The sequence below is a fragment of the Desulfosporosinus sp. SYSU MS00001 genome, from assembly GCF_049943955.1.
Classification (GTDB): Bacteria; Bacillota; Desulfitobacteriia; order Desulfitobacteriales; family Desulfitobacteriaceae; genus Desulfosporosinus.
Map to the genome: position 1 here is coordinate 57,672 of NZ_JBNFTW010000012.1, position 85,649 is coordinate 143,320.

Genomic DNA, 85,649 nt, shown 5'->3' on the forward strand with positions numbered 1-85,649 from the left:
CATGAAACGCACCATTTCACCACGGGCCATTTTTACATAAACTCCTTTTTCGATAAGTTTACCGCCGATCAGCTCACCGAATTTGCAAGTAACATAATTAACGTTAGCAGTCAGGTATTTCTCAACGGTTTTGCTGTACTCAGCCGAGGCAAGATTTAAAATCGTGGTATCATTCTGGGTTAAGTCCCGATAAATATCATCTTTCCAATAGTCATATAGATTGTTACAGAAGTCTGTTTTCAACTTGGCCTGCATTTCCAATCGATAAGGAACAACACCGTCGAAAGGTTTCAATATCCCATAAAATCCGGACAAAATCCGCAGATGACTTTCAATGTAGTCAAAATAGTCGCACTCAAAAACCTGCGGTGCCATGTACTTATACTGAATACCATCGTAGGCTAAAATGGCTGGGTTTGTGCAGACGCACAAATCCATTTTTTGATAGCGGTCATAATTCAGTCTTGCTATCTCATCGTTACAGCAAAGCAGCTTTTTAAGTTCCTCGTATTTTAGGCTTTGCAGATATTCTTTAAGCGTTTGGGTTTTTTCAAGGAATACAGGGGCATTGCGGGGCAGGAGAAAATCAGCGTCCATATTCATTTTCTTGGCAGGGGAAATTATAATTTTCAAGCATTTTCATCCTTTATTAGGCAGTGAACCATTAAGGTTATTCTTCCAGACTCGAGTTGGAGTAAACCGCAAGAATTTATCATAACCACATCAAGCGAAGAAACTTCCACGACTATGTTCATAATTTAGGATAATAATAAAAAATAAGTGCTCGTTCAGAAAGAATTTATTTGACGATGGATACAAATAAAATTATGGTGCCTTTATTCACATCAGCCCACTATACAAAATAACACTCAAAGCAACAACTACTTCGAAACTTTAGGATTTCGGGCTAAGGAGCAAGGTGCATTGGCTAGTTTGAATGTGAGAGGTGAAAAACAACCGCTTAAATGTGGTTAATTGATTGTAACATAACTGCTGCACCGAGAAACAGGATCAGTAAAGACGAGACCATTGATAAATTATCAATGACCCGCCCCCTTTCGAGCCGTTTAAATGTACTACTGGCCTTTACCACTAATAAGCCTATTGTCACCATGGTAAGAGCACTTCCAATGGAGAAGGCGGCGACTAGACCTAATCCTAAAGGAATTTGATCCGCCGAAACAGCTGCCAGCAGAATAGCCAAAGCGCTGGGGCACGGGACCAGTCCAATAAAAAACCCCATCAAGAAGAGGTTTCGTAAGGAAGCCCTCTTTTTTAATGATATAGGCTCATCATGTTTACAATCTTTCTGATGGTGGTGGCAGATATGATGAAGATGATGCTGGTGATGACAACAATCATTGTTGGTGTCGTTGTTCGGAAAGAATCGCTTAACGATCATATCTAAACCGATGTAGATTACAACAACTCCTGAAAGTAATTGAATCCAATACGTCAGATTTTGGGGCATAATAACTTTTAAAGCGGAGGAGGTGGATATGACTAATAAAACAATGGATAGGGTATGAGCCATCGCAGAAATCAAACCTATCATTACAGCATCCCTAACCTTTGCCCCGGTTGAAACGAGATAAGCAGTTATTATTCCCTTCCCATGTCCCGGTTCTAATGAATGGAGTGCTCCTAAACCTAAAACGATTGGAAATGTATAACTCAAATCCATACTATCTCCCCTTGTCCAATTATTCCTGTTCAATAGTATGCAGACTAGCTCTAAAACTTACCAATAACATTAAATCAAAAGGATAATAATCGTTCTAAACGGCCATTTGCTTCCCCGCCATAAGCTCAAGTGGTACCGGAAATGAAATAATGAATTTTGTCCCTTGTGAGCCGGAATCAATATCTATTTTCGCCTGATGATTTTGGGCTATTTTGAAACATGTTGCTAATCCAAGACCGGTCCCATAATCCTTTGTGGTAAAGAACGGAGTTCCTAGCTTTGCTAAGTCTTCATCCGAAATTCCGCATCCCTCATCTTCAATCGTAAGGACAACATGACCCATTTCTGAAAACGTTGTAATTCTCAGGCGACCGCGCTCTTTCATCGCCTCAAGCCCATTGCGAGTTAGATTCAGCACCAATTGTGTTATTTCCTTCTTATTAATTAAGATATCCGGGATGGTTCCGGGAACAAATTCGATCTGCTTATTTTGATTAAACGTATCGGCTTCTAGTAAAGGGTACAAGTTATTTAAGATACCGTTTAGATTTTGGAGTTCAAGTTCCGCTTTTTTCGTTCTGGCAAGTGATAGAAACTCTGAGATTATTGAATTAGCTCGATCGAGTTCTGAAATCATCAGTTCAAAAATAGATTTCTGAGAACTATACTCTGGTTTTACCCCTAATAGCTGCAGATAACCTCGGACCGTTGTCATAGGGTTTCTTATTTCATGACCAATTCCGGCAGCCATTTGAGCCACAAGATTTAAACGATCCAAATGAAATATTTCAGCTTGTAATCGTTTTAATTCCGTAATATCCGATGTAGAAAATATGATGTATTCTTCACCGTTAAATTTTACAGATTCCCCTGAAACGAGAATTGAACCTTTAAGGCCATCTTTTCTAGCCATTTTTGTTTCGTAATTTGTAATATTACCCCTATTCTTGAGGATATCCAAAAGGTTATCATATTCTTTTGGGGGAAAACCCACGTCTATTGGTGTTTTCCCAATTACTTCTTCAAGCAAGAATCCTCGCTTGCTTAAAAATTGATCATTAACATCTATTAAACTATTGTCTGATTTTCTAACAATCGAAATCATACTTGGGCTCGACTTAAAAACTTTGAGTAAACGCTCCTCAGATGTTTTCAGCGATTCTTGCAAACGCTTTTGTTTAGTTATATCGGTAAAAGAGCATAAAAGGCATTCTTTGTGCTTAAAATTAATCGTTCCAATAGATATTTGAACCGCAATATTTTCCTTTGCATTAAGGGTTACTTCTAAATTCTTTGATTCTAATAATCCGTAATTGGTTTCCTGAATAAATTTAAGCAGTTTATGCCATTCTTGTTTGGAAAATCCTATCTCTAAAGGTGTCTTGCCAATAATGTCCGGCAGCGGGATTTTCAAATAGTTCCCAAACGATTCATTAACTTCTAAAAACACATAGCTTGATTTCTCTAGAATTGCAAGCCCTACGGGAGCAAACTGGAATACTTTATCAAAGTTATGTTTTGATGTAATTTCACGAATAAAAGGTTTCTTTACATTATTGACGAGGATACTTCTTAACAAAAAGCTAAAACCAATAACTTTAAAGACATGTCCAATAAAGGTATCGATATCATATACGTTTTTGTAAAACGTAAAGATAATTTCACTTAACAACATTAAAAATAAGGCATAAATCAAATAGTTGCTTTCTTCCCTATCATTTAAAGACTTAGTTGACAACAAAAAGATGGCTGCTATATCCAGGAAACAGATAATGTATTCTACTATAACTTTTAATCCCGTTACACCGCCAGCTTTATTCAACATTGGTGGTAATAGATAGCCCAATTTTACAACAATAAAACATACTGTTATCAAATATGTTAAGCCAAAAGTTAAAATTACTTTTTTTCTAGGGATACGATTTAAACTGTATAATACTAATCCTATAGCCTCCGAGATTCTGGCTACTAACCAAAAGTATGTTGCCCTTTCCCCTGTGATCGATAAACCAAAAAACGGCATCCCTTTATATGACAAGGTATGCAACATATCAAGAAATCCTACCATTAAAAAGAGTATACCAAGAAATAGCCGTCTGTCAGATTTTGTGTAGGGATACAAAATAATACACTGAAATGATATGGTAAGTGAAACAACAATACTAAATGTTTCAAGAATAGTATGTAAAGCAAGGTAATAGCTCGGCTGAATTACTAGATAAACCGAACTACTCAGCAATCTGCTTATTATTAAAAGGAATATAGCTGATAAAACTACCAGACTATTTTTGAAAGTGCCGCTTAAATGCAAACGATTTCCCTGCCTTCCTTACGTACTGCTGCTGTCTTCAAATTTTGGCTAATTATTTTGACAAAGACTCCTTCATTATAAAATATATTCACTGAAAAAGAACGAAAAACTTGTCAAAAATTAAGCTTAGACATATAAAGTTGAACGAAACAACTGCGAATCGACTACTATCAGGTGATTTGATCTTCTTCAGCTTTAAGCTTTTGCTTTAATGGAAGCATATCCGTAACACATGTCGATTGATCATCATATAATTAAACTTTTTGGACATTATATTGAGGGTCAATAAATTTCTAGGAGGTTTTTATAATTATGAGTAAAGAACTTAATTCGTTTGAAGATCTTGCAGATTTAAAGGTTGATATGGAAGTTGCGGAAGAATTATCTCATTTAAAAGATCAATATATTCAAATGCAGCAAGCTATTTCCAACTTACAGTCAACATTTGGTTCGCAGAACCAAGGTTCTTGGCAGGGACAAGGGCAAGATCAAGGCCAACAACAAATTACTCAATTGTTGGACCAAATGAATCAATTCAAAAATCAATCGCAGCAAGAACAGTTACAAAATGTAAATCAAATACAGCAATCCATCCAAAGCGCAATTCAATCTTTAAATCAGGCTAACCAATCCGCTCAATCTTCAAAAGTGTTAGCGCAAATGCATGAATTTATAGATCAAGCCCAATCTCAGCTGCAAAATATGGCACAGAGTTCACAACAACAATCAGGACAAGGACAAAATCAGACCCAACAAATGCAGCAAAATCAGCAGAATCAAACATCAAATCAAATATTGCAATAAATGTTTTAATATATATCAAGGAGACTAAACGTCTCCTTTTATGCTTTTAATTTACGCCTTATTCCTTTAATCTTGATAACTTCTTAAAATTTAGCCGACAAAATATCATAAACTTTATTGTATTCTAATTGCAGAGGATTCATAAAGATAAAGATAAAAAGACATGAAGAAGACTAAAAGCCGCCCTTGCTGTGGGGCGGCTTTTAACATGTCAGCGCAAGAAATTATTTTGGCATTTTACTTCTTCCCTGCATACAATACGTTGACCGGAAGGCTTATGTTTTTAGAAAGGAAGCGAGGAGTAACATGTCAAAAAAAGTTGTCAAAAAAATGTTCCCTGGTGCTGTAACTTCAAAAGGTTTTTTCTCCTATTATAATTACATTATTGAGCCCGATGCACTACATATTTTTATAATCAAAGGCGGACCCGGTGTAGGAAAATCAACATTTATGAAAAAAATTGCTGATAATATTTCAAAGCTTGGCTATGACATTGAATATCATTGCTGTTCCTCCGACAACAATTCAATCGATGGCTTAGTAATTCCAGCTCTGGGTGTTGCACTTTTGGACGGAACTGCTCCGCATATCGTCGACCCGAAAAATCCTGGAGCAGTCGATGAGATTATCAACTTGGGAGACTATTGGGACGAGAACATAATTCATAGGGCAAAGCCTGAAATTATGCGATGCAACTATCAGGTTGGGCGCTATTTCCAGGCTGCTTACTACGCTTTAATGGAAGCTCAACTGGCAATGGATGAATGGGAGTTTTATGTCAAAGAGTACCAAGATTGGCATCAGATTAATCAAATGACTCTCAGAGTCGAAACTGATATATTTAGCTCAGGCAATACTGGTCATGGCAAAGAACGTCATCTTTTCGCATGGGCACATACGCCTCAGGGCAAAACTCAATTTATTGATACTCTGCTGCAGGATACTTCTGCCCTCTATCTTCTTAAGGGGCAACCTGGTACTGGAAAATCGACGTTTCTCAAGCGAATCGCCGAAAGAGCAATTACCTATGGTTTAAACGTGGAGTATTTCCATAATACACTTGATCCCGCAAAGCTAGACCTCATCATAATGCCAGATCTGCACAAAGCTATGTGTGTGGTTTCCGAGCCCTACGAATATACTCCTCAGTTAAATTGCCAACAAATTACTTTAGATTTTGACCAGAGTCTCGACATGGCAGGGCTCAATAATTTCTCCAGTGATATTGGAGATTGTCGTGAACGTGTCAATAAGAACATTCAGCGGGCAATTAAAAATTCAAGCCGTGCCAAAGCAACTCATGATCTGATGGAATCTTACTACGTTGCAGCTATGGATTTTTCAGCTATAGAAGGAAAGCGCCAGAAAATTGAAGCCCGTATTCACAGTTTGATTGAATTGGAGATCGCTGTAAGTGCATCCCGCAAGGGTTCACAAGCTAAAGCCTGATAGATACTAATTTTCTACAGTCCAACACTTAGTCCCCCATTTGTTCAGACGGGGGCTTTCGTGTTTCTCATTCAGATCATCTATCCCCAGATATTTTTGGGGTTCTAATTATTCTTTTGACAAATTGATTTTGTGTATTGCCTTGGTAATCCAGGTATTATTTGCAAAATCCCTTCCTTGAATGACGACCTGATCTTTATAAACTGTCACCTGAAGGCCCTGACTCTCCTTAGATTCTTTCACACCGTTATGATCTACCGGCATTTCTACTGAGGAATCATTCACAACGATAAACGGTCCCTGCATAATTTCCCGCCCCTGTCCCAAGAGCCAGTGGGTGTGACCGCTAAATACGATGACTTCCGGATAGTTACTTAATAACGTTCTGAGTTGATCCTCCTGTAGTACGTAATTATGTATCGAGCGATACTCTTTACTCGAAGTCGTAGAGGGAAAGGGTTGATGTAAGAAAACAAAGATCGGCTTATGTGGAACATAGTTTTCCTTAAGCTTTTTCTGAAACCAAGCTATTTGTGTCGTTGATAGATAAGTCTTATCCCGGTATCTTTTGCCACTTAATGCCGACTTTTCTGAACCAAGAAAAATAAAGTGATACCCGGAAATATAGTTGTCATAATATACGTTTGATTGTCCTGTATAACTTAAAAATCTGTTGATTGCAGTTTGGTCTGATTCATTATTCGGAAAGGTTTTAGGACTCCAACATTTGGTTTTCGGATTTACATAAGCTTGATAAAATTCGTGATTCCCAATTGTATAGAATATTTTCAGGTAATTGGCCTGTGAACCTATAAGTTTTCGGAGGGCAGCATAATCGGACGAACTTCCATTTCCTAAATCGCCATTAATAATTAAAGTATGAATATTGAGGTGTTCTTTTACATCACTCAGCATTTTTAAGAACTTCAACTTCGCTATTTTATTCTTGGCTTGGACATGAATATCACTAACGACTCCAAATGTCAAAATTGGTTTTTCTTTTACGGCTGAACCAGAAGCCTGGACTTGGGGAGCAACTAACTTAGGCTTTAAAGAATTCCTTTGGTAACGTATACTTGAGGCTTTTAAGAAAAATATAAGGGAACTAAATATTAGCAGTACTAATAAAACAACTCCTAGATTTTTTCGTTTTATGAACACCATTTATCCTCCGGGCTTAAATCTATAATTGTTAGTCTGGCATATTAACTTTGTTTTATAACCGTCAATTAAATAAAATAAAAAGCAGCCATCTCCTTGGTTTGTAATACAAGGGATGGCTTATTTACAGACCTTCTGTCCTAGATTTACTTGAGATCTCAGATTACCTTGATTACCCTTCCACTGAATTAAAGTTGTATTATTCATAGTGCTAATTACCGATGTTGAGAATGACTGCCCATCTGCCCCTAATATGGAAGGAGCAATCATTAAATATCCACTTTGTGATACCATAGCAACTGGTTCAACATGACCTGCGGAATACAATGACTGACCATTGACTGTTGCAGACTGATACGATACAGTACCCATGTTTGCTAAAGGGTACAATTGATCATTTTCATTTGAAGGATCTTCGCTAATCCATTCGGCTGTTGTTTCTATTCCCTGTATATATGATGGAGCAAGTGTTACTGAAGGAATTGTTCCAGTTTGGGATTTACCGTTTACAGTAAAGGTTAAATCCCAAACTGAGCTTGAATCAGCCGATTGAGAAATATTGGCCTTGATAGTAGAACCAATGGGGACAGTCATTACAATTTGAGCAGGTGCAGGCAACTGCTCCCAAAACACTTCTGCTACAGCTTGCCCATTGATTATTTCTTCCATCGTTCCCATCTGTAAAAGGTCTGATGAATTTACTCCACCCAAACCAATCCATTGTGCAGAAGATGCATCTTGTTGACTCTCGGAGATATCAGGCACTGTCCAACTGCCTGATACACTGGTATACCTGCTGCCGACATAAGGCGTATCAACGTATCCCGCCCAATTACCGGATTTTTGCGTATTGGCAGGCAGATTCGTCGAAGTCACCGGCGTACCCCCTACTGATGGAGCTGAAGAGCCAGTTGATATTACATTTAGAGCATTTGCAGAAACTACTGCTGGACCGCCCAAAGCAGTTACAACACTTGTCGAGGTCAGTTTGCTATGGACATAATTTCCGGCTTTAACATTAGTTCCATCTGTTAAAACGATTGGCGCCTTCATACCAGCTGCCAAGGGTACACTAGCTAATCCGTCAACAAGAGTTCGGCCGTTAGCAACAAAGATATTGGCATAATTGATATCAGCATCAAAACCTTGAAGCACTGAAAGATTAGTGTCATAGGCATCATATCCGGCATAACGAACAGAGCTGGCGGAGAATTGGGCCATTTCGGCGTTACTAATAACCGCAGTTCCACCGATTATATAATAGTTTTTCACACCGGTAACTCCCGTTAAATAGGTTCCAATACTAGTTGGCAGCGAATCTGCATTATCCGTATAAAGTATTGGCATCTTATTTGCTCCTGCAATGGATGCTGCTGATATGGCATCAGCCCCTGAACCACCGGTTAAGACGAATCCATTAATCGAAGTTGATTTGGCCATTTCTTGGGCAATATTGACAGATGTTTCCGAAGCATTGTACCCGCCTAAAGGTACAACCGAAATATTCAATGCTTTAAGTGCATCTAAAACAGGTTGTTGGATTACTGCAATTCCACTCGTCACGTAAACTTTTGTAACATGTAGTTTTGTCAACTCATTGGCTGCAACAGGGATTAGAGTATTTCCTTGGGTTAAAATAATAGGGATATTTAAAGCTGAAGCTAAAGATCCAGCGGAAAGGGCGTCTACTAAGGTTGGCCCGGTCATACCTGCCGCTAATACAGCAGTACTCGAACCTGAAATTCCCCAACCTTGATCGGCGATTTGGGCCGCAGTATCATATTGGGTAGACCCAGAAATTCTAGTTGGAAAAGCCGAATCTGCTAATACTGTTTGCGGAAACATATTAAAAGCAATTATTATCAAAGCAAAAAAAGCAACTAACTTTGTTAACTTTTTCATTTTTAAATCCTCTCTTATGATTTCCATTTATTATTAAGATAATCATTGAAATGAGAAGTTAATTATAAAACAATAGTTTGAAATTTTCATTAAGAATTTATGGTAAAACAGTAAAACGAAATTGAAAGTTTTTGACCTTTAAATTCCAAAAAACAAAAAAGCACCTGAATTAAACGCAAAATTCAAGGTGCAAAGCTCGAACATCACTTGATGCTTTGTTTTGAGCCGACCATAATAATATGGCCGGCAATTTTGAGACTCTAATATTTTTACCGTTCCGATCGCCAGCAGAGTGAAATTATTCTAGAAGATTACACCCAGTGCGATTAAGATAAGAATTGCAATTGCAATAATCCCCGCTCCAATACAGCTTCCGCCGAAACCACCGCAGCCACATCCGCCGTAGCCAAATCCACCGTAACCGTACATTTGTTGTTCCCCCTTTTTAAATTTCTTAAAAGACGATACCTAAAGCGATTAATAATAAGATAATTACTACAACAATCCCGATGCCAGCGCCCCAGCCAACACCTGTTCCACAACCTGCTGCTCCAAACGCCATTTAATTTTCCTCCCTATCAAACAAAATCAAAGTACTAATAAGATGGATGGTTAATAATCAAGTTTTAGTGATTTACCACCAAAAGCCTCCCCAAAACGGACGGAATCCAAATCCGAAGCCCCAACCCCATGGTCCAAAACCGAACATTTTATCACCTCCAATTATTACATTACCATAATATGGAATTTATACTTGTCTGGTGCAGGTCGTGAAAAAGCTTCCTTACAGGTAATGATCTTGTTCTTAATCCGTAAGGAAGCTTTTTTATCATCATTGAGGAATGCTCTTGTGAATTTCTTTTATGAAGGTGGCAGCAAAATTTCGACTCTCGTTCCTCTCTCACTTCGATTGGAAACGAATATCTTCCCGCTGTGTTGATCAAGAATGCGATGTACTACCGATAAGCCTAATCCAGTTCCCTTCTCCTTGGTCGTAAAAAAGGGGTCATAGATGTAAGGTAAGATATCGGGCGGAATCCCTCGCCCTTCGTCACTAACGGCAAATCCAACAAAGTCTTCTTGTTGTATCCCCTCCAAAAGAATCCTCCCGCCTTCTCTTTGGGCATCTATGGCATTGAGTAAGATATTTAAAATAACTTGTTTAATCTGATCAGAATCTACTTCGACCACGCAATCATCAACTTGTTCTCTGGTTTGAGATAATTTAATCCGATGCTGCCGCAGAGCAGGTTGAATCAACGACACTCCTTCCTCCAAAAGTTTCCCTAATTTAATTTTTTCCCGAACTAATTCTTTAGGACGAGCAAAACTTAAAAACTCACTAACTAACCGATTTAAACGTTCGCACTCTTCTAGAAGCACACGACAATATTCTAATACTTCCCTATCTTCTCGCTTGTCTTGGGCCAGAAGCTGAATACTTACTTTCATAATCCCTAGAGGATTGCGTATTTCATGCGCCAGTCCGGCGCTCAAATGCCCAAGCGCAGTTAACCGTTCAGTTTGCCGGATTTCCCTCTGCAAGCGTTCGCGTTCTAAACTTTCTCGTTTCAATTTTTCGACTAACTCTTTTTGAATTTGAAGGGCGAGTTGATGCTTGCGTGACGCTTTCCGCTCCTGTTCAATTAGAAAACCGGTTAACCAACCAATACCATTAATTAGGCCAATTTCCACCCATTGAGTCAGCATAGCAGATGAAGCCATTGCCATTGTGTTAAAATACGTCATAAACGGCAGAATCAGAAGAGTTATCGATAACCCAGATATAATTCCGCCGACTAAACCGAAACGCATAGCTGCGTAAATCACGGGGAGATAATAGGCAAATTGCAACATGATGTGATAATTCATGGTGTAATGGTAAGTCGTATAGTGAATAACCGTTAAAATGATAATTACGACGCTTATGATCAGAAAATCGAAATAGACTCGATGACGATTTTTGAGATCGAGTTTATAGCTTTGCAACAAAAGCGCTCCTCTCAAGGTTCGGCAATCTTAACGAAGATTTAACCCGTATTTTTCCAAACGGTACAAGAAAGCATAACGGGAAAGTCCCAGTTTTTTGGCAGCCTGGCTTTGATTTCCATCTGTTTGTTCCAGGGCTTGGCGTATAAAGGACTTTTCAATCTCTTCCAGAGATATACCCTCAGATGGGAGTATAAAGGGATAAGAACTCTTCTCAAACAGACTGGACGTATTAAAGGCGGGCACCCCATCCAGGCCAATTATAGCTTCCTGTGATATAATAACCATTCGTTCAATGACATTTTCAAGTTCGCGCACATTTCCCGGCCAAGTGTATGCCATTAGTTGATCAAGAACTCCCGGTCCAAGAATCTTTTTTTTGCCATAAACTCTGAGTTTGTCTAAAAAATGTTCCACAAGGACGGAGATATCCTCACGTCGTTCTCTCAGGGGAGGAACGACGATTGGAAAGACATTCAAGCGATAATATAAATCTTCGCGAAACCGTCCTTCTTGCGCCTCTCTTAACAAATCGCGATTCGTGGCGGCGATAATCCTTACGTCAACCTGAATGGTTTTTTCGCCGCCGACTCGTTCAAATGTCCGTTCTTGAAGTACCCGCAATAGCTTTGCTTGAACATTAAACGACAGCTCCCCGATCTCATCCAAAAAAAGCGTTCCGCCGTCTGCTAATTCAAAACGCCCGGTTCTGCGTGTATGGGCTCCAGTAAAAGCACCTTTCTCGTGACCAAATAATTCACTTTCCAATAACGTTTCGGTCAATGCAGCACAATTGACTCGGATAAACGGCCCATCAGCCCTGGCACTTAGGGTATGAATAGCATGGGCGACCAATTCTTTCCCCGTACCAGACTCACCTTGAATAAGAACCGTTGCTGGTGTTGGAGCAACCCGTTCCACCAGGAGTTTTAATGTTTGCAGCTTGCCGCTGTTTCCGACCAATTGCCAGCGATTAGGCTGAACCTCCCCCTTTAGGTAGTCCACCTGCTCACGCAAACTTTCTATCTCTAAGGCCTTTGCAAGGGTGATGAGAAGTTCATCGATCTCAAAAGGTTTCATTAGATAGTCATGGGCCCCTGCCTTCATCGCCTCAATCGCTGTTTCCGTACTCCCATGCGCCGTCATCATGACAATGAGTAAATCAGGATAATGTTCTTTTAGCCTTCGCAGCACACTTAACCCATCAACTTTTGGCATCTTTAAATCAACAAGAACGAGGTCCGGCCGCTCTGATAGTGCCCGATCTATGGCTAACTGCCCATCTTCTGCTGTTTCAACATCATACCCTGCTTTTACTAAGGCTCGTTCTAAAACCCAGCGCATATTTACTTCATCATCGGCAACTAATATCCGCCGCACAATTTCATCCCCTTAGGCCTGTACTTAGAATGGTGTGGGAAAAGACGCAGTAAACTGTGTCTTTTCCCACACCTTTTTTGTACTTCATTATTTTATAAATCTGATAGCTTCTTAGAGAAATGGCTGTTAGATAGCCAGGATGTACGAAAAGACTGATAAAAATCGACAAACTTATATAATCATAGTGCTATTACAGCATAATTTGATAGAAAGTGCAACTTGGCATGGCTTTTGCAATGATAGTTCATGTAAAAATTTTAAGGAGCGTGCTTTATGATTCTATCAAGAAAACCTCTTATGAAAATCCTTCTTACCTTATCCTTATTACTCTTGACTCCTATGTTTGCAGCCAATACTTACGCTGCAACTCAACTGGAGCAAGACGCCGGACCATACCATGTTATTCTGCAAATGAATCCGGAAACACCTATGGTTAACCAATCCGGAACGATGACCATTATCGTTAAGAATAAGGCAACCGGACAGCCCGTAACCGGAGCAAAAGTTACAATGAGCAACCCCACCATGACGGGCTCTAACTCCAATGATGGCGGAAATATGTCAGGCATGAACATGTCATCGAGCATGGATAACCAAAGCGGAATGGCCATGCAGGAACAATCTTCCATGGGGTCAATGTCCATGGAGCCTGGTTCCTATATGATGGAAAACATGACATTTAACCAGCCTGGACAATGGAGCCAAGCTATTACTATCTCTTCATCATTAGGTCAAAGTACCGTCAATTTTCCAATAACTGTAGGCAAACCAGGACCTAATTATGTGCTTATTGGCAGTGTCGCCGGTGTCGTCATCATTGCCGGAATTGTTGCTGCGGTCTTAAAACGGAAGAAATATTAGGAAAGTCGAGGCGTGGAAATGTCTTCAACAAATTCCCTCCACACGCAACCCTCTAAACAACCGACGAATCTCCTTAACATTCGCTGGCTTAAACGATTTCTCACGAGCTACTTTTATCCTCGAATTTTCCAATGGATTACGGTAATCGTTTTTGCTGTTATTATGTTTGAGACCCTCGCAGGACCTTCTGCAGTTGACAATAACTTTGGTTCTGCTGCAACCTGGGTTCTTTGGTGGCCGTTAATCCCTTTTTTCTTTTTCCTCCTGGGACGCTTCTGGTGCGGAATTTGCCCATTTGCCTGGGTAAGTGACTTAACACAAAAGCTTTTCGGGGCTAATCTCAAAGTTCCCAATTTTATTAAGAAAAATGGCCTTTGGATCATTGATATTACCTTTATTTTGATCACTTGGTCCGATCATATTTGGGGGATTGTTGAATCTCCTCGAGGGTCCGGAACTCTCTTATTGCTCATCTTAGGCGGAGTTATGGTAAGCGCCTTACTTTTTGAACGACGTACCTGGTGCCGTTATCTCTGTTTTCTCGGCAGTTTATCCGGCAACTATTCTCGAGCAGGTATGTTAGAACTGCGCGCTGATAAGAATGTTTGTAAAACCTGTAAAACACGTGATTGTTACAAGGGTGGGGCTAACGCGCCAGGATGTCCGATGTTTGAATTTCCGATGGCTATGGAAAACAACGCCAATTGTAATCTCTGCGGCAGCTGTATCAAGAATTGCCCCCACGATTCAATTCGCTTAACCCCCCGTAAACCAACCAGTGAGTTCTGGTCGATGACCCGGGCTCGTTTCGAAGAATCCTTCTTAGCCATTGTTATCGTGGGAATTGTTTTCGTACAAAATGTTACCATGTTGGACTTTTACCCTGCTTTCCTCAAATGGGTAGAAAAGGCCTTAGGTATCGCTAATCAAGATGTCGCCTTCACTCTGCTCTTTATCTTAGCTATGGCCACTCCTGTGTTACTTCTTTTCGCGGCAACAGCTCTTTCCAAACGCTTCACAGGTGAAACACTGCGTACTGCCTTTGCCCGCTTCGGTTACGCCGTCATTCCCCTAGACCTTGCCTCTCATATGGCCCATAACCTATTTCATCTGCTGGCTGAAGGGAAAGCAACCTACTATACCTTCATGGGACTCTTTGGGGTGCATCTCGAGGGTTCAACCTCATTCGTTCCTGACCCGATCATTCAAGTAATGCAGTATTTCTTAGTCATTGCCGGAACGCTTGGCTCCATGTATACGGCCTACCGTATCGCCAAGAAGAATTACGGCTTGGGCAAAGCTCTTTCCGTTTCTATGCCTTATCTTGTTGTCATCCTGCTCTTCGGTGTCTTAAACTATTTAACCTTTACCGTACGGATGGCAATGCGAATGTAACCATTGATTCAAAAACATCCTGGCATTTTCCAATTTCTAAGATTAAAATAAGGACTTGCAAAGAAGCGCTTTGCAGGTCCTTATGTTTACCCTTAACGATATTTAGACTTTAAATTGGTCGATAACGTTAAATACTTTTCATTAAAGCCCTTACAGTCTCTTGAGTACCTTATGATTAATTTCTAGTATTAGCTCTAGTACATACATTCCAATATAAAAATTCCAGCCTTAGTCTTAAAATATTTCTCTTTTAATAGATTAATTGCTTGTTCACTCAAGCTGTCTTCAAAAATGTTTACCAACAAATCTGCCTCTATCAATATTTGAAAATCTATGCCATCTATTCTGCTATATGTATGATGATTTCCAATGAGAAAACAAATCCTGTCAACAAATTTACTTTCCAGCTTAAAATCTGACAAGAGTTCACGAGCTATCGGGGGACCTTCGATCTCTTGGTATGTTCCCGATGATGAATTGTATTTTCGCTCACTCTCTTTTATCCCAATATCATGTAGTATTGCAGCCACTTCCAAAACCCGAAGCTGGTCATCGCTAATTGTCTCACTTTCTCCTATTGCCTTTGCGAAGCTATGAACTTTCATAGCATGATTGATTCGTTTAACATCATTTCCAAAATACCTGATCATTTTAAGAAGCGTATCTTTAACCAGAAAATTAGTATTCATATCAATCTTACCTTTCGTCGATGAAATTCGTTTAATGTGCTCTATTTGCTAAAGATTTAAATATTTCCTTTTCTTTTCATTGTTATAGTTACTGTAATTTATGGCCAAAAACTGAGCATAATAATTCAGCTAAACTATACCCGAATTAAAACAAAGAAAAAGAAGAAGGATTACTATGGATACAAAGGAATTAATTTACGAACTAAACAAGATTTTAACATTAGAACACGGTCACTTAGGCATGTATAAGAGCTTTATGAATTATAGCGATAAAGATCTTAGAAGAACCTTCCGACATTTCCTGGATTTAGAGATGGAGCACGTAAACAAGATTCAGAATATCCTCCGTAATCTTGGGGCAAAACCTTCTCTTTTAGTCGAAGGCGGAGATATTATCGGTAATATGTTTGGTATCACCATAAACGTAGCCGATGAATTTGAGGCCATAAAAGCCTTTAAAGTCATCGAGAAAAAATCACACGAGGGGTATGTTAAGTTCACAACGAAACTTGAGAGGGAGAATAACATTTTATCAAACTTTATCGTAGAAGAAATTACTTCCTCTAATCAACTTGAATCGTATTTACAGTATCTATGGTTAAATGACCGGCTAAAGGCACCAAATTGCAACTAACAAGAACAAATTCTTTGAATAAGTATATAGGTTAATTAAGACTCCAACTACGTTTAGGAGTGATTCCCATACCTTGCTTCGAAGAGGACAAAGTCCATCCTTCGCGCGATAGCATTTGTTATGGGCTAGCTTTAGCTGAACGAGTTCACTCAATTAACCCTTTACTAATTTTAATGATAATTGAAATGGACATGTGAAATTGTGATCTAAGTCACTACATAACGTTATTTTTTCGGGTATTCTATAAATCAAATATAGAACAGGAGGTTTGGTTATCATTGTTTCCAATTGAGCAAGAAAATGATTCAACAGCTACCTATGAACTTAAGGTCCACCCCATTGTAAAATACCTGTTAAAAATGAGAGGATACCCCAGAACCGCACCCTTACAATCGCCTCCGCCCTTTGACATTTTTATTTCCTGGTTGGGATCTTTTTTAGGGATTGGAGTTGTTGCTATCTTGGCTATGGTTTATAACATGCCCATGTTAGTAGCCTCCTTTGGTGCTTCCGCCGTTTTAATTTATGGCGTACCTGATGCCCCTCTCTCTCAACCACGTAACGTCTTTTTCGGTCATACTCTTTCGGCTGCAGTCGGTGTTACGACTTACCTACTTTTCGGTTTAACTTGGTGGTCGGCTGCCTTAGGGACAGCCATTGCTCTTGGCGTCATGCTCATTACCAAAACCACGCACCCACCTGGTGGGGCAACTGCCCTCGTAGCAATTTTAAGTAAAGCCACACCTCAATACATACTGACTCCAGTTGCAGCAGGAGTGATCATTCTAATTACAATCGCCATCATAACTAACAATCTTTCCCCCAATCGCAGTTATCCTCGCTATTGGATTTAATTTAAATCTTAAAGTGAAAGGTTTCATTAGTTTATTGAGGAGGGGTTTAAATGTTTAAAAAAATCTTGATGCCCACGGATGCCTCGGAAAATTCCCAAAGAGCATTTGCTATAGCAGTAGGAATAGCTCGACAATTCAATTCAGAAATTGAACTTTTCCACGTAACATTTACACCGGAAGCAATAGGCTATGTTCTCTCTCAAGGGGTCCCGGTACCGCAAGAACAATTTGATATCAGCGGAGAGCAAGTTTTACTTCGCACCCTTAACAGCACTAATTGTGAACATGTTTTCGTGCAAAAAAAGCAAGTACCCGGCCACCCCGCGGCAACAATTCTTGAAGAAATAAAAAGAGAACGTATCGATCTTGTCGTGATGGGCAGCCGGGGTTATGGCCCCTTAAGCGGCTCCCTTATGGGCAGTGTCAGCCAGCGCGTACTCCATGGGGCAACTTGCCCAGTTCTAATTGTCAAGTGAATACTTTCTTTTATATCCCCTCTAAGATATTAATAAAGCAACTATATCCTTTATCATAATTGTAGACAAACTCATAATCCAACATAAAACTATAATGCTCCCCTGTAAAGTTACACCCTTCGCTAAACGTTGAAGGGTGTAATTATTATTATTATCTTCATATTGTCCTTACCGGGTAATTGGTTTCTTATTTATACAAAAAACTTTACTCAAAAATGACCTTTGATCCGCAAAACTCAAGCGATTTAGGCCTCTTTCGTGATATGAATCACAGATGCTAATGATTAATCTCACTCAATTCAGAGTTTCGAGTCACACCTTATTTTTCCTTCATAAGTTATAGTTAATATAGAGGTGAACGTAATGAAACAATTAAACTACGATTCAAACAAGGAACTCAAAAGGTTAATCGTTGCTATTGAGGACCTACGCAAGCAACTAATTGGTGAAGTGAGACGAAGAAACGGGCTTCTCGATCCCGAAATTATAAAATTAAGTCAGGACTTGGATATATCTATAAATCAGTTTTATAGGCTTTCCCTGGATATAGTTCAGAAATAACTCGGTCGAAAACAACAAAAGATTAAACAATTTTTTAAATAAAGGAGTGTCCTACATATGAACCTCGATAATCTTAAAAGACAACATCAAGAAATAACTCTGTTAATTAATGAAATCGAAAATCTATTAATTCAGGACGTGGCGGCTAAATCGTTTGATATATCCTTAAAAATTGCCACACTGGCGGGAAAGCTGTCGATCCATCTTAAGTCGGAAGATGATTATCTTTACCCCTCCTTAAAAGCATCAGAAGATGAGCGTCTAAAAGCCACTGTTAATTTATTCAATGAAGAAATGGCAAATATTGCTGCGTCGTTTGCAAACTACAAGGCTAAATATATCTCGAGTGCACAAATTAGAACAAACGTTACCCAGTTTATTAATGAAACACGTTCTTTAATCTCCCACTTACGAATTCGTCTTAATCATGAAGACAAGCAGCTATATCCCCTAGTAGAAACCCTTTAAAAGCCATAAACTCAGTAACGTATATTCACCCTACCCGTTAATTTAGCGAGCGAAATAATACTGTATTATTCTCTTGTCACTACTTAGGTTTAGGGTAATTAATGATATAATCAATAAGAAAAAGTACTAACAAAATCGGCTTCAAAAGTAAAGTTACTTTATCTAGAATGAACTTGCGTAGCCTAAAGTCTCTTTTATACTAATTTTGGGGTGATTAAAAGAAAGTTTATCGTCTCAACTATTAATTTAATGTGTTTTCGATATCTATTTTTCACTTAATTCAGAAATATTTACTCATGGAATTTAAAATTGATGTTTAAAAAGCCTCATATTATCTAACTAGAGACTACCGAGAGTCTATAATTTTTATTCTTAGGAGGATTTATGATTCGTATTATTAACCATGGAACATATCTTTTAAAAGGAAAAGATTTGTTTGAAAAAGAAAATACCGCTATAGCTGATCGAAACTTGGAACCTCAAAGTGCTCGTAAAAATACTATCGCGTATAAAATACTTTCGCAACACAACACTTCTGGTGACAATGAAACGATAAAAATCCGCTTCGATGCTTTAGCTTCACATGATATCACCTATGTAGGAATCATTCAGACCGCTCGTGCCAGCGGACTGACTAAGTTTCCGATACCTTATGCTTTAACCAATTGCCATAACAGCCTGTGTGCAGTTGGAGGAACGATTAATGAGGATGATCATGTTTTCGGACTATCGGCTGCCCAAAAATACGGAGGCGTCTATGTTCCCGCTCATCAGGCTGTCATTCATCAATACGTAAGAGAAACAATGACCCGCTGCGGAACTATGATTCTTGGATCAGACAGTCATACCAGATATGGGGCCCTAGGAACGATGGGAATTGGTGAAGGGGGACCGGAATTAGTTAAGCAGATTTTAGGAAAAACCTATGATATAACTTACCCTGAAATTATTGCCGTATATATAGAGGGAAAACCCAGACCGGGTGTAGGACCGCAGGATATTGCCCTTGCTATTATCGGTGCCGTATTTAAGAGTGGTTTCGTTAAAAATAAGGTCCTGGAATTTGTTGGCCCTGGAATTAAGAATTTGTCGATGGATTTCAGAAACGGCATTGACGTTATGACTACTGAAACTACCTGCTTAAGTTCAATTTGGACCACAGATGATAAAGTAAAGGAATACTTTGCCATCCATGGACGTGCCGAATCTTATGCTAAGCTCGAACCGGGAGAAATAGCTTACTACGACGGAGCAGTTATTGTTGATCTGGACAAAATCGTCCCCATGATAGCTTTACCGTTTCATCCAAGCAATGTGTTTCCCATCGCTGAATTAAACCAAAACCTCTCTGATATCTTACGAGTTGTAGAAGAAGAAGGTCAAAAGCAAATCGATAATCCGTCAATCCATTTTAACTTAACGAAGAATATTGACAAGGGCAGATTAAAAGTTGATCAGGCCATTGTTGCCGGATGTGCAGGCGGTTCTTATGAAAACCTCGTTGACGTTGCCTCAATCGTGGAAAATCATTCTTTAGGTAATGACAGCTTGTCCTTAAGTGTTTATCCGGCAAGCCAGCCAATCTATCTTGAATTGGTCAAAAACGGAACGATGGCCAAATTGATGACTGCCGGAGCTATTATAAAAACTGCCTTTTGCGGACCATGTTTTGGCGCGGGAGATGTACCGGCTAACGGTAATCTCAGTATAAGACATGCAACTCGAAACTTCCCCAATCGTGAAGGATCAAAACCCGGTGATGGACAGCTTTCCTCAGTTGCTCTGATGGATGCCAGGTCTATTGCTGCAACTGCAGTAAACGGAGGATATTTAACACCTGCGACTGACCTTGATTTTACTCCTGTCGATTTACCCTATAGCTTTGACCGTAAAATTTACGCTAATAGGGTCTATAACGGCTTCAGTCAACCGCAGCCGGATAAAGGTCTGAAATTCGGGCCTAATATCGCGGAGTGGCCAAAGATGATTGCCCTGCCAGAGAATCTGCTGTTAAAGGTTGCTTGTGTGATTAATGATCCTGTCACAACGACTGATGAACTAATTCCATCTGGCGAGACATCTTCTTATCGTTCAAATCCGCTCAAACTTGCCGAATTCACGTTATCGAGAAAAGACCCTCAATATGTTCAAAGAGCTAAAGACGTTCAAAGAATAGAGTTGGAACGTCAAAATTATGTTTCTAGTGGTACCTCACTCCTATCCCCTTCATTAAAAGAACTTTGTGCTTTCCTAACAAGCCTTCCTTTAGAAAAAGCGGAAGAAGTTCTTAAAGAAACCGGAATTGGCACAACCATTTTTGCGGTAAAACCCGGAGATGGTTCGGCCAGGGAACAAGCAGCTTCTTGCCAGAAGGTTTTAGGCGGTTGGGCTAATATTGCCACAGAATATGCAACCAAACGTTATCGCAGTAACTTAATCAACTGGGGCATACTGCCTTTTACACTGCGTAATCCTGAGCAAATGGATTTTGGGGTTGACGATCTGATCTTTATCCCCAATGTTAAGGAAAAGTTAATGAATGGAGATGAAATCTTCCCTGTTCAACTTATTAGCCCTCAAGGGAATCGCACAATAGAATTAATGTTAACCAATTTAACCAAAGAAGAAAGAGAAATCATTCTTAGCGGATGCTTAATCAACTATTATTCTAAGTAAACAATAGTAATAAGTAACCAATGTTCAAATGGGCATAATAATTGTAAAGGGTGTAATATCGGCTGCTTCTGCCGATTTACACCCTTGAATTTTTTCTGATCAGACTGATCATAAGTGCTAAAATAATAAATCTAATTATGCAAACTAATATGTCCTAATACGTCCAAAATCCCTTACATTTTAATCTGACCACTATAATAATTAAGAAGGCCGTAAAGAAATTTTCTTCACGGCCTACATTGCTAGTGAATTGGAATAATTCCCTTGATATCTTCGGGCTTTCGGCCTATTCGACGTCTTTGAAGCGTATCATCGGGCATTTTTTACAAGCATCGAGTCCAGGCCACTCGGTACCGTTATAAGGGAAGGATGCGCCACCCATTACTTCCGTACGATGAGCTAATTGACGTGCCACACCAAGGATTTGATCGCCCGGGATAAAGACGTTGACTTCCCCTTTTTCCGTTTTGCCAGAAGTATAACTTCCGGAACACATGGTGTTCATATTTGGTTTGTGATTAAGATAGGACCACACAGAACCTCCGCAAACGGCGGAATTAACGGTATAATTGAATTGAAGCGGATGTACATGATAAGCGCCAACAAAATCATTTAGAATGTGATAAGCTTGCAGCGGATTGCAGACAAACATAACTACATCAGGTTCAACCGGGGTTTTGGCCAGCGGAGCGGTCATAAATTCCTTTACTTCCCCCAACGGCATGCGCGGTTTTCCTGCCATCACTTCTTTAGCATATTCGTCGTCAACAACATATTTGAAATGGCCTTTTGCTTCTTCATCGGATGGAGCTGTATAGCCAAAACTGGTTAGACAATTTTCACATAAAATATTGTTGTTATTTCCTTTTAAAACGTAATTGGCCATACGGGAAGCCGCTGTAAACTGACAGAATGTCATTTTGGCAGCTGCCTTCTTTTCAGCTGGATATTTATTGGCTTCTTCTTCAGATTTAAAAAACTTAATCGCAACAGGATGATAATCAAGTTTTAACAGACGTTCAAACAATTCCTGTGCTTCGGCATAGGTCATATCTGTATTGGTATTCGACAATTTAATCTTCTCCTTTCAAACTAGAAGCAGAAACTTCTCTAACATATAATATAGTCTTCTATAATATAGCACCTTCTTGGTTTAGCAGGGCAAGATTAGATGATTCTGAAGCCAAAAGCGTGCAGGATCATTGGTCCAAATACATAACCAATACCGATGTATGTGAGAACTACAGCCAAAAAGCCTTTGAGGTAAATACCTTTGATATACTTAGAAAGAATAGGACCAAGGTAAGATCCAACCAGGATACCGATTAATTCAAAGCCAACCATGGGTAAATCCAGTTTGCTTCCCATACGGAGATAATTGCTAATACTAGTCAGAGAAGAAATTACGATGGACATGGTCGAAGTACCTGCAACGATGAACATTGGGAAACCAAGTGCACTGCTCAGGAATGGTACGAGAAGGAATCCGCCCCCAACGCCGAGTGCTGCTGAGATAATAGCAACAAAAACTCCGGCCAGGAAAGGAGCAATTGTATTATAACGGAAAGTTTCTCCGGCAAAGGTAAAGGTGTTGTTGATGCCCATTTCGCTGAAGTTAACGCCAATTTCCTTAATCTCACTCATTTTTCCGGCTGCTTTCAGCTCTTTAACTTTTGCTTCAAATGCTTTAGTTGCCTTTTTTACTTTTTGTTGTTTTTCCCGGAATTTTGGAGTCATTTCATACCACATACGACCAGCAATAACGAAGGTGATCAAACCAAAGACCGGCTGATAAGAGGCCATTTCCTTTAGATAAGTGTGGGAAAGCCAGGAACCGAGCAATGCTCCGATGATACCGCCCACTCCTAAACTTACAGCTGCAGGAATTACGAGGCGTCTTTCCCGCAAATATAATGGTGTAGAGATGATCGGGCTGACCAACGTGAGAATCTGGTTCATAGGTTTAATTACATTAGCCTTTTTCATGCCAAAGATAGTGATGTGTCCCACACCGGCCAAGATCCCGCCGGCAGCTCCAATGGTCGAAAATACGAATCCGACAAATGCCATCCAGATAATAACGACGATAGGGTTTACAGTAACACCCGCAATATGAAAGAACATTTCTTTGCACCTCCAAAAATTCTTATCCTGCTTATCGAGCTACAGGATGAGCCTGAACACTGCCGGAAAACTTGCGCAGCAACCGGCGACCAACGTAGTAAGCAATCATTACTAACGGATACCAGACAATCACAGAGACCTGATTGCCGATCACGGGTAAAGCAAAGGGCAGCGTAAAGTACGGCAGCCATAAACTTATGAATCCCATGATAAAGAAGTGGGGGATCAGAACACCAATGCCGTCAAGAAAAGACCAAGCCAAGTATTCACAGAACATCTCGTTTAGCTCCCTTTGCAGCAGCGTGTACATGTCCTTATTATCATGTTCATAGGCTAAAGAAGCTAATTCCCGGTATTCGACCATCCTGGCCATTAGTTTATCTTGTTTCTTACGGTGAGGGTGTAATACTTTATCAATAATTTCAAACCCAGCCAACATAACTAACACCTCACTTATTGGGACAATTTTGTTCTTCCCCTAAACTTCACGACTAGTTTTAGCATCCCTATACATCTGCCCGGCCATCAACCTCCTTCTCGCAATATCCTAAGCTTGTGTATATTATAACAAGATATAATACCCACAAATGTCAGACGAGTGACTAAAAAGATGTTATCTTCATGACATTAATATTGTCGTGAAGATGACATCTTTTTAGTCTCCTCTGCAAGAATATTTTCAATATCCTCCCGATTTAAGTGTTGAAGTCGAGATCAAATCAAACATACAAGCTTTTTTACCATACTACCTAAAATTAGTGTCATCGATACTTATTCCAAAGGATTTTCTCATTAAACAGATTGTATTACTAGTTCCAGACAGCTTTATTATGGGTATAGATGGCAAAATATTTAGTGAGACAATTTCCTCTGTTTCCATACCTTACATATATTATGGTATAACTGGTAAAGGAGGAAATAATAATGGCATTAGGAACAGGTTTTGCTGGTGCTGGTGGAACAGGATTCGGAGCAGGAATTGCTATCGTTGTTGTAATTATTCTTCTGCTTATTGCAATGGGTATCGTATTTTAATTCTGAAAGGAGATAAAATAATGTACGGATATGGTGTTGGTGGTTACGGTGTTGGCGGAGCATGCTGCGCTCCGGTCGCAGGCTTTGGTGTTGGTCGCTGTGTAGGCGTAGGAATTATCGCTATAGCAACTTTAATTCTCATCGCTTTAGGCGTTATCTTCTAGAATTACAGCAGGCTATCATCTGTTAAGGTGATAGCCTGCTTCATTTTTATCTGATGTTTAAATTAAAAGATCATATCATAAGAATCGCATAGACACCCAAATCATCATCACCCCATAGCTTAGCTTACAATTTCTGTGACCAAGCCCGGGGTGATTGTTACCCTTTTCATTAATAAAGAAGAATTTAAACAAAGCATACGACGATTGAAATAAATTATTTTTTCTTATTGACAATTACTCCGATAACCATAACTACTGCGAAAATAATAAGATAATAAGGAATTTCCTTGCTATGAGCGTAACATGCAGCAACCACCATGAAGATGCAAGCTAATACAGCGAGTGCCGGCATAAAGAAACGCTTAAAAAAGCTGAGGGATTTTTCCTTCGCCATCATCATGACGAAAATCGGAATATACATAGCATAAATCGTTACAATGGGAAGTTCAGAGCTATCGAAGCTAAAGGGGCCAAACCACGAAACCGGCACCAAATTTGCTCCAAAGAAATAAAGAAGCCATACAGCACTTAACAAAAGGCCGAAAATCGAAGAGTTTGTCGGCATATTTGAATTTTGGTCAATGGTTTTAAGCACTTCCGGCTTCGGCCCCATATCCCTGGCGGCCAAAGAATATAAACCGCGGGTGCAGCCTAGCATCAGACCGTTTAGGGTTCCCAGACAGGAAATAACAACAAAAACAAACAGAACGACACCGCCGGCGTTTGAGAAAACAGTAGAGAACGCTAATTTTGCGCCCTGTTCGCCGCCTTTCATCATCACGCTGTTACTTACTGCGCCTGCAAGACCTGTATAATATAAGATATAGAGTAAGACCACAAAGATCGTTCCAAAGGTAAGAGCTATAGGTAAGTTCTTTTTGGCATTTTTAAGCTCGGCATTAATACTCGTTGCAATAATCCATCCTTCGTAAGCGAAAGCAGTAGCAACGACTGCGGTAAATAAGGGATTGCTGGTGGTAACCTTTGCGATAGGACCGCTAGTAAAATTACTTATTAAAATTCCGTTTTTAAGACCAACAATCGTTCCAAAGAGAGCCATTAGAACCAAAGGAATAATTTTAATTACTGTGGTTGAGACTTGGAATTTACCGGCCAGTTTTGGCGAGAGAGCATTTAAAGCATAGCTGGCAACGAGAAAAAAGCCTGAAATAGACATAGCTTCTCCGCCTGTAATATTCCAACCTAATAGAACACAGGTGTATCTTGCAGAAACCCAGGCAAGAACTGAGGTAAGCGTAGGATAATAGATTGTAGCCATAAACCATCCGACAAAATATCCATACTTACTCCCTAGTGCAACTTCAGCGTAATCAACAAGACCATTAACTTTTTCGTAGCGCGTAGCCATAATTGCGAAAACGTAAGCACAGACGACCATAATGATACCGCCTATAACCCATGCCAATATTCCCAGGGGAAGATTGCCGCCCGTAGCAACGAGAATCTTTTCCGCTTTGAAGAATACGCCGCTACCAATAACGATACCGATGACCATTGCAATTGCGGTCAAAAGACCATACTTCTTTTCTAAGACATTCTCCAACTAGTTATCACCCTTCCTTTCTTTTTTAACAGCAACTCTATATTTTTCGACAAAGATATTGATTTCCCTTTAAGTATAATGAATATATTGCAAAAAAACTAAAATTTACTTCCTAACATTAATGCATCATTGAAATGATCCGTTAAAAATACTCCAAACAAAAGAACTGTTTAACTAATTGTCAAGTGTTGGACGTTGTGACAAGCAATCGATACACATTGGCGGCTCCAAGTTATCAAATACTCGCGTGCCGCACTGAGAGCAAAACCGACGCTTTCCTTGGTATAAAAGAACTTTGCCGGTCAGCAAACGATACGTCAACGATTTAACTTCTATACTTAAAGCTTTAGAGCGACATATACTGATACATCGCTGACAGAGGACGCATTTTAAGGGTTCATAAATCAAGGATAATTGCTCTTCATTTTCCCTTTTCGTTAAAGCCTCTTGCGGACAAATCGTTGGGCACTCACCGCAATCTGTACAATATTCATTTACATTTAATACAGGCAGCGGGAGTGCTTTAACCTCAGATTGACGGGATTTCCAGGTTTCGCTCAAGAGTTGCCGTGTCTTAGGTATATGATACATTTCCTCAGAATCGGCCTTCGCAAAGATTGCTTCGAATTTCTGGCGTTGAGATAAGACCGTTTCCCCGAGGTCAGAGTCCCTGTTGCCCTCATCAGGCGCGACTTTAATCCCTATTGGAGGATGACCTTTCCAGGCATTATGCACTTCTTTGAACATTTCTACGCTTATTCTGCAGGCGTTTTTATCAGGACAATCTGCACACACTCCGGTAAAGATCGTCACTTCCTTCTCCCGGGCATACAACATAAGAGTCAGCCACAAATCCCGATCGATAATACCCAGACAAGGAATTTCCTGACCTGCTGGAATTGCTTGCGGACAGTTCAAAATAACGTTCCCGGAAGCTCGAATATATTCATGAAGCTGATCAGAACTGCGGAGAACAAACCCATCACTTGGACAAACGGCCATACAAATCCCACACTCTGTGCAGCGTTTGGCGTCGAGTTCAAAATATAAAGAAATGGCTTGATGGGGACAAGAGTCAATACATAAACGGCAAATATTATCCGAAGCTTTTTTACCATTGAGACAATTATTGTGATTAAATACGATTTGACAATTATAAAACATTAAAGCACCTCTTCTGTGCAACCCATGTTTGCATTAAATTAGGGGTTGTTCAGCAACCCCTAATTTAACACATCTTAAAATAAGTCAAACACCCATACCATCTTTAGTTTGTATTTGACTGAGACTAATAACGCTTATTTTGCAGTGACAGCGTAATCACCATTTTCAGTCGTTGTACCTTCAACGGCTTCTGTTCCTCGATGTTCAATAATATTAAAGTTTTCAACGATGAACAGATATGCTAAACAAGCTATGGAAACCAATCCCAGGCTGACAATAAACTCTGTCCAAGCAGGGAAATAATGACCGCCGTATTGGTTCAGATATTTTCCCATTCCCGTGAACACAACATCAAACCTGTTCAAGATTACTCCTGCTACATCCAGTATTCCAAACCACAGTAACCCTTTCCGTGTACTGGACAAGGAACTGAAAGCTATGATTATGGGGATGATTACACCAAAGAGCAGCTCGCTGAGGAACAAAATACTCGGCAAATCAAAAGCAAAAGCATTGGCAAAGGTTCCTTTAACGGCCATATCCACGATCTTTAAGATTAAATACAAAATCATTGCTCCGCCGGAAATTTTGACCAGCCCTCTCAGAACTGAGATATCAACTTTATGATTAAATGCCTTCCCGGCTAGACTGCTTTCAACAATGATCATACCTGCGCCGACAAAAAATGATGACAAAAAGAAGAACGGCGGTAAAAATACCGACCACCAAAGCGGATTCTCTTTGCCAACCATTATGTAAAACAGTTCGCCCAAGGATGATTGGTGTAACGTCGGCAGAGTAATACCAACAATCAGCAATACAGGCATTGCTTTCTTAAGGAATTTGTGTAAGCCTCTAAAAACTTTTTCTGTTGCTACTTCACAGAATTCTAAGATTTGAATTACTGTATAACAAGAAACGCACCAGAAAACTTCAAACAAGACGCTGGTATGTCCCCATGATACATAGGGTCTCCAGAAGTTGAACCACTGTCCTACTTCAATTAGCAATCCAAGTACGACGACAATATAACCTAATAATGAGGTCAACATGGTACTTCTTGCTATTGGATAAAACTTATCCCGGCGTAAAACGTATACTATAAGGCATGTTCCATATCCGCCGCCTGCCAGAGCTACCCCTAACAGTACGTCAAAAGCAATCCATAGTCCCCAGGGCCATTGATCATTCAGATTGGTTGCAGCTCCTAAGCCGAAGATAAAACGCACCAGGATTACTGCTATGGCCGCAACTGCTATGGCTGTAAACAGTAATCGCATGGGGGTTAATCTAAATCGCCATCTGAGACTGTGATGTTTTTTTCCTGCTTCTTTTTCGAATGTGGTAATAATATCCATAATTTCCCCTCCATTCATTTGTAATTTCTGCTATTACTCCAAAGGTTCCTTATTTTTGTTGTTATAAACATATAATCCTGCTAAGACGGCTGCCCAAGTACCCCCTATAAAAGGTGTAAGTTTCATATATCCTTCCGTGTAAGAAGGCAGCGACTTGGTGGTTACATCCGTCCTGAATCTCAAATCTTCAAACGGTACATCTGAAATATATAACCAGGATGTACCACCTGCTTCTTTTTCACCAAAAACTCGGTTAACATAACCATTATCTTTGATTCTCTTTTTAGCTTCGACTAACAATTCGTCCCTGTCCCCAAATGTAATAGCTCCGGTCGGGCAAACTGAAGTACATGCTGTTTCCTGGTTATTGGTAACTCTTGACGGACACATCTGACACTTGCTTACTCCGGGAATGGCTTTTTTCCATTCGTATCTCAATATGTCAAATGGGCAGGCCATCATGCAATAACGGCAGCCTACGCAAAGCTTCTGATCATAAATAACCGGCCCCTCGGGAAGCTTTTGTAAGGCTTTAGAGAAACAAGCTGAGACACAGGCAGGATCTTCGCAATGAAAACATTGAGTTTTAACGTATCTTCCCACAGGTGAACCGCTTTTCTTAACATCATAACGATTTATTGAGGTCCATTCATCTGGCCACAAGCCTTTGTTGGGTTCCTTGGCTCTATCTTCGGCAGTTTTGTTCTTTTCCTGCGGATCCCAAGGTAGTTCATTCCATAATTTGCAGGCTACTGAACAGCTTTCACAACCGATACATTTTGGTATATCTACGAGTATTCCTTTTGACATTTTCTTTCACCTCCTACATATTGTCTGGTTTTTTAGCAATAAACTCTGAAGCCCGAGAAATATAAGTGGTATGCAGTAGTTCTTCTGCTTTTTCACTCATTGGAGCGGTTAAGAAATCTGCATAGACTTCCTTGATTTGAGGATTATCATAACTGTTGCGCAGTTTTGCGTTAGCATCAATTTGATATAACGAAGCAGCACGTCGATTGCGGACTTCATCTGAAGGGGGAGCAGCTGCCCGGGGTTGTCCACCGCCATACTCGCAACCTCCAGGACAAGCCATCACTTCAATGAAATCCCACGGAGCATTACCGTCTTTAATTTGATCCATAACCGTTCTGGCATTAGCCAAACCGGAAATTACAGCAACTCTCATATTTCCAATCCCAGGAATATTAACTGTCGCATCTTTTACACCCTGCATTCCTCGCACAGGTGTTAGATCCCAAAGTGCTGAAGGCGGCTGTTGTCCGGTCACAAGATAATAAGCAGAACGAGCTGCGGCCTCCATGACACCGCCAGTGGTACCAAAGATTACTCCTGCCCCTGTGCCGGTACCCATCAGCTGATCATACTGATCATCAGGCAGAGAAGCAAAATCAATCCCGGATCTCTTGATCATTCTGGCAAGTTCTCTGGTTGTCAGAACGACATCCACATCAGGTGTAACTTTATTGTCCTTTAATTCTTTTTGAGCCGAAACCATTTCAGGACGCTGACATTCAAATTTCTTAGCTGTACATGGCATGATGGCTACTGAAAAGATTTTTTTGGGATCTACATTCTTCTTTTCAGCATAATAGGTTTTCATAAGAGTCCCTTCCATCTGCTGAGGAGACTTTGCCGATGATAAATTAGGGATAAGTTCAGGATAAAAATATTCGACAAACTTAACCCAACCAGGACAACATGACGTGAGTTGAGGGAGAGGTTTTTTCAAATCGCCTTTAACCCGTTTAAGAAGTTCTGTTCCTTCTTCCATAATTGTCAGGTCAGCAGTGAAGTTCGTATCAAATATTACGTCAAAGCCTAACTTTCTTAAGGCTGCAACTTGTTTGCCCTGAACATTCGTTCCGACAGGCAGACCAAATTCTTCACCAAGACCAATACGAGTAGCGGGAGCAGTCTGCACTACAACCGTGACACTCGGATCTGCAATAGCTTTAAAGACTTTATCCGTTTCATCCCGTTCTGTAATTGCCCCGGAAGGACACCATTGAGTACACTGTCCGCAATTTACACAAACAAATTCATTTTTAATTGGCAGTTCATAATTTCCAAACACAGATTGAACTTTCTCACATACTTCAATACATTGACCACAAAGAATACACTTTTGGTCATCTCTGACAATTGAAGGATTCAGCGGATCAATGGGAACCCGGCCGCGAACACTGGTTGGCCAGCTGCCTGGTGCATTGTATTGAGCCGGCATCCAACCTTTTGCACCGGCAGCACTATTAGCTGTAGCCACTTCGCCGCATCCTGCTAAGCTTAGCGAGACACCGGTTAAACTTGCTCCTCCAACAATTTTAAGGAAAGAACGTCTGGACAATTTTTTCACTTGCCCTGCTTTGCTTGCCATGTGTTTTACCACCTTTTTGTAACTCTCTTCTTTTTTAAATCACTTTGTGAATTTGATAGCCGTTAAAGTCTAATTCGTTTCATCCAGTTGTTCAGTTATTTGATATAGTTTTAATAGTTAGAATTTTTTAATAAGTTAAAACTTTCACATGTTTTTGTGAAGATTTACACTTTCACATAACGAAAGTTTGGTAAAGTAGTGAAGACATTTTTCCCCTTTTGAGGATGATCAGAATTTCATATGTTGAACAAAAAGACGCCCCTTTCTATAAAACTTTAACTTGGTCAGAATAATAACATTTTTTAGTTTAATCTCTTTAATGGTATCTGTCTTCCTTATGAACATAAAAAAAATTTTATTTAAATAAATAAATCCATCAGAGTTATTAAAATGAAAACGAATTTTTTAAAGCGCACTTTAAAAAACCGAGGCTAAAGCCTCGGTCCTCCTATTGTCCTGTCATATCCTTGATTTTAACGTTGTAACCATGAAATTCATAGCACGCCGTTAAATATATTTTATCTGCATTTTAATAATTAATTTTAAACTCTAGTGGTTCTCAAAGGACCAAAAATCGACCAATTTATTCCTTTCTTGACGGAAACTGAGGTGTTGCATCGAAGACAACAGAAACATCTTTGAGGTGTTCTGTGATCTTCAAATGCTGTGGACACGCTTTTTCACATTCCTTACAGCCAATACAGTCACTTGCCCTGCCATGATTCGCTGCAAGGTTCAAATAATAGACAAACTGACTGGAAAAGTTATTCGTCGTAGCACGTTTGGTACTATTATATAAGGCAAAGTAATCCGGGATAGCAATCTTTTTCGGACAGCCTTTTTCGCAATATCGACAGATTGTACAAGGAATTGCTGTGTTTTCGTTGATCACTTCAGTTACTTGATTGATAACGTTGTACTCTTCTTCGTTCAAAGGTTTGAAGTCAGCCATATAGGAAGTATTATCAATAACTTGTTGTATACTATTCATTCCGCTTAATACCATGAAGACTCCTTCCTGACTGGCAGCAAATCGGATTGCCCACGATGGAACAGAAGCCTGATGATTGTATTCTTTCATTACCTTTTCTGCTTTTTCCGGTACTAAGGCAAGCGAGCCTCCTTTACATGGCTCCATGACGATAATCGGCTTATTATGCTTTCTAGCGACCTCATAACACCTTCTTGATTGAATGCTTGGATTTTCCCAGTCAATATAATTGATCTGTAACTGCACAAAATCCAATTCGGGGTGAGCCGTTAAGATCTTATCCAATAATTCTGGTGAATCGTGGAATGACATCCCGAGATTTTTGATCTTACCCTCTTTCTTTTTATTCATTCCAAAACCGAAACTATCAAGCTCACAGGCCTTTTTATAGGTGATAACACCGAGATTGTGGAGAAGATAATAATCGAAATACTCCACACCGCATTTTTCCAGTTGCTCATTAAAGACTTTTTCCTGGTCCTCCACAGTTTTTACATCTCTCATAGGAAGCTTTGTAGCAAGTTCAAACTCATCTCGTTGATGTCTTTTAACGAGAGCCTCTCTCATGACGCTCTCACTCATGTAGCTATGGTAGACATATGCAGTATCAAAATAGGTAAATCCATTCTCCAAAAAAGTATCAACGAGTTTGTTTAAGGTTTCTTTATCAACGGATGTTTGGTCATTCTTGTCCAGAAGCGGTAATCTCATGCATCCGAAACCTAATTTTTTTCCCATCTTACGTTTTCCTTTCTCCTTCAAACTCTTCTATGGTTAATGATAGACTATGACAGTTCAAATTTTAACCTCATGTCATAGTCTATCATTTAGAGTTAACTCCAAGTCAAGTCATTAATTTTAAAGATAATATTAAGGTTATAAGCATTTGATGGTTTCCTTGAGTGAGCTGAGTAACTATTTCTACTTCAAGCACTTAGAAGTGAATGCCTCTTGACAAGCGGAGCATTCTCCATTTAATATATATGGAGAGTTCTCCACTTATTATTACGTTGTTACTTTGAAAGGAGCCTACTATTATGCCCATTTGGAAAAGAAATTTATTAGTTTGTTGGTTTGGAATGTTTGTGGCAGGCATAGGTATGAGTCAAATTGCCCCTGTATTGCCGCTTTATATTCAGCACCTGGGAATTCATGATGCCTCTTCGATTGCCCAACTGTCCGGAATAGCTTTTGGTGTTACCTATATTATTTCAGCTATTTTTTCACCGATATGGGGACATTTTGCCGACAAATTTGGGCGAAAGCCAATGATTTTGCGGGCAAGCCTTGGCATGGCCCTAGTTATAGGATGTATGGGGTTTGCACCGAATGTCTATGTGTTGATTGGCTTAAGATTATTGCAGGGCGCAATCACCGGTTATAGCACAGCATGTACTGCTTTGATAGCAACTCAGACCGATAAGGAACACGCTGGCTATGCTCTTGGTACACTTTCAACCGGAAGTATTGCAGGTTCTTTATTTGGTCCAATCATTGGCGGATTTATCGAAGAAAACCTTGGTTTTCAACCCGTATTCTTTATAACAGGTGCCTTGCTGTTGATTGCCTTTATTCTAACCCTTTTATTTGTGCAGGAATCTTTTGTTCGACGGGATAAAACGGTCCTTGGTACCAAGACAATGTGGAAGAGCATCCCGGAAAAGAGTTTGACGATTACGTTACTCGTAACGTTCTTTGCTATATCTTTGGGACTATATTCAATAGAGCCAATTGTAACGGTTTATGTCACTCATTTAACGGCGGGCTCAGGTCATATCGCCCTGCTGGCAGGATTAGCATTCTCTGCCTCAGGACTAGCCAATATTATTGCAGCTCCAAGATTGGGAAAACTCTCTGATAAAATAGGGGCACATAAAGTTATGTTAGTTGCTCTTATTGCCGCCGGAATCATTTATATACCCCAAGCCTTTGTGCAAAATCCATGGCAATTGGTGGGGCTGCGCTTTTTATTAGGATTAGCCATAGCGGGACTAAATCCTTCAGTTAATACCCTGGTTAAGAAAATTACACCAGAATCCCTAACGGCCGGAGTTTTTGGTTATACCATGTCGGCAGGATATTTGGGTGTCTTTGGAGGTTCGGTTTTAGGCGGGCAAGTGGCAGCCTACCTGGGCATTCACTATGTCTTTTTTATAACCAGTGCATTATTACTAATCAATGCAGTCTGGGTATATTTTAAAGTCTATAGCAAACTTTGTTCCAGAGAGAAACGTATCGATCTACTCAATTAGCAAATCTAAAAACTTGAATTGACATGTATCTACAAGTCCCCGATTAGTTAGTCTCAGCTCTGGCAGAACGGCCAAGGCCAGCAGTGATGTGGTCATAAATGGAGATACCAAATCGCAGCCCAGCTCCTGCCATGCTCTCTCGAGACTAGCTACTTTCTCGGCTACCACCTCTGCAGGCTCTTCACACATCAGCCCGGCTATAGGTAAAGGCAGCAGAGCCATAATCTGACCGTTTTTAACAGCCACGAGTCCGCCGCCGACTTCAGCAAGAGTATTTCCGGCCAAAGCCATGTCCGCATCATTCGTCCCAACAATCAGCAGATTATGCGCATCATGGGAAACCGTTGAAGCTACGGCTCCTTCTTTTAGGTGAAAGCCTTTGACAAACCCTTTCCCCATCGTACCCGTTGCTTGATGGCGTTCAATAACTGCGGCTTTGATGACATCCTGTCTTAAGTCCGTTTGAATTTTGCCGGCGGCAACGGGTAACACACATTCCCTATGATACGTCCCGACCTTAGCCTCAATAATTTCTATAACCCGAACCTTAGCTTGGTTTTGCTCAAAACTCGGAACGGACACTGCAAAAGCCTCAGCAGCCAATTCTCCAGCCAAATGCACGGTTTTCTTCGCGTAATCAGGATAGGAGCTTCCGGAAATCTCCAGCGTCAGTTTACCGTTTTCAGCAACCAGTTCCCCGTTAATGATAACTTTTTCGATGGTAACGTTCGTTAAATCACTTATTATCAGAATGTCCGCCCAGCGGCCTGGGGAAATACTACCAAGATCCTTACTCATTTCAAAGCATTGTGCAACATTTAACGTCACCATTTGGACAGCCGTAATGGGGTTAACCCCCTCTTCAATGGCCCGTTTAACGATATGATCAAGGTGTCCTAGGGAAACCAACGTTTCCGGATGGGTGTCATCACTGATTAAGGTAGCGTAACGTGTATCTATCCGGTTCTCAGTAATACTTCTGACCGTTTCCTTTAAATCATGCCAAGCTGAACCTTCTCGCAGCTGCGCATACATGCCCAGACGCATTTTGGCCAGCGCATCTTCCATCCTTACAGACTCATGGCAGCAACGTACACCAGCGGCCACATAAGCATTTAAGCCTGCCCCCGTTTCCGGCAGCGAATAATGCCCGGTAATTATCTTATTAGCATTTAGAGTTGCCTGAAGTTCTTTATGCGTATCCTTATTGCCCTGAATTACTCCGGGAAAATTCATCATCTCTCCCAAGCCCACAACCTCTTTCCAGGTCATGGCTTCTTCTATCTCTTTAGGCCCTAATTCAGCTCCAGTATCTTCAAAACCCGGAGCTGCCGGAACACAGGAAGGCATTGCGGTATAAACCCTGAGAGGAACATTTCTGCCGTCTTCAATCATCAGACGTACGCCATCCATGCCCAGAACATTGGCCATTTCATGAGGATCCATAAAAATAGCCGTTGTTCCATGGGGCATAACAGCGCGGGCAAATTCTCGGACTGACAGCATACTGCTTTCAACATGCATATGTCCATCCATGAACCCGGGCGTAATATAATTCCCTTGGGCGTCTATAATCTGTGTATTCTCACCGATTGTATGGGAAGCATTTCCGACTAAAGCTATTCTCCCGTGGGTAATAGCGACATCTATGCCCGGAATAATCTCTGCCGTATTGACATTCACTAAGCGAGCATTCTTTATGACCATATCCGCTGGTTCTCTCCCCTGTGCAACTGCAGCCAGCTTCTCTGTGACCTCTGCTAAGGCATACCTTCTTTTCATAAAACTGTCATTCCTTTCGCGTGTTCAAGGCACAAATGCCTGTCGTCATTTTCTGTTGATCTAATAATCTGTTCATCTAATACTTCACCAAAATTGTTGTAATTACCTGCTTAACAGTATTGTTATTTGATCTTGTTTATTGGCAAACCTTTTCAAGATACCTTCATGGGTCAGAACCTTTTATTTTCTCTTTTTACTTAAATGAATTCATTCCCCTTTATGTTGATAAAATTTTTTTCATTAGTAAAGCAAAAAAGGGATTTTACTAATTTATCTAGAATATTTTGAATATTGTTAACGTAATATCCCATTTTAATCTACCTTCATTTATAAAAAGGAGGAATACAATGAAAACAGCAACTGAATACCTTGAGAGTATGAAAGCTTATAACCCAAGGATCTTTCTCGGCGGTAAGCAGGTCAACCTTCATGAAAATTCCACCACCTTGACCGTTCTTCGCGCTAACGCCAGAGTTTATGAACTGGCTGAAGATGAGAGATACACTGACATTATGACTGTCATTTCACCATTTTCAGGTGAAAAGGTAAGCCGAAACCTGCACATTTCTTCCAGCACCGCCGATTTAGAAAAAAGGTCAGAAATGGCCACCCTAACCAGCCAAATGCTGGGAACCTGTAATTATCGCTGCGTGGGGGCGGATGTATTGAACGCCTTAGCCGGTATCACTTGGGAAATGGACAAGGAGTTAGGCACAAATTATCACAGCCGCCTGCTCAATCATGTTAAATACCTCCAGGAAAACGACCTGGCAGTGAGCGGAGGGGTCACCGATGCTAAAGGCGAACGAACAAAACGGCCTGTGGAACAGGATGATCCCGACGTATACGTTCACGTCGTGGAAAAAAGAGAAGACGGCATCGTGGTACGTGGAGCAAAAGTTAGCCAGAGTGGAGCTATCGGTTCTCACGAGACCTTAGTTATTCCCACTATGGGCATGCGGCAGGGAGAAGAGGACTTTGCCGTAGCCTTTGCCGTACCCAACGGAGCCGAAGGATTAACGTACATTTGCCAGTATACTCCCTTCACTGCTGAAAGAGAACTTTCCCCTGACGTGAAATATCTGGGCAATCCCCTTTACGGTCAAAGGGAGACTTGCATCATGGTCTTCGATAACGTATTTATACCTTGGGAACATGTTTTCATGTGTGGTGAAGCAAAGTATGCCGGACGATTAGTCGCTCGGTTCGCCAAGACACATCGCATGAACTGCGGCGGTGCCTGCAAAGTGGGTTTTGCTGACCTGATCATCGGTGCCACCCAACTTGCCGCAGAGTTCTCCGGGGTTCAGAAAGCACCTCATATTGTGGAAAAGATGACCGACATGATTCGAATCAATGAAACCGCTCGAGCCTGTACTATCGCCGCAGCGCTGAAAGGACATGAGGAACCAGCCGGCTCCGGCTTTTTTCAGCCGGATGACATCTTTGGCAACGCAGCCAAACTTACCATTGCCGACGGTTTTTGGGATATCCTGAAATGGGCCGGAGACATTGGCGGCGGGATGGCAGTAACCATGCCTTCCGAGCTGGAATTAGAAAATCCTGAAACAGCCCATTATGTCCGCAAGTTCATGAAAGCCTCAGCACCAGCTGAACAACGCCTCCGAATCGCTAAGTTTATTCAAAACTGGTGTGCCGGCCTGCATGGTGCAGGCACTTGGCATGGTGCCGGTTCCCCCATGGCGCAAAAAATGGCCTTATATAACTTAACTAACTTCGAAGAGAAAAAAAGCCTTGCCAGAAATCTAGCCGGTTTGAAAGAAGAGTGAACTCGTCCCGCTAAAGCCGATAGAAATCTATTGAGACTGCCAGCAAAAGATACTGGCAGTCTTTGCTTGACATCCCTTCTATAAAACTTACTTCAAAGAAATAAAATAATCAGATCCTTAAATAAGATCTGATTACTAAAAAAGACTTAACCCAAAGTGTTAAGTCCACTGCTTTACTTTTTGCTGGCGGAGAAGGAGGGATTTGAACCCTCGCAGCAGTTGCCCACTCTAACGGTTTTCCAAACCGTCCTCTTCAGCCACTTGAGTACTTCTCCCTGTTTTTAGAATTAACCGAAATTCGACCGTAAATACAGAAATGGTGAGCCATCCGCGACTCGAACGCGGGACACCCTGATTAAAAGTCAGGTGCTCTACCGACTGAGCTAATGGCTCATTATGAAATGGTGACCCGTACGGGATTCGAACCCGTGTAGCCGCCGTGAAAGGGCGGTGTCTTAAGCCGCTTGACCAACGGGCCAGATGAATTTTATAGGAGGTATAATCTCCTATGTATTGGGGTGGATAGTGGGACTTGAACCCACGAGTGCCGGAGCCACAATCCGGTGCGTTAACCACTTCGCCATACCCACCACACATAATAAATGGCTGGGGTGGCTGGATTCGAACCAACGAATGCCAGAGTCAAAGTCTGGTGCCTTACCGCTTGGCGACACCCCAATATATCTTAATGCCTAAGCTTTCGCCTAGAGCAATTTTGACTTGGTTTTAACTTTCTTTATCAAAACGTTTAAGCAGCATCTTCAACTACTTTTAGCGCGGAATTTAATATTAGCATTTATAGTTTATGTTGTCAATATATATTTTAAACATAACTTAAATCAAACTGTCTTCCTTTAAGACTGGGTTCCCTCAATAGTCTTCGACCCTTATCATCCCCTCGCTTGTCAATAATTCTCTAAAGATATATAATTCCCATGAGGAGGTGAGCTAATGCAACTTGATAGTTGGCTTTTTTTATTTCTTAACTTAACAATATTATTAGCATTTTCCGGAATTGTTTTTACTTTGTTTAAAAGCAATATCAATGGTCATATGCTCGAAACTACCTCAATAGAAAGAAATCAATTCATTTTACGCACACTCATCCTTATTCGTTTTCGAAAATATCTTGTTATCAGGAGAATGCTTAAACAAGAAAATGATGACGATCCACCATATATATCCTCTTTAGTTTTTTAAAGAAAATCTAAGGAGGAATAATTAAATGCATATGTTTAGTTCGCTATTCTCTTTAATTTTAGGTTCCCTAATTAATTTAACAGGTGATTGGTTTTTGGCGGTTGCTTTATTAACCTTTGGACTTAAACTTCTTCTCTTTCCATTGTCGGTTAATCAGCAACGAACTCAGCTATTCTCAGCTAACTTAAGTCAGGTAAAGTCTGCTTTAGCAGTCAAATTTCACAATAAAACGGAAAAAGTTAATACTGAGCTTCTAAAGATCTCTTCAAAGTACAAGGTTAATTCTTTTATGTCATTTCTGCCATTTATAATCCAGGCGCCAATCCTCTTCTCGTTTTATTTTTCTGTTCTCAATTTGAGCTCATCCGTTGGAAGTTTTCTTCTCCCTTGGGTTTCTGGGGTTCACGCAATGGATAATCTTCACATTTTGCCTGCAATAGCGGGTTTCTTCCAGGGAGTGAACGGATTTACTGCTAGTAACAGAAACTTTTTGTCCTTCCTCGTTCCGGTGATCATTGGATTGGTTTTTCTTTGGAAAGCGCCGGCGGCACTCAGTGCCTATTGGATTGTGAACTCAGGCTTAGGATTAATCGAAAGGCAGATCTTTTCCCTCCGCGCTGTGCGCAAAAGGCTGCTTAATATCCCTACCCCAGAGCAAATGATAGAAGAAACTGTGTAAACGCCCAGGGAGAGCCGTTACTTCTTTCGGAGTAAAACGACTCTCCCTTCGACTTCATTGCCAAGGTAATCAAGTTTACAGTGAACTCGTTCAGCTAAAGCTGAACATCGAGGCTTCAGATACAATAATGTCCAGTGGACATTATTGCCGAGCCGCTCTTCCTAAAAGAAATACTTAGCGGCGAAGGAGGACTCTACCCCACCTGAAGTTAGCGAAGGCCCCCCACTTATAGAAGTGGGGGGCTTAAAGACTGGATAAACATGCCCCAAGTAAGGAACTAGTCTCAGACTTGTGACTCATTTAGACTATTTTATAAACTCTGCCCACTTGTCTTTATCAATGTCCATGAATTTAGCCCTAATGAAGTTTTGCTTCTGGTCATAAGGAACTGTGCAGTCAAAAATTGCTTTACATGATATACCAGCATCACGAATACTGGATGAGTACTCTGGACTACTAGAGGGATCCAAAGGGTGGCATCTTACGCCCGGAATAAAGATCGCATCTTCATTACCCTGAAACCGGGTGGTCATTGCCCACATGACATCATTCATATCAAATAAATCCACATCCTCATCTACCAGGAATACATGTTTTAACTCACTAAAGGCTGAAAAGGCAAGGAGTGCTGCCTGTCTCTGGCGTCCCTCATCACTTGGCATCCTCTTTTTAAATTGGATAACGACGACGTATTTACCCCCTCCGCAAGGTGCTGCATAGACATTTTGTAATCTGCCAGGCATAGCTCGTTCGATCATTTGAATAATACTTGCTTCTGTTGGAATGCCGGCCATGGATACATGTTCCTCGCTTGGTCCGATACAAGATTGCATAATGGGGTTAACACGATGTGTAACTGCTTTAACCTTAATAATTTGAACTTCTTTGGCATCACCGGTGTACCCCGGGAACTCCGGCATGGCCTTTCCGGTATTGGTGTTCTGATCTTCCCGTACAGTTTGATTAGGCAGCAATTCACCCTCGATAACATATTCCGCATGGGCAATACAATTTTCGTTGATCGTAAGACAATTTGTTAACTCCACAGGTCTATTGCGCAAAGCTCCAGCTATCTGCAGTTCATTGAATCCGAGAGGTGTGGTTGGCGGCTCAAAACACGCAGCGATTTCTATGGCCGGATCTACACCGATACTGATCGAGATGGGAAGCGGTTTACCCATGGCTTCAGCTTTTTCACGGAAAACGCCTAAATGACGAGCGCCGGGCGTAAAAAACATACTTATTTCATCTTTGGACTGGATGCAAAGGCGATGAATGGTAATATCCGTGTCTCCATTTTCAGGATCCGTCGCATAACACATCCCCAATGTAATATAGGGACCGGCATCCTCTTCTGTATTCGTAGGGGCCGGGACTAACTTTTTCAGATTAAACCCAGGGTCATCGGCATAATGAACAACTTCTTGGCATTTCGCATCCTTGTTGTCAATAACAATCGGTGGTATAGGATTTTTCAGGGAATTTCCCAAATGGAAACCTAATGTTTTCGGATCTGTATCCAAAAGCAAACCGACACGTTTTCTGCTGGCCAATAAACCAATCGCTACCCTGACATGATCAAACCCCTTGATTTTGTTAAAAACCATTGCCGGGCCCTCCTTAGTCGGTCTCATTACAGTTCCGCCTGCTCCAACATGTCGATAAACTCCTGATAATTCTGCATGAGGATCAACTTCAATATCCGTCTGAATTAGCTGACCCGGAATAGATTCTAACAATTCTAATGCGGTTCTTAAGTCATTAACTTGTTTCTTTTGCGACATCTAAATTCCTCCCTTGCACTATGTACCATAACTAATAACTATATAACCGTCAGATTCCCAATATCTTTCAAGCAGAATACCGCTCTAAATATCTAAATGGTTTTATTTGTTTCCACTGATTTATGTAAAATTATACTCTTTTATAGAGAGCTTGCAATTTACGTTCTAGCAGCGACGTTCAAGATTATGTAAAAGTAAAGTTAAACCATCGAATATCTAGAATAATCATGAATAATCGGAGTGAGCGATAATGAATCAATTAATTGCCTTGGGAACAGGCCATGCTACAGTAACTAAGTGCTTCAACACATGTTTTGCCCTATCCAATGAAAAGAATGAGTATATCTTGGTTGATACCGGTGGTGGCAATGGCATTTTAGCAGCTTTGGAAAAAACGGGTATTTCCGTTCAAGAGATACACAACGTTTTCATCAGCCACAAGCATTCAGATCATCTTCTTGGAGTAGTTTGGATCATTAGAATAATCGCATCGTCTGTTCTAATAGGTCAGTATAACGATAACCTGAACATCTATTGTCATAGAGAGCTTATAAGCGATATCAAAACCCTCGTGAAATCGACGCTCGATAAAAAGTTAACGGACGTAATCGGTCACCGAATTTTCATTATACCTGTAGATGATGGACAAACGAATACTCTTCTTGGTCAAGATTTTACGTTCTTTGATATTCACTCCACCAAGGTGAAACAGTACGGCTTTACTGTCAAACTAAATAACGGAAAACTTCTTGCCTTTCTAGGAGATGAACCCTATAACAATTTATGTGAAACTTATGTTTCAAATAGTGATTGGCTTTTATGTGAGGCCTTTTGCCTTTATCGTGACCGCGAAGTATTTAGGCCCTATGAAAAACATCATAGTACTGTTAAAGATGCTTGCGAACTTGCAACTCTACTTAATATAAAAAACCTAATACTATGGCATACTGAGGACTCTAACATAGCTCAGCGAAAAAACCTTTACACAGAGGAAGGGAAAAAATACTTCAGCGGAAATATTTACATTCCTGATGATCTAACGATAATAACTCTATAACCTATACTTCAGTGACGCACCCGCTGGCAAATCACCATCGTGGTGCGTTCCTGCCATTATTTGCTTAATTCTATTAATTCTTCAATATCACTATTAAAATAACTTTTTACTTTCGTCAAAACGTGTTTGTCTTCGAATGACTTATACATTTTCATCAAACTTTCAGCATACATTCAGGAAACTTTCAGCAATTATTCAGATTAGAGTATAATTTTAGAATTTATTTAACCAATAAAGTATAAGAAATCTAAAATAAAGGGGAGATTTATTTGAATATCACAGACTTTATCAATCTTACAAGCTTATTTAGCCTAGATAGCCTTGTGTCCGACGGAACTATCACCCAAGACCAAGAAACTGCCATACATAACATGTTTGAAACATCAAGAATGGCTTATCAGCAATTTTAGACCTAAAAAAGGGTACAAAAAACAGGCGCTGCCTTTCAGTGAGGCAACGCCTATCTTATAGATGGCTTTTACAAATTTGCTTATCGTTATGCCATGAGTATTAAAGATAATATCATTGACATATTCTGGAGTTGATAATCATAAATACCCGAACTAAGATGATGTAATCCTGCTGAATGCTAATGAGGTTTGCACCTATTCCCCTTTGAGTAAAAGATCCTCAATGTTTTTTCTGTTATCCGGGTTTTCTCTGCTTTGCAATTCTTGACTCAAACTATCTTTTTGTCCATAATATCCCACTGCTATCACTGCAATTATTGTGTAATCCTCAGGTATGCAAAATTCTTCCCGGGCTTTTTCACGATTAAAGCCTCCCATGGCATGAGTAATCAACCCACGTCTCTGAGCTTCCAAAGATAAATAACCCCACGAAGTTCCGGCATCAAACATATGCCAGTAATTATCTTTTCCATTTAACGTAAATGTTTTTTTGGAAACAATCAAAATCAAAACCGGAGCTTTCTTCGCCCATTCCAGGTTTGAAGGAGTTAAAAGTCCACGCATTTTTTGAAGCATTACTTCGTTATCTGCAATAATAAATCGCCAAGGTTGCTCGTTAAAACATGAAGGTGCAAATCTGGCCGCCTCAAGCAAGGGCATTAAATCCTCTCGCGGAACTAACCTGCTACCAAATGCTCTGGGTGACCATCGCTCTTTAATTTCAGGGATAATTTCAAAATTGAACTGTCTCGTCATTTTCCCTCTCCTTTTAATGATCTTACTTTACTACCAGCACCGGACATAAAGAATGGGCAAGAATCTTTTGAGTTACGCTACCTAACACAGCTCCTGATATAGGTCCATGTCCATGACTGCCCATAATAATTAAATCAAAATCCCTCTTGGCTTCTTCAAGAATGGCGCTTGCGGGATGCCCTGAAATATGCTTTTTATGGAAAACAATATCACCGACTTCAATCCCTGCTAAAGCTGCCTCCAAAGCTGCTTCTCCACTTTGATCAATTTCCTCCTGAGATACGACAAGACCATAAGATACTGTATAGCCCCAATATGCTTCTGGATTGTACGTCACATGAAATAGCTCAACCTCGGAGTTAAATTGCCGTGCAAGGTTGAGTGCTGTAACCAAAGCTCGGCGAGAATATTCAGAAATATCCGTCGGAACTAAAATCCTTTTGAACATCATTTACCACCCTTTCAACTCTTATTTACAAAAATGGTTTAAGGCCAAAAGATTAACCAAACTAGCTTCTCATTAAGTATTAATGCTTGAACTCTATTTATTTTAAGTATTATTATATCATTATAATTATTCTTTACAACTATTTTATTTAAATTTTACCTGATATTCTTAATCTGCTTAAAACTGGCATAGTATACAAAAACATTGCCATAACGATGTATAATTATGAGTGATATACTCCTGATACACCCATTTTACTGGATCATTGGAGGTTTGATAATGAATATCAAGGCAACAAAATACCTTCTGCCCCAATTTGCTCAAGATTTTATTAATCATCTTGCAGTTACCAATAAATCAAAGTCTACCCAAGCAGCCTACGTTTACGAGTTGGGTATGTTTTTTAATTATCTATGCCGCTCAGTGCCTGACTTCCCCTCCTCTCCCTCTCATATCCAGGTTTCGGTCATGGAAACCGTCGGTCATCGCCATATTGAGTCCTATTTAAGCTGGGCAAATTCCGAACGTAATAACGGGCCTCGTGCTCTAGCTCGTAAACAAGCAGTAATTAAGTCATTATATCGATATATGCTTCGTGAAGATATGATACATAAAGACGTTACAATTAAATTAGATCCAATTTATGTTAATCAAAGCCTTCCTAAAGCTTTAGAACCTAATCAAATTGCTGATTTGACTGATGTTTTAGAAACTGGTACAGGATTATCTGACGGCCAGCTTAAATACTATGCTTATACTGAGAAACGTGATTATGCCATTGTCCTTACTTTAATCGGCACAGGACTGCGCTTATCTGAACTTTGCGGTTTGGATCTCAGCCATACATTTATAGCAAAAGGGCATTTTAAAATCACACGTAAAGGGAATAAGGAAAGCGTTGTTTATTTTAATCAGGAAGTTGCAACAGCTCTAAACGATTATCTTGGCAGCGAACGCCCACGTTATGCCCGTAATAACGTTGATGCTCTTTTTCTATCGATTCAGGGAAACCGAATCAGCAAGAGAGCAGTACAAAATCTGATTGCCAAATACATGACCATCCTCAAATCATTTGGACATAATACTGAAGGTTACAGTGTCCATAAATTACGTTCGACATTTGCTACTTTGCTCCTTCGGGAAACAGACAATTTAGCGATTGTACAAGATGCTCTTGGACATGCAGACCCAAGGACAACAAGAATTTATGCTAAAGTACTGGACGAGCAATTAAAGCGAGCTGCCGATTTGATAAAATTCAAATAGAAACACCTTGTAAAGTCAACTCGCTTACGCTAAAGCTGAACATCAGGGCTTTAGATACAATAATGTCCAGTGGACATTATTGCCGAGCCGCCTTTCCCAATAGAAATACTTAGCGGTGAAGGAGAACTCTACCCCACCTGAAGTTAACGAAGGACCCACCCCCACTTATAGAAGTGGGGGGCTTAAAAATTGGATAAAGTGTTCTTATAGTAATTGCCAATTTCTTAATGAGCTTTATTTTAAATTATTTTTAAGCAGAGATTCGCTTCAGGTGAGTTTCTGCTTTTATTATCGTTTATGGAACTCTTATCCCATCTCGGGCATTTCCCTATTGTATTAAAGTTCGATAATAATCCAGGTTATTATGTAACTTTGAATTTAAATACTTATATTATTTTTGTTATTTGTGTATTTATATTTTCAATATTTACATATTCTCTTTTTTCTCTCTGATTGTGTAGCAGGAATTCACAATAGCAATACCGAATACACAACAATTGAATCCGCTGAAATTAATTGCGGAAACAAAGAGAAAAAAATAAAGGAGGAAGAAAGGAAAATCATGATCAGAAAGAAAAAATGGTTGGTTTCAGTCTTATCAGCCGCTCTTGTTCTTGGGTCTGTAGTTACTGGCTGCGGCACCTCAAGCACCCAAGCAACTCAAGGGGCTGATAAACCAATGAAGGTGAGTTTTGATCCGGGCGCAGAACCTAAAACCCTTGATCCCCAGATGTCCGACGGTGTTCCTGAAGCAATCATGGAGATGAATTTATTTGAAGGTTTAACCCGTCTGGATAAAAACAACGAACCGCAATTGGCAATTGCCAGCAGCATTGATGTATCTGCTGACGGTTTGACCTACACTATCAAGATGAAGGATACAAAGTTCAGCAACGGAGATCCTGTAACTGCTGATGATTTTAAAGCTTCCTGGCTTCACGCCCTCGATCCGAATGCGGCTTCAAACTATGCTTACCAATTGTACTATTTTAAGAATGCGAAAGAATATAATGCCGGTAAAGCTACGGCAGATCAAGTGGGTATCGAAGTGAAAGACCCTCATACCTTAGTGCTTACTTTGGCAGCTCCTACGCCCTATTTCAAATCCTTGCTGGCTTTCCAAACCTATTATCCGGTTGACCAAAAGAATGTAAAAGCCAATAAGAACTGGAATACGGACGCCAAAACCTTTGTGAGTAACGGTCCTTTTACGATGAAGTCCTGGACTCACAACGATTCCATGGTTCTGGTTAAAAACCCAAATTACTGGGATGCAGCCAATGTTAAACTCTCAGAACTCGATTTCAACTTAGTAGAAGATCACAAAGCTGCAGCGACCGCCTTTGATGCTGGACAATTAGATGGCTTATATGATCCGACTCCGGAAGATATCGTCCGCTATCAAAAATCAGGAATCCTTAAGAAGGCTCCTCAGTTAGGTACCTATTTCTACCGTTTCAACACGACCAAAGCTCCTTTAAATGATCCTCGCGTCCGTGAGGCTCTGTCTATCTGTCTCAATCGTCAAGATTTAATTACCAACGTCTTTAAAGGCGGGCAAGCTCCGGCCTATGCTTACGTGCCCGGTGGAGTTCCCGATGCCACGCCGGGTAAAGACTTCCGTGCCGTTGGCGGAAATTTCATTACCGAGGATATTGCTAAAGCCAAACAACTGTTAGCTGAGGCTGGTTATCCTGATGGTAAGAATTTCCCAACTCTGACACTCCTTTATAATACTAACGGTACTCATCAACTTCCTGCCCAAGCTATTCAAGATTTCTGGCATAAGAATTTGGGTATCAATGTCAAATTGCTCGGCCAAGAATGGCAAGTTTACCTGCAAACCATGCAAAACCTGCAATACGATGTTGCTCGCGCTGCCTGGAATGGCGATTATATCGATCCTATGACATTTATGGATATGTTCACCACTGGTAACGGTGAGAACCAAACCGGCTGGTCTAACGCCCAATATGACAAAGATATTGAGACTGCAAAAAACACAGCTGATCAAACGGTACGCATGAAAGCCATGCATGACGCCGAAACCGTTTTAATGAAAGAAAAACCGATAATGCCCATTTATTACTATGTCCAAAACTACGTACTGAAAGATAACATTAAGGGTGTTCTTGTTAATCCCATGGGGGACTTTGATTTCAAAACCGCTTATCTTCAATAACATCATGTTGAGTGGACAGTAAGTTAAGGGGCAAGTTCCAATAACTTGCCCCTTAACTCTGTAATTTTGTAACTTTGATTGAGGGGGAGGAATATGGTTCGCTATTTACTCGGACGAATCCTGGCGGCTATTATAGTAATTTGGTTGGTTATAACTCTGACCTTCTTTTTGATGCATGCAATACCCGGCGGCCCATTTGCTTCCGATAAGGTTTTGCTGCCCCAGGTTAAGGCCAACATTAATGCCCGTTACCACTTGAATGATCCTCTGTTTAAGCAATATACCGATTATCTAAAAAATGCTGCACACTTTGACTTTGGACCCACTTTCCGTTATCAAGGGCGGTCTGTCAATGATATTATTACAGAAGGCTTGCCTCGAACAGCGGCTATCGGTTCCATGGCAACTATTCTCGCCTTACTCTGCGGCACGTTTTTGGGAATTATCGCTGCCTTGAGGCAAAATAAAACGGCCGATTATGTGGCTACATTTTTGGCTACCATCGGTATCTCCGTACCAAGTTTCGTAATTGCTACTCTTTTACAGTATTATGTTGGATTTAAGCTCCATCTCTTCCCCCCCATCGGCTGGGGAGATCCAAATCAGCTTGTTATGCCCGTTCTGGCTTTAAGTGCCTATCCTGTGGCCCAAATCACGCGTCTCACTCGGACAAGCATGCTCGATGTTCTTCATCAGGACTATATCAGAACTGCAAAGGCCAAGGGACTGCCTGGTTATATTGTTGTTTTCCGACACGCTCTCAAAAATGCCATTATCCCGCTTTTGACGTTTATGGGACCATTCTTTGCTTATATTCTCTGCGGCAATTTTGTTATCGAATATATCTTTAATATTCCCGGAATTGGACAATATTTTGTTACCAGTATTACCAACCGTGATTATCCCGTGATCATGGGGACAACAATTCTGGTTGCCACCTTAATGGTCACGTTTAACCTTCTGGTGGATATTGCTTATACTCTGGTCGATCCACGCATCAAGCTAACTGATCAAAAGGGGGTCTGAGCATGAGTTTGCCGTTAGATTCATTTACACCACTGCAACAAACTCAAAAAACCGATGTGATTAACCGGCCAAGCACCACCCTCTGGCAGGATGCTCGCCGTCGTTTTAAAAAGAATCCTTTAGCTATGGGCGGGCTGATTGTTCTTGTCCTTATTTGTTTGTTTGGCTTTGGAGGGCCCTTCCTCTCTCACTTTAACTATTATTCCAATGACTTGAGCCATACCTTAAACCCTCCCAGTTGGGTTCATCCCTTCGGCACTGATGAACTGGGCAGGGATATTTTAACCCGGGCTATGTATGGAACCCAGATTTCCCTGGCCATTGGCTTTGGTTCGGTACTGATTAACCTGACTATCGGAATCATCTATGGCGGTATCTCCGGTTATGTGGGCGGCCGCATTGATAATCTGATGCAACGGTTTATTGATATCATTTTCAGTGTCCCTGATATGTTATATGTAATTTTATTAATGGTTCTTCTTGGTTCTGGTCTGCGCAATATTTTTATTGTTCTCGGTATCGAATACTGGGTTACTATGGCCAGAATCATTCGCGGTCAAATCCTGACACTGCGGGAACAAGAATTTGTTTTAGCCGCCCGCACTCTGGGGGCAAGCACTCCCCGCATTCTTTTCAAGCATTTGCTTCCCAATACCGTTGGGCAAATTATTGTAGTATCTGCTTTGCAGATACCTGCCGCTATTTTTATGGAAGCCTTCCTGAGCTTTATTGGGTTAGGAGTGCAGCCTCCTTGGGTCAGCCTTGGATATATGGCTGCCGAGGGACGGGGGAATATTCCCGGTTCTGCTTTTGCTTTAATTTTCCCGGCAGCTTTAATTGCTATTTTAATGTTGTCATTTAACTTTATTGGTGATGGGCTGCGTGATGCCTTTGATCCTAAAATGCGCAAGTAAGGAGGAGATATTGTGGCTTTACTGGAAGTGGAAAACCTCAGCACCTCCTTCTATACCTATGCTGGAGAAGTGCAGTCAGTTTCGGGGGTTAGTTTTCATGTTGATGCAGGGGAAGCTGTAGGGATTGTCGGAGAATCCGGCTGCGGTAAGTCGGTAACAGTTCAGTCAATTATGCGTTTGATTCCCAATCCCCCAGGCAAAATCAAAAACGGTCAAATCCGTTTAGCGGGCCGAGATTTAGTCCACCTGCCGGAAAAAGAGATGCAGAAAATCCGCGGCAAAGAAATCGGTATGATCTTCCAAGACCCGATGACAAGCCTAAATCCTGTGCTCACCATAGGGCGGCAGATGACAGAAGTCTTACAGCACCATGAAGGGATCGGCAAAAATGAAGCTTTAGGACGTGCTGCTAAATATTTGACCATGGTGGGAATTTCTAATCCTGAACGTCGATTAAAACAATATCCTCATGAATTTTCCGGCGGAATGAGACAGAGGGTTATGATTGCCATGGCATTGCTCTGCAATCCCAAACTTTTAATTGCAGATGAACCAACAACTGCCTTGGACGTAACAATTCAGGCTCAGATATTGGAGTTAATGAAGGACTTAAAGGATAAAGTTAATACTTCGATTATCTTAATTACCCATGATTTAGGAGTTGTAGCCGGTCTTTGTTCGCGAATTATCGTCATGTATGGCGGCAAAATCGTAGAAATGGGCACAACCCAGGATATCTTTAAGGATCCTCGGCACCCTTATACTTGGGGATTGTTAAAAAGCGTTCCCAGGTTAGATGCCTCCAAGGGCAGCAAACTGGTGCCTATCGTCGGGAGCCCTCCCGATCTGCTTAATCCTCCTAAAGGATGCGGCTTTGCGGCACGCTGTCCACATGCTATGAAAATCTGTGATACTCAGCCTCCAGCTTATACTAATCTTAATGAAAAACATCAAGCAGCGTGCTGGCTTCTTCATCCTGACGCTCCCAAGGTGACCTTCAACGGGATTGATGAGAAGGAGGCTAGATCATGAGCAGCGAAGTTATTCTGGAAGTCAATAATCTAGTCAAGCACTTTCCGATTAGTGAGGGCTTTTTATCCCGTGAAAACAAAAAAGTTCATGCCGTAAACGGCATATCCTTTAAACTTCATCAGAGAGAAACTTTAGGCTTAGTTGGCGAGAGCGGATGCGGCAAATCAACGGCCGGGCGTACCATTATCCGCCTCTATGAAGCGACATCCGGTGAAGCAAAATTTATGGGCCGCAATATCTATGACTTAAACAAAAAAGAAATGATGACTGTTCGCCGGGATATGCAGATGATTTTTCAGGATCCCTATGCCTCACTTAATCCGCGGATGACTGTCGGGGATATTATCGGCGAAGCTCTCGACATTCATCGCCTGGCCAGCGGTCAAAAACGCACCAATCGAATCTATGAATTACTGGAAACTGTCGGGTTGAATTCCGAGCATGCCAACCGCTTCCCTCATGAATTTTCCGGTGGTCAGAGACAACGGATTGGGATTGCCCGAGCTTTGGCGGTAAACCCCAAGCTGATCATCTGTGATGAACCTATCTCAGCTCTCGATGTCTCGATTCAGGCCCAAATCGTAAACATGCTGGAAGAATTACAGGAAAAACTAGGATTGACTTATCTATTTATTGCTCATGACCTTTCTATGGTCAAACATATCTCCCATCGTATCGCTGTGATGTACCTGGGACGAATTGTAGAGCTAACAACGAGCCAGGACCTTTATGATCATCCGATGCATCCTTATACACAAGCCTTATTATCGGCTATCCCGATCCCCGATCCGGATGTGGAACTAAAACGCTCTCGCATTGTCTTAGAGGGAGGGGTTCCAAGCCCCATTGACCCGCCGAGCGGCTGTTATTTCCGTACTCGTTGTCCAAAAGCCCAGCAACAATGTGCCCAAACAGCTCCTGAATTGAAAGATTGCGGCAACGGTCACTTGGTTGCCTGTCATCTGGTTTAGAACAGCTGCGGCTGACAAAATAAGAGACGATTGCGCAAAAATGCAAACGTCTCTTATTTTTGTTTCTCAATTATTCCCGCTGATTTAAAATTTGAATAATCTTTAACCCAAGTTCTAATTCTAAGCGATTTTTATAATCCTCTAAATCGAGTCCGGTGACCTCTTTAATCCGTTCTAAACGATAAAGCAAGGTTTTGTAATGAATAAAGAGCGCTTTTGCAGCTTTACTTGCGTTACCATTAAACTCCAAAAAGACTTCTAAACTCTTTAGTAGTTCCGTTTGGTTCTGCTGATCATAGTCCAAAAGCATTTTGAGTGATTTAGGTACAAAATCAGCCAGATCATTACCTTGACCAAACTTGCAAAGCATTCGATAGACACCTAGATCCTGGAACCAGGAAATGACGTCTTCCCCTTGAAGCATTTCTCCATAAATAAGAGCGTCCTGGGCCTCTTTATAACTTCTTGGAATCTCTTCGATCTCAGCGGCGACGTTCCCAATACCAATCCCAATCATAATTTTTTTCCAGCGTTTCTTCGCATGATCCTGAATTTCCCGCCCGGCCTTCTTAATCTCCTCGATCGTTTTGCTTGATCCTCTGACAGGCCATAAAACAATGATTGAGTCACCTTTATGTCCGAGAATAAAGTCTTTCATCCGCGTTCTCATCACATTCATAATCAAAGACTGAATTTCAGCCTTAATTCCTTGAAAAGCTATTTTATCCTGTTTAATCTTCGTATCAGCTAAATACTCATCGAGATATTTGAGGCTAAACAGCACAACAACAAAGGGGCGATTAATTTCCCAAGCCAAGAGATTTGCTCTTTCACGCAAACTGCTAACTTCGATCTCTCCACTAATAAGTTTCTCAACAATATCATTGCTGAATTTTTGTTCGACTTCTCGGACAGCAAAACGCCTGACCATCTCCAGGGTTACAACTGTAGTAGCTTGGTCCAAACAAATTAATTCCATCTCATGCATAGGTTTATTAATCTCAGTGACTATTAAATAAGCTTTAATCTGACCTAAAGCTTGAATCGGCACCACAACTTGGTAAACAGGCTCTTCCCCTGCTCCATTTATTATGATGCGATAAGAATTGAAGTTCTTGCTCAGCAAGTCCCCTTCATAAAACGTCGTCATATCCTCAAAACAGCAAAATTTCTCATCAGTGGCAGACAAACATTTCCTTTGGTTATCAAAAACACTCACCGGATTTCCAACCAATTCCGCTAAAGTCTTTGTGATCTTATCAAGGCCTTGGCATTGAAGTGCTAAAGCGGTAAACCGTTCCTGTATTTCTTTATAATATTTAAGTTCAATAACTTGCTTGTTAAAGAGTATCTCCATGACAGGATACATAATATCCACATAGCGAACATTACCTTCTAATTGTATAATAGGCAAACCAATCTCATCGGCAATCTCCAGGATATCCGGCGGGATTCTATCAACAAAGCGCCGTATTTTAACCGCCAGCGCGCAGACGTCTTTGGCAGCAAGATTTCGGATGAACTCACGATAGTTTACCTTTCCTCCCAAGGTGGAATATAAACTTGTCAGGAGCAGTTCACCACCGGCCAGCCAATCGACGATATCCGGAGCTTCCATAATGGTAACCCCTTTAACCACATTCTTAAGGCCCTGGGCACCTGCCATTACTTGTGACGTTCGCAGAGGTTCAAGTTTGAGCAATTTCTCAACGGTTAATTCCACGTTACTCCTCCTGTTTATAACCTTACTTATAGTATAGTATCGTCAATAATTCGTTTATTTCTCCCCATTTCCTGCCCCCAAATCATTAATGCTGAAAAATGCATTTACATATGAAATTAAAGGAAGCCGTCTTTTCAGCCGACTTCCCCTAACTTAAATCTATGATTTTACTAACTAATTATTCTCAAATATTGTGCCACTTTTAAATTTCGACCCTTTAAAGGCAAATTTCATCAGGAGATAGTAAGCAATTCCTGCAACTACCAGGCCAATTATCCAGGCTAGATCGACTTTCAAAAAGGCGGCACCTGCTCCAATCAGCATGGCAAGTATTGCTGCCGCATTATAGCCGGCAAAGACACCCGCTTGATTGTACAATTCACTAACTTCTACACGTTGTTTTCTTAGGATATAATATTCAATAAGCAAAATGGCAACAATTGGTCCCAAGAACGCTGAATAGATAAGAATGAACATATCCAGACCTTTGGCTGAGGAGTCCTGAACAAGAACCCAGGGAAAAGCACACAGCCCTAAGAGTCCAGTTATAAATACGGCTACTTTATATTTCAATTTCGTAAACAGTTGAATGACATAAGTTGGAGTGACAATATTGGCAACCATGTTTGTGGCAACAGCACCAAGAACGATGAAGGCCGATACAAATACTGTAATATAGGGATTATCAACGACGATGGCAAAAGCTTTGACAGGATTGGAGATACCGGTTGCCGATGCCAGCATAGCGCCAATCGTAATAACAAAACCATAGGCCAACACAATCGGTGAGAAATAGAGGAAGCCACGTTTTCCATCGCGAATGCCCGATTTTAACTCTCTCGAATAGTCGGCAGCACTTAAAAAGATACCTGCATAATTCCCCAGGAAAACCATGATGAAGGAAAAGAAGGGCAACCCCCATGACCCAGTGGCATGAACCCATTTTTGACTGACGACACCATTATACTTTGTTACGAGAATGCCAAACACATAAACCAGGGCAACCATAATTACGATAGAAGTCAGCGTTTCAACCCACTTAATTGCATGGAATCCGTACATCGAGATTACAATTTGTACCAATTGAAGAACAACAAAACAAATAACAACATTATTAAAGGCTCCGCCGGTAATGGCCTTGGCAATTTCGTTTAGGGCTGTACCGCCGATCCAGCTCTGGACACCATACCAAACAACGGCAGGAATGCCGCGCAATAGTGAGGTTACAGTAGCTCCTTTTAGGCCAAAAGACATTCTAAGTTGTACGACATAAGGAATTCCGGTTCGATAACCGAGTCTGTCATTTAAGGCAAATACTGTTGAGATAATGGCGATAGCGATAATGGCAGCTGCAAAGGTCTGAACGATATTCAACGTAGCAACTCCAGCAACGACTAAACTCGCTCCCAGTGTCATATTACCTAAGTTAACGCCGTCTCCGATCCACATAAACATATAGGGGATTGGGCCTACTGTCCGTTCGTTTGGAGATCTCGGATTCAAAGCTTCATCATGATCTGCCGACTGAGAAACCTGGGTTACGTTTGTTTCGAGGTTTCCTGAATTTGTAGACATTTTTACCTACTCCTCTTCTTAAGCGTTAGCCCTATTCTAAGCGATCCCTAAATTAAACAAGAGGTCTTAAATGTTTGCCGATTGGTTGGGAAACTACTTTTCCGTCTTTAAATATGGTCTTACCTCTGAGAATGGTTTGAGTAATTTTTCCGCGGAAGGTGCTGCCTACATAAGGGCTGGCCTTATGTTTATAGAAAAGATCTTCTGCCTGAAGTGTAAACTCCTGATTTAAGTCAACCAGCGCAAAATCCCCGTCAAATCCTAAGTCAATCTTTCCTTTCCCAGGAATTTTAAAAACCTCATTTACATTTTGTGCTGTCAATTTGGCAATATCGGCAAGGGGTACTTTTCGCTCATGATAACCATGAGTAAGCAGTGACGACAACGTCGTTTGACAAGCCGAGATCCCTCCCCAAACCTTCAAAAACTCTCCGTCTTTCAGCTTAGGATCACACGGTGAATGATCAGAAGAGATAAAGGTAAATTCACCGTTTAACAATTTACCCCACATTTTTGTTTGGTTTTGAGCATTGCGGATTGGAGGCGAACATTTAGCGACAGTTCCCATCCGTTCAACATCGTCATCGGTAAGAATTAAATAATGACCAATAGTTTCACAGGAAACATCAACCCCCCTGTTCCTGGCCTCTGTTACTAACTCCACTGCCCTTGCTGTACTAACGTGGGCAATAATCAATTTGCAGCCCGTTTCCTCAGCGTAGGAAATCATTCGTGAGACATTTTCAATTTCTGTTATGGGGGAATGAGCTGCAAAATAGTCACGAACGGTCGTCTTATTGTTGGCCAGAGCTTGAGCAGTCAAGGCACTCACAATCTCCGCGTTTTCGCAATGGACCATGAGAGGATATCCTAACTTAGCTAATTTCTCCATGCCGACTACGGCCGTGTAATCGTCCATTCTCTCAAACTCTGCAATTCCACTGAAACATGAGAAGGCCTTAAATCCAACCACGCCGCATTCGGCGAGCTCTTCAAGCCTATCTAAATTTTTAGGCGTAAGTCCGCCCCAAAATCCATAATCGACTAAAGAATCTCTCTGGGCAACGGCAAGCTTATTGTTAAAGTTTTTAGCATCTAACGTACAGGGATTGCAGTTAAGAGGCATATCAAAATAAGCAACCCCTCCACCGGCAGCCAGTGCGTTACTTCCAGTGGCGATAGTTTCCCACTCCGTTCGGCCTGGATCGTTAAAATGAACATGTCCGTCTGTGGTACCGGGAAAAACATAGTTTCCTGTGGCATCAATAATTTCCTTAGCCTCGCCGCTTATTTCCTCAGCAATTTCAACAATTTTCTCATCATCAACAGCAACATCGGCTTTTTTGACACCTTCTGGACAAACAAGCATTCCCTGCCGAATAATTAAGTCATAACGCTTGCTCATAGTTATCCCCCTCTCCTATTTCAATTTGCTGACAAATTCGCCAAAACCCTTTTGACCAACTATTTTGCCATCTTTGGCGACTACTTGGCCCCTTACAACCGTGCAGACAGGAAGACCCTTTCCTTTTAAACCGACAAATGCAGAAATTTTATTGACATAGTACAATGACTCCGGAGTAATTTCCCATTCTTTCTCTGGGTCAAGGATAACCAGGTCGGCATCAAAGCCAACCTCAATGGCTCCTTTTTTGCCAAAAATCCCGCAAACCTTTGCCGGACCTTCACTTAAACTGCGGGCCAATAAGGTCGGGTTATAGCCTCTCTTGACAACGCCTTCACTAAAGACGACCTGCATTACATTTTGGATACCGCTTATGCCGCCCCAGGCTCCAAAAATTCCATGCTTTTCTTCACTCTTCTCGCTCAATTCACACGGTGAATGATCAGAAGCAACGCAAGATAAAGTTCCGTTATTGACGTATTCCCACATTTCCTCCACGGCCGCCTCTTCCCTTAAGGGAGGCGCACATTTAAACAAACTGCCATTCTTAATGACATCTTGGTCGGTAAATGTAAGATAATGCCCGCATGTTTCAGCCGTTACATCGATCCCTTGCTGTTGTGCCTCTTGAATGATTTTGGCAACTCGTGGATGGCTGACATGACAGATATGAGCTTTTGCTCCCAGCTCCTTGGCAAGATTAATAATATTTTGAGTGGCTATTAACTCGGCAATCACCGGTCTGGAATTCAAGAAATCCTGCCAATCATTTTTTTCTTTACGTTGTGCTCTCTTCTCTTCCCACTTGATCAGAGAATAATCTTCACAGTGAAAAGCGGCCCGGGCATCAAACTCCTGCAAAATTTCCATAGCCTCTTTAGCTTGACCGATTGTGAGAGAAACATAATCGGGGGATACCGGCCCGATGAAGGATTTAAAACCGATACAACCCTTTTCATCTAATTCCTTCAATTTATCTAAGTTATAGTCAACTAGTCCTCCCCAGAAACAATAGTCGACATAGGCGTTCACTGAAACCGCTTGAATCTTTTTATCAAAGATTTGAGCATCTGTCATTGCCGGTTCATTCTGCAGAGGCATATCAATGATTGTTGTGATTCCCCCCACCCCTGCTGCAGCAGTGCCGTGGGCGTAGTCTTCTCTCCATAAGTAGCCTGGATCATTTAAGTGAGCATGACTATCAATTGCACCGGGGAATATATAGTTTCCCTGAGCATCAATTACTTCTTTTCCTTCAAGGTGATTTCCGGATTCCACGATAGCTGCGATTTTCCCATCCTTAACACCTATGTTAGCTTCGATAATTCCATCCGTTTTAACAACCTTGCCGTTTTTTATAACCAGATCAAACATTGCCCAACCCCTCCTTTTACTAATTAAATACCTAAAATCCGACATATCCTCAGGAAACCCAGTTTTAGCCTTGAATCTTAATTGTTGTTGGTAATGTCCCCTCCTCAACTTTGAATTTATACAATTCGAATAATGTTCTACATCTAGAATATAATGAACATTTACATTTTTCATTATCACAATGTGCTAATCAAAAGATGATTTTATTATCTATAATTACTAAAGACAAAAGTCAAAAAATATTAAAAAATAAAACTAGACACAATATAAGCCAATTTAAGGAGTGACAAACGTGATTAATAAAGAACGTCTGCTTCATCGTTTAAGGGAATTAGGGAAGATAGGAAGGAATCAATCTGGAGGCATAACTCGTCACGCCTTTACTCAAGAAGATAGATCGGCAAAAGATCTTGTTGCTGTTTACATGCGGGAAGCTGGCTTACAAGTAAGAGAAGATGCCGTAGGCAATTTAATTGGCCGCCGGGAGGGATACGACCCCAACGCAGCGGTGGTTCTTACAGGTTCACACATAGACTCTGTTTGTGACGGAGGAATCTATGACGGCGCACTCGGTCTTCTCGGAGCAATCGAAGTCTTGCAGACACTAAATGAACAACACATTGAGACGAAGCATCCCATTGAGGTTTATGCTTTTAACGACGAAGAAGGTTCACGTTTTAGTTTTAGTATGTTTGGGAGCCGAGGAGTTATCGGCAATCTAAGCCATAAAGATCTTGAAATGAAAGATAAAAATGGCATTTCCGTCGCGGAGGCAATGCAGACACAAGGATACAATCCCGACAAGATCAGTGAGGCTAACCGCTCCCAAGAGTCCATCAAAGCCTTTATTGAACTTCACATTGAACAAGGAAAAGTTTTGGAATCGAAGAACCTCTCGATTGGGATCGTCAGCGGCATCGTCAACGAACTTTGGCTAAAATGTTCTGTCTATGGTGAAGCGGGTCATGCCGGAGCTACGCCTATGACCTTGCGTCATGATGCCTTAGTTGCAGCTGCCGAAATGGTGCAAGTAGTTGAACGAGAGGCGAAATCAACAGGAACTACGGTAGCTACCGTAGGACGGCTCAATGTACAGCCGGGAGGTATCAATATCATTCCCGGAACCGTCGAATTTACCTTAGATCTCAGGGATACTTCCCAGGAGGTCAGCGATAAGGTGGAAATGCAGATCTTTAACGAATTCGCTAGAATCTGCAAGGAAAGGGGGGTTAGTCTTAAGACTGATATTCTGCAAAGAATTCCACCTGCACCTTGCTCAGAAGCGTTCCAAATTGCGGCTCGGAAAGCATGTGAGAGTTCAGGACTTCCCTATTTTTCTCTGCCAAGCGGTGCAGGACATGATGCTATGCAGATGGTAAACATCTGCCCCATCGGCATGATTTTTGTTCGTTCCAAAGATGGAATCAGTCACAATCCTGCAGAATGGAGCAGCCCGGATGATTGTGCCAACGGAGTTAAAGTACTGTATTATACCCTATTAGAATTAGCAGTTAAAGCTAGCTAAAACATATTTATTTTTATGTAACCTTTTTTGGGGAGTGGTCAAAAACTTATAGTTGACCACTCCCTTTAAAGTTTCATCTCTGTTATCGTCTATTACCTTCTTAAAATCTTATAGTTTTCTAATATATAATCTTCTATTAGCTTCATTACCTTCATTACCTTCATTACCTTCATTACCTTCATTACCTTTAACTTCTATTCTGGTAATCTTATAAAACGATCGTTATCTAATCATTGTAACTACAGATAAACTTTCTTTCCTGCTTTTGTATTCTTAAGCTTTACTAAAATGTGAAGTCGCTTACACAAAATTGTGAAGCATAACAAAAATGCTCCCATTTACGCAAAAGATTTATAACCTTCTGCTTTATGGGAGCATATCGAAAAATAGTTATGAGACAATCATTTAAAGCTCGACATCTCTGTTGCAATCCTTGGAATAGATGTAAGTGAAATTCGTCCTGCCGACACCATAGGCTGCTTGAGCCACATAAGGACCGAACCACATGAAATCATCTTTTTTGATCATCGACCAGTTGTCATCAAGGAGATAGCACCCTTCACCTTCTAAAATATAGGCGCCATGTTCCTGGACATGAGTTTCTACGAAAGGATGGCATCCTCCCGGCGCGAAAGAGAGAATATGCATGTTCATATCGAAATTGATATCAACCGGAAGCAGATCTTTAACGAAAACGTTTTCCATCTCATCATAAATTCTGTATTCGATATCATTCACGTTTCCATAATAAATATAGGGATTCATGCCTTCGCAGGGAATATAGACTTGTTTATACAAAAGAACCTTCATTGGCTTTTCACTGGTGTTCTTAAACTCCAGGCCAACACCTGCCGGAGCATAGATATAGGCACCATCGACCGCCCTATAGTCTTTGCCGTCAACAGTATAGTTTCCTTCCCCTTCAATGCAATAGATAAAGGTTTCGATATTGGCTTGATTACCAAATACCTTGGTTGTTCCACCACTCTTTTCAGCAGTAATCACATATTGGACAAAACTAGCCCCCATTTTCGGTGAAGCAACAATACTGATTCGACAGCCTTCAATTCCCGGGACAACATTATTTACGAGTCCGTCGGGAGGAATTACGGCATACTTACCGTGTTTAACAACTGCTCTTGTCGCTAGAATATCTTTTGGGTAACCCATGAACTATCCATCCTTTCAAGCTATCTTTATCCAGTTTTTAAGACCCCCACTTCTATAAGTGGGGGGGGCCTTCGTTAACTTCAGGTGGGGTAGAATCCTCCTTCGCCGCTAAGTATTCCTATTGGGAAAGGCGGCTCGGCAATAATGTCCACTGGAAATTATTGTATCTTAAGCCCCGATGTTCAGCCTTAGCTGAACGAGTTCACTGTTCTTTTTGTTTGGTATACAAAATCACGGCAATATACTCTAAATCACAATCTCCAATATTCTCAATGGAATGATAATCTCCGTCATTGCATTGTGTCATATCACCAGGACCGAGAATTTGTTCATCTCCATTATCATTGACCAGAGCTTTGCCTTTCAGAATGTAATATGTTTCGAAATCTCCAATATGTTGATGTTTGCCGATTGACCCTCCTACAGGGATAATACTTACTCCAAAGAGCCTGCCTGTGCCATGGTTATCCTTATTCTCAACAATATTAATGATTTTTACGGTGCCTTTTCCGCCTTTTAGGTTTGGGCTGTATTCGACCCTTAAATCTTCAGCTTTCTTGATCATAAACTGTCCTCCGTTTTTGGAAAGTGGTCATGCGGTCGACCACTTTATTTGCAATTTCATTCTAACTCATGTATTGTTATAATGCAATCTTTAATTTCGCGTTATTCTCGGTATGGGAACTACTCCCTATGTAGAAATAGGAGTATTACGATTGGATAAAACGTTTGCTATAATTACTATTGTCTGTTAATGACGTGCGGCTAGAGGACACCAGAAAGGCTTGATAAGACAAATGGATAATCTTACCCCGATACATATTCCCGAAAATATACTTTTGTTAAGAAGACGACTCATGCTGTCGCAAAGCGACTTTATTCATTACTATTTAATGAACGAAAACGATCAGCCTCACCTTAGTATTTCCAAACTGTCAACACTTGAAAAAAAATCATGTAAGGACAGCGAATATTATGCCTCACTGCTTGCTCAAGCTTTCGCTGTTGATTCAAAACTTTTTCAGCTTCCCCCCGATGATTTTGCCAAGAATATTGATGTGTTTCTTGCCAACCAACGATCAGTCCATGGAAAAGCCTTAACCGACCTCACTCCAATTGAAAAAAAATCAAGTCAGGTTGAAACTCTGGCCAATGCCCTCAGTAATTTTCTTGAAGACCAACTATTAGCAAACAAAATGAAGCCAGGGGATAAGCTTCCCTCAGACCGCAATCTTGCTGTCCTATTTAATGTTGGGCGAACTTCCATTCGAGAAGCCTTAAAAGTTCTAAGCGTTCTTGGGCTTATCAATATTCTCCCTGGACAAGGTACTTTTATTGCCTCAGATAGCTCAGAATTTTTTTTGACCCCGCTGTCTTGGACATTCTTCCTGGGAGATAAGAATTTAGATCATGTAATATCCGTTCGTAATGTCCTAGAGCTTGAATCGGCACGTCTAGCTGCTATTAATGCAACTTTAGAAGATTTGAATAATCTTAAACTAATTTTCGAAGAATCCAAAAGAGCATATCTTGAACGCGATTTTCAACACTTTCTTGATTTAGATCTTGATTTTCACCTCTCAATTGCCCAATGTTCTCACAATCCAATATTAAGTAATTTACTCCAAACTTCACGCAAACTCATTAAACATATCAGCCAAAGCGGTATGTTAAGTATCGATAATCTAAATGCCGTCTATAAAGAACATAGCCTTATTTATGAGAACATCTTCCAGCATCATAATGACGAAGCCGTTCTAGCCATGAAAAATCATCTTGAAAATGCCCGAATTAGATATAGCCTTTAGCGAACATCACGCGCAAAAAACCTCCAAGAGCATCCAATGGAGGTTTTTCTTATACCGGGTAGAGGACTTCTTGTAAGATATGATAGTTCATTTTGAAGCTAGCATATCACTTCTTTTCTTATCTTTCTCAAATTCGTAATAATCCTTACTAATAATATCCTCAAGTAGATTATGATCATGAAGCAGATCGATTAAAGCACGCTCTCTTTTAGTCTTAGTAATTTGGGCATTGGTCAAAATACTGAAAGGTCTATAAATAGGGCCATTTTCAAATTTTAGGGCCTTGAAATGCTTTTGATCATCGTTGCTGCTGACGGTTAGTTTAGACATAACTGCAATTCCGAGTCCCGCTACAATGACTTCTTTAATCGCTTGTGTGCTTCCTAATTCCATAGTTACATTCAATTGATCGGGATCAAGACCTTTCTCTTTAAGAGCTATTTCCATGACCTTGCGAGTCCCGGAACCTTCCTCTCTTGTTACAAGGTGCTCAGATAATAGTTCTTCCAAAGATATCGCATTTCTTAATCCCCAGGGATGGAAAACCGGTATCACAACAACTAATTCATCTTCCCAAAAACTCTCAACATTTAGGTCCTTATACTGAACAATAGGACCTTCAATGAGTCCAATATGCAGCTTTTTCTCCAAGATATCTTGTGAAATTGTATCTGTATTGGCAATCTTAACTTTGAACTCAACATCGGGATGATGTTGGGACATAAACGCTAAAATTTTAGGAAGAATATATTCCCCAATAGTTAGGGTAGCACCGAGATAAAGCAATTTGCGCTGATCTTTAGCAAGAGCATGTATCTCTTCTCGGGCATGGGAAAGAATGTCCAAAACTCTTACAACATGAGTATAAAAGATTTCACCTTCTTTTGTCAGCGTGACCCCTTTATTTGTGCGGTCAAAAAAACGTGCACCATATTCACTTTCCAGATTCTGAATCTGCAAAGTGATACTGGGCTGACTCATATGAAGACGCTTGGCTGATAAGGTAATATTATTCGTTTCCGCGACTTCTTTAAACATCTGAAATACTTGTTCGATGATAAGTCATCTCCTTTCAAGTATGTTTCTATGAACTCGTCAGCTAAAACTGAACATGAGGCTCCGGTGACGAAAGCGGCCTGTAGACACTTCGCTGAAAGAGCCCAGTCCATAACAAATTCTATTGTCATTCCAATTGTAGAAGTGGAGTCTTACGATTGAAAGAAATAAATAGTCTTGATTATAAAATACAATAGATTATATGTCACTGCAGATTATGCAGGATACATGAAAATCAATTGTCCATCGATCTATTGTTTATTATTCTGATTGTTCTGGTCATCTTCTTTCGTTTCAGTAGTTTTCCCCTCGGAAGCTTTTTTAAATTCTGCAATTCCTTTGCCCAATGATTTTCCAACATCTGGCAATTTACCAGGACCAAAAATAACTAAAGCAATTACCAAAAGGATTGCCATTTCTGGAACATCAAAAAAACCGAATGATATCAGCATCATTTTATTCCTCCCTTATAATCTGCAAACTTTTGCGAGAAACGAATCAGCTTTGTTTCTATTCTTTAGAATTACCTGGATCTCAAAGATGATTCAAATTTATTTATGGTATTTTAATAAATAAGCTCTGTCCGAAGACAGAGCTTAAAATGACCGATTGCGAACAATAGATTCCGTTCTAATAAGGCGCTTCCTGCAACTGCTTCGGCAAAGGTGCGTTAGACGGCAAACGGTAAGGTGCTTCATTAGATGGCCAAGTAATGGAAGGATCCCTATCCGGAAGATATAAGAACACACGCGAGACTTTGTTGGAATCAACATATTCTTGTACCCAAATAGTACTAACCTGAGTGGGAAAATTCCCCTGTGCTGCTATTTCCGTTTGAATGAACTGCGATGGTGTTAAAGAACTTGGTAAATATCCCGATTTCGTATCAATTTTACCGCTAACAATTCCAGCGGGACGGGTAAACTGTGTCTGTACCGTCTTATCTTGAAGAGCAACGGTCATGACCTTCTTCCAAATCTGAGCTGGATAGCTTCCACCGTAAACTTGGCGCAAATAATGCTGTCCATCGGGATCCGAATCATAACCCATCCACACTACTCCCGCATAATATGGCGTATAACCGGCAAACCAAGCATCCGGATTACCATTTTTATTACCATAGCTTTGCGGCAGAGATGTGGTGCCTGTTTTTCCGGCTACCGCCCAATCCCCGATTTTTGCCGCATAGCCTGTTCCGCTCGTTACGACGCTGCTTAGCATATCACTAATTAAATAAGCGGTGGTTTGTTTCATGACACGTTGTCGAGTTATATTCGGAGTAATAATAGTCTTTCCTGTTGAATCAATCACTTTATCGATAGCATGACTGGTAACTCGCTCTCCATTGTTGGCATAAACCCCATAAGCCGAGGCCATATCCAATGTCGAAACGTGGCATGTCCCCAGTGCTAAACTTAATACCTTGTCCTGGTCTGTCAGAGGTAAGCCAAGATTATCTCTGGCAAATTGCCAACCAGTATTTATACCAATTAAACTCAAGAGCTTAACTGCATAAACATTAACGGATTCCTGCAATGCATAACGCATTGTAATCTGCCCTTTCCAGCCTGAAGTAGAAGTGTCATCATCTACAGGACTGTAAGTCTGACCAGCTCCTAAATCAAAGGTAACTGGCATATCATCCAAAACAGTCCCGGGATAATAGCCACCCTTCTCCAAGGCTGGGCCATAAACAGCTAAAGGTTTAATCGTAGATCCCGGCTGTCGCTTGGCTTGCCAAGCACGGTCAAAATTCCCGAATTGATAATCCCGTCCGCCAACCATAGCCACAATATTACCTGTCGATGGTTCGATCATCGTCATAGCCCCCTGGACGAGAGTCTTATCATAACTTTTCGGGAAATTTGCCGGATCATTAAAAGCGTCTTCTGCTGCCGTTTGGATTATGGGATCTACCGTAGTATAAATCTTTAATCCTCCATTAAAGATTTGATCCTGAGTCAGATTGTATTGGTTTTCCAACTCATTGACGACATAATCGACAAAAGACGGATACTTATAATTTGCTGTTGCATAAACAGCCTTTTGCGGTCCGCCATATGTTTTAATCATCGTGTCTACATAGGTAAAAGGTTCATTAATGGATTGATTGTATTGTGCATCGTCAATTATACCCGCATTGCGCATGACACCAAGGACAATATTGCGTCTGGCCTTAGCTGCATCAGGATGAAAATAGGGATCATATCCGCTGGATGCTTGTGGCAAACCAGCCAAAAGGGCCACCTGAGCCGGATCAAGCTGGCTGACGTCTTTGCCAAAATAGGTTTTAGCAGCCGCCTCAATACCATAGGAAGATTCGCCGAGAGGAATTTTATTGAGATAAAATGTAAGGATTTCATCCTTGGTATAGTGGCGTTCAAGTTGTATGGCAATAAGAACTTCTTGAATTTTTCTCGTTAGTGTCTTCGCCGTTGGATCTTGGATGAAGGCATTGCGGGCCAGTTGCTGCGTAATTGTGCTAGCCCCTTCTTTGGCGCTTCCTGAAATCAAATCCTGGTAGAGTGAACCGACAATTCGAATCGGATCAATCCCGATTTCCTGATAAAAACGTTTGTCTTCGACAGCAACAAAGGTCTTTTTCACGATATCCGGGATTTGGGATGAACTTAAGCTGAGCCTATTCACAGTACTATGTAACTGGGCAATCTCATTTCCATCCTTATCATAAATAATTGAAGACTGCTTCATGTTGTCCAAAACGGAAGGATCCCATTGCGGAAGCTGTGCAGCTGCTTTCCAGACAATAATTCCGCCAATAGCAACAGCAATAATAAGCATAGTCAAAAGTGAATAAAGGAACACTCGAAGCTTACTGCTTTTTCTTCGTCGTGGTCCGCTATTCTTGCGCGACGATTTAGCCATATTAAATAACCCCCAACAATTAAATACTAAATAAAGTATAACATACTAAATATCGATAAATAGAATGGTAATAATTGCTTAATCGTCACTTTGGTACATTTTTCATACTCGCGGACATCTACTTCTTTCACTTTGATCTAGCCCTCATGCTAGAGGTATAATTACATAAAATAATTCTCTAAGAAAGGAAGAGAACGATAATGGCTGTTGTTGCGGTAAGTATTGTGCCCTTGGGATCAGGAACAAGTGTAAGCAAGTTTGTAGTTGAAGCTGAGAAAGTGTTTGCTTCTAAGAAGAACCTCAAACGCCAGCTAGGACCAATGTTTACTACTCTGGAGGGGGATTTGAGCGAAATCATGGAAGCAATCAAAGAAGCTCAAGAAGCTGTGTTTTCTGCCGGAGCATTAAGAGTTTCAACGACGATCAAAATTGATGAACGAAGAGATAAAACTTTATCAATGGAAGGAAAAATTCAAGCTATTGAACAACAGATATAGAAATCATGTCATTATTTTGCCCTTTTCTAAGAAGGTCAGGAATGTATAAGACTTAATAGAAAAAATGGCCCTACAAAAATAGACAGTTAACGTGGCATTTGCCTGCCACGCTAACTGTCTATTTTTGTTAGGTCGTCTAGTCGTTTAACGATATAATTTGTCTACATTTGGTAATAATCTAAGACAATGAACATTGCATAAATAAAGCTGCCCAGAAACATACTATCCTGAAAAATACGGGGGTGCACAATGCTGTCAACATTTTTCTATCCATGTTATATAGTTGCAGCTTTTATAGTCGTACTTTTAACGATCCCTCAAAGGGATTTAAAGCACTATTTTATTTATGGTTTCCTTTTTGGAGGGCTAGGTGACATCGTTGTTGTTGGCTTATTCCAAAATATACTGCATATTATATGGTTCAAAAATGCTGGTGTTTATAATGCTTTGGGAGAAAATTTACTTTCCCCTCTCAGCTGGATCTTAACAGTCATGATCTTTCTGCGTTTTTTACCTTTAAGGAAGGTATTTCAATATGCTTATCTTATAGGTTTTGCAGCATTTAGTGTTGGATATGGTTATTTAGTCCACAATGCGGGCTTATTTGATTTTCAGTCCTGGTATTATCCGTTTTTCTCCTATATGACGTTTTTGTTTTGGTGGTCAACGATTACTTGGGCCTTTATTAAAACAAGCCCGCTCATAAAGAACCCTGCCTAATAGTAGTAGATTTTTCGCGTGTTTAGAATATTTCCAATATACCGTTTTAAACTCGCTCAGCCGTTGAATCTTCCATAAACTTTGTGAGCAAATTATTACTGAATGAATAATTTAAAATACAATTAATATTTTTTTAAAGCAGGTAATTCTGAATTATTAGCGAACTCTAATTATTAGGAACATTATTGAAAAGAAAATGACATGAGATGTTGTAAGGTGCCCATACATAGTCACAAAAAGGAGAGAGGATAATGAGCGGAAGGTGTTATACATTTCATAATGAAAATAAAAAATTCAATGGTAACGTCAATACCGCCGTAAGAGGAACAACTGCTGCTGTCATCTATTTAAGAACATCGAACAACTATACTGCCAAAGAAGACCAAGATGATCGGAAAAAGGCAATAATTTCGGTGAGTATAATATGTACTTTCTTATTCTTCTTGACTACTCTGGTTATGATTTCAAATATAAACTATTAAACGTAAATACGAAGATTGTTAGAAGCCGCTCTCAGAAAGCGGCTTCTAACAATCTTCCATATTAATCATGCATTTGAATTAGGGACCAAGTTGCTAAGAGAAGGAATATTATAATCTGGCGATTTTTCGTTTACTGCAAGTTGATTATTGATAAGATGTCCTCTGGTGAATAAGCGATATAATCCGGCTGTTCACCTTGTAACATCTCCAGTAAATCATATCCCCAGTTTGCCCAGATAATCTTAATACCCAACTTTTTACAGGCAATCACATCTCTTATTTCATCTCCGACATAGATCACTTCAGATGATTCTAACATTTTGGAGATTAATAATTTCTTAATCACCTTGTCCTTACCTAAGATATTATGGGAATTAATAATAGTTTCGAAAACATTAATTTGCTTTTCACCCAAATAATCTCGTATGTTACTCTCGGAGTTTGAAGAAACTATCGCTAATTCATATCCCTTTTTCTTCAGCTCAATTAGGATTTCTCTCATGCCCGTAACCAAAGCAATAGTTTCCAATGAATTTTTATACTGTTTAGTAAAATCGGCGGCAAAAAGCGGGAGTTTATAGATTGGCAAATTAAGGGTTTTAAATCGTTCGTGGAGAGGAAGCTTTTTAATTGTATCGAAACTCTTGATTTTTTTCACATGATATTTGTCTGCAAGTTGATTGTAAATTTTGATAGATATACTTTGGGAATCAACCAGAGTGCCATCAAAATCAAACACAAGTAATTTTACCATCGGAATGCTCCTTTTATGTTTTAAAAGGGTAAAAGAATCTTGTATAGTATATTCACCTTAAAACATAATTTGACAATCCATAGTTCATTTAGTTTGATCCAATACTGATTTCATTCTTCCCTGGCACCGACGAACAGGCCATCGTTATTATCGTTATATTCAAGGGCGACAAAAGGCCAGATATTGTGTTTAAACATACTTAGAGAAATTAACCAAGAAGAACTTGCTTTTGATTCGTAATAACTCCTTCGGTTTTAAGGATTATATGTTGTGCTGCTCGAACACTTGCACCTAACTCAACATCCACACCCATTTTAAGCAAAGCCATTTCTAAAGTAGATAAGGTCGTAAGAATATCGGTCTCAAATACATTACCCAGATGTCCAACTCGAACCACTCGATTCGCTAATTTTTCCAATCCGCTTGCCAAGGAAACACCATATTCGTCATTCATAACCTTTTGAAGCTTTTTCCCTTCTATTCCCTCAGGCATGCAAACAGCAGTTACAGTTGGAGAAGCCACTTTATCTTCCGCTAAAAGACGCAAATTAATGGCCTTTGCTCCATCTCGAAGGGCGTCTCTCATTCTTCTATGCCGAGCAAAGATGTTTTCCATTCCTTCCTCTTCAAAGCATCTTAGCACTTCTTCTAAACCGTAGAGCAAAGATATTGCAGGTGTGTAAGGATTCTGGGATTTAACAAGAAAATTCTTGGCAGTTAATGCATCCCAGTAAAATTTAGGGAGTTTGGAGTGACGATAGGCCTCCCAAGCTCGTGCGTTCATCGCCAGAAAACTTAAACCGGGCGGCAGCATGAGTCCTTTCTGAGAGCCTGTAACCACGACATCCAAATTCCATTCGTCCATTTTAAGGGGAATTGCTGCCAGAGAACTGACTGCATCTACATAAATTAAGGCCGGGTGATTTCCTCGAGCTTTAGAAAGAGCTTTGATATCATGAGTTACGCCTGTTGAGGTTTCATTATGAGTCACTAAGATCGCCTTAATCTCATGCTTCCGATCAGCACTTAGACGTTCAGCTAACCAATCAGGTGAAAGACCTTTTCCCCAAGGAAAGTCCATCTTTTCCACATCTAAACCGAAATCTCCGGCAATCTTTGCGAAATAATCGCCAAATACCCCAGCACTTAAAGCAAGTACCTTATCCCCTGGTGAAAGAGTATTGACCAATGCTGCTTCTAACGCTCCTGTTCCCGACGATGGATACGTTATAACGTCGCCCGAAGTTCCAAATAGTCTTTGAAGTCCATTAGTTATTCCCCCAAAAAGCTTCTCGTACTCCACACTGCGATGATTTATCATTTGACGATGCATCGCCTGCAGAACTCGATCCGGAATAGTAGTCGGTCCAGGAACCATAAACAAATCTTTTCTTAACATTTCAAATCCCCCTAATCCTTATTTAGACAAAAAAACACTACCCCAACACATGGGGCAGTGTATTTACCGCGGTGCCACCCAAGTTTTTGACTATTTGTTCAGCAATTAGTTCAGCAACATTTGAGTCTTATTCTTTCGAAGATAAACTTCTCAAATAAATCAAAAACTTCTCGCCCCTCTAAGAGGGACGAGAAGTAATTCCCGCGTTGCCACCCTGTTTGCTATAACTAGCCAACTTGATTCCGCTGTATCGGGCGGACCCGTCTCGGTTCTTCACCAGACACTCCAGGACGGAATCTTCTACCCTGTTACTGACTTCCACCAAACGTCAGCTCTCTAAAAACAGCAATAGTCAACTTTCCCTTCATCGTGTTAACAAAAACGAATTGATCCGATTATATACCCAAGCCTCCTAATGGTCAAGTGCTTTTCAACAGATAAATTAATTGTATCCTGTATTCATACAGAACTTGTATAGGACCGTGTCTAATCAAGACTCTTCGGAATTACGCCGCATGAAAAGACGCCTTGAAAATCTTTGTCTTACCAAATTGTTGTTTCCTGTTAAAATAGCTTAAAAGTTTGCCACTTGTCCTTGAAGAGCCCTTTGCTCTAATTTGGTATTTATCAAAGAATAAATAACCGGTATCACAATAAAGGTCAGGAAGGTCGCTGTCAAGAGTCCAAACATTATCGTTACCGACATCGGGCCAAATAATGCACTTTTAGATAAGGCAAGAGGGATGAGCCCGGTGATGGTTGCCGTAGAGCTTAGTATAATAGGACGAAATCTTTGACTCACAGCATACATACAAGCTTCATCAATTGATAGCCCCTCTTCTCTCCCGCCGTTAATATATTCAATAAGTAAGATTGCGTTTCTAATGACAACCCCAATCAGGCTTATGATTCCCATTACAGCTGTTAAGGATAGAGGCATTCTAAAGACCATGAGTCCGATAACAACTCCTATTAAGGATAATGGCAGTGAGCACATAATGATTAAAGGCTGGACAAAGGATTTAAATTGGACAAATAATAAAACGTAAATTATCAGGATTGTTAAAACTCCTGCTAAGGCGAGACTGGTAAAGTTCTTTTCGATTTGATTTTTTTCTCCGTCATAGAGAACATTCACACCATTCAAATCCATAGCAGCAATCTGTTGACTTAAAGCATTTTCGATATTTACTGAGTTGTATCCAGTTTTAACGTCACTATACACTGTCACAGTTTTTTCCTTTTTGTAATGTTTAATTTGATCTAATTCAGGGGTAAGCTCTATAGATGCCACCTGGGCTAAGAGAACTTTATTATCTGTAACACTGGATTTAATCTGCAGATTTTCAAGATCTTTTACTGAGGAAATGTTAGTTTTGACTAAAATTTCAAATTCACTGCCGTTTTTTCTGTAGACTGAACTGCTGTAACCGTTAAGGGCGATATTGATTTGCTCAAGAATGTCCGATTTTAGCAACCCGAGCTGTGACGCTTTTGCCTCATCAATTTTGACCTCATATTCATAGGATTTCTGCGCAGCATCATCTCTTACGTTCATAGTTCCAGGTATAATTAACAACTTCTGCTGAATCTTTTCGGAGGCAGCATATAGTTTTTCCAGATCATCCCCAGTAAGTCTTAAGCGAATAGGCGCTCCTATTGGCTGAGCTTGTTCTAATTGTTTTACAGTAGCTGTTCCTTGACTAAGTTTGCTGTCCAATAAACCTTGTAAATACTCAGCAAGCTCCTGCCTTGTTTGGAACCGTTTTGTTTTGTCAAGGTCTATTCGTACCATGATTTGCGCTGTATCTTTGGAAGCAGCAACTGAAGCTAGTGTAATATAAAATTTTGGCATGCCGCCGCCTATGGCAGAGGTATATCCTGTCACTTCTTTTTGAGCTTTAAGGACATCTTCAACTTGTTGAACCAAATTAGCGGTACTGTCAATATCTTCAACCTTCTCATTGGAAACATCGATATAAAGGATATTCTTATCGACATAAGGGAAAAACTGCATTCCTAAGGTTTTCATTAGGCCAAGAGCAGCTATGAAAATTCCTAGAGCTACGACAACAATCCTCAGTTTATGCTTTAGTCCATAGCTTAAAAGATTGCGGAACATTTTACGGACAATGCTTTCTTTATCAAGAGTTTTGCTTTTTCTGAAAAACAGAGAGGACATGGCAGGCGTTACAAGTAGTGCAGAAATATATGAACAAGTTACACAGATCATAACAACCTGAGGCAAGGTCCTTAAAAATTCACCTACAGCCCCTGGAATCGTGAGCAGCGGAGCAAAGGCGCCCACGATAATTAACGTAGATGTGAATACCGGTACAAATAGTCGCTTGATGCCTTCAAATGCTGCCTCGTTTCCAGATAATCCTTTATCGATACCTACTTGGACAACATCACCGATTACAATTGCATCATCGACTAATATTCCCAGAGCTATGATAAGGGCTGTAGTAGACATCTGCTGAACTTTAATCCCCAGGATATACATCACAAGAAAAGACATGGATATAGATATTGGGATAACTGCAGATACCACCATGGCATTGCGGAGACTCATCCCTATGATTACAGTGATAATAACAAGAATTATCCCTTCACGAAGATTCTTCATGAAAAAGGAAACGGAATCACTGACGTCTTTGGGCTGAAACGTTACCTCGTCAATCGTCAAATCATTAGGCAGTTGTTTTTTTAGGGTATCCAGTTTATTTCTAACGTTGTCGCCAATCAGTACGATATTCTTATTATCCTGGAAATATCCTGCCAGCAATACCGCATTAGAACCATTATCTGTAAATTTAAGACTGGAATCTTGATCATAATCCATGTATACTTTGGCAATATCTTTGATTCTTAAGGTTTCTCCGGTAGTTGCTGAAACCCCTATAATTGTATTTTGGATATCTTGAAGTGAAGTAAAGGTTCCCGGCGTTTCAACCTTTATCTTCCCTGTTTTTAAATTTAAAGATCCTGAGGGAATATTAATGTTTTGAGCTTGTAGTACCTTACAAACATCATCTAAAGAAACATTATATTTATTGATTTGAGTCCAATCCACGTCAACGATTACTTGCTTATCCTGCTTTCCCTTGACATCAAATCTGGATATACCGTCGACATTGCTCAATTCTTTCCTAATATCATCAGCATAATCACCCAGCTGCTCGTAAGAATAATTCTTACCCGAGATACTTAAAATCATTCCAGCGGTCTCTGTTAAGTTAGTATCAATAGTGCTATCCTGACATCCGTCAGGAAGCTCCGATTTTAAATCTTTAATTTTATCTCTTAGGTCCCTCCAGGCTTTATCTTTATCGGCATCATTGTTCAAATAGACGATAACGATCGATGCACTATTCTTGGAATATGATTCAACATAATCATAGCCATCAATTTCTTCAACCTTATCTTCTATTTTTTTCGTGACAAGTGTTTCTATATCACTTGGAGAAGCTCCGGGATAAATCGTGGTAATCATAGCAGCAGGAGAAGAAACGTCCGGGCTTTCTTGCTTCGGAACGATATAATAACTATACAATCCAGCGATAATAACTAAAACTACTAGAAATAAGACGATTTTTTTATTCTCAATGGCTGCTTTAATCAGTCGCAATATTGTTCACCTCACTTTTCAGAAACTTGATAACCCGCTTTTATATTCTTCATTCCCTCGCTGACAAGTTTATCGCCGGCCTTTAAACCTTCCACTGAAACTTTATCCTCTTGTGCATCGTTCAAGGTAATATTTTTTCGAACGGCCCGGCCATTCTCCACAACATAGACGTAATCTTCCCCATCATTCAAAATGCAGCTGATGGGAATCAAAATCGACCTCTGTTCCCCTGACTCTATGTACACTTTTACACTTTCACCAATATAAAATTGGTCGTTATCGATAGGATTTAAAAGCTTAATCTCAGTACTAAATGTCCCTGATTGCTGATCCGCCATTTGCACAATATTGCTGATTTCACCATCAACACTCTTATTATCTATTGTTATCTTTGCTTTCGTACCGACTTTAATTTTCTTAACATCCTTATCGGATAATCCGACTGTGATTACTTGATCATCACTTCTCATTAAAATAACAGGGTTTCCGGCAGGCTGTAATTCCCCTTCTTTGCTGAGAACATCGACCACGTAACCGTCCATATCCGAAACCATTGAGGCATCCTGTACTAAATTCATTTTGGCATTATAATCAGCAGTTGCTGTATTCAGCTGCGCTAAAAGTGCTTCTTTGTCTTCATCTCTAGATCCAGCTTTGAGCTGCTGCAAAGTCTGCTGCGCACTGTTCAAAGCAGCCTCACTGCTGTCAAGTTGTAGTTTTGAACCATCCAAAGCCTGTTTGGAAATCGCTGAACTATTATATAAGGTAACATTTTTATCATACAAATCCTTATAATAAGTATAATTATCCTGGGCATTTTTCACTGCAATCTCGGCCTTATTAATATCTTCTTGCTGAGCACCATTTACGGCTTTATTATATTGAGCTGCAGCCGCATTCATTTGGGACTGAGCAGCCTGCATTGCATAATTTAAATCCGTTTTGTCAAGATCAACCAAGGGCTCGCCTTTTGTAACATGCTGTCCTTTCGTAACGTAGATTTTGGCAATTTTGGCGGAACTTTTAAAGGATAGCTTTCTTACCTCACTCTCGCCGGTAATCCCCTGATACTCCAACGAAACTAGATAGTTTTCTTCCTTTACCTGTACCGTTTTGACAGGATAAGTTTTAGTATCAGATTTATTGCTGTCGCTATTTGCTCCACATCCACTAACAATTAGAAGTACCATAAACAATGAAAAAATAGGTAATACTCTTTGTTTCATCCCCTAATCCCCCTCGAGTTATCTCTCAGTAAAATTTACTTCCGTTCTCTGATTTACATCTTCTTATCTTGTGCAAAACCCAGGCATTCTTTAGGCCTCTTTATCCTTGTAATCCGTTGACTAAAACTTTCGAAGCGCTTCTGCATAATCGTTCAATTTCCATCGGTATAAGGTCACCTTCCAGTCTCGTCTGGACAATAAAAAGACCAATTAAAGATTCTACATACATCAAGGAAACTGTAAAAAAGTCATTCTTCTCAAGAACCCCTTCATTATGTAACCTAACTAATTTTCTCTCCAAAATTTCAACGATGGATCTAAACGTGTTTGTAACATTTTTGACGAGCTCTGATCTCTGCTTAGACTCAATTATCGCTACAATCAATACACCTTTGCTTTGGACAATCCTACTATACAATTCCATTCCGAATTGAAATAGCATTTCTTCTAAGGAAATGTCGCTTTCTATGATGCTCTCAAGTTTTGAATTGCTGTGTTTAGTAAGGTCTTTGGTTATCGCTAAGAAAATACCTTCTTTATTTTTAAAGTGTCTAAACAGGGTCGCTTCATTGACGTTAGCTTCTTTGGCGATCATTTTCGTTGTCGTACCTTTAAAGCCATGATCCATAAAAAGTTGTTTCGCTGCTTCAATAATTCTAATACTCAGAGCATTATCGGTTAAATTACCTGTCTCAATAGTCTCCAATTTGTAACCACCACCTATCGGTATTATGCGTGCGAGCACTTGCAAGTTTATTGTACCAAATCAAGGCTTCTCGTGCAAGTAAGTGCTTGCATGAGAAGCCTTGATTTCCAAGCCTTACGCAAAAGAAAAGAGCAACAGTATTTTGTCTGCTGCTCTCTCAATGATCATATCTCCAAATTAATGATTCGAAATATCTTCAACAAATGCTAAAATATCCTGACTCTTCGCTGTTAAGTTTTCGATTGAGGCTGAAATCTGCTCGACTTGATTACTTATTTCAATCATTTCTTGGTCTAATGTCACCGATATATTGGCTATACTTCCGATCAAATCCAACATCAGCTTCTCATCATTAATCGTTGACTTCACGACTTCGTTAGACCTTTCAGCTAATTTTCTTACTTCCTGAGCCACTACTGCAAAGCCTCTGCCCTGATCTCCCGCACGTGCGGCTTCAATTGCTGCATTCAGAGCCAAGAGATTGGTCTGACTTGCTATATCCTCAATTAAATTTGATGAATTGACAAAATGGCTCAATTTGTCATTAATTTCTTCAACATCTTGTCGTAAAGTAGAAGCTATTTCAGTATTACTAGCTACCCTAGACATAATGTTTTGTATGGTGTTCACGCTATGCTCATTTTCAGCTGCTATATCATTTAAAGACGTCTTAATATTAACAACATCATCTTCAAGTTTTTTACTGTATTCCAGTCTTTCAGCGCTTAAGTCCTGAAGTTGAGTTAATATCTCGGCGTTTTTACGGTTTAAATTGATTAATTCGCCTTTAGAATAGTTAACACAATTACTTGGAACACTTAATCCGTTATGGATAGCCTTCGCCATGTCTTGACACGTCGAATAACCACAAGCAACACAATTTATGGTACGAGATTCTTCATCTTCTTTATGCATGGCCATAAAAAGTTGATCATACTCAGGCCCGGTTGGTTCTAATAAGTCTCTGGCCTTTTTGGTAGTATTATAAACACGTACGAAATCTTCCAATTTTAAAGTTCTATCAAAATAATTATTTAACCACTCGATACGCTTCATTGATTTTTTAAATCCCTGTTTTTCTTCTTCCTTCATTTTCATAGTTTTCAGCGCATTAAAACTAAAATCCACATCATCAAGTACGTTGTCCTTGATGATCGCAGCTGTGCCGATATTGCAGCCATGCTGACAATTTAGAATATCGACAAGAAGAGGTACGGGCTTATTTCCTTTAATACGATCGCTGTATATCTCCAAATAACCGTAGGCAGTATCTGGTCCTTCCACTTGTCTTACCCAAGCATTCGGTACAAGAGCTTCAACGTTTTCTCTTAACCCCCCAGGTCTGCTATAAAGGCACCCCAAAGAACATGCTATATCAGAAAAATCGACCTCATGGTAATTTTTGAGGTTAATCTTGTTATTTTCCAGATAGTCTTTCAGTTTTTTAAACGTTACGTTGTAGCCTATTATATTTTGTGTGGAGCCAAATTCCCCCTTTTTTGCTATACAAGGAGATAACATAGCTAATTCCGAGTTATCCTTTAAATACTTTTTTACATAAATTGCTGAGCAAAGCATCGGACTATGAATTGGAGAAAGTTGAGGTAATAATTCCGGCTTTAACTTCTCAATGTAGTTAACTATTACAGGACAAGGTTGAGCAATAACAGTATGTAAGTTCTTCTCTTCTATAGTCCTTAGATAAGCCCAAGTTGTAATATCAGCTCCAAAGGAGACGTCATAGATTATATTAACACCATTTTCAACCAAAAAACCGAATAGTCCTTTAAAGTCAGGAAAATTAGCTCTGATCGATGGTGCAGCTAATACAGTAATCCTCTTACCATGTTTTAGATCATTAAAGAAGCGTTCAGTATCATCGACATAAGAACGTGCACCGTGATCACATTTCGAGATACACTTGCCACATTCAATACATCGTTCATAGTTTATCTTTGCTTTAACCTTATCATTCTTAACATAGACTATATTTGCATCGACGGGACATTCCCGAACACATTTATTACACCCCTGACAAATACTTTCGTCTGTTACAATATTACCTTTAAAAGTCGAAGAATCTTGCTGCATAGTTTCCCCTTTCATAACAAAGTGAATCAATTAGGTAAGTTTTTTGCATCTTACTAAGAACAGAGATTCATTACACATAAGCAAATAGGCAGAATCTTTGAAGAGTGCGTCCATACATTATCCAGATCGGAAAACTGCGGAAAATTACAATTTAATTATAGTCCCAAATAGAGTCCCAAAATAGTCACTATAGTCACATAATTTAATGCCAAAAGCATTAATACAATTGGCTGTGGATTTATGCATAAAAAAAACACAGGCAACTAACTCGGCCTATGCTTAGATTTACTTTAAAGGTCAACTTGTTATTACTACTCCTTTGATTTATTTTGTACCGCATTTTCTTCCTCAAATAACGTCATTTTATGATGTAGATCTTCGAGACAGGCGGGGCCAAACCCTTTAAGATTTAATAAATAATCATCTGAAGTTTTTCGAACATCATCGATAGTATCTATTCCGGCATTTTTGAGAATATTATAGGCCCTGGAAGTGAGATCTAAAATGGATAGTTCCGGAGATTTGAGTAATTTTGCACAAAGGAGTTCACATTTTTCAGCGTCTTCCTTCTGATCATACCTGGTTTGGCAAAGCGAACAAGCGAATACGCTAGTCAATATTTCCCTGACCATAGTTACCATCTCCTAACCCCATTCCATGCTTAATACTTTACAATTTCGGTCATACCTACTTCGGGGAAGGTGAGAACATCAAGGTGACATTCTCACCTTAAATTTACTTCTCAAATCATCCAATTTAATAGTTTAGTGCGGCTCTTGCCCTAACTAAGGCATTAGAGGTGGAGGCAAAAACTTCATTTTCGGACATAAAGATATTTTCCTGACCAATGTCGGTATCGAAGTTCGACTTTTTAAGCAATGCTGCAAGATCCGGTTGAACACCACTTACAATCAAAGTTCCGTTATTTTCCCGCACATTCCTTACAAAGACCTTTAAAGCTGTCAGTGATGTTAAGTCAACGGTGGTCACATGATTCATTCTTAGAATAAACACTTTGGATTTATCAACCAAGCTTTCCAGTTTATCTCCCAAATCTGTTGCTCCCCCGAAGTAAAGATTTCCTTCAAGTTGAATTACCAATACGTCAACCTTTTCGTCAACAGTTTTCACTTCTTCGAGAATCACCTGAGATCCATCACTCTGGGATGGAATCAAAAGCTTAAGCGGTGCTTTATTGGTATCCTTCAGATATAAGGCGATGGATAAAGCAATCCCTGTATAAATAGCATAATCCAGGTTTGGCAGCACGATAACTAAGATACAAGTTACCCACATGGCAATGGAATCGGAAGAAAATAAACCTGCTTTCACGACTTTCTTTATTTCCTCTTTGTCAATCAAACCATACCCTGTATAAATCAGTACCCCCGCCAAACCTGCACTTGGTATATATTTCGCATAGGGCGCAAACAACATGAGAACTATGGCTACAAACACACCAGAAAGAATTCCCGCTAATCTGCTGGCCCCCCCGTTAATATAGTTGATGGCGGAACGGGAAAATGAACCCGAAGCAGGAAGGCACTGGAAGAATGCCCCAATGATATTCGATAAACCCTGCCCGATAAATTCTTGATTGGAATCAATTTTTTGCCGGGTTTTCGTGGCAATTGATTTAGAAATAGATATTGCTTCAACTAAACCAATGATGGAGATGGCAAACGCTCCGCTCAGCATATCTTTGACTGAGGAAAGGCTAAAATGAACCATTGTAAAGGGAGGAAAGCCGGAAGGAATATTCCCTGTAAGTTTTACACCCTTCTTTTCCAAGTCAAACATAATGATAAAAAAGATTGGCAGAATAATCCCGATTAAAGCACCAGGCAGATTTTTGCTGATCTTTTTGCAAACCAGTACAATTATGATGGTCATCAGACCAATACCCAAAACATAAGGGTTGGTCTGATTTAAATGAGTGATGATATAATATACTTTTTCCAGAGTTGACATTGCTGAAGAGTTTTTAATCGATATCCCCAGAAATGTATTTAATTGTCCCAGCGCAATGATCGTTCCTGCACCGGCTGTAAACCCTACCAAGACGGTGTGGGAGACAAAATCAATCACTTTGCCAAGTCGAATTACTCCATAAAGGACCTGTAAAACACCAACCATAAAGGTCATGAGGAAAAGCATTTGATAAGCATTAGGAAGATGCATAAAGCGAATCATAGCGCTTGCGGTGAGTAAACAAATCGCATTCGTCGGTCCGGTAATCAGTTGGTTCGAACAACCAAAGGCGGAACCGATAATAGCCGCAATGATCCCGGTATAGAGACCATAAATTGGATTGACTCCCGCAATCAGAGCATAAGCCATATACTGAGGAAGACCAACAACGACAACAGTTAAGGCACCTATAATGTCATGCTTGAGATCACCTTTTTTATACCCTTTAACCGTTTCAATAATCGGAACCCATTTAGTCAGTGAAGGCATACTACTCCCACCTTTCAAACCTCATAATAAGCGTTGCAAATAAAGTGAAAATTTTCACTATTAGTCCAAAGTTCCTTTTTGAACCAACAATTTTCAGCTCAAAATCATTTTTTACTTCTTGAGTTCCCTTTGCAGTTCCTACCCTTAATCTGGGCGATTATACCGAAGTCACATTTTTTAGCAGTCTTTAGGACTGTTTTATCTAGTATCGACTATTAGTTTAGAAGTCTAAATTTGAAGAAACCCCAACAGGACAGCTGAGAATCTCTTTCATGTTGCTCCCCTTTCCCTCTGAATTTTGTTAATGATGTTAGAGTTTGAATTAATCCTAACTCTCAACAAATAAATCATCCTTCCTTTTTGAATTTTCACTATTTATCACAAATACAGAGTAGCACTGTGGACTGTATATGTCTATATAAAATCAGTATGTTCACCATCACATATGATTATGAACAATTAAACAATCAACTTATCACCCTCATGAACCCCTTCTGAAATTGGAAACAAGATATAAAATTTAGTCCCATTAGCATTGGATTCGATGTCTATTTGAGCTTTATGGGATTCAGCTATTTTATAACATGTTGCAAGCCCTAAACCTGTTCCATTATCTTTTGTTGTATAAAAAGGAGTCCCTAAATTATGAAGAGATTCAGGAGGAATTCCACATCCCTCGTCTTCTACTGCTAAAACTACTTTATCTTGTTTTAAAAATGTTCTTATAGTTAGAAGTTTGCCTTCATCCATTGCTTCAAGTCCATTCCGAACTAAATTTAAAACAAGTTGAGAGATTTCTTTTCTATCTAACTCAAGATCCGGGATTTTTCCCGGTAAATATAATAGTTTTTTATTCTGAGTAAAGGTATCTGCTTCTAAAAGGGGATATAAAAGGCTAAGAATATCATTAAGATTCTGAAACTTCAATTCGGTTTGCTTTGTTCTCGCAAGGGACAAAAACTCAGTGATAATAGAATTGGCGCGATCAAGTTCTGAAATCATTAACTCAAAAATTGGCTTATGTTGCTCACACTGGGATTTTTCCCCTAACAATTGAAGATAACCGCGGACAGTTGTCATAGGATTTCTTAGTTCATGACCTATTCCGGCAGCCATTTGGCCGACAAGGTTTAGGCGATCCAGCCTTGCTAATTCCTTTTCCTCGTTTTTCCGGCGCGTAATGTCTCGAAAAAAGCATGTTAATCCAGTTTCTGCCGGATAAGCACTAATCTCTAACCATTTGTCCCCTAAAACATCAGAGAAAATTTCAAAGTTTAAGGGTTTCTTTTCACGTATCACTCGTTTGAAATTTTGAGTCGCAATCTCATTTCCCTTATATACTTCTGTGATTGATTGACCCAGTAGTTCATTACGAGTTTGAGCAAAGGCAAGTTCCGCAGCAGAATTTACATAGGTAAACTGAAGGTTTTCATTAACCGCAAAAAAACAATCTGTCATGCTTTCCAGAATCGAAGCCATTTCCTGTTCCGATTTCATTAATTTTTGGCGCATTAACTTTCTCTCTGTAATATCCACGTAATAGACGGCTAACCCCGACTGAAACGGGAAAGTATGCACTTGAAACCAAGTATCCTTTTCACAAAGGCTTAAATTCTCAAAAATGATGGGAATATCATTCTTCTTTGCTTGATAACAATTTTTTTCCAAATCGCTTCCCCGCTTTTGCGGAAGGACTTCCCAATATATTTGATCAATAAGTTCTTCACGCCTTTTCCCTAATAATTCTTCTGCCCTTCTATTAACGTACTTAAAACGCCAGTCATTGTCTAATACATAAAATACGTCCGGCATATTAGCAATAACATCGGCTATAAGTTGGTTACTCTTCGAAAGTTCCTCCTCTAATTTCAAACGAAGCTTAAGTTCTGTTACTTTTTCAATCTGCATTTGTCTGATTTCTGTCACATCGCTGTAGGCAATCAAAATACAGTCTTGATTCTCTATCTGTATGTTTTGAGCTGAGAGAATAACATGGATGGTATGCCCAGTGCTGCTCTCCAATCGTCTTTCAAAATTTTTAACTATTCCTTGAGAATCCAAAACTTCCATAAATTTACGAAAGCCACTTTCTGATACACCTAAGTCAAACGGTGTTTTTCCAATCACATCCTTGCGTTGTAAACCTCTGGTTTCAAGAAAACGACGATTGACATCAATATATTGATCGTCGGATCTCCTAATAATAGCCATCATATTAGGGCCTAATTCAAAAGCCTTTGCAAATCGATCCTTCACTCTTAGGATTGTTTTCTGCTCTTCTTTTCTGTCTGTTGTGTCATTAACAATTGCTACATAAGCCCTTTCACCATTGGGCATATGAAACAACAACAAATCACCCACAACATATCTTCCGTCATCCGTCAGTAATTCCTGATGATGACTTCGAGGGGATAGGGTTTGATTTTGATAAAATTGAAATAAAGAAGCGCAGAATTGTGAAAGTCTAGGCTCCTTTTTTAGATTTTCACTTTGCAATATTGGTCCCTGACCGTCGAAAGCCATTAGATTTATTGGACTATCTTTTAAAATAGCGTTGAGTATAGATACTTTACTGAAACTTTTGTTGGCCCAATAGTAAAAGTTAAAAATCAAACAAGTTGCTACTGGAGTAAAAAGCAAATATGGAGTGAGAACTTCCCTAATATCTGTAACAGGAGGAACAAAAGCAATAATTAACAAAACAATAACTGACATAACTAGGCCGGCGATAAACCAAAATAGAAGCTTCTTGCCATTTTGCCGCTGTCTTAAATGACTGCCTAAAACCGTGCCAATCACTCCGAACAATAAAATATCAGTGATTCCACAAATTAACCCACTCCCGCCCAATTGGTATCTGTACAAGGCACTGATTAATGCAGCTATTACTGCTGTTACCGGGCCGCCAATAAAACCTGCCATTGTCATGGTTATATGACGAAAGTCAAAGAGACGACCGTTCCCCACCCATACATTAGCTTTCATGACAAAAATTGTAACCAAACCAAAAACAATGCCCATAACATAATAGCTGTACTTTTTATATACGGTCAGATCCACTAAAATTACGATACCACAAAAAAATAAGACCTCAATAATATTCAGGATGAAAACAAAGTACATTAATTGTCCACGTCCTTTTCTACGCTATTAACCAGGTGATAACTTTTATAGTCAACTAGATAAGTAATGAAACTATGACGATAATTCCAAAGTCTCTCTCTTTCTAATAGAGATTTATTAACACTTTAACTATAAAAGTTTGATTCAAAATAATTATTCTCTAAAATATGCTAAATTCCTCCATTTAGACGAGAATATTTAATATTAGTTTAACAGATTAAAGTTTTTCATTAATATTCATTCCTTTAATTCTGCATAATTCTCAATTTTAATTCTTATTTATTTATTTTCCTAAATATAAAGTCGATTTTTGGAAAAACATTACTAATTAGCACTAAAAACAGTGAACTCGTTCAGCTAAAGCTGAACATCAGGGCTTCAGATGGGGACCGGAGCCATATTAATTTAAGGAAGATTATTAAAATTAATTATTCATCCCATTTATGCTATCCCAAATATTCCCAGTGTTATTGCTAAGTATTTACTTTACTTATTCTATTTCCTATTTAGTCTAAAAATAGTTCATAAATCTTTATGAATTTATGAACTATCAAACACCTAAATTAATTTGATTACTCCGCTGGAAAAATAAATATTACAATTAATATTATGAAAACTATACAAATCAGGTTCATGAAAGATAATCTATAGCCATAGATAGAGAATATGATTAACATATCGATATCCTATCGACAAGGTAAATAAACGGTGCTAGGCTTAAATTATCAACTCCAATCTAAAAAGGAGGCATGAATATATGTCAGAGATCGAAGTTCTGGTAGATCAAGTTGAAGAATTACAGGTAAGCCTTAATAAAATTAAAGAAGGAAAATCTTTAACAGATTTCGGAATTGTGATTGAAAGCCAAATTCTTAGCATTGTGCTTAACAACTATAGAGAAACGTTAATGAGAATTATGCCGGATAAGGCGCATATAGGAAACCATTTGCATTTTCCTCGTTAGGATTAAAGTTGCTAATATTAGTGAATTTTTTCACTACTTTTGGGCTTCAGGTTCAACATCTATTTAAGGAGGGGTTTATATGCGTTTAGATTGGCTGATTGTTTTTGTATTAATAGCCGGCTTATCAATTATGTTTTTTAGCTATTCCCTTAAGAAAAAGATTTGTATTTTAGCGTTAGGATCCCCAGAAGATCGATTTGACAAACCTGGTAAACGCTTTATGAATTTTGTCTCCATGGTACTTGGTCAAAGTAAATTAATCAAGGAACCCTATGGGATCGTTCACTTTATTATTTTTTGGGGATTTGTCTTTATTTGCTTAGGCGAATTACCCTTGATTTTTGAAGGATTATTCCCGGCATATTCCTTCCCCATTCTCGGAACAAATCCCTATTTTTATCTAATTAAAGATATCCTCAATATACTCGTGGTTATTGGCTTAATGATTGGTATTATTAGAAGATGGGTTCTTAAACCAGCTCATTTATACCGAACAAAAGAAGCTGCTGTCATCGTATTACTAATTCTTGGGGTCATTATAACTGAATGGATTTCAAGCGGGGCAAAAGTTGCCCTGACGAATAAGAATGCCTACGAACTGGCTATTATGTACCATTTCGTAGCTTCTCTTTTTAAGGGATTAAGTTCTTCAACTGTAATGAGTATACAGGCCTCCTTCTGGTGGATTCACATCATGATCGTTTTCGGGTTTCTTGTTTATATTCCAAACTCTAAACACATGCATCTTCTGGCGGTCCACCCCAACGTTTACTTTTCATCCTTGAAGCCCCTTGGTGCTCAAATTGAGAAGATTGATCTTGAAGATGAAGAACTGACAGAGTTGGGCGTTGCCAGAATAGAAAGCTTTACTTGGAAACAACTATTAGATTGTTTTGCCTGCGGCGAATGCGGTCGCTGTATGGCCAACTGCCCTGCCAATATTTCCGGTAAACCTCTTAATCCTAAACAATTAATCAGTCGCCAATTAAAAGAACATCTTCTGGAAAAAGGAGCAATTCTGAGGGCTAACGGATTAACCTCCACTGGCGAAGAAAATGCCGAAGCTTTAGCTGAGATCGTCGAAAAGGACCCGCAAGCTGCTGAGATTCTACAAAAGTCACTGATCGGTGACATTGTTACCGAAGAGGAGATCTGGGCTTGTACTACTTGCATGTCCTGCCAAGTCCAATGTCCTGTTGCCAATGAACATGTTAATAAGATCATTAATTTGCGTCAATCCTTAGTTATGATGGACAGTAACTTCCCACAGGAATTACAAACCGCTTTCCGTAATGTCGAAAATAATGGTAATCCTTGGGGCGTCGGCTATACTGAACGTGCTAATTGGGCCTCTGACTTAGACATTCCTCTCATCAGCGAAAAAGAAAATGTTGACTATCTCTTCTGGGTTGGATGTGCTGGTTCTTTCGACAGTC

General features: G+C 40.1%; 69 protein-coding genes, 5 tRNA genes and 1 other annotated feature (1 of these 75 only partly in view). Of the genes, 29 read left to right on the top strand and 45 right to left on the bottom strand.

The features are described 5' to 3' along the window. The 3 genes from yaaA to ACPUYX_RS18120 all read right to left on the bottom strand — a co-directional run. Positions 1-633: the 5' portion of a peroxide stress protein YaaA gene (gene yaaA / locus ACPUYX_RS18110; RefSeq protein ID WP_426381025.1), read on the bottom strand. The gene continues 129 nt to the left of window position 1, outside the view; the window shows 633 of its 762 coding nt (coding positions 1-633); its start codon is at positions 631-633; the stop codon falls past the left edge of the window. Between the two features lie 328 nt (positions 634-961). After that, complete coding sequence (locus ACPUYX_RS18115) at positions 962-1,684, bottom strand: nickel/cobalt transporter (protein WP_426381026.1); 723 nt, start codon at positions 1,682-1,684, stop codon at positions 962-964. 94 nt (positions 1,685-1,778) lie between these two features. Continuing rightward, entirely contained in the window at positions 1,779-3,995 is a 2,217-nt protein-coding gene (locus tag ACPUYX_RS18120; protein WP_426381027.1) for an MASE3 domain-containing protein, read from the bottom strand. Positions 3,996-4,307: 312 nt separating this feature from the next. Here ACPUYX_RS18120 and ACPUYX_RS18125 point away from each other — a divergent pair, with 312 nt between their 5' ends. Both ACPUYX_RS18125 and ACPUYX_RS18130 read left to right on the top strand, forming a co-directional pair. Further along, positions 4,308-4,799, top strand: coding sequence for a hypothetical protein (locus ACPUYX_RS18125; RefSeq protein ID WP_426381028.1), 492 nt, complete (start codon positions 4,308-4,310; stop codon positions 4,797-4,799). A gap of 306 nt (positions 4,800-5,105) precedes the next feature. Next, positions 5,106-6,248: a PRK06851 family protein gene (locus ACPUYX_RS18130; RefSeq protein ID WP_426381029.1), complete on the top strand. Its 1,143-nt coding sequence runs from the start codon at positions 5,106-5,108 to the stop codon at positions 6,246-6,248. A 108-nt stretch (positions 6,249-6,356) separates the two neighbouring features. Here the strand turns inward: ACPUYX_RS18130 and ACPUYX_RS18135 are convergent, their stop codons facing one another. The 5 genes from ACPUYX_RS18135 to ACPUYX_RS18155 all read right to left on the bottom strand — a co-directional run bounded on the left by ACPUYX_RS18135 (position 6,357) and on the right by ACPUYX_RS18155 (position 12,680). Continuing rightward, positions 6,357-7,409, bottom strand: a complete 1,053-nt coding sequence (locus tag ACPUYX_RS18135) for a metallophosphoesterase family protein (RefSeq protein WP_426381030.1) — start codon at positions 7,407-7,409, stop codon at positions 6,357-6,359. Positions 7,410-7,529: 120 nt separating this feature from the next. Continuing rightward, complete coding sequence (locus ACPUYX_RS18140; protein WP_426381031.1) at positions 7,530-9,311, bottom strand: G1 family glutamic endopeptidase; 1,782 nt, start codon at positions 9,309-9,311, stop codon at positions 7,530-7,532. Positions 9,312-9,614: 303 nt separating this feature from the next. Further along, positions 9,615-9,740, bottom strand: coding sequence for a hypothetical protein (locus tag ACPUYX_RS18145; RefSeq protein WP_426381032.1), 126 nt, complete (start codon positions 9,738-9,740; stop codon positions 9,615-9,617). Positions 9,741-10,172: 432 nt separating this feature from the next. After that, a complete protein-coding gene (locus tag ACPUYX_RS18150) occupies positions 10,173-11,300 on the bottom strand; it encodes an ATP-binding protein (RefSeq protein WP_426381033.1) in 1,128 nt (375 codons plus the stop codon). 30 nt (positions 11,301-11,330) lie between these two features. Further along, on the bottom strand, positions 11,331-12,680 hold the full coding sequence (locus ACPUYX_RS18155; protein WP_426381034.1) for a sigma-54-dependent transcriptional regulator: 1,350 nt from the start codon (positions 12,678-12,680) through the stop codon (positions 11,331-11,333). Positions 12,681-12,953: 273 nt separating this feature from the next. Between ACPUYX_RS18155 and ACPUYX_RS18160 the strand changes: the two genes are divergently transcribed. Beyond that, entirely contained in the window at positions 12,954-13,541 is a 588-nt protein-coding gene (locus ACPUYX_RS18160) for a hypothetical protein (RefSeq protein WP_426381035.1), read from the top strand. An 18-nt stretch (positions 13,542-13,559) separates the two neighbouring features. Next, a complete protein-coding gene (locus tag ACPUYX_RS18165) occupies positions 13,560-14,936 on the top strand; it encodes a 4Fe-4S binding protein (RefSeq protein WP_426381036.1) in 1,377 nt (458 codons plus the stop codon). Positions 14,937-15,130: 194 nt separating this feature from the next. On the opposite strand, the gene ACPUYX_RS18170 is transcribed toward ACPUYX_RS18165, so the two are convergent. Then, entirely contained in the window at positions 15,131-15,625 is a 495-nt protein-coding gene (locus ACPUYX_RS18170) for an HD domain-containing protein (protein ID WP_426381037.1), read from the bottom strand. Positions 15,626-15,800: 175 nt separating this feature from the next. On the opposite strand from ACPUYX_RS18170, the gene ACPUYX_RS18175 reads away from it, so the two are divergent. The 6 genes from ACPUYX_RS18175 to ACPUYX_RS18200 all read left to right on the top strand — a co-directional run bounded on the left by ACPUYX_RS18175 (position 15,801) and on the right by ACPUYX_RS18200 (position 21,294). Further along, positions 15,801-16,259, top strand: coding sequence for a ferritin-like domain-containing protein (locus tag ACPUYX_RS18175; protein ID WP_426381038.1), 459 nt, complete (start codon positions 15,801-15,803; stop codon positions 16,257-16,259). Between the two features lie 287 nt (positions 16,260-16,546). Then, entirely contained in the window at positions 16,547-17,113 is a 567-nt protein-coding gene (locus ACPUYX_RS18180; protein WP_426381094.1) for an HPP family protein, read from the top strand. Between the two features lie 50 nt (positions 17,114-17,163). Continuing rightward, positions 17,164-17,589 (top strand): universal stress protein, encoded by a 426-nt coding sequence (locus ACPUYX_RS18185; protein WP_426381039.1) that lies wholly within the window; start codon positions 17,164-17,166, stop codon positions 17,587-17,589. A 363-nt stretch (positions 17,590-17,952) separates the two neighbouring features. Continuing rightward, positions 17,953-18,150 (top strand): Spo0E family sporulation regulatory protein-aspartic acid phosphatase, encoded by a 198-nt coding sequence (locus tag ACPUYX_RS18190; protein WP_426381040.1) that lies wholly within the window; start codon positions 17,953-17,955, stop codon positions 18,148-18,150. A 57-nt stretch (positions 18,151-18,207) separates the two neighbouring features. Continuing rightward, entirely contained in the window at positions 18,208-18,618 is a 411-nt protein-coding gene (locus tag ACPUYX_RS18195; protein WP_426381041.1) for a hemerythrin domain-containing protein, read from the top strand. 384 nt (positions 18,619-19,002) lie between these two features. Then, positions 19,003-21,294, top strand: a complete 2,292-nt coding sequence (locus tag ACPUYX_RS18200) for a hydratase (RefSeq protein WP_426381042.1) — start codon at positions 19,003-19,005, stop codon at positions 21,292-21,294. Positions 21,295-21,580: 286 nt separating this feature from the next. Here ACPUYX_RS18200 and ACPUYX_RS18205 read toward each other — a convergent pair whose 3' ends face one another. The 3 genes from ACPUYX_RS18205 to ACPUYX_RS18215 form a co-directional block, all read right to left on the bottom strand. After that, a complete protein-coding gene (locus ACPUYX_RS18205; protein WP_426381043.1) occupies positions 21,581-22,366 on the bottom strand; it encodes a DUF169 domain-containing protein in 786 nt (261 codons plus the stop codon). A gap of 95 nt (positions 22,367-22,461) precedes the next feature. Further along, positions 22,462-23,418 carry a sulfite exporter TauE/SafE family protein gene (locus ACPUYX_RS18210; RefSeq protein WP_426381044.1) on the bottom strand — a complete coding sequence of 319 codons (957 nt, stop codon included), beginning with the start codon at positions 23,416-23,418 and terminating at the stop codon, positions 22,462-22,464. 31 nt (positions 23,419-23,449) lie between these two features. Then, the gene (locus ACPUYX_RS18215; RefSeq protein WP_426381045.1) at positions 23,450-23,857 is read right to left on the bottom strand and encodes a hypothetical protein; all 408 of its coding nucleotides are present in this window, start codon (positions 23,855-23,857) and stop codon (positions 23,450-23,452) included. A gap of 616 nt (positions 23,858-24,473) precedes the next feature. Here ACPUYX_RS18215 and ACPUYX_RS18220 point away from each other — a divergent pair. Further along, positions 24,474-24,617 (top strand): hypothetical protein, encoded by a 144-nt coding sequence (locus tag ACPUYX_RS18220; RefSeq protein ID WP_426381046.1) that lies wholly within the window; start codon positions 24,474-24,476, stop codon positions 24,615-24,617. A 214-nt stretch (positions 24,618-24,831) separates the two neighbouring features. Here the strand turns inward: ACPUYX_RS18220 and ACPUYX_RS18225 are convergent, their stop codons facing one another. The 6 genes from ACPUYX_RS18225 to ACPUYX_RS18250 all read right to left on the bottom strand — a co-directional run bounded on the left by ACPUYX_RS18225 (position 24,832) and on the right by ACPUYX_RS18250 (position 32,827). After that, on the bottom strand, positions 24,832-26,181 hold the full coding sequence (locus tag ACPUYX_RS18225; protein ID WP_426381047.1) for an APC family permease: 1,350 nt from the start codon (positions 26,179-26,181) through the stop codon (positions 24,832-24,834). Between the two features lie 174 nt (positions 26,182-26,355). Beyond that, complete coding sequence (locus ACPUYX_RS18230; protein WP_426381048.1) at positions 26,356-27,345, bottom strand: 4Fe-4S binding protein; 990 nt, start codon at positions 27,343-27,345, stop codon at positions 26,356-26,358. A 134-nt stretch (positions 27,346-27,479) separates the two neighbouring features. Beyond that, positions 27,480-28,703 carry an NrfD/PsrC family molybdoenzyme membrane anchor subunit gene (nrfD, locus tag ACPUYX_RS18235; RefSeq protein WP_426381049.1) on the bottom strand — a complete coding sequence of 408 codons (1,224 nt, stop codon included), beginning with the start codon at positions 28,701-28,703 and terminating at the stop codon, positions 27,480-27,482. A 33-nt stretch (positions 28,704-28,736) separates the two neighbouring features. Further along, on the bottom strand, positions 28,737-29,513 hold the full coding sequence (locus ACPUYX_RS18240; protein WP_426381050.1) for a 4Fe-4S dicluster domain-containing protein: 777 nt from the start codon (positions 29,511-29,513) through the stop codon (positions 28,737-28,739). 13 nt (positions 29,514-29,526) lie between these two features. Further along, positions 29,527-31,098: a [FeFe] hydrogenase, group A gene (locus tag ACPUYX_RS18245; protein ID WP_426381051.1), complete on the bottom strand. Its 1,572-nt coding sequence runs from the start codon at positions 31,096-31,098 to the stop codon at positions 29,527-29,529. 583 nt (positions 31,099-31,681) lie between these two features. After that, complete coding sequence (locus ACPUYX_RS18250; protein ID WP_426381052.1) at positions 31,682-32,827, bottom strand: aldo/keto reductase; 1,146 nt, start codon at positions 32,825-32,827, stop codon at positions 31,682-31,684. A 299-nt stretch (positions 32,828-33,126) separates the two neighbouring features. Here ACPUYX_RS18250 and ACPUYX_RS18255 point away from each other — a divergent pair, with 299 nt between their 5' ends. Continuing rightward, positions 33,127-34,341: a multidrug efflux MFS transporter gene (locus tag ACPUYX_RS18255; RefSeq protein ID WP_426381053.1), complete on the top strand. Its 1,215-nt coding sequence runs from the start codon at positions 33,127-33,129 to the stop codon at positions 34,339-34,341. On the opposite strand, the gene ade is transcribed toward ACPUYX_RS18255, so the two are convergent. Continuing rightward, positions 34,330-36,123, bottom strand: coding sequence for an adenine deaminase (gene ade / locus ACPUYX_RS18260; protein ID WP_426381054.1), 1,794 nt, complete (start codon positions 36,121-36,123; stop codon positions 34,330-34,332). The two genes, ACPUYX_RS18255 and ade, sit on opposite strands and share 12 nt — an antisense overlap. Positions 36,124-36,470: 347 nt before the next feature. On the opposite strand from ade, the gene ACPUYX_RS18265 reads away from it, so the two are divergent. Further along, positions 36,471-37,913, top strand: coding sequence for a 4-hydroxyphenylacetate 3-hydroxylase N-terminal domain-containing protein (locus ACPUYX_RS18265; protein WP_426381055.1), 1,443 nt, complete (start codon positions 36,471-36,473; stop codon positions 37,911-37,913). 184 nt (positions 37,914-38,097) lie between these two features. Here the strand turns inward: ACPUYX_RS18265 and ACPUYX_RS18270 are convergent. From ACPUYX_RS18270 to ACPUYX_RS18290, 5 genes are all read right to left on the bottom strand, one after another. Beyond that, positions 38,098-38,188, bottom strand: a tRNA-Ser gene (locus tag ACPUYX_RS18270). A gap of 42 nt (positions 38,189-38,230) precedes the next feature. Next, a tRNA-Lys gene (locus tag ACPUYX_RS18275) sits at positions 38,231-38,306 on the bottom strand. 9 nt (positions 38,307-38,315) lie between these two features. Continuing rightward, positions 38,316-38,391, bottom strand: a tRNA-Glu gene (locus ACPUYX_RS18280). Positions 38,392-38,427: 36 nt separating this feature from the next. Beyond that, positions 38,428-38,503, bottom strand: a tRNA-His gene (locus ACPUYX_RS18285). Positions 38,504-38,516: 13 nt separating this feature from the next. Further along, positions 38,517-38,591 (bottom strand) — tRNA-Gln (locus ACPUYX_RS18290). Positions 38,592-38,864: 273 nt separating this feature from the next. On the opposite strand from ACPUYX_RS18290, the gene ACPUYX_RS18295 reads away from it, so the two are divergent. Together ACPUYX_RS18295 and ACPUYX_RS18300 are read left to right on the top strand one after the other, a co-directional pair. After that, complete coding sequence (locus tag ACPUYX_RS18295; protein ID WP_426381056.1) at positions 38,865-39,113, top strand: hypothetical protein; 249 nt, start codon at positions 38,865-38,867, stop codon at positions 39,111-39,113. Between the two features lie 25 nt (positions 39,114-39,138). After that, complete coding sequence (locus ACPUYX_RS18300) at positions 39,139-39,792, top strand: YidC/Oxa1 family membrane protein insertase (RefSeq protein WP_426381057.1); 654 nt, start codon at positions 39,139-39,141, stop codon at positions 39,790-39,792. Between the two features lie 305 nt (positions 39,793-40,097). Here ACPUYX_RS18300 and ACPUYX_RS18305 read toward each other — a convergent pair whose 3' ends face one another. Further along, positions 40,098-41,576 carry a UbiD family decarboxylase gene (locus ACPUYX_RS18305; protein ID WP_426381058.1) on the bottom strand — a complete coding sequence of 493 codons (1,479 nt, stop codon included), beginning with the start codon at positions 41,574-41,576 and terminating at the stop codon, positions 40,098-40,100. Between the two features lie 250 nt (positions 41,577-41,826). On the opposite strand from ACPUYX_RS18305, the gene ACPUYX_RS18310 reads away from it, so the two are divergent. Next, positions 41,827-42,633, top strand: coding sequence for an MBL fold metallo-hydrolase (locus ACPUYX_RS18310; RefSeq protein WP_426381059.1), 807 nt, complete (start codon positions 41,827-41,829; stop codon positions 42,631-42,633). Between the two features lie 605 nt (positions 42,634-43,238). On the opposite strand, the gene ACPUYX_RS18315 is transcribed toward ACPUYX_RS18310, so the two are convergent. Both ACPUYX_RS18315 and ACPUYX_RS18320 read right to left on the bottom strand, forming a co-directional pair. Next, positions 43,239-43,799 carry a nitroreductase family protein gene (locus ACPUYX_RS18315; protein WP_426381060.1) on the bottom strand — a complete coding sequence of 187 codons (561 nt, stop codon included), beginning with the start codon at positions 43,797-43,799 and terminating at the stop codon, positions 43,239-43,241. Positions 43,800-43,821: 22 nt separating this feature from the next. Next, positions 43,822-44,247, bottom strand: coding sequence for a universal stress protein (locus tag ACPUYX_RS18320; protein ID WP_426381061.1), 426 nt, complete (start codon positions 44,245-44,247; stop codon positions 43,822-43,824). Between the two features lie 279 nt (positions 44,248-44,526). On the opposite strand from ACPUYX_RS18320, the gene ACPUYX_RS18325 reads away from it, so the two are divergent. The 6 genes from ACPUYX_RS18325 (at position 44,527) to ACPUYX_RS18350 (ending at position 51,638) form a co-directional block, all read left to right on the top strand. Further along, positions 44,527-45,513, top strand: coding sequence for a tyrosine-type recombinase/integrase (locus ACPUYX_RS18325; protein WP_426381062.1), 987 nt, complete (start codon positions 44,527-44,529; stop codon positions 45,511-45,513). Between the two features lie 562 nt (positions 45,514-46,075). Continuing rightward, positions 46,076-47,695 (top strand): peptide ABC transporter substrate-binding protein, encoded by a 1,620-nt coding sequence (locus tag ACPUYX_RS18330; protein WP_426381063.1) that lies wholly within the window; start codon positions 46,076-46,078, stop codon positions 47,693-47,695. A 93-nt stretch (positions 47,696-47,788) separates the two neighbouring features. Further along, complete coding sequence (locus tag ACPUYX_RS18335; RefSeq protein ID WP_426381064.1) at positions 47,789-48,721, top strand: ABC transporter permease; 933 nt, start codon at positions 47,789-47,791, stop codon at positions 48,719-48,721. A gap of 2 nt (positions 48,722-48,723) precedes the next feature. Continuing rightward, the gene (locus tag ACPUYX_RS18340) at positions 48,724-49,635 is read left to right on the top strand and encodes an ABC transporter permease (protein ID WP_426381065.1); all 912 of its coding nucleotides are present in this window, start codon (positions 48,724-48,726) and stop codon (positions 49,633-49,635) included. A 9-nt stretch (positions 49,636-49,644) separates the two neighbouring features. Then, positions 49,645-50,667: an ABC transporter ATP-binding protein gene (locus ACPUYX_RS18345; protein WP_426381095.1), complete on the top strand. Its 1,023-nt coding sequence runs from the start codon at positions 49,645-49,647 to the stop codon at positions 50,665-50,667. Further along, positions 50,664-51,638 (top strand): ABC transporter ATP-binding protein, encoded by a 975-nt coding sequence (locus ACPUYX_RS18350; RefSeq protein ID WP_426381066.1) that lies wholly within the window; start codon positions 50,664-50,666, stop codon positions 51,636-51,638. The genes ACPUYX_RS18345 and ACPUYX_RS18350 overlap by 4 nt, the downstream gene beginning before the upstream one ends. 70 nt (positions 51,639-51,708) lie before the next feature. Here the strand turns inward: ACPUYX_RS18350 and ACPUYX_RS18355 are convergent, their stop codons facing one another. The 4 genes from ACPUYX_RS18355 to allB (ACPUYX_RS18370) form a co-directional block, all read right to left on the bottom strand. Further along, complete coding sequence (locus ACPUYX_RS18355; protein ID WP_426381067.1) at positions 51,709-53,361, bottom strand: PucR family transcriptional regulator; 1,653 nt, start codon at positions 53,359-53,361, stop codon at positions 51,709-51,711. 174 nt (positions 53,362-53,535) lie between these two features. Then, on the bottom strand, positions 53,536-54,936 hold the full coding sequence (locus tag ACPUYX_RS18360) for an NCS1 family transporter (protein ID WP_426381068.1): 1,401 nt from the start codon (positions 54,934-54,936) through the stop codon (positions 53,536-53,538). A gap of 52 nt (positions 54,937-54,988) precedes the next feature. Further along, positions 54,989-56,341 carry an allantoinase AllB gene (gene allB, locus ACPUYX_RS18365; protein WP_426381069.1) on the bottom strand — a complete coding sequence of 451 codons (1,353 nt, stop codon included), beginning with the start codon at positions 56,339-56,341 and terminating at the stop codon, positions 54,989-54,991. A 15-nt stretch (positions 56,342-56,356) separates the two neighbouring features. Further along, a complete protein-coding gene (allB, locus tag ACPUYX_RS18370; protein ID WP_426381070.1) occupies positions 56,357-57,715 on the bottom strand; it encodes an allantoinase AllB in 1,359 nt (452 codons plus the stop codon). 292 nt (positions 57,716-58,007) lie between these two features. Here allB (ACPUYX_RS18370) and ACPUYX_RS18375 point away from each other — a divergent pair, with 292 nt between their 5' ends. Beyond that, a complete protein-coding gene (locus tag ACPUYX_RS18375) occupies positions 58,008-59,240 on the top strand; it encodes a Zn-dependent hydrolase (protein WP_426381071.1) in 1,233 nt (410 codons plus the stop codon). 405 nt (positions 59,241-59,645) lie between these two features. Here the strand turns inward: ACPUYX_RS18375 and allE are convergent, their stop codons facing one another. Both allE and ACPUYX_RS18385 read right to left on the bottom strand, forming a co-directional pair. Further along, positions 59,646-60,410 (bottom strand): (S)-ureidoglycine aminohydrolase, encoded by a 765-nt coding sequence (gene allE, locus ACPUYX_RS18380; RefSeq protein WP_426381072.1) that lies wholly within the window; start codon positions 60,408-60,410, stop codon positions 59,646-59,648. Between the two features lie 202 nt (positions 60,411-60,612). Next, positions 60,613-60,975, bottom strand: coding sequence for a cupin domain-containing protein (locus tag ACPUYX_RS18385; RefSeq protein ID WP_426381073.1), 363 nt, complete (start codon positions 60,973-60,975; stop codon positions 60,613-60,615). Positions 60,976-61,267: 292 nt separating this feature from the next. Here ACPUYX_RS18385 and ACPUYX_RS18390 point away from each other — a divergent pair, with 292 nt between their 5' ends. Next, a complete protein-coding gene (locus ACPUYX_RS18390) occupies positions 61,268-62,218 on the top strand; it encodes a FadR/GntR family transcriptional regulator (RefSeq protein ID WP_426381074.1) in 951 nt (316 codons plus the stop codon). Positions 62,219-62,305: 87 nt separating this feature from the next. On the opposite strand, the gene ACPUYX_RS18395 is transcribed toward ACPUYX_RS18390, so the two are convergent. The 3 genes from ACPUYX_RS18395 to ACPUYX_RS18405 form a co-directional block, all read right to left on the bottom strand. Beyond that, positions 62,306-63,256, bottom strand: a complete 951-nt coding sequence (locus ACPUYX_RS18395) for a LysR family transcriptional regulator (protein ID WP_426381075.1) — start codon at positions 63,254-63,256, stop codon at positions 62,306-62,308. Between the two features lie 269 nt (positions 63,257-63,525). Next, entirely contained in the window at positions 63,526-63,726 is a 201-nt protein-coding gene (tatA, locus tag ACPUYX_RS18400) for a twin-arginine translocase TatA/TatE family subunit (protein WP_426381096.1), read from the bottom strand. A gap of 178 nt (positions 63,727-63,904) precedes the next feature. After that, positions 63,905-66,160, bottom strand: coding sequence for a transglycosylase domain-containing protein (locus ACPUYX_RS18405; RefSeq protein ID WP_426381076.1), 2,256 nt, complete (start codon positions 66,158-66,160; stop codon positions 63,905-63,907). A 200-nt stretch (positions 66,161-66,360) separates the two neighbouring features. On the opposite strand from ACPUYX_RS18405, the gene ACPUYX_RS18410 reads away from it, so the two are divergent. From ACPUYX_RS18410 to ACPUYX_RS18420, 3 genes are all read left to right on the top strand, one after another. Further along, positions 66,361-66,657, top strand: coding sequence for an MTH1187 family thiamine-binding protein (locus ACPUYX_RS18410; protein ID WP_426381077.1), 297 nt, complete (start codon positions 66,361-66,363; stop codon positions 66,655-66,657). Between the two features lie 249 nt (positions 66,658-66,906). Further along, positions 66,907-67,377 (top strand): hypothetical protein, encoded by a 471-nt coding sequence (locus ACPUYX_RS18415; RefSeq protein WP_426381078.1) that lies wholly within the window; start codon positions 66,907-66,909, stop codon positions 67,375-67,377. 251 nt (positions 67,378-67,628) lie between these two features. Beyond that, on the top strand, positions 67,629-67,859 hold the full coding sequence (locus ACPUYX_RS18420) for a hypothetical protein (RefSeq protein WP_426381079.1): 231 nt from the start codon (positions 67,629-67,631) through the stop codon (positions 67,857-67,859). 130 nt (positions 67,860-67,989) lie between these two features. Here the strand turns inward: ACPUYX_RS18420 and ACPUYX_RS18425 are convergent, their stop codons facing one another. The 9 genes from ACPUYX_RS18425 to ACPUYX_RS18465 form a co-directional block, all read right to left on the bottom strand. Continuing rightward, positions 67,990-68,613: an HAD-IA family hydrolase gene (locus ACPUYX_RS18425; protein WP_426381080.1), complete on the bottom strand. Its 624-nt coding sequence runs from the start codon at positions 68,611-68,613 to the stop codon at positions 67,990-67,992. A 208-nt stretch (positions 68,614-68,821) separates the two neighbouring features. Next, a complete protein-coding gene (locus tag ACPUYX_RS18430; RefSeq protein WP_426381081.1) occupies positions 68,822-70,012 on the bottom strand; it encodes a pyridoxal-phosphate-dependent aminotransferase family protein in 1,191 nt (396 codons plus the stop codon). 180 nt (positions 70,013-70,192) lie between these two features. Further along, positions 70,193-70,389: a binding site (T-box leader), on the bottom strand. A gap of 197 nt (positions 70,390-70,586) precedes the next feature. After that, the gene (locus ACPUYX_RS18435) at positions 70,587-73,643 is read right to left on the bottom strand and encodes an efflux RND transporter permease subunit (protein ID WP_426381082.1); all 3,057 of its coding nucleotides are present in this window, start codon (positions 73,641-73,643) and stop codon (positions 70,587-70,589) included. An 11-nt stretch (positions 73,644-73,654) separates the two neighbouring features. Next, positions 73,655-74,869: an efflux RND transporter periplasmic adaptor subunit gene (locus tag ACPUYX_RS18440; protein ID WP_426381083.1), complete on the bottom strand. Its 1,215-nt coding sequence runs from the start codon at positions 74,867-74,869 to the stop codon at positions 73,655-73,657. A gap of 100 nt (positions 74,870-74,969) precedes the next feature. Next, entirely contained in the window at positions 74,970-75,575 is a 606-nt protein-coding gene (locus tag ACPUYX_RS18445) for a TetR/AcrR family transcriptional regulator (RefSeq protein ID WP_426381084.1), read from the bottom strand. 177 nt (positions 75,576-75,752) lie between these two features. Beyond that, on the bottom strand, positions 75,753-77,666 hold the full coding sequence (locus ACPUYX_RS18450; RefSeq protein ID WP_426381085.1) for a methyl-accepting chemotaxis protein: 1,914 nt from the start codon (positions 77,664-77,666) through the stop codon (positions 75,753-75,755). Positions 77,667-77,977: 311 nt separating this feature from the next. Beyond that, the gene (locus tag ACPUYX_RS18455) at positions 77,978-78,298 is read right to left on the bottom strand and encodes a DNA-directed RNA polymerase subunit alpha C-terminal domain-containing protein (RefSeq protein ID WP_426381086.1); all 321 of its coding nucleotides are present in this window, start codon (positions 78,296-78,298) and stop codon (positions 77,978-77,980) included. A 124-nt stretch (positions 78,299-78,422) separates the two neighbouring features. After that, positions 78,423-80,126 (bottom strand): SulP family inorganic anion transporter, encoded by a 1,704-nt coding sequence (locus tag ACPUYX_RS18460; protein ID WP_426381087.1) that lies wholly within the window; start codon positions 80,124-80,126, stop codon positions 78,423-78,425. A 459-nt stretch (positions 80,127-80,585) separates the two neighbouring features. Continuing rightward, positions 80,586-83,249 (bottom strand): PAS domain S-box protein, encoded by a 2,664-nt coding sequence (locus ACPUYX_RS18465; RefSeq protein WP_426381088.1) that lies wholly within the window; start codon positions 83,247-83,249, stop codon positions 80,586-80,588. 757 nt (positions 83,250-84,006) lie between these two features. Here ACPUYX_RS18465 and ACPUYX_RS18470 point away from each other — a divergent pair. After that, complete coding sequence (locus ACPUYX_RS18470; protein WP_426381089.1) at positions 84,007-84,213, top strand: aspartyl-phosphate phosphatase Spo0E family protein; 207 nt, start codon at positions 84,007-84,009, stop codon at positions 84,211-84,213. 79 nt (positions 84,214-84,292) lie between these two features. Next, a partial coding sequence (locus ACPUYX_RS18475; protein ID WP_426381090.1) for a 4Fe-4S dicluster domain-containing protein occupies positions 84,293-85,649 on the top strand: 1,357 nt, incomplete at its 3' end.

Excerpts from the sequence above, each read along its gene's own strand:
- ACPUYX_RS18320 (WP_426381061.1), bottom strand. The coding sequence starts at position 44,247 with ATGTTCAAAAGGATTTTAGTTCCGACGGATATTTCTGAATATTCTCGC.
- ACPUYX_RS18115 (WP_426381026.1), bottom strand. The coding sequence starts at position 1,684 with ATGGATTTGAGTTATACATTTCCAATCGTTTTAGGTTTAGGAGCACTC.
- ACPUYX_RS18330 (WP_426381063.1), top strand. The coding sequence starts at position 46,076 with ATGATCAGAAAGAAAAAATGGTTGGTTTCAGTCTTATCAGCCGCTCTT.
- ACPUYX_RS18405 (WP_426381076.1), bottom strand. The coding sequence starts at position 66,160 with ATGGCTAAATCGTCGCGCAAGAATAGCGGACCACGACGAAGAAAAAGC.
- ACPUYX_RS18460 (WP_426381087.1), bottom strand. The coding sequence starts at position 80,126 with ATGCCTTCACTGACTAAATGGGTTCCGATTATTGAAACGGTTAAAGGG.
- ACPUYX_RS18160 (WP_426381035.1), top strand. The coding sequence starts at position 12,954 with ATGATTCTATCAAGAAAACCTCTTATGAAAATCCTTCTTACCTTATCC.
- ACPUYX_RS18335 (WP_426381064.1), top strand. The coding sequence starts at position 47,789 with ATGGTTCGCTATTTACTCGGACGAATCCTGGCGGCTATTATAGTAATT.
- ACPUYX_RS18455 (WP_426381086.1), bottom strand. The coding sequence starts at position 78,298 with ATGGTCAGGGAAATATTGACTAGCGTATTCGCTTGTTCGCTTTGCCAA.
- ACPUYX_RS18220 (WP_426381046.1), top strand. The coding sequence starts at position 24,474 with ATGTACGGATATGGTGTTGGTGGTTACGGTGTTGGCGGAGCATGCTGC.
- ACPUYX_RS18470 (WP_426381089.1), top strand. The coding sequence starts at position 84,007 with ATGTCAGAGATCGAAGTTCTGGTAGATCAAGTTGAAGAATTACAGGTA.
- ACPUYX_RS18465 (WP_426381088.1), bottom strand. The coding sequence starts at position 83,249 with ATGTACTTTGTTTTCATCCTGAATATTATTGAGGTCTTATTTTTTTGT.
- ACPUYX_RS18420 (WP_426381079.1), top strand. The coding sequence starts at position 67,629 with ATGAGCGGAAGGTGTTATACATTTCATAATGAAAATAAAAAATTCAAT.
- ACPUYX_RS18130 (WP_426381029.1), top strand. The coding sequence starts at position 5,106 with ATGTCAAAAAAAGTTGTCAAAAAAATGTTCCCTGGTGCTGTAACTTCA.
- ACPUYX_RS18240 (WP_426381050.1), bottom strand. The coding sequence starts at position 29,513 with ATGTCAAAAGGAATACTCGTAGATATACCAAAATGTATCGGTTGTGAA.
- ACPUYX_RS18300 (WP_426381057.1), top strand. The coding sequence starts at position 39,139 with ATGCATATGTTTAGTTCGCTATTCTCTTTAATTTTAGGTTCCCTAATT.
- allB (WP_426381070.1), bottom strand. The coding sequence starts at position 57,715 with ATGTTTGATCTGGTTATAAAAAACGGCAAGGTTGTTAAAACGGATGGA.
- ACPUYX_RS18210 (WP_426381044.1), bottom strand. The coding sequence starts at position 23,418 with ATGTTCTTTCATATTGCGGGTGTTACTGTAAACCCTATCGTCGTTATT.
- ACPUYX_RS18340 (WP_426381065.1), top strand. The coding sequence starts at position 48,724 with ATGAGTTTGCCGTTAGATTCATTTACACCACTGCAACAAACTCAAAAA.
- ACPUYX_RS18165 (WP_426381036.1), top strand. The coding sequence starts at position 13,560 with ATGTCTTCAACAAATTCCCTCCACACGCAACCCTCTAAACAACCGACG.
- ACPUYX_RS18250 (WP_426381052.1), bottom strand. The coding sequence starts at position 32,827 with ATGGGAAAAAAATTAGGTTTCGGATGCATGAGATTACCGCTTCTGGAC.
- ACPUYX_RS18425 (WP_426381080.1), bottom strand. The coding sequence starts at position 68,613 with ATGGTAAAATTACTTGTGTTTGATTTTGATGGCACTCTGGTTGATTCC.
- ACPUYX_RS18185 (WP_426381039.1), top strand. The coding sequence starts at position 17,164 with ATGTTTAAAAAAATCTTGATGCCCACGGATGCCTCGGAAAATTCCCAA.
- allE (WP_426381072.1), bottom strand. The coding sequence starts at position 60,410 with ATGGGTTACCCAAAAGATATTCTAGCGACAAGAGCAGTTGTTAAACAC.
- ACPUYX_RS18125 (WP_426381028.1), top strand. The coding sequence starts at position 4,308 with ATGAGTAAAGAACTTAATTCGTTTGAAGATCTTGCAGATTTAAAGGTT.
- ACPUYX_RS18195 (WP_426381041.1), top strand. The coding sequence starts at position 18,208 with ATGAACCTCGATAATCTTAAAAGACAACATCAAGAAATAACTCTGTTA.
- ACPUYX_RS18310 (WP_426381059.1), top strand. The coding sequence starts at position 41,827 with ATGAATCAATTAATTGCCTTGGGAACAGGCCATGCTACAGTAACTAAG.
- ACPUYX_RS18230 (WP_426381048.1), bottom strand. The coding sequence starts at position 27,345 with ATGTTTTATAATTGTCAAATCGTATTTAATCACAATAATTGTCTCAAT.
- ACPUYX_RS18190 (WP_426381040.1), top strand. The coding sequence starts at position 17,953 with ATGAAACAATTAAACTACGATTCAAACAAGGAACTCAAAAGGTTAATC.
- ACPUYX_RS18295 (WP_426381056.1), top strand. The coding sequence starts at position 38,865 with ATGCAACTTGATAGTTGGCTTTTTTTATTTCTTAACTTAACAATATTA.
- allB (WP_426381069.1), bottom strand. The coding sequence starts at position 56,341 with ATGAGCAAGCGTTATGACTTAATTATTCGGCAGGGAATGCTTGTTTGT.
- ACPUYX_RS18215 (WP_426381045.1), bottom strand. The coding sequence starts at position 23,857 with ATGTTGGCTGGGTTTGAAATTATTGATAAAGTATTACACCCTCACCGT.
- ACPUYX_RS18385 (WP_426381073.1), bottom strand. The coding sequence starts at position 60,975 with ATGATCAAGAAAGCTGAAGATTTAAGGGTCGAATACAGCCCAAACCTA.
- ACPUYX_RS18265 (WP_426381055.1), top strand. The coding sequence starts at position 36,471 with ATGAAAACAGCAACTGAATACCTTGAGAGTATGAAAGCTTATAACCCA.
- ACPUYX_RS18450 (WP_426381085.1), bottom strand. The coding sequence starts at position 77,666 with ATGCAGCAAGATTCTTCGACTTTTAAAGGTAATATTGTAACAGACGAA.
- ACPUYX_RS18440 (WP_426381083.1), bottom strand. The coding sequence starts at position 74,869 with ATGAAACAAAGAGTATTACCTATTTTTTCATTGTTTATGGTACTTCTA.
- ACPUYX_RS18350 (WP_426381066.1), top strand. The coding sequence starts at position 50,664 with ATGAGCAGCGAAGTTATTCTGGAAGTCAATAATCTAGTCAAGCACTTT.
- ACPUYX_RS18390 (WP_426381074.1), top strand. The coding sequence starts at position 61,268 with ATGCTGTCGCAAAGCGACTTTATTCATTACTATTTAATGAACGAAAAC.
- ACPUYX_RS18175 (WP_426381038.1), top strand. The coding sequence starts at position 15,801 with ATGGATACAAAGGAATTAATTTACGAACTAAACAAGATTTTAACATTA.
- ACPUYX_RS18140 (WP_426381031.1), bottom strand. The coding sequence starts at position 9,311 with ATGAAAAAGTTAACAAAGTTAGTTGCTTTTTTTGCTTTGATAATAATT.
- ACPUYX_RS18315 (WP_426381060.1), bottom strand. The coding sequence starts at position 43,799 with ATGACGAGACAGTTCAATTTTGAAATTATCCCTGAAATTAAAGAGCGA.
- nrfD (WP_426381049.1), bottom strand. The coding sequence starts at position 28,703 with ATGGATATTATTACCACATTCGAAAAAGAAGCAGGAAAAAAACATCAC.
- ACPUYX_RS18360 (WP_426381068.1), bottom strand. The coding sequence starts at position 54,936 with ATGTCTACAAATTCAGGAAACCTCGAAACAAACGTAACCCAGGTTTCT.
- ACPUYX_RS18410 (WP_426381077.1), top strand. The coding sequence starts at position 66,361 with ATGGCTGTTGTTGCGGTAAGTATTGTGCCCTTGGGATCAGGAACAAGT.
- ACPUYX_RS18325 (WP_426381062.1), top strand. The coding sequence starts at position 44,527 with ATGAATATCAAGGCAACAAAATACCTTCTGCCCCAATTTGCTCAAGAT.
- tatA (WP_426381096.1), bottom strand. The coding sequence starts at position 63,726 with ATGCTGATATCATTCGGTTTTTTTGATGTTCCAGAAATGGCAATCCTT.
- ade (WP_426381054.1), bottom strand. The coding sequence starts at position 36,123 with ATGAAAAGAAGGTATGCCTTAGCAGAGGTCACAGAGAAGCTGGCTGCA.
- ACPUYX_RS18395 (WP_426381075.1), bottom strand. The coding sequence starts at position 63,256 with ATGTTTAAAGAAGTCGCGGAAACGAATAATATTACCTTATCAGCCAAG.
- ACPUYX_RS18245 (WP_426381051.1), bottom strand. The coding sequence starts at position 31,098 with ATGGCAAGCAAAGCAGGGCAAGTGAAAAAATTGTCCAGACGTTCTTTC.
- ACPUYX_RS18145 (WP_426381032.1), bottom strand. The coding sequence starts at position 9,740 with ATGTACGGTTACGGTGGATTTGGCTACGGCGGATGTGGCTGCGGTGGT.
- ACPUYX_RS18415 (WP_426381078.1), top strand. The coding sequence starts at position 66,907 with ATGCTGTCAACATTTTTCTATCCATGTTATATAGTTGCAGCTTTTATA.
- ACPUYX_RS18170 (WP_426381037.1), bottom strand. The coding sequence starts at position 15,625 with ATGAATACTAATTTTCTGGTTAAAGATACGCTTCTTAAAATGATCAGG.
- ACPUYX_RS18255 (WP_426381053.1), top strand. The coding sequence starts at position 33,127 with ATGCCCATTTGGAAAAGAAATTTATTAGTTTGTTGGTTTGGAATGTTT.
- ACPUYX_RS18305 (WP_426381058.1), bottom strand. The coding sequence starts at position 41,576 with ATGTCGCAAAAGAAACAAGTTAATGACTTAAGAACCGCATTAGAATTG.
- ACPUYX_RS18200 (WP_426381042.1), top strand. The coding sequence starts at position 19,003 with ATGATTCGTATTATTAACCATGGAACATATCTTTTAAAAGGAAAAGAT.
- ACPUYX_RS18430 (WP_426381081.1), bottom strand. The coding sequence starts at position 70,012 with ATGTTAAGAAAAGATTTGTTTATGGTTCCTGGACCGACTACTATTCCG.